Here is a 98,161-nt window from a genome sequence, read left to right as displayed (position 1 = left end):
CGCCCATAGGCGCGCCCCCATCACCCCCTGCAAGGGAGACCCCATGCATACCTTCTTCATCGCCCCCACCGGTTTCGGCGTCGGCCTCACCTCCATCAGCCTCGGCCTGGTCCGTGCCCTGCAGCGCGCCGGGCTGAAGGTCGGCTTCTTCAAGCCGATCGCCCAGCCGCACCCCGGCGACGCCGGCCCGGAACGCTCCAGCGAGCTGATCGCGCGCACCCACGGCCTGCTGCCACCGCGCTCGCTGCCGCTGGCGAAGGTCGAGCGCATGCTCGGCGACGGCCAGCTGGACGAGCTGCTGGAGGAAATCGTCAGCCTGCACCAGCAGGCCGCCGCCGGCATGGACGTGCTGATCGTCGAGGGCATGGTGCCGACCCGCCATGCCAGCTACGCTGCGCGGGTCAACGTGCACCTGGCGCGCAGCCTGGACGCCGAGATCATCCTGGTCTCGGCCCCGGAAGGCGAGGAGCCGGAGAGCCTGACCGAGCTGTCCGACCGCATCGAGATCCAGGCCCAGCTGTTCGGCGGCCCGCAGGAGCCGAAGATGCTCGGCGTGATCCTCAACAAGGTGCGCCACCCGCAGGGCATCGAGGCCTTCACCGAGCAGCTCGGCCAGCTCTCGCCGCTGCTGCGCACCGAGAACTTCCGCCTGCTCGGCTGCATCCCCTGGCAGGACGAGCTGAATGCCCCGCGCACCCGTGATGTGGCCGAGCTGCTCGGCGCCCGGATTCTCAACGCCGGCGACTACGAGCAGCGCCGCGTACAGAAGATCGTGCTGTGCGCCCGCGCCGTGCCCAACACCGTGCAGCTGCTCAAGCCCGGCGTGCTGGTGGTGACCCCCGGCGACCGCGACGACATCATCCTCGCCGCCAGCCTGGCGGCCATGAACGGCGTGCCGCTGGCCGGCCTGCTGCTGTGCAGCGACTTCCCGCCGGCCCCGCGCATCCTCGAACTTTGCCAGGGCGCCCTGCAGGGCGGCCTGCCGGTACTGACGGTAAGCACCGGCTCCTACGACACGGCGACCAACCTCAACCGGATGAACAAGGAAATCCCGGTGGACGACCGCGAGCGCGCGGAGAAGGTCACCGAGTTCGTCGCCGGGCACATCGACCTGGACTGGCTCAAGCAGCGCTGCGGCACCCCGCGCGAGCTGCGCCTGTCGCCGCCGGCGTTCCGCTACCAGCTGGTGCGCCGCGCCCAGGAGGCGAACAAGCGCATCGTCCTGCCCGAGGGCAGCGAGCCACGCACCGTGCAGGCGGCGGCCATCTGCCAGGCCCGCGGCATCGCCCGCTGCGTGCTGCTGGCCAAGCCCGACGAGGTGTTCAAGGTGGCCAGGGCGCAAGGCATCGAACTGCCACCGGGCCTGGATATCCTCGACCCGGACCTGGTGCGCGAGCGCTACGTCGAGCCGATGGTCGAGCTGCGCAAGGGCAAGGGCCTCAACGCGCCGATGGCCCTGGCCCAGCTGGAGGACAGCGTGGTGCTGGGCACCATGATGCTGGCCCTGGACGAGGTCGACGGCCTGGTCTCCGGCGCCATCCACACCACCGCCAACACCATCCGCCCGGCCCTGCAGCTGATCAAGACGGCGCCGGGCTACAACCTGGTGTCCTCGGTGTTCTTCATGCTCCTGCCGGACCAGGTGCTGGTCTACGGCGACTGCGCGGTGAACCCCGACCCGAGCGCCGCCGAGCTGGCCGAAATCGCCCTGCAGAGCGCCGCCTCGGCCGAGGCCTTCGGCGTGCCGGCGCGGGTGGCGATGATCAGCTACTCCACCGGCGACTCCGGCAGCGGCGCCGAGGTGGAGAAGGTGCGCGAGGCCACACGCCTGGCCCGCGAGCAGAACCCGCAGCTGCTGATCGACGGCCCGCTGCAATACGACGCCGCCGCCATCGCCAGCGTCGGCCGGCAGAAGGCGCCGGACAGCCCGGTGGCCGGCCGCGCCACGGTGTTCGTGTTCCCCGACCTGAACACCGGCAACACCACCTACAAGGCGGTGCAGCGCAGCGCCGACTGCGTCAGCGTCGGCCCCATGCTGCAGGGCCTGCGCAAGCCGGTGAACGATCTGTCGCGCGGCGCGCTGGTGGACGACATAGTGTTCACCATCGCCCTCACCGCGATCCAGGCTGCGGCCAGGGGCTGAAGCCGCGCTAGCCGCCCGCGCAGGCCCGGCGGTATTCGCCGGGGCTGACGCCATAGCTCTGCTTGAACTGGCGGCTCAGGTGGCTCTGGTCGGCGAAGCCCAGCTGCATGGCCACCGCGAGCGGCGCACAGCCGGCGCGCAGCAGCGCGCGCGCCTGTTCCAGGCGGCGCTGCTTGAGCCAGGCGTGCGGCGGCAGGCCGGTGGCGCGGCGGAATACCCGGGCGAAATGGAACGGCGACAGGTTGACCGCCGCCGCCAGCTGCTCCAGCGACGGTGGCGCGGCCAGGCTGGCGGCCAGCAGCTCCTTGGCCCGCGCCACCGCCTGCGGCTCGCGCCCGGCCACGCGCGCCTCGGGAATCCGCGCGTGGCGCTGCAGCAGCGGCAGCATCACCTCGCGCCACAGGGTCTGACGCTGCAGTGCCGGGACCTGCGGGTCCTCCAGCTGGCGGTGCAGCAGCAGCAGGGCGCCGACCAGGTCGGCGTCACCATGCACGCTGCCATGGAACATCGGCGCGCTGGCATGCGGCAGCTCCAGTTCGGCGAGCAGGTCGCGGAACTGCTGCGGATGCGGATAGAACACCCGGTAGCGCCAGCCCTGCTCGCTGGCGCGGGAGCCGGTATGCACCTCGTCCGGGTTGAGCAGGGCGAAGCTGCCGGCCGCCGCCAGGTGCTCGGCGCCACGGTAGCGGTAGCGCTCGGCGCCCTCCTCCAGCACGGCGATGGCGTAGCTGTCGTGCACATGGGGGTCGAAGCAGTGCTCGATGAAGCGCGCAGACAGCAGCTCCAGGCCGCCCAGTTCGGCCACCGAGCTGAAGCGCGACTGCTCTGCCTCAGGCACCGAAGCGCGCCTCCAGGCCAGCCTTGACCTGCGGCCACTCGCTGTCGGTGATGCTGTACATCACCGTGTGGTCGAGGCGGCCGTCGGCCAGGCGCCGGTGGTTGCGCAGCAGGCCCTCGCGCACCGCGCCGAGCTTCTCGATGGCGCGCTGCGAGCGCAGGTTGCTGGCCGCGGTCTTCAGTTGCACGCGCACCAGCTGCCACTCCTCGAAGGCGTGGCGCAGCAGCAGGTACTTGATCATGCCGTTCAGGCCCGTGCCCTGCTGGCGGACGTCGAGCCAGGTGGAGCCGATCTCGGCGGCCGGCAGCACCGGGTTGAAGTCGAAGAAGCGGGTGGTGCCGACCAGCTCGCCGGCCAGGCGGATGGCGAACACCACCGCACGGCCCTCGCGGTGCTCGGCCAGGGCGCTGCGGTACCAGTCCGGGCGGCTGCTGCCGCTCATGTACTGCTGGGACTCGCGGTTGGCCTCGGCCAGGGCCAGCAGCCCCGGCAGGTCCGCCTCGCTCAGCGGTTCCAGGCGCAGGGCGCCCTGCTGCAGGGTGACGGGTTGGGGCTGGAACATCACGCGACTCCGGTAAAGCGACCACGGCCGGCCACGCTAGCAGGGGCCCGGCGGCGACTCAAGGGCGCTGCGACCATGGTCGGCCTGACGGCTGGCGGAACCCGTGCGAGACTACAGGCTCGCAGATGCCGCATCTGGAGCCCGCATGTCGCTGTCCGGCGGATTGATCGCCTTCGTCGCCCTGGCCTACATGGCCATCCTGTTCGCCATCGCCTTCTACGGCGACCGCCGCCGCACACCGCTGCCGCCGCGCCTGCGCGCCTGGGTCTACAGCCTGTCGCTGGCGGTGTACTGCACCAGCTGGACCTTCTTCGGCGCGGTCGGCCAGGCCGCCGGCGAGCTGTGGTCGTTCCTGCCGATCTACCTGGGGCCGATGATCGTCCTGCTCTTCGCCCCCTGGGTGGTGGAGAAGATGGTGGCGATCAGCAAGCAGGAGAACATCACCTCGATCGCCGACTTCATCGCCGCCCGCTACGGCAAGTCGCAGAGCCTGGCGGTGGTGGTGGCGCTGATCTGCCTGGTCGGCGTGCTGCCCTACATCGCCCTGCAGCTCAAGGGTATCGTCCTCGGCGTCAACCTGCTGGTGGGTGCCGAACCCAGCCCCAGCCGCGGCCAGGACACGGCGCTGATCGTGTCGCTGATCCTCGCCCTGTTCACCGTGCTGTTCGGCACCCGCAGCCTGGACGTCACCGAGCACCACCGCGGCATGGTGCTGGCCATCGCCTTCGAGTCGCTGGTCAAGCTGCTGGCCTTCCTCGCCGTCGGCCTGTTCGTCACCTGGGGCCTGTTCGATGGTTTCGACGAACTGCTCGCGCGCGCCAGCCAGGCGCCGGAGCTGGACGCGTTCTGGGCGCAGACCCTGAGCTGGCCGAGCATGCTGGTGCAGACCGGCCTGGCTATGCTGGCCATCATCTGCCTGCCGCGGCAGTTCCACGTCGGCGTGGTGGAGAACAACGAGGCCAGCGACCTGCGCCTGGCGCGCTGGGTGTTCCCCGCCTACCTGCTGCTGGCCGCACTGTTCGTCGTGCCCATCGCCCTGGCCGGCCAGCTGCTGCTGCCGGGCGACGTGGCGCCGGACTCCTTCGTCATCAGCCTGCCGCTGGCCGAGGCGCACCCGGCCCTGGCCCTGCTGGCCTTCATCGGTGGCGCCTCGGCGGCCACCGGCATGGTCATCGTCGAGGCGGTGGCGCTGTCGACCATGGTCTCCAACGACATGCTGCTGCCAGCCCTGCTGCGCCGGCAGAGCGCCGAACGGCCGTTCGAGGCCTTCCGCCACTGGATGCTCAGCGCGCGGCGCCTGAGCATCCTGATCATCCTGCTGCTGGCCTACGTGTGCTATCGCCTGCTCGGCTCCAACGCCAGCCTGGCCACCATCGGCCAGCTGTCGTTCGCCGCCATCGGCCAGCTGGCGCCGGCCATGTTCGGCGCCCTGGTGTGGAAGCAGGCCAACCGCCGCGGCGTGTTCGCCGGCCTGGCCGCCGGCTGCGCGCTGTGGTTCTACACTCTGCTGCTGCCGCTGGTGGCCGGCGGCCTGCGCTGGTCGCTGGACAGCTTCCCGCTGCTGCCTGAGCTGCTCTACTACCCGATCGGCTTCGAGGTCGACCCGCTGACCCGTGGTGTGGTGCTGTCGCTGGCCGGCAACTGGCTGCTGTTCGCCGGGGTCTCCTGGTTCTCCCGCACGCGGGTCTCCGAGCACTGGCAGGCCGGTCGCTTCATCGGCCTGGACACCGGCGCGCGGCCCGGCGCGCGCCACCTGCTGGCGGTGCAGGTGGCCGACCTGATGGCCCTGGCCGCGCGCTTCGTCGGCGAGGAACGGGCACGGCAGAGCTTCCTGCGCTTCTCCTACCAGCAGGACAAGCCGTTCAACCTCAGCCAGAACGCCGACAGCGAGTGGATCGCCCACACCGAGCGCCTGCTCGCCGGCGTGCTCGGCGCCTCCAGCACGCGCGCCGTGGTGCGCGCCGCCATCGAGGGGCGGGAGATGCAGGTGGAGGACGTGGTGCGCATCGTCGACGAGGCGTCCGAGGTCCTGCAGTTCAACCGCGCCCTGCTGCAAGGCGCCATCGAGAACATCACCCAGGGCATCAGCGTGGTCGACCAGAACCTGCAGCTGGTGGCCTGGAACCGTCGCTACCTGGAACTGTTCGAGTACCCCGAGGGGCTGATCGGCGTCGGCCGGCCGATCGCCGACATCATCCGCTACAACGCCGAGCGCGGCCTGTGCGGCCCCGGCGAGGTGGAAAGCCACGTGACCCGCCGCCTGCACTGGATGCGCCAGGGCAACGCGCACACCTCCGAACGGCTGTTCCCCAACGGCCGGGTCATCGAGCTGATCGGCAACCCCATGCCCGGCGGCGGCTTCGTCATGAGCTTCACCGACATCACCGCCTTCCGCGAGGCCGAGCGCGCCCTCAAGGAAGCCAACGAGGGCCTGGAGCAGCGGGTGGCCGAACGCACCCGCGAGCTGTCGCAGCTGAACCAGGCGCTTTCCGAGGCCAAGGCCGGGGCCGAGGCCGCCAACCAGTCGAAGACCCGCTTCCTCGCCGCCGTCAGCCACGACCTGATGCAGCCGCTGAACGCCGCCCGGCTGTTCTCCGCCGCCCTCGCCCACCAGCAGGACGCCCTGCCGCGCGAGGCCCGCGAGCTGGTGCGCCACCTCGACAGCTCGCTGCGCTCGGCCGAGGACCTGATCACCGACCTGCTGGACATCTCGCGCCTGGAGAGCGGGCGCATCACCCCCGAGCGCAGCCAGTTCCCCCTGGCCCAGCTGTTCGAGGCGCTCGGTGCCGAGTTCAAGGTGCTGGCCCAGGAGCAGGGCGTGGACTTCCGCATGGTGCCCTGCCGCCTGCGCATCGACAGCGACCCGCGCCTGCTGCGGCGGGTGCTGCAGAACTTCCTGACCAACGCCTTCCGCTACGCCAAGGGCCATGTACTGCTCGGCGCGCGGCGCGAGGGCGGGCAGCTGCGCCTGGAGGTGTGGGACCGCGGCCCGGGCATTCCCGAGGACAAGCGCAAGGTGATCTTCGAGGAGTTCAAGCGCCTGGACAGCCACCAGACCCGCGCCGAGAAGGGCCTGGGCCTGGGCCTGGCGATCGCCGACGGCCTCTGTCGCGTGCTCGGCCACCGCCTAGAGGTGCGCTCCTGGCCGGGCAAGGGCAGCGTGTTCAGCGTCAGCGTGCCGTTGGCCAGCAGCCAGAGCGCGGCGGGCACGGCGCTGCCGGTGAGCGAGTTGAACGGCCAGGCCCTCGGCGGCGCCCAGGTGCTGTGCATCGACAACGAGGACAGCATCCTCGCCGGCATGCACAGCCTGCTGTCGCGCTGGGGCTGCCAGGTGTGGACGGCGCGCAACCGCCTGGAGTGCGAGCACCTGCTGGACGAGGCGGTGCAACCGCAACTGGCGCTGGTCGACTACCACCTGGACGAGGGCGACACCGGCACCGAGCTGATGGCCTGGCTGCGCACCCGCCTCGGCCAGCCGCTGCCGGGTGTGGTGATCAGCGCCGATGGCCGCCCGGAGCTGGTGGCCGAGGTACACGCCGCCGGCCTCGACTACCTGGCCAAGCCGGTCAAGCCGGCCGCCCTGCGCGCCCTGATCAGCCGCCACCTGCCGTTGGAGTGAGGCCGAGCCGGGCGCGCGCCTCTGCGCTTGCGCTAGAATCCGCCGCGCCCGCCACTCGCGGCGAAGCTGACCAGGCGGTCCGCAACAGCACTTGCCGTTCAGTGCACAAGCGTTAACCTTGGCACCGGACCGACTTGCCGCAGGGAGTGCCGCAGGTATCTCGATCGCATCGGGGCACACCGCAGCCCCCAGACCCGGAGCCTCTCGCGCCCATGCTGCATTTTCTACCCCACGCGCTGCGCGGTATCGTCAGCGCCCTGCTGCTGGCCCTCAACACCCTGTTCTGGTGCTGGCCACTGTTCTTCGTCGCCCTGCTCAAGCTGCTGCTGCCGATTGCACTGGTGCAACGCGGCCTGCGTTTCGTCATGCACGGCATCGCCGAGGCCTGGATCGGCTTCAACAAGTTCTGGATGGACCTGGCCCGGCGCACCCGCTGGAATGTCGAGGGCATGCAGGGCCTGGACACGCGCCACTCCTACCTGGTGACCAGCAACCACCAGAGCTGGGTGGACATCCTGGTGCTGCAATACCTGCTCAACCGGCGCATGCCGCTGCTCAAGTTCTTCCTCAAGCAGGAGCTGATCTGGGTGCCAGTGATCGGCCTGTGCTGGTGGGCGCTGGAGTTCCCCTTCATGAAGCGCTACAGCAAGGAATACCTGGCCAGGCATCCGGAGAAGCGCGGCCAAGACCTGGCCACCACGCGCAAGGCCTGTGAGCGCTACAAGAGCAATCCGGTATCGGTGTTCAACTTCCTCGAAGGCACCCGCCTGACCCCGCAGAAGCACGCCCAGCAGCAGTCGCCCTTCCGCTACCTGCTCAAGCCCAAGGCCGGCGGCATCGCCTTCGTGCTGGATGCCATGGGCGAGCAGCTGGACGCCCTGGTCAACGTCACCATCCACTACCCGGGCGGCAACCCCGGCTTCTGGGACCTGCTGTGCGGGCGCCTGGGCGAGGTGGTGGTGCGCTTCGACAAGCTGGATATTCCGGCCGACTTCATCGGCCGCAACTACGACCAGGACGAGCAGTACCGCCTGCAGTTCCAGCAGTGGGTCAACCAGCTGTGGGAAGCCAAGGACGCCCAGCTGGCCGAACTGCACCGCCAGTTCCCGGGCTGATCGGGGCGCAGACCGACGCACTGGTCACCCGGATACACGCCGCCGGGCGACCAGCAACCCCACTCCCGGATTGCATCCGGGCTACGGGTCTGGTGTCTGCCAGTTCGCCCAGTCGAGGCGCGTCGGGAAGACCCCGGCCTGCTCGGCCTTGAGCCCGGGCGCCACCAGGAAACCCTGCATGGTGCTGCAGCGATGAGCGATCAACCAGTCGCGCTGCGCCACCGTCTCCACCCCCTCGGCGATCACTTCCAGTCCCAGGTGGTGGGCCAGGTCGATGATGGTGCTGACGATGGCCGCGTCCTTGGGCGACTCCAACATGCTGGCAATGAACAGGCGATCGATCTTCAGGGTGTCCAGCTCGAAGTGGCGCAGGTAGGCCAGCGACGAGTAGCCGGTGCCGAAGTCGTCGATGGCGATGCGCACTCCCAGCTCGCGCAGCTGGCGCAACTGCTCGCGGGTGGTGTCGAGGTCCTGCATCAGCGCGCTCTCGGTGACCTCCACCTCCAGCTGCGAGGGCTGCAGCTGGTGCCGCTCCAGCACCCGGCGCAGGTCCTCCACCAGCTGTGGCATGCCGAACTGCACCGGGCTGACGTTGAGACTGAGCAACAGCCGTTCGCCGAACTGCGCCTGCCAGGCGCGGCACTGGCGCACGCCCTGCTCGAAGATCCACTCGCCCAGGCGGTTGATCAGGCGGGTCTCCTCCAGCAGCGGGATGAACACCCCGGGGGAGATGGTCCCGGCCACCCGGTGTTCCCAGCGCAGCAGTGCCTCGAACCCGCGCAGGCGACCGCTGGCCAGGTCGATCTGCGGCTGGTAGACCAGCACGAAGTCGTCCTGTTCGATGGCCGTGCGCAGGCTCTCCTCCAGCATCAGCCGGGAACGGGCGCGACCATTCATCTCCGGGGAGAAGAAACGGTACTGCTGGCGTCCGGCGCGCTTGGCCTCGTACATGGCCATGTCCGCCGAACGCAGCAGGCCGTCCACCGTCTGCCCGCATTCCGGGTAGCAGGCGATGCCGACGCTGGCGCCCAGGGTGAACTCGACGCCATCGACCCTGTGCCGCACCGACACCAGCTCGATCAGCTTCTCCGCCACCCGCGCCGCGTCCTCCGGATGGTCGAGGGAATCCAGCAGTGCGGTGAATTCGTCGCCGCCCATGCGCGCCAGCACGTCGTAGGGGCGCAGGCAGGTCTTCAGCTGCTCGGCCACCCTGCGCAGCACCTGGTCGCCGGCGGCATGGCCGAGTGAATCATTGATCCGCTTGAAGCCGTCCAGGTCCAGGTAGAGCACGGCCATGCGCTTGCCGCTGCGGTCGATGCGCGACAGCGCGTTCTCCAGCGCCTGGTTGAAGCCGCGGCGGTTGTGCAGGCCGGTCAGCGCATCGGTGACCGCCTGCGACTCCAGCTGGGCGTGCAGGTTGCGCACCACCGACATGTCCAGGGCGATCAGCACCATGGAGTTCTGGTACTGCGGCAGCGGCGAGCAGGACAGCGCCACCGGCAGGTAGCCGCCGCTCAGGGTGGCCAGCACGGCATCGTGCATGCGGTAGGTCTGGCCGGCGCGCCAGTGGCGGTAGAACTCGGTGTCCTGCCAGTCCGCCGGTACTGCCGGGGCATGCAGGTAGGACAGCAGGCGGCTGCCCTGCAGGTCGGCCACCTCACCGTGGAGCATCTGCGCCATGGCCGGGTTGGCGAAGCGGATGATGCCGTCCTGGTCGATCACCAGGATGCCTTCGGAGGCGTTGTCCAGCACCGAGGCGTTGAAGGCGCGCTCGCTGTCCAGCTGCTGGGTCAGCAGCTGCAGTTCGTGGCGATGGCGCTCCTGCTCCAGCAGCACGCCGATCTTGTGCTTGAGCACCTTGGGGTCGAAGGGCTTGAGGATGAAATCCACCGCGCCGATGGCGTAGCCCTGCAGCACCGAGTCCTCGGTGTGGGCGATGGCAGAAAGGAAGATGATCGGCGTGTAGCGGGTGTGCGGGCTGCCGCGCATCAGGCGGGCCACCTCGAAACCGTCCATCTTCGGCATCTGCACGTCGAGCAGGACCAGGCCGACATCCTCGTCCATCATGCAGCGCAGCGCCGCCTCGCCGGAGTCGACGGTGCGCACGTTCCAGTCGCCATCACCGAGCAGCGCCTCCATCGCCACCAGGTTCTCCTCGCGGTCGTCCACCACCAGCAGCACCTGCTGGTCCATCTGTGCCTCAACCTGCAACCGAGCCATACCGACCTCCTTCGCCCGTGACCGCTCAACCCAGCGCCCGACGGGGCGCATCATTGGGTACGGCCAGCCAGCGATGCAGCATTTCCAGCAGTTCCTGGCGGCCCACCGGTTTGGCCAGGTAGTCGTCGGCGCCCGCGGTGATGCACTTCTCGCGGTCCCCCTTCATCGCATGGGCGGTCAGGGCGATCACCGGAATGCGACAATCACGCTCACCCTTGAGGATGCGCGTGGCGGTGTAGCCGTCCATGTTGGGCATGGCCATGTCCATCAGGATCAGGTCCAGCGGCTCGCGGGCGAAGACCTCCAGTGCCTCGACACCATCCTTGGCCGGCAGCACGGCCAGGCCGATCTCGTCGAGCAGCGCGGTCATGGCGTAGATGTTGCGGATGTCGTCGTCCACCAGCAGCACCCGCTTGCCGGCCAGCCCCGTGCTGTCGACCTGCGGCTCGCGCACATCGGCGAAGAAGCCCTGCAGGGCGGCGCTGAGGGGGCGCAGGTCGTCGCCGCTCTTGCGCACCACCACCGCCGAGTAGCGGCGCAGGCGCTGCAGATCCTGACGAGTGACGTCCACGCCGGTATTGATCACCACCTGGCAGCCCTGCAGTGGCCGCTCACGATGCAGCGCCTCGAGCAGGTCGAAGCCGTCCCGGTCGGGCAGGTCGAGATCGATGACCAGGGCACTGAAGTCGCGTCCGATGTAGGTCTGGATGGCCTCCTCGGCGCTGCTCACGGCGCTCACGGCGAAGCCGATCTGCAGCAGGTGCTCGCGGTAATGCTCGCGCTCGATCTCCACGTCTTCCACCAGCAGCAGCGCGCGGCTCGGCGCATCGGGCTCCACGGCGATGTGCTGGAAGACCTGCTCGAGGTCCTCGCGGGCGATCGGCTTGACCAGGTAGCGGGTGCCGTCGTCATGCCAGTCCTGCGGCTGCGGCACGCAGGACAGGATGTGCACCGGCACATCGCGGTACTGCAGCAGGCCGCGCAGGCGCCGGTAGATCTGCCAGCCGCTGATGTCCGGCAAGAGGATGTCGAGGATCACCGCGGCGAAGCGCTCGCTCTGCAGCAGGGCAATGGCCTGCTTGCCGTTGCGACAGTGCACGCTGGCGAAACCATGGGCCTGGGCCTCCTCGGCGATCACCGCAGCGAAGTTCAGGTCATCCTCGACTATCAGTATCGCCGGACCACTGCCGCTGCGCTGCGGCAGGCTGCTGGCCGACTCGTCCTCGCGGCTGTTCTGCTGCAGGGCTACCACCGGCAGCCGCACGATGAAGCGCGAGCCCTGCCCTGGCGTACTTTCCAGGCTGATCTGCCCGCCCAGCACCTCGACCAGCTGGCGGGTGATGGCCAGGCCCAGGCCGGTGCCACCGAAGCGCCGGCTGGTGGAGCCATCGATCTGCTGGAAGGCCTGGAAGATCCGCTCGTGCTGCGCCGGGTCGATGCCGATGCCACTGTCGCGGACGACGAACTGCAGGGTCTCGCGCTCTTCGTCGAGGGATACCGGCGAGCGGCCGATGGCCAGTTCCACCTCGCCGTGCTCGGTGAACTTCAGCGCGTTGGACAGCAGGTTGCGCAGGATCTGCTGCAACCGCCCGCGGTCGCTGTGGATCACCCGCGCCACACCGGGCTCGAGGTGGGTGAGCAGGCGCAGCCCCTTGATCTCGGCCATCGGCCGCAGGCTGGAATCCAGCTCCACCAGCAGGTCGTGGATGTTCACCGGTTCCAGCTTGAGCTGGACCCGGCCGGCCTCGATCTTGGCCAGGTCGAGCACGTCGTTGATCAGCTGCAGCAGGTCGTTGCCGGCCTTGTAGACGATGTCGGCGTGCTTGACCTGCTTCTCCGTGAGGTTACCGGCGACGTTGTGCTTGAGCTGCTCGCTGAGGATCAGGATGCTGTTCAGCGGCGTACGCAGCTCGTGCGACATGTTGGCGAGGAATTCGGACTTGTAGCGGTTGGCCAGGGCCAATTGCTCGGCCTGCTCGCGCAGGCGCTGCTCGGCGGCCTTGCGCTCGCTGATGTCGATGATCACTGCCTGCACCAGCAGGTCATCGCCACTGCGCAGTGGTGACAGGCCGACCTCCAGGGGAATCAGCCGGCCATCGCGGTGCTGGCCGAACAGCTCGCGGTTGCTGCCCATGCGCCGCGGCGTCGGGTCCTTGAGGAAGCCTTCGCGCAACTTCGGGTGCAGCGCACGCATGGATTCGGGCAGCAGCTTCTCCACCGGCTGGCCGAGCAGCTCGTCGCGGCTGTAACCGAACATCTGCTCGGTCTGCCGGTTGACCATGGCCACCCGCCCGGGGCCATCGACCAGCACGATGGCGTTGGGCGAGGCCTCCACCACCAGGCGGAAGCGCTCCTCGGCGGCACGCCGCTCACTGATGTCGATGATCACCGCCTGCACCAGGGTCTCCTGGCCGGAACGGATCGGCGACAGCCCGACTTCCACGGGAATCAGGCGGCCGTCGCGGTGTTGGCCGAACAGCTCGCGGTTACCGCCCATGCGCCGGTGCTCGGGAGCCTGGTGGTAGGCCTGGCGCAGTCCGACATGGCCGTGGCGCGAGCCCTCGGGAAGCAGCCGCTCCACCGGTTGGCCGAGTAACTCGGCACGCTCGTAGCCGAACATCTGCTCGGTCTGCCGATTGACCATGACCACCCGGCCCTGGCCGTCGACCAGCACGATCGCATTGGGCGAGGCCTCCACCACCAGACGGAAGCGCCCTTCGCTCTCGCGCAGGCGCTGGCTCTGGCCCTCGCTGGCCACCAGCGCACGCTCGCGCAGGTAGAGGAAGCCGCCGACCAGCAGGGACAGCAGCAGCGAGGCCAGCAGGCCGGTAACCAGGCTGATCGGCAGGCTCTGGTTGCTCACCGTGGCCTCGTAGGCCGGGGTGCTGCTGACCCGCAGTTGCCAGTCCCGCCCGTAGATGTTCAGGGTGCGCAGAGTCTCGAAGCTCGGCTGACGGGGCTGCGGGCTGCGCTCACTGAGCAGGGGTGTGTCGGCATCGGCTCGGTCGGTCAACTCGATCTCGAACAGCTCACTGCTGCTGCCGAGGATGCCGTGCATCAGATCAGCCATGCGAAATGACCCGGAAACCATGCCGAGTACCGCCTCACGCCGCTCCTCGACGCTGCTCAACGGGGCATTCAGGCGAAATACCGGCAGGTAAAGAAGCACGCCGGCCTGCACGTCCTTCTCGGTCTCCTGCTTGAGTCGTACCGGTCCGGTCAGCACCGCCTCGCCGCCATCGCGCGCGAGCTCGATGGCCTCGCGGCGCACCGGCTCGCTGTACATGTCGAAGCCGAGCACGCGGCGGTTGCGCCAATCCAGTGGATTGATGAAGTCAACGATCAGGTAGGTCTCGCGCTCGCCGGCCGGATAGACCTGGAAGTCCCCCCGGCCATCGGCGCGCGCCCGGGTCACGAAGGCCGACAGCTCGCCGGCGCGCAGGTAGCGTCCCCAGGCCAGGGCCTGGATGCCCGGGTAGTGCTCCTGCAACTGCAGCTGGTCGGTGGCGCGCTGCCATTCGCCATGGGAAACGTCGTCACTGCCGGCCAGCAGCCCGGACATGCCGCGCAGGACCATCTCGTAGGCACGCATGCGCTCCTGCACGCTGGATTCGACGCCATCCACCGCCAGGGCGAAACGACGCTCCTGCGCCTCGCGGCTACCGGCATCAAGTACCGACCACTGCCAGAACACCAGGAGGCTGAGACCGGCCAGCAACAAGAGGCTGACCAGCAGGGGAATCCAGGGCTTGCGGGGGGAGAAGTGGGGAGCACTGTCGTCCATGAGGTCTCCTGATCCGGTCCGGGCCAGCCCCGCTCACCTGAGGCACGCCCACGCTCGTGCGGTTTCGCACGCAATCTGCTGAGAGTGTAGTCAGGATTTTTTCCACTCAGACTGTGGCGACCAACGGCGCCTGGCCAGGCGCCGGAATGCACGAGGCCCCTTGCGGGGCCTCGTGGGGGTACGGTCTCAGTACTGGGCGCCAGGCAGGGGGCGCAGGGTGACTTCCACCCGGCGGTTCTGTGCCCGGCCATCGGCCGTGGCGTTGCTGGCGACCGGCTGATCGGGGCCGGCACCGCGGGTGCTGAGACGTGAAGCATCTACCCCCTGAGCCAGCAGGTAATTGGCCACGCTCTGCGCGCGGCGCTGCGACAAGTTCATGTTGTAGGCATGGCTGCCAGTGCTGTCGGTGTGGCCGACGATCTCGATGCTGTTCTGGTTGTACTGGCGGAAGGACGACGCCAGGTTGTTCAACGGCGTGTAGAAGCTGCTGGCGATGTCCGCCGAGTCGGTGGCGAAGGTGATGTTGCCGGGCATGATCAGCTGGATGGTGTCGCCCTGGCGCTGCACTTCCACGCCGGTGCCCTGCATGCTGCGGCGCAGCTCTTCTTCCTGCTTGTCGACGTAGTAGCCGTAACCGGCACCGGCAGCGCCGGCCACCGCGGCGCCGATCAGCGCGCCCTTGCCGCGGTTGTCGTGATTGATCGCGGCGCCCGCTACGGCACCGGCCAGGGCGCCCAGGCCACCGTACTTGGCGGTCTTGCTCATGCCGCCGGAGCTCTGCTGGCTCTGGCTGTCATAGGGATTCTGCGAGGCACAACCTGTCACCAGGGCGACCAGCAGGGCGGCAAGGGTCAGGCGTGTAGGGTTCAGCATGTTGTCGTGCTCCTGAAGCGAAGTAACTGGCCAGACGGACCAGCAAAGCTTAGATAGGGCTGGGGCCGAAAGATTCCCGCAGGCTCAGGCACGAATGAAGGGATTCTCGCGCATCTCGTCACCCAGGCGGGTATCCGGCCCATGACCGGTAACCACGGTGGCATCCTCGTCGAGGGTGTACAGGCGCCTGATCGAACGCTCGATAGTGGCGTAGTCGCCGCCCCACAGGTCGGTGCGACCGATACCGCGGCGGAACAGGGTGTCGCCGGCGATCAGCAGCTTGGCTGCGGGGAACCAGAAGCTGGTGGAGCCCGGCGTGTGCCCCGGCGTATGCAGCGCCACACCGCAGCCGCAGGCCAGTGCCTCGTCGTCGGCCAGCCACTGGTCCGGCGCCGGCACCGGCGTGTAAGGCACGCCGAACATGCGGCACTGCATTTCCAGGTTGTCCCAGAGGAACTGGTCGTCCTTGTGCAGGTGCAGGGTCGCGCCGGTCTTCTCCTTCATCTGCCCGGAGGCAAGGAAGTGATCGAGGTGGGCATGGGTGTGGATGATGCTGACCACCTGCAGCCCATGGGCCTCCAGGCGCGCCATGATCAACTCGGGATTGCCGCCCGGGTCCACGACTATGGCCTTCTTGGTCAGCGGGTCGCCGATGATGGTGCAATTGCACTGCAGCGGGCCGACCGGGAAGGTCTCGCGGATCAGGCTGGGTTGCGGGCTGTCGGTCATCTGGCATTCTCCTCGGTCAGGGGCCGCGCACGATAATCCTTGGGCGCCCTGCCCGTCCATTTGCGGAAGGCGCGACGGAAGTTGGAAGGGTCGCTGAAGCCCAGCAGCTGGGCGATCTCGAACAGCGGCAGGTGGGTGGTCTGCAGGTACTGCAGGGCCAGGCGCTTGCGCACCTCGTCGAGTACTTGCTGGTAGCTGGTGCCATGGGCGGCCAGGTGGCGGCGCAGGCTGCGCCCACTGGTGTGCAGGGCACGGGCGGCGCTGTCCAGGCTGGGGAAGTCCCCGGGGCGCGCCAGCAGCAGGCGGCGCAGACGGCTGAGCAGGCCCTCCTGCACGTCCAGACTGGCCAATAGCGCTTCGCACTGCTGCTCGCACATCTGCATGGTGGCCGGATTGGCCAACGCCATGGGGCGCGCCAGGTAGTGCCGCGGCAGGCGGAACCAGTGCCAGGGCTGCTCGAAAACGGCAGCGCGGCCAAAGACCTGGCGATAGAGCTGGGCATGCCCGGGGGCGGGATAGGCGAAACCGACCTCGACTCCCTGCGGCCGCTCGCCGAGCAGGAACTGGGCAATGCTGTAGAGGCTGCCGAACAGGCCCTCGGCGGCGAAGCGGCTGAGCGTGCCCAAGGGGATCGACTCACTGGCGCGCAGTTCCAGCCAGTCGCTGCTGTCCACCAGTTCCAGCTCGAAGGTCAGCCCCAGCACCCGGTAATAGCGCAGGGCGAACTGGATGGCACGCCCCAGGTCGGCGCTGGACAGCAGCGCGTAGCCGAGGATGCCGTGGGCCGAAGCGTTCAGACGCCGACCGAGGAGCAACCCAAGGGCGGGCTCATCGCAGAGCAACAGCGCGGCACTGGCCAGCAGGTGAAAGTCGGCCAGGCTAAGGCGCCCGGTGGGGTTGTTCAGCACTTGCTGGCGCACTCCCGCCTGCGTCAGCAGCCGCTCGCGCGGCACGCCGAGTTCCTCGCACAAGGCCAGCAGAGCCTCGGCATAAGCCTGCGGCACCAATTCGGCATTCAGGTTCAGCGGCTTGTTCATGACGGATGCACTGGCCAGATATGACCTGAATATTGGCTGAAGATAACCTTGCCCGGAAAAAGTCGGCAAGCCCATAGTCCACTCAGCCCATAACGATAAGAATGGAGGCCACGGCATGGCCAGCCCCCCCGATCTGCAGATCCGCCCCCGTCAGCCGGAATTTGCCCTGCCCTCGCCCTGGGCCCGGCACTGGCATGGCGGTGACGCCTTCAAGAGTCACTTCTTCGATGCCATGTCGCTGCTGTTCCCGGATGGTGAGCGTTTCTTCATCGACTCGGTGCGCGCCTATCGCGATCAGGTCAGCGACCCGCAGCAGCTTGCGCAGATCCGCGGCTTCATCGGCCAGGAAGCCCATCACAGCCGCGAGCACGAACACTACAACGAGGCCCTGCGCGGTTGCGGCTACGACCTGGACTATCTGGAGCGCCGCCTGAAAAAGCGCCTGGCCTTCGTGCGCAAGCATCTGCCACCCAAGGTGCACCTGGCCGCAACGGTAGCGGTGGAGCACCTGACCGCGATCATGGCCGACGCCATTCTGCAGAACCCGGACTGGCTGGATGGGGCTGATGCGCAGATGGCGCGCCTGTGGCGCTGGCATGCACTGGAGGAAAGCGAGCACAAGGCGGTTGCCTTCGACCTTTACCAGCAGGTCTGCGGCAAAGTATGGCTGCGTCGCCGCGCCATGCTGCAGAGTACCTTCTTCTTCACCCTGGACACCTTCAAGGGCCTGGTACACATGCTGCGGCGCGATGGCCAGCTATGGCACTGGCGACTGTGGCGCGACGGCCTGGCCTGGCTGTGGGGGCACCGTGGCATTTTGCGGCCTCTGGTACGCGCCTACTGCGACTTCTACCGGGCCGACTTCCACCCCTGGCAGCACGACAATCTGCAGCTGATCCTGGAGCGGCGCCGCGAATTCGATGCTGAGGGCGTGCTCAACTGAGCAGCCCCAGAGCCTTGGCACGGGCCACAGCCTGGGTGCGCCGCTCGACGCCGAGCTTGCTGTTGATGTGGCGGGCATGCGTCTTGACGGTGTGCAGGGAGATGAACAGGCGTTCGCTGATTTCCTGGTTTGAGCAGCCCAGGGCGATCAGGCGCAATACCGCCAGCTCGCGAGTGCTGAGCGCTTCCGCGGCCCCCGGCGCCAACGGCTGCACCTCGGCCTCTGCTGGCAGGCACTGGCGCAATGCTTCGGTCAGCGGCGTAAGCGGTGCCATCTGCAACTGCGTACGCAACCACGCCGGCTGGTGCATCAGCAACTCGTGAAAGGGCAGCAGAGTTCCGCCGCTGGCCGCTTCGAGGCTGGCCTGCAGCTGCAGTTGAGCCTCGCGCTCGCGACCACCGGCATACAGCAGCAGGCTCAGCTGGACCTGGGCGAACACCCCCAGCAGCTGCCCACCCTGTGCCTGGGCCCGCAGCACCAGAGCACGCAGCCGACGCTCGGCGGCCTCACCCTGCCCCTGCCGGCGCTCCAGCGCGGCACGCTGCAACTCAATGTGCAACGGCAGCTGCGGATGGAACTCCGGCGCCGCCGCGGCCTGCTCGCCGCTGTAGGTCTCGGCCAGGCGCAGCAACCAGGCATTGGCCAGGTCGATCTGCCCCTGGCTGAGCCAGAGCTCACACTTGGTCACCGTGATCATCGCCAGGTAATAGACCGGCGGCACATCCCAGATATGCATCAACCGCTCGGCCTCGGCCAACTCGGCAAAGGCCTCGTTGAACCGGCCCTGGCGCCCCTCCTGGCTGGCCAGGATGCAGTAGCCCACCAGCAGGCTGATGTCGCGGCAGCTGCGCGCCTCGGCAATCCCCGCCCTTAGTTTCTGCCGCGCTTCGTCGGGGCGCAGACGCAGGGCCAGCAGGAAACCTTCGTACAGGGTCAGGCGGGCACGCACCGCGTAGACCTTCTGCGCCGACAAGCCGCGCAGGCGCTCCTGGCCGGAGCGAACCTCTTCGAGTGCCCGCACGATCTCGCCACGCGCCAGCAGCACGCGGCCACGATCATAGAGGCAGAGCGCTTCGAACAGAGGGTTGCTCTGCCGCTGAGCCAGTTCCAGCGCCTCACGATTGAGGCCGCGAGCACGCCACAGGTCACCACGCACCACGGCCAGGTTGGCCAGGGTCGAAAGGCACAGCAGGCGCGAGCCATAGTGCTCCGTGGGCATCGCAGCCAGCGCTTCGCCACAGTAGGCCTCGGCCTGCTGACTGTCGCCGCGCCCACGAGCGATCACACCGCTGATGGCCAGCCACTGGGCCAGCAGCGACTGCTGTTCGGCCTGGCTCGGCGCCGGCAGGAAACGCACCAGCTGATTGGCCAGATCCTCGGCCGCATCCAGTTGGCAGGCCAGGGCCAGCGCCCAGCTGTACAGCAGGATCAGGCGCGGTGTACTGGTCAGCAAGCTGTCGGGCAGGTCCATCTTCCAGCGCAACAACATGGCGACATTCTGCTCGGCCAGCAGATGCTCCTCGGAAAAGTTCTGCACCAGACTGGCCGCCACGTCAGGCTGACCGGCACGCAGGGCCTGCTCCACCGCCTCGTCCAGCAAACCCTGGCTGCTGAACCAGCGACAGGCACGCAGGTGCATACTGGCTGGCGGCAAGGACAGCTGATGGCTGGGACTGGCCCGCAGCAGGTCGGAAAACAGGTGGTGATAGCGGAACCAGCGCCCCTGCTCGTCCAGCGGCACCAGAAATACCTGATGTGCCTGCAGATACTGGAGGATGGCCGCGCTGTCGCCACTGTCGCGCACCGCATCACACAACTCGGCGCAGAAGCGCTCCAGACAAGCCGTGTCGTAGAGAAAAGCCTGCAGCTCGGGCGGCTGGCGCTCGATCACTTCTTCCAGCAGGTAGTCACGCACCATGCCCTGAGCGCCGTGCAGGTCACTCCCACCCTCGCCGGCAGTGAGTAGCCAGAGGCGCAGCCCGGCGACCCAGCCCTCGCTGCGCTGCAGCAGGCTATCGACCTGCTCGGCTGGCAGATCGGCGCCCTGCGCCAGCAACAGGGCGCGGGTTTCTTCCGGGGTCAGGCGCAGGTCCTGTTCCTGCAGTTCCAGCAGCTGGCGCGACAGGCGCAGGCGTGCCAGGTGCCAGTCCGGACGCTGGCGGCTGGTCACCAGCACCAGCATGCCGGCCGGCAGGTGATTGAGGAAGAACTGCAGGCAACGATCCAGCACCGCGCCCTGGGCCAGGTGGTAGTCATCCAGCACCAGCAGCAGAGGTTGTTGCGGGTCCAGGCACTCGCCCAGTTCGTCGAGCAGGCCGTCCAGCCACTCCTCGAAGGCAAACGGCTGGTGGCGCTGGCGCATCTTGAGCATGCCCAGAGCCTCATCGCCTATCCGCGGGAAAAACTGACGCAGGCCCTCCAGCAGGCGTTCGAGAAAACGCCCGGGGTCGCCGTCACGTCGGCTCAGCCCTAGCCAGAGACTTTGCCAATGTGCAGGGAGACGCTCGCAGAACTCCACGGCCAGGGAACTCTTGCCGAATCCAGCGGGGGCACTGATCAGCAGCAGGCGACCCTCGCGCCCTTCCTCCAACCGCTCGCACAGTCGCGGGCGGCGAACATGGCCGGCAGGCAGAGGCGGACGAAAGAAGCGCCCCTCGCCCGAAGAGCTCGGGAGGCTGGCAAAGGCGGGAGAGCGGGACAGATCGGTCACGAGAGCATCGGGGTCATCGGCGACAGCGCAATGCCCGCAGCCTATCCCCTTGGCACGCGCATTTGAAGCCCGGCGCGTGTGGAGGAAAAGAAAAAGCCGGCACTAGGCCGGCTTTTTCGAGTGACGCGAGGATTAACGCACGCCAGCCTGACGCAGAGCAGCCGGGGTGTAATCGCTGGACGAAGCCTTGTAGTTGAAGTCGTAGGACTGCTTCTCCTCGTTCTTCATACCCAGGGCCAGGTAACGACCAGAGATGATGTCGTGCAGGGTTTCCACGGTGTACCACGGCACTTGCTTGTCGTAGTAGTACTGGGCATGAGCCTCGGCGACACGCCACAGGGCGCCACGACCGTCGTAATGGTCGATCACCGCGGCCTGCCAGGTGTCCTCGTCGATGAACACATCACGCTTGGCGTAGATGTGACGCTCGCCGGCCTTCAGGGTACCGGTCACGTGCCAGACGCGGTGCAGCTCGTAGCGAGTGTGCTCCGGGTTCAGGTGGCCGGCCTTGATGATGTCGGCATACTTCAGCTTCGGCGAGTCCAGCTTGTAGGAGTTGTACGGGATGTAGATCTCCTTCTTGCCGTTCAGCTTCCAGTCGTAACGATCCGGAGCGCCGTTGTACATGTCGAAGTTGTCGGAAGTACGCAGGCCGTCGGCGGCGGTACCCGGACCGTCGTAGGACACCTGCGGGGCACGACGCACGCGACGCTGACCGGCGTTGTACAGCCAGGCCAGACGCGGCTCCTTCACCTGGTTCAGGGTCTCGTGGACCAGCAGTACGTTACCAGCCAGACGCGCCGGCGCAGTCACGCGCTGCTTGAAGTAGAACAGGATGTTGCTCGGCTTGCTCGGGTCGTAGTCGGTCAGGCTGGTCGGGAAGGTGAACTCGTCCTGGAAATACACCAGACTGTAGGAACCGTTGGCCTGCGGAGTGGCCTGGGTCACCAGGCGACGCACGCTACCACCACGATAGCGGGTGATCTGGTTCCAGATCGCTTCCAGACCGTTCTGCGGGATCGGGAAGGGGTAAGCGGTCTTGAAGTTCTCCAGACCGTTACCGCCCTCGACCAGCTTGGTATTGGTCGCGTTGATCTTCACATCGTCCAGCACGCTCTGCGGAGCAGTGGCGGAGCGATGAGTCGGATACACCGGGATCTTGAAGCTGTCCGGGTAGCGCTTGAACATGGCGACCTGGCCGGGAGTCAGCTTGTCCTTGTACTGGTCGACATTCTGCGCGGTGATGGTGAACAGCGGCTGCTCACTGGAGAACGGATCGCTGAGGAAGCCGCGGTCATCGGCGGTACCGGCATTCTTGGGCAGACCGCCGGTCCACTCGGGAATGGAGCCATCGGCGTTACCGGCCCTCTCAGCGCCCAGCGGAGTCAGGGTGGAGCCCAGCTTGGCAGCTTCATCGGCGGAAACGGCAGCCATCACGCTGGTGGCGAGCATGGACAGCGCCAGCACACCCGACTGCAACAGTGCTTTTTTAGATTTCATCTGCATAGTCATCCTTATTCTTGTTCTGCGCTTAGAAGCTCACGCCCACGCTGAAGGCGAGGAAGTCACGATCAACAGCCGTGTTGTACTTACCACCAAAGAAATCGGTGTAAGACAGGCTGGCGGTGTAGGTGTTCTGGTACTCGGCATCCAGACCCAGGCTGACGGCCTTGGCACCCTCGGTGAACAAGCCATTGGGACCATAACCATTCACGTCATGCGACCAAGCAACGCTCGGACGCAGGTTCACACCGGCGAATACATCCGGGTAGTCCCAGATAGCTCGAGCGCGATAGCCCCATGCGGTGGTTGTCACAAAGCCATCGTCCTCACAGTACTTACTAACGTTTTCGGCGTTCGCACTACCAAGGGTCGAAACGTTCAGGCCAGTACATGCGGGGAAAACTCCACCCGGGGTTGCAGCGCCATTGACGTCATAGTTGCCAGGAAGCGGGCCCGGACCGTAGATGGGGTCGCGACCATAGCGAAGCTCATCGGAGTTCTCCAGGCCGCCGACATGCACCACACCGATCTCACCAACCAGAGTCAAGCGGCTAGCGCCCATGACCTGATCGAAGAAGTGAGTGAGGGTGGTCTGGAACTGCGTGATTTCCTTGCGGCGGTATCCATTGGCAGTAGACCCTGCCGTAGCATCCAGCAGCGAGACATTATTGATGCCACTGGCCACATAGCCCGGACCGACAGTCGCCAATTGCCCCAGAGGCTTGAGACCCGCATAGAGCACATCAGTGGTATTGAGCTGCACCGGAGCATTCGGACGATAGCTCAACTCGCCAGCCCAGGCAGTACCTGTCGGTAGAGTGGTCGAGAAACTCAAACCATACAGGCGGATATCCTCGGGATATTCCATGAAGTAGCTGCCAGAACCAGCTGCTGCCAAGGAAGCCAGACTGGCACGAGTGGCCGTCAAGCCACCGCCACCAGGACCCGCAAGAATGTAATTTCGGATTGCGGCATAATCGGCAACACTGCCGGACTGGCCGCTAAAGATCGGCGTACGACTGTGGTAGTTCATGAAATAGCCGCCAAACTCTGTATCCAGCGGCTCAAAGAAATAACGAAGAGCAACACCGAACTGCCCGCTGTCACGAGCGTCCTTGTCACCAGAGCGACGTACGATGACACCTTCGTCCGGAGAACCCCAGTCAGTACCCAGAGCATTCAAAGCAGCAATCTGTGCATTAGTCAGAGCCACACCAAGCGGGGCCAGAGTATTGCGCAAGGAAGTTTCGCTACGAAGCACGGCAAGGTTGCTATCACAACCGTCGGCAACAATGTCAGGCTGCGCGAAGAAGGTGCCGCAGTTATCTGTAACTGTCTGATCCCACTCAAGCTGATAAAACGCTTCGGCAGAGAGATTATCGGTCAGGCTCTGCGACACATAAAACATATTGACCGGGATCAGACCTTCCTTGATCTCGGCACCAGGGCGACGAAAGGCAGCTGCATCGACCGGGTTAATGGCGTTGATACTATTCTGGATGAAGGTACTTTCACCCCAGCTCACCACCTGCTTACCGAGACGCACGGAACCCGGCTGATCAGCAATCGCATAGTTGTGATAAACGAAGGCGTCAAGAATCTCGGCGCCGGAGGACTGGGCACCCTCTTTGCGATTGGAGTCGTCGATATCCTTGAACAGACGGCTCTCATCCTTCAGTTCGAAGTCATACCAGTATTTGCCACGAACAAATACACCGGTATCGCCGTACTTGAGCTCAAGATCGTGAATACCCTTGAAGATCTTGGAGAAGGTCTCACCCTTCTTGAAGTTCAAATGGCTGTCGTCGGAGGTCTGGGAAAGGCCGTCACCGCCGTTATTCACACCGATCAGGTCAGGGTCGGCACCGCGCATCGACCAGCTGGCACCCACAGACAGAGAAGAATCCAGCTGACCTTCGATCTCACCGATATTGAAAGACACGGCATAAGCCGGGGCAGCGAGGGTGGAGGCAAGGCTGACTGCCAGCGGCAGCTTGGCCAGACGCCAGAAGGGTTTGGTTTTTGTCATCGACGCTACTCCATGTGTTTTTTGTTATGGATGCTGCGGACTATAGCCACGCCCCCCCGAGGCTTGATCCCCCGAAAGTGTGATTTCCAGCCCCCAACCTCTCTAGACCGGCGGGTCACGAACGTCCCACCCACCGAACTTGACCCAACAAAGCAATTAACAAGCCAAACGCTCGTTTGAGACCAATATCCCCGCAGTCATCTGCAGGTGGGGCTCATCCACCATCACGCCCCCCCCAATGCCCCTGAAGTAAATCACAAGCCTTACGAGCATCACCCTAGCAACGACGGGGACTTGCAGACAGGCAAATCACTTTTCAGCACATCGCAGAAGCCGGCTAGAACGCTATCAGAGCGTGGACAGGAACGCGCTGCCCGCCGCCTGCCACTGGGCGATATCAAGACGAATTCGTTTCTTATCCAGCTTGCCCACACTGGTTTTGGGAATATCGGTAACAAGCGCGATCTGGCTGGGTATCGCCCACTTGTTGATGTGGCCCAGCTCGACGAAGGGGATGAGATGCTCCTTCAGCCCCTTGGCATCCAGCGCCTGCCCCTCGCGCAGCACCAGCAGGGCGAAGGGACGCTCGCCCCATTGCGGATCGGGGACCCCTACCACCGCCACCTCGCGCACGGCCGGATGGCGGCTGATCAGGTCTTCCAGTTCCAGCGACGACAGCCATTCGCCACCGGTCTTGATCACATCCTTGATGCGGTCGCGGATGTCGATGAAACCGAAATCATCCAGGGTTGCCACGTCACCGGTGTGCAGCCAGCCGTGCTCCCACAGTTCGGCGCTCTTCTGCGGCTCGTTGAAGTAGCCCATTGTCAGCCAGGGCGCGCGCAGCACCAGCTCGCCCTGGGTTTCGCCATCGGCGGGTAGCAGCTGACCGTCCGCCCCCATGAGCGCGGCCTCCACCAGCGGCACCGGCACACCGGCCTTGATCCGGTAGGTGACGCGCTCGTCCTCGCTGCCGGCCTTGAGTTCTTCATTGATATGCGCGCAGGAGATCAGCGGGCAGGTCTCGGACATGCCATAGGCCGCCGTCAGCTGGATGCCGCGGGCCTTGGCCGCCTCGTAGAGGGCGCGATTCAGCGCGCTGCCGCCGATGATCACCTTGAGCCCGGCGAAGTCATAGCCTTGAGCGCTGGGCGCGTTGAGCATCATCTGCAGGATGGTCGGCACGCAGTGCGAGAAGGTCACCTTCTCCTCGCGAATCAGCCGGCACAGCATGTCCGGCTCGTAGCGACCAGGATAGACCTGCTTGATGCCGAGCATGGTGGCCACGTAGGGGATGCCCCAGGCGTGCACGTGGAACATCGGCGTGATCGGCATGTATACGTCGTCGGTACCGAGCAGGCGCACGCTGTCCAGGCTACCCAGCACGCTGGCCTCGGCCAGGGTATGCAGCACCAGCTGGCGGTGGGTGAAGTACACGCCCTTGGGGTTGCCGGTGGTGCCGGTGGTGTAGAAGGTGGTGGCCACCGAGTTCTCGTCGAAGTCCTGGAAGTCATACTTCGTGCTGGCGGCGGCCAGCAGGCTCTCGTACTCGCCGACCAGATTGGGCAGCTCGGCGCTCTTCTCGGCGCCATCAGTGAGCAGGATGGTCTTCTCCACCGTGGTCAGCTGGGCTTCGATGCCCTTGTACAGCGGCACGAACTCGCTGTTGACCAGGACGAATTTGTCCACGGCGTGATTCATGGTGTAGAGGATCTGGTCGGCGGACAGGCGGATGTTGATGGTGTGCAGCACCGCGCCGATCATCGGAATGGCGAACATGCACTCCAGGTAGCGGTGGCTGTCCCAGTCCATCACCGCCACGGTATCGCCGGCCTTGACCCCGGCCGCGCTCAGCACGTTGGCCAGGCGCGCCACGCGCTCGTTGAAGGTGGCGTAGCTGTAGCGCAGCTGGTCGCGGTAGACGATCTCGCGGGTCTTCTCGTAACGGCTGCCGGAGAGCAGCAAGCGCTTGATCAGCAGCGGAGCCTGGTTGGCATTGGCGGCTGGCGGGATGACTCGGGTCTGCAGCATGTCGGTAACCTGTACTTGGAGTTATTCTTCGGCGCCAATCTAGAACCGCTCTGCCTCCGACTTAATCCACCCAAAGAATGATTTTTCCGGTGACTCTTTGGCCATTACCGGTCACGCAGTAGAATCGACTTGTCCCTGCCGTTCCGGCTTCACTCTTCAGAGGTAATACCGATGTCCGATATCGTCATCGTCAGCGGCGCCCGCACCCCCATGGGTGGCTTCCAGGGCAGCCTGTCCAGCGTGCCTGCCGTGGAGCTTGGCGCCATCGCCATCCGCGAGGCCGTGGCCCGTGCCGGTATCCAGCCCGCCGATGTGCAGGAAGTGATCATGGGCTGCGTACTGCCCGCCGGCCTCAAGCAGGGCCCGGCCCGCCAGGCCTCGCTGGGCGCCGGCCTGCCGGCGGCCACCGGCTGCACCACGATCAACAAGCTGTGCGGCTCCGGCATGAAGGCCGTGATGCAGGCCTTCGACGCGCTCAAGGCCGGCAGCAACGAGGTGATGGTCGCCGGCGGTATGGAAAGCATGTCCAACGCGCCCTACATCGTCGAGAAGGCCCGCACCGGCCTGCGCATGGGCCATGGCGAGATCAAGGACCACATGTTCTTCGACGGCCTGGAAGACGCCCGCACCGGCCGCCTGATGGGCTCCTTCGCCCAGGAGACCGCCGACAAGTACGGCATCACCCGCGAGGAGATGGACGCCTACGCCATCGAATCGCTGAAGCGCGCCCAGGCCGCCATCCAGAGCGGCGAGCTGGCCAGCGAGATCGTCCCGGTCACCGTCACCAGCCGCAAGGGCGAGGTGGTGGTGAAGGATGACGAACAACCGCTGACCGCCAACCTGGACAAGATTCCGACCCTCAAGCCGGCGTTCAAGAAGGACGGCACCATCACCGCCGCCAACGCCAGCTCGATCTCCGACGGCGCCAGCGCCCTGGTGCTGATGACCGCCGAGGAAGCCGACAAGCGTGGCCTCAAGCCGCTGGCGAAGATCGTCGCCCACGCCACCCAGAGCCAGGACCCGAGCGAGTTCACCATCGCGCCGATCGGCGCCATGAGCAACCTGTTCAAGAAGACCGGCTGGAGCAAGGACGACGTCGACCTGTACGAGATCAACGAGGCCTTCGCCATGGTCACCATGCTGGCCATGCGCGAGCACGGCCTGGATCACGCCAAGGTCAACGTCTATGGCGGCGCCTGCGCCCAGGGTCACCCGGTCGGCTCCACCGGCTCGCGCCTGATCGTCACCCTGATCAACGCCCTGCAGAAGAAGGGCGGCAAGCGCGGCGTGGCGTCGCTGTGCATCGGTGGCGGCGAAGCGACCGCCGTGGCCATCGAGCTGCTTTAAGCACTGCGCAACGAAAAAGCCCCGCCTAGGCGGGGCTTTTTCATGGGCGACTCTTTATCGAAGCTCGGTAAAGGCCAGCTTGACGCCCAGCCCCACCAGCACCGCGCCCATCAGCCGGTCGAACCAGTGGCCCAAGCGGGCGAAGCCGGCGCGCACCCGGCGCTGGCTGAACAGCAGTGCCACCAGGCAGAACCACAGCGCCGTGGCGAAGGCCAGGTAGACGCCGTAGCCGGCCTGCACCGCCAGCGGCGTGTGCGGGTTGATCACCACGGTGAACAGCGAGAGGAAGAACAGCGTGGCCTTGGGGTTCAAGCCGTTGGTGACGAAACCGGTCAAGAATGCCGCGCGCGGCGAACGCTCGATGCCATCGCCGGCCACTTCCAGGCTGCCCGGCGCCGCCGGCTTGGCGCGCAGGGCCTTGATGCCGATGTAGAACAGGTAGGCTGCGGCCAGCCACTTCAGCGCGTTGAACAGCACGATGGACTGCGACACGATCAGGCCGATGCCGAGCAGCGAGTAGGCCACATGCACGAAGATGCCGGTGCCGACCCCGACTGCCGTCCAGGTGCCGGCGCGCCGACCATGGGCCACGCTCTCGCGCACGACGATGGCAAAATCCGGCCCCGGGCTGGCCACGGCCAGCAGGTGGATCAGCGCCACGGTGAGAAATTCCGCCCAGTACATAGCACCTCCAGAGGATGGGAATCTGGCAACCTTACGCCAGTCCATTGACCCGAAACAGGTACAGCTGATGAGCAACTGCGCCCGCGCCGTCTTCCTCGACCACGCCTCCCTCGACCTCGGCGATCTCGACCTGGCGCCGCTGCGCCAGGTCTTCGGCGAGCTGGCCCTGCACCCCGCAACGACCGGCGAACAGGTCGTCGAACGCCTGCAGGGCGCCGAGGTGGCAATCAGCAACAAGGTGCGCCTGGACGCCGCCGCCCTAGACAACTGCCCCGAGCTCAAGCTGATCCTGGTCTCCGCCACCGGCACCAACAACATCGACCTGGCCGCCGCCCGCGAGCGTGGCATCACGGTAGCCAACTGCCAGGGCTACGGCACCGCCTCGGTGGCCCAGCACGCGCTGATGCTGCTGCTCGCCCTGGCCACCCGCCTGCCCGACTACCAGGCGGCGGTCCGCGCCGGCGCCTGGCAGCGCGCCAGCCAGTTCTGCCTGCTCGACTTCCCGATCATCGAGCTGGAGGGCAAGACCCTCGGCATCCTCGGCCATGGCGAGCTGGGCGGCGCCTTTGCCCGCCTCGCCGAGGCCCTGGGGATGCGCGTGCTGTATGGCGCCCTGCCCGGCCGACCTAGCCGCGCCGACCGCCTGCCGCTCGCTGAGTTGCTGCCGCAGGTCGATGCCCTCAGCCTGCACTGCCCGCTGACCGAGCAGACCCGCCACCTGATCGGCGCCGCCGAACTGGCGCTGATGAAGCCGCACGCCCTGCTGCTCAACACCGCCCGTGGCGGCCTGGTCGACGAGCAGGCGCTGGCCGACGCCCTGCGCACCGGCCACCTGGGCGGCGCAGCGTTCGACGTGCTCAGCGAGGAGCCACCACGCCACGGCAACCCGCTGCTGGCCACCGACATCCCGCGCCTGATCATCACCCCGCACAACGCTTGGGGCAGTCGTGAGGCGCGCCAGCGCATCGTCGGGCAACTGGCGGAGAACGCCACGGCCTTCTTCGCCGGCGCTCCCATGCGGGTGGTCAACGGGTAAACTACGCGCCCTTTTGCTAGCCCGGAGATCGCCATGGACCCACGAAGCGAGGTGCTGCTGCGCCAGGCAGAGCTGTTCCAGGGCGATCTCCTGCTGGCCGGCCTGCCGGCCGACGACCTGCTCGGCCAGCTGCCGCGCGCCCATGGCTGGAGCTGGCATGCCGGCGAGCAGAATGCGCTGGAGGCGCGCTTCAGCGGGCGCAGCCGGTTCGGCACTCGGGCTCCCGATGCGGCGTTCGATAGCGCCGTGCTGTTCCTGCCCAAGTCGCGCGAACTCACCGACTACCTGCTGCAGGCCCTGGCCGCGCGCCTGGCCGGCGGCGAGCTGTACCTGGTCGGCGAGAAGCGCGGCGGCATCGAGCGCGCCGCCAAGCAGCTGGCCGCCTATGGCAAGCCGCGCAAGCTGGACAGCGCCAGGCACTGCCAGCTGTGGCAGGTGATGGTGGACTACGCGCCGCCAGCACCCGACCTGCAGGCCCTGGCGCAGCGCTTCGAGCTGCCCCTGGCCGACGGCCCGCTGCAGGTCATCAGCCTGCCCGGGGTGTTCAGCCACGGCCGCCTGGATCGCGGCAGCGCCCTGCTGCTGGAGCAGCTGGACGGCCTGCCGCAGGGCCATCTGCTCGACTTCGGCTGCGGCGCCGGGGTGCTCGGCGCCGTGCTCAAGCGCCGCTATCCGCAGAGCCGGCTCACGCTGCTCGATGTCGACGCCTTCGCCGTCGAGAGCAGCCGCCTGACCCTGGCCGCCAACGGCCTGGAGGCCGAGGTGATCGCCGGCGACGGCATCGACGCAGCGCCCACGGGCCTGGCCGCCATCGTCAGCAATCCGCCCTTCCATACGGGCGTGCACACCGACTACCAGGCCAGCGAGCAGCTGCTGCGCCAGGCAAGCCGCCATCTGGACAAGGGCGGCGAGCTGCGCCTGGTGGCCAACAGCTTCCTCAAATACCCGCCGCTGATCGAGCAGCATCTGGGCCCCTGCCAGACCCTCAAGGATGCCGAGGGCTTTCGCATCTACCGCGCCATTCGGCGCTGAGGCTTGCCGCATGCTGTCGGTTTGGGCAGAATGCGCCCCGTCCTAGGGGAGTAGTCTCCCGTGAGCGCCAGCTCACCCGGCATGCGTCAACACACTTGCTCCGCAGAGCATGGCGCATGCGACCCAAGGCCCGCGCGGCCTGGGGTTTGACAAGACCTATGACACGCACACCTCAACCCGGGGCGGGGAGGTAGTACGTGTCATAGCACAGTCAAACCCGCCCCTTAGGAACGCCTGATGCTGGAATCCCTGCTGGTCCCCACCGGAATCGTCGCCCTCGCCGAAATCGGCGACAAGACGCAACTGCTCGCCCTGCTCCTCGCCGCCCGCTTCCGCCGCCCCTGGCCGATCATCTGGGGCATAGTGCTCGCCACCCTGGCCAACCACTTCGCCGCCGGTGCCGTGGGCAACTGGGTCGCCGGCTTCTTCTCGGCCACCACCCTGAGCTGGATACTCGCCGCCTGCTTCGCCGCCGTGGCGGTATGGACGCTGATTCCGGACAAGCTGGACGAAGACGAGGAGTCCCACCTCAAGCGTTTCGGCCCCTTCCTCACCACCCTGATCGCCTTCTTCCTGGCCGAGATGGGCGACAAGACCCAGGTCGCCACCGTGATGCTGGCCGCTCAGTACCCGCATTTCGTCATGGTGGTACTGGGCACGACCCTGGGCATGCTGATCGCCAACGTGCCGGTGGTACTGGCCAGCCACTTCGCCGCCGATCGTCTGCCACTGACGCTCATTCGTCGCCTCGCCGCCCTGGCCTTCGCCGCCCTGGCACTCTACGCAGCCGCTCAGGCGCTGGGGCTGGCCGGCGGGCTGTGACCGCAGGCCGCGCGGCAGTCGAAACGCGCGACTACAGCGGCAGCGGATTTGGCTGGTAATCTGTGCAAGGGATTGCGCAGTACCAACCGAAGGAGCAGTAGATGTCACAGGAAGAGATGAAGAAACGCGTGCGCCAGCACATCGATCTGACTTGGAACAAGGGCCGCCTGGCCCTGGCCGAGCAGATGCACAGCCCCGATTTCCTCTACAAGAGTTCGTTCATCGGCCGCCCGCTGAGCAGCTCGGCCTTCGTGCAGATGGTGCAGGACATCCGCAGCGCCATGCCGGACATGGAGGTGGTGGTCGAGGAGTGCATCGCCGAAGGCTACAAGGTGGTGACCTGGAGCACGCTGATCGGCACCATCGAGAAGCCGGCCCTGGGCTATCCGCCCAGCGACAAGGTGCTGAGCATCTCCGCCATGGCCTTCTGGACCCTGACACCCTCGGGCGACATCCGCGAGATCTGCACCATGTTCGACATGGAAAGCTTCCGCGCCCAGCTCGGCCTGGAAACCCGCCCCTTCGCCGAGAAGGCCCTGCCCTGACACGACAACGGCGCCCGAGGGCGCCGTTATTCGTTACTGCCTGGCCTGCTCGTAGAGCGGCATCACCCTGGGGATGGCCGCCCGCAACGCCTCGATGCGACTGCCCGATGACGGATGGGTGCTCATGAACTCCGGCGGGGCGCCGCCGCCGGCACGGCTCATCTTCTGCCACAGGCTGATCGCCGCATTCGGGTCATAGCCGGCACGCGCCGACAGCTCCAGGCCGATGATGTCCGCCTCGTTCTCGTTGGCACGGCTGTTGGGCAGCATCATGCCGTATTGCACCGCCGCGTCGGCCAGGGCGGTACCGCCCTCCCCCAGCCCCAGCAGGGCGCCAGCCCCCTGCTTGGCCAGCTCGATGCCATAGGCCTTGGACATCGCCTCGCGGCTGTGCTCGCGCAGGGCATGGGCGATCTCGTGGCCCATCACCGCGGCGATCTCGGCATCGGTCAGCTGCAGTTTCTCGATCAGGCCGCTGTAGACGATGATCTTGCCGCCCGGGCCGCAGTTGGCGTTGAGTTCGGGACTGTCGATCAGGTTGACTTGCCAGTCCCACTGCGCGGCGTCGGCCCGGAACACCGGGGCCTGGGCGATCAGGCGCCTGGCAATGGCATCGACCCGCCGCGCGTTCTTGCTGCTCTTGTCCAGCACGCCCTGGCTGGCGGCCTGGCTGAGGGTCTGCTGGTACGACTGGGCGTACATCTGGTTGACTTCCTGGGTGGACAACATGCTGAACATGTACTGCTTGCGCTCCACCCCCACCGCGCCGCCGCTGGTGGTATTCACGGCCTGACAGGCCGCCAGCAGGGAAAGGCTGGCCAGGGCGGTCAGGCGAAACAGGCTGTGCATAGCAATCCTCCGGATAAACAGGCGCCGTATGCTAGGGCGCCGCTGCTGGCGGGGCAATGCTCCCGCTTGCACTATGACCGGCGAGCATCTTTGCTAGTTGCAAGAGCACTCATGCTTTTGTGGTGGCCAGCCGATAAGCCAGGGACAGGTGTAACCCGATGATGTGGAGTCCCTATGCGATTCAAGTCCATCCAGTTCTCCGTGGCCTTCCTGGCCGGAGCCAGCATTCTGGCCGTGGTCGTGGCACTGGTGCTGTATGCCGTGTTCGCCGGGGCACGCACCCAGGATCTGGTGCAGGAGCGCACCCAGAGCCTGCTGCAGGGCACCATCAACCAGCGCCTAATGGCCCTGGCGGAAGCCCAGGTCGGTAGCCTGCAACGCCAGTTCGAGGCGCCCATGCTGCTGGCCAAGTCGATCGCCACGCTGAACAGCCGCCTCGGCCAGAGCCTGCCCGATGGCACGGTACTGGGCATGAGTCGCGAAGAGCTGTCGGCACTGCTCGGCGAATACCTCAAGGACAACCCCGACCTGATCGACCTGTACATCGGCTGGGAAGCCAACGCCTTTGACCAGGATGACGACCTCTACGCCGGGCAGAAGGACAACGGCTACGATGCGACCGGCCGCTTCATGCCCTGGTGGTACCGCGACGGCGGCCAACTCAAGCGCGAGCCGCTGACCATCGAGCAGATGGAGAGCCAGGAGCGCCAGCCGACCGGCGTGCGCACCGGCGAGTACTACCTGTGCCCCAAGGAAACCGGCAAGCCCTGCGTGATCGACCCGGCCGCCTATGACTTCGGTGGCAAGCAGGTGCTGGTCGCCTCCTTCAACGCGCCGATCATGGTCGACGGCCAGTTCAAGGGCATAGTCGGCAACGACCTGGCCCTGAACTTCATCCAGGACCTGCTCAACCAGGCCAAGCAGGGCCTCTATTCCGGCGCGGGCGAACTGGCGCTGATCTCCGCCAACGGCAACCTGATCGCCGCCACCAAGGACGCCAGCCTGATCACCCAGCCCGCCGAGAAGGCGCTGGATGCCGAGCTGCTGCAGCAGCTCAAGCAGAGCAGCAGCGACGCGCCCATCCTCAAGCTGAACGAGGAGCGCGAGCAGATCCAGCTGCTGCTGCCCTTCCGCGTGGCCGGTACCGAAACCCGCTGGACCCTGGCCATCGAACTGCCCACCGCGGCGGTGCTGGCCGAGCTGCGCCAGCTGCAGGGCGAGCTGGCAACCCAGGCCAACGAGGATACCTTCGGCATGGCCCTGGTCGGCCTGCTGGTAGCAGCACTGGGCCTGCTGGTGATCTGGTTCGTCGGCTACGGCATCGCCCGCCCACTGAAACAGATGGTCGGCATGCTCGACGACATCGCCAAGGGTGACGGCGACCTCACCGTACGCCTGCAGGTGGACCGCGCCGACGAGTTGGGACAGATCGCCGGCGGCTTCAACACCTTCCTCAACAAGCTGCAGAACATGATCCGCGACGTGGTCACCTCGGTACAGAAGGTCAGCGACTCCTCCGAACACACCGCCGACATCGCCATCCGCACCAACCAGGGCGTGCAACGGCAGATGGCGGAGATCGACCAGGTCGCTACCGCCGTGCACGAGATGACCGCCACCGCCCAGGACGTGGCGCGCAACGCCACCCAGGCGGCCGAGGCGGCCAGCCACGCCGACCGCTCGGCCAACGACGGCAAGCGCATCGTCGAGGGCACCGCCAAGGCCATTTCCGCCCTGGCCGGCGAGATCGGCCGCGCCGTGGGTGTGGTGCAGACCCTGGCCAAGGACAGCGAGAACATCAATGCCATCCTGGTGGCGATCCGCGGCATCGCCGAGCAGACCAACCTGCTCGCCCTCAACGCCGCCATCGAGGCCGCGCGGGCCGGCGAGCAGGGCCGCGGCTTCGCCGTGGTGGCCGACGAGGTGCGCAACCTGGCACAGAAGACCCAGCAGGCCACCGAGGAAATCCAGAGCATGATCCAGCAGCTGCAGCACGGCACCCGCGAAGTGGTGAACGTGATGGAGCAGAGCCAGGCACGCACCGACGACAGCGTGCAGCAGGCAGAGGCCGCGGCCAGTGCACTGGAGAACATCACCCAGGCGGTGTCGGTGATCAACGACATGAACACCCAGATTGCCAGCGCCGCCGAGGAACAGAGCGCGGTGGCCGAGGACATCAACCGCAACGTCACCAACATCGGCCAGGTGGCCGCCGAGGTGGCCGGTGGCGCCGACGAAGCCAGCCAGGCCAGTGCCGAGCTGACCAAGCTGGCTGAGCAGCAGCGGCGGCTGATCAATCAGTTCAGGGTGTAATCCGCCGGCGGGGCGCACTGCCCCGCCACCTTCAGTGCTTGTGCGCCCAGCGCTGGCGCAGCCATTCCAGGTCTTCCGGGCGGGTGATCTTCAAGTTGTCCGCCCGTCCCTCTACCAGCTTCGGCGCCTGACCGGCCCACTCCAGGGCCGAGGCCTCGTCGGTGATGGCCGCGCCGGCCACCAGGGCATCGGCCAGAGCATGGTGCAGGGCGGCGAAGCGGAACATCTGCGGCGTGTAGGCCTGCCAGATCAGACTGCGATCCACCGTCTCGGCGACCCGACCATCGGCGCCGACACGCTTGAGGGTATCGCGCGCCGGCACCGCGAGCAGGCCACCGACCGGGTCGTCGGCCAGCTCGGCCAGCAGCAGGTCGAGATCACTGCGCGCCAGGTTGGGCCGCGCCGCGTCGTGCACCAGCACCCAGTCATCCGGCTGCGCACCCAGCTCAAGCAGACACAGCAGGCCGGCCAGCACCGAATCGGCTCGCTCGGCGCCACCTTCGGCGCGCAGGATGCGCGGATCGCGGGCACAGGGCAGCGCCGCCCAGAAGGGGTCGTCCGCCGCCAGGCTGAGTACCAGGCCCTTGAGGCGCGGATGATCGAGAAAACAGTCGAGGGTGTGTTCAAGGATGGTCCGCCCGGCCAGCTGCAGGTACTGCTTGGGACGGTCGGCGCGCATGCGCGAGCCGATGCCGGCGGCGGGAATCACCACCCAGAAGGCGGGAAGTTCGTGCTGGTTCATTCGGCCAGCTGATAGAGGGTCTCGCCCTCTTTGACCATGCCCAACTCGTGGCGAGCACGCTCCTCCACGGTCTCCATGCCTTTCTTCAGCTCCAGCACCTCGGCTTCGAGGATGCGGTTGCGCTCGAGCAGGCGCTCGTTCTCACCCTTCTGCTCATCGATCTCGCGCTGCAGCTCGGCGACCTGAGCCAGGCTGCCCTCGCCCACCCACAGACGGTACTGCAGGCCGGCCAGGACCAGCACGAGCGCAACGAACAGCCAGTAAGGCGCTTTGTTAGACATGGGGACACGAGTATCCATACAAAAAGGGCAGCTTGCGCTGCCCTTTTACCATTCCCGGCTTAGCCGCGGAACTCAGAACGGCCGCGGTACGGCGCCTTTCCGCCCAGCTGCTCTTCGATACGCAGCAGCTGGTTGTACTTGGACACGCGATCGGAACGGCACAGGGAGCCGGTCTTGATCTGGCCAGCGGCGGTGCCGACGGCGAGGTCGGCGATGGTGCTGTCCTCGGTCTCGCCACTGCGGTGCGAGATCACTGCGGTGAAACCGGCGGCCTTGGCCATCTGGATGGCTTCCAGGGTCTCGGTCAGCGAGCCGATCTGGTTGAACTTGATCAGGATCGAGTTGCCGATCTTCTCTTCGATGCCGCGCTTGAGGATCTTGGTGTTGGTGACGAACAGGTCGTCGCCGACCAGTTGGACCTTCTCGCCGATCTTGTCGGTCAGGACTTTCCAGCCAGCCCAGTCGGACTCGTCCATGCCGTCTTCGATGGAGATGATCGGGTAGCGCTGGGTCAGGCCGGCCAGGTAGTCGGCGAAGCCTTCGGCGTTGAATACCTTGCCTTCGCCGGCCAGGTCGTACTGACCGTCCTTGAAGAACTCGGAGGAAGCGCAGTCCAGAGCCAGAGTGATGTCGGTGCCCAGCTTGTAGCCGGCGTTGGCCACGGCCTCGGCGATGGCGGCCAGGGCGTCTTCGTTGGAAGCCAGGTTCGGCGCGAAGCCGCCCTCGTCACCCACGGCGGTGTTCAGGCCACGGGCCTTCAGCACGGCCTTCAGGTGATGGAAGATCTCGGCGCCCATGCGCAGGGCGTCAGCAAAGTTCTTGGCGCCAACCGGCTGGACCATGAACTCCTGGATATCGACGTTGTTGTCGGCGTGCTCGCCGCCGTTGATGATGTTCATCATCGGCACCGGCATGGAGTAGACGCCCGGGGTGCCGTTGAGGTCGGCGATGTGCGCATACAGCGGCACGCCCTTGGCCTGGGCAGCGGCCTTAGCGGCGGCTAGGGACACGGCGAGGATGGCGTTGGCGCCCAGCTTGGCCTTGTTCTCGGTACCGTCCAGCTCGATCATAGCGCGGTCCAGAGCCTTCTGATCGGCCGCGTCCTTGCCCAGCAGCAGGTCGCGGATCGGGCCGTTGATGTTGGCCACGGCCTTCAGCACGCCCTTGCCCAGGTAGCGGCTCTTGTCGCCATCACGCAGTTCCAGCGCTTCGCGCGAACCGGTGGAGGCACCGGACGGCGCGCAGGCGCTGCCGATGATGCCGCCTTCGAGGATCACATCGGCTTCTACGGTGGGGTTGCCACGGGAGTCGAGAACCTCACGGCCTTTGATGTCGACAATTTTTGCCATCGCGTATAGCACTCCAAATGTTTACGTAAGGGTACGGCCAACGGGCGCGCACTTTACCGGAGAATTGCCGAATCAGGCAGTCTCGATCGGCGGGAAACTCTTCACCAGGTCATCCAGCTGCTTGAGCTGGGTGAGGAAGGGCTCCAGTTTGTTCAGGCGCAGCGCACAGGGGCCGTCGCACTTGGCGTTGTCCGGGTCCGGATGGGCCTCGAGGAACAGACCGGCCAGGCCCTGGCTCATGCCGGCCTTGGCCAGGTCGGTGACCTGGGCACGGCGACCGCCGGCGGAGTCGGCGCGCCCGCCCGGCATCTGCAGGGCGTGGGTGACGTCGAAGAACACCGGGTACTCGAAGGACTTCATGATGCCGAAGCCGAGCATGTCCACCACCAGATTGTTGTAACCGAAGGAGGAGCCGCGCTCGCAGAGGATCAGCTGGTCGTTGCCGGCCTCCTCGCACTTCTTGAGGATGTGCTTCATCTCCTGCGGGGCAAGGAACTGGGCCTTCTTGATATTGATCACGGCGCCGGTCTTGGCCATGGCCACCACCAGATCGGTCTGCCGCGAGAGGAAGGCCGGCAGCTGAATGATGTCGCAGACCTCGCCCACCGGGGCGGCCTGGTAGGGCTCGTGCACATCGGTGATCACCGGCACGCCGAAGGTCTTCTTCACTTCCTCGAAGATCTTCATGCCCTCTTCCAGGCCCGGGCCGCGGAAGGAGGTGATGGAGGAACGGTTGGCCTTGTCGAAGCTGGCCTTGAACACGTAGGGGATGCCGAGTTTCTCGGTCACCCGCACGTACTCCTCGCAGGCCTGCATGGCCAGGTCGCGCGATTCCAGCACGTTGATGCCGCCGAACAGGACGAACGGCTTGTCGTTGGCGATCTCGATGCCGCCGACCTTGATGATCTTCTGAGCCATGATCCTGTCCTTATGCCTTGCCGGCTTGTTTCAGCGCGGCCTTGACGAAGCCGCTGAACAGCGGGTGACCATCGCGCGGGGTGGAGGTGAATTCCGGGTGGAACTGGCAGGCGACGAACCACGGATGACCCGGGGCCTCGACCACCTCGACCAGGGCGCCGTCAGCGGAACGCCCGCTGACCTTGAGCCCGGCGGCTTCCAGCTGCGGCAGCAGGTTGTTGTTCACCTCGTAGCGATGGCGGTGGCGCTCGACGATCACATCCTTGCCATAGCACTCGCGCACGGTGGAGCCGGCCATCAGCTGGCAGTCCTGGGCGCCCAGGCGCATGGTGCCACCCAGGTCGGAGCTGTCGCTGCGCACCTCGACGCTACCGGCGGCGTCCTGCCATTCGGTGATCAGGCCGACCACCGGGTGGCTGCTGGTCTGGGTGAACTCGGTGGAGTTGGCGTCGCTCCAGCCCAGCACGTTGCGGGCGTATTCGATGACCGCCACCTGCATGCCCAGGCAGATGCCCAGGTAGGGAATCTTGTTCTCGCGGGCGTACTGCACGGCCTTGATCTTGCCTTCCACGCCACGCAGGCCGAAGCCGCCCGGCACCAGGATGGCGTCGACACCCTCCAGCTTGGCGGTGCCTTCGTTCTCGATCTCCTCGGAGTCGATGTAGCGCAGGTTGACCTTGGTGCGGTTCTGGATGCCGGCGTGCCCCATCGCCTCGATCAGCGACTTGTAGGCGTCCAGCAGCTCCATGTACTTGCCGACCATGGCGATGGTGACTTCCTTCTCCGGATGCAGCTTGGCGTCAACCACGCGATCCCACTCGGAGAGGTCGGCCGGCTGACACTGCAGGCCGAAGCGCTCGACGACGATGTCGTCCAGGCCCTGGGCATGCAGCACCGAGGGAATGCGATAGATGGTGTCGACGTCTTCCAGGGCGATGACCGCGCGCTCTTCGACGTTGGTAAACAGGGCGATCTTGCGCCGCGAAGCCAGGTCGATCTCGTGGTCGGAGCGGCAGATCAGCACGTCCGGCTGCACGCCGATGGAGCGCAGTTCCTTGACCGAGTGCTGGGTCGGCTTGGTCTTGGTCTCGCCGGCGGTAGCGATGTACGGCACCAGGGTCAGGTGCATGAACATGGCGCGCTTGGCGCCCAGTTCCACGCGCAGCTGGCGGGCCGCCTCGAGGAACGGCTGGGACTCGATGTCACCCACGGTGCCGCCGACCTCGACCATGGCCACGTCGGCGTCGCCGGCGCCCTTGATCACGCGACGCTTGATCTCGTCGGTGATGTGCGGGATCACCTGGATGGTGGCACCCAGGTAGTCGCCACGGCGCTCCTTGCGCAGCACGTGCTCGTAGACGCGGCCGGTGGTGAAGTTGTTGTCCTGGGTCATGGTGGTGCGGATGAACCGCTCGTAGTGGCCCAGGTCCAGGTCGGTCTCGGCGCCGTCGTGGGTGACGAACACCTCACCGTGCTGGAACGGGCTCATGGTGCCCGGGTCGACGTTGATGTAGGGGTCCAGCTTGAGCATGGTGACCTTCAGGCCACGCGCCTCCAGGATGGCCGCCAAGGAAGCCGAGGCGATGCCTTTCCCCAATGAAGAAACAACACCGCCCGTGACGAAGATGTAGCGCGTCATGAAAAATCCTAGAAGTCTGCGTTCAAGCGGTCAGCGCCGCCGGGGTAAGAGCGCAGGAAGGCCGTGGCCAACCTGAAATAAGCAATGCACTGCGGGTTCCGAGGGAGCCCACAGAAGCAGTAACAAGACGGGAGCGTAGTCTACCGGAAAGGGTCTATCAGCTCAAACCTTGTGCGCTGGTCGGCGGGCGCCAGTGCAACTGCCAGGCGCCATGCTGCGAACCGTCCAGCCCGGGCAGGTTCGCCACCGCCAGCAGCTCGTCGTCGCGATACAGCAGCGGCAGGCGGCCACGCACGAAAGCCGGTACTGCACGCTCATTGAGCAGGCGCTTGAGATCGCGATGTCCGCGCCCCGGCAGCGCCATCACCTCGCCCCCCGCACGATAAGCCAGGCGCAGCGGCCCGGCCGGTAGGGTTCCGGTCAATTGCACGACACCATTGCCCGGCAATTGCAGCGGCTGCGTCGGCTCACCCCAGGCGGCAAGCAGTGGTGGCTGTCGCAGCCATTCCCCGGACAACCACCATAACCGTCCGTCGGCGCGCCTCAACTCGCCACCGGCCAGGCGCCAGAGCGGGACGGCATCGACGCCGGCATCGCGCAGGGCATGCCAACCCGCCCAGTGCTCGGTATCCGGCAGCAGCGTCAGGGGTGCCAGCCAATGCCGCAGGGCATTGCGCTGGCGCTGCTCGGAGAGTGGCAGCAGGGGCGCCAGCGCTAATGAGGGCAGCCCCAGCCAGGCGAAAGGACCTTCACCGCGCGCCACCAGCAGGTCCAGCTCGGCCAGTTCTCCCAGCAGCTGTTCGGCCGCGCGCAGGTGCTCGGCACTGCGCGCCAGGTTAGCCGCCGCCTGCGGCCAGTGGCGTGCCAGCGCCGGCAGCACCTCGCGGCGCAGAAAGTTGCGCGCCAGCCGGGTGTCGGCGTTCGAAGGATCCTCGACCCAGCTCAAGCCCTGGTGCCGGGCGTAGCACTCCAGTTCCGCGCGGGCTACCTTGAGCAGTGGCCGCACCAGCCAGCCCGCACCCAGGCGGCGGCTCGGCGGCATGCCCCCCAGGCCCCGCACACCGGCGCCGCGCAGCAGGCGCAGCAGCAGGGTCTCGGCCTGGTCATCGCGGTGCTGGCCGGTCAGCAGCAGCTCGCCCTCCCCCAGCCGGCGAGCGAAGGCGGCGTAGCGCGCCTCGCGCGCCGCCCGCTCGAGGCTGGCAGCACCGTCAACCTGCACCCGCTCGATGTGCAGCGGTACGCCCAGCTGCTCGCACAGCGCCTGGCAATGGGCTGGCCAGCCATCGGCGACGTCCTGCAGGCCATGGTGCACATGGATGGCCGACAGCGGCGGCAGCGTCTCGCGCTCGCGCAGGCGCGCCAGCAGATACAGCAGCACGCTCGAATCCAGGCCACCGGACAAGGCGACATGCCAGGCCGGCGCAGCAAGCCAGGGCCGGAGGGATTCGAGCAGAGAGGATTCGAGCGCAGTCATGCCGCCAGCTTAAACAACAACGGGCCCGAAGGCCCGTTGCAGATGATGCACGCCACGCGTCAGGCGATGCCGTAGCTCATCAGGCGCTCGTAGCGGCGCTCCAGCAGCTTGGCATCGTCCAGCTTGCGAAGGCTCTTGAGCTGGGCGACCAGCTCCTGGCGGATCGACTCGGCGGCGGCCGCCGGATCACGATGGGCGCCGCCCAGCGGTTCGGCGATCACCTTGTCGACGATGCCCAGGCCCTTCAGACGCTCGGCGGTGATGCCCATGGCCTCGGCCGCGTCCGGCGCCTTCTCGGCGGTCTTCCACAGGATCGAGGCGCAGCCTTCCGGCGAGATCACCGAGTAGGTGGAGTACTGCAGCATGTTCAGCTGATCGCACACGCCGATGGCCAGCGCACCGCCGGAGCCACCCTCGCCGATCACGGTGGCGATGATCGGGGTCTTCAGGCGCGCCATCACGCGCAGGTTCCAGGCGATGGCCTCGCTCTGGTTGCGCTCCTCGGCGTCGATACCCGGATAGGCACCGGGGGTGTCGATGAAGGTGAGGATCGGCAGCTTGAAGCGCTCGGCCATTTCCATCAGACGGCAGGCCTTGCGGTAGCCCTCGGGGCGCGGCATACCGAAGTTGCGGCGCACCTTCTCGCGCACCTCGCGGCCCTTCTGGTGGCCGATGACCATCACCGGCTGGCCGTCCAGGCGGGCGGTACCGCCGACGATGGCGGCGTCGTCGGAGAAATGGCGGTCGCCATGCAGCTCGTCGAACTCGGTGAAGATGTGCTCGATGTAGTCGAGGGTGTAGGGACGGCGCGGGTGGCGCGACAGCTGCGAGATCTGCCAGCTGCTGAGGTTGCCGAAGATGGTCTCGGTCAGCGCGCTGCTCTTGTCCTGCAGCCGGGAAATCTCGTCGCTGATGTTCAGCGCATTGTCGTTGCCTACCAGGCGCAGCTCTTCGATCTTGGCTTGCAGGTCGGCGATCGGCTGTTCGAAGTCGAGGAAGTTCGGGTTCATAGGCATCCGTCTAGCATCGGCGGCCCCGTGGGCCGGGCGGTGTTCCATGTGGCGCCTACCTTAAGGGATAGCGCGCCCATGGTCGAGGCCGACGCGGCGGGCTGGTGCCCTGAATCGGAAGTTGGCTGTTCAATCCTGGCGGCGTCTTTTGCCGCCAGACAGCGTTGCCACTCCTCGCCATAGCTCTGCTATGACTCGTCGCGGCGCCTTGCCTGGCAACAAAATCCACTCGCCAACTCTTGAACGCAATTCCGATTCAGGGCACTGGGCCTGCCACTCAGCGGTATTGGAGAAAGACGTTGTCTTTGCCGAACTGGTCACGCAGCGCCTGGATCAGGTTGTCCGCCGGGTCGATGCGCCACTGCTCGCCGAACTGCAGCACGGCCTTGGCCTCGCTGCCGCTGTAGTCCAGGGTCAGCGGGCAGGCGCCGCGGTGCTTGGCGAACAGCTCGCCAAGCCAGCGCAGGCGGTCACCGGCCAGCGCCTCGCGCGGGGCGCGGATGCGCAGGCTCTCGGCCAGGCCGGTGCGCGCCTCCTCCAGGCTCATCACCCGTTTGGCGCGCAGGCGCAGGCCGCCGGAGAACTCGTCGTTGCTGACCTCGCCCTCGACCACCACCAGGGCATCGGTCTGCAGCAGCGCCTGGGCACTGGCGAAGGCGTCGGCGAACAGCGAGGCCTCGATCCGTCCGGAACGGTCGTCCAGGGTGATGAAGCCCATCTTGTCGCCCTTCTTGTTCTTCATCACCCGCAGGGCGACGATCAGGCCGGCGATGGTCTGGGTGTCGCGCGCGGCACGCAGCTCGACGATGCGCTGGCGGGCGAAGCGGCGCACCTCGCCCTCGTACTCGTCGATCGGGTGGCCGGTGAGGTACAGGCCGAGGGTGTCCTTCTCGCCTTTCAGGCGCTCCTTGATCGACAGCTCGCGCGCCTTGCGATGGTTGGCGTAGACGTCTGCCTCGGGCTCGGCGAAGACTCCGCCGAACAGGTCCATGTGGCCACTGTCATGGCTGCGCGCGGTCTGCTCGGCGGCCTGCACCGCCTCTTCCATGGCCGCCAGCAGCACGGCACGGTTGAGGTCGACGCTGGCCTGGTAGGCCTTGAGCTCGTCCTGGTAGTAGGGGCCGAGGCGGTCCAGCGCGCCGGAGCGGATCAGCGCCTCCAGGGTGCGCTTGTTGATGCGCTTGAGGTCGACGCGGTTGCAGAAGTCGAACAGATCCTTGAAGGGCCCGCCCTCCGCGCGGCACTCGACGATGGCCTCCACCGGCCCCTCGCCCACCCCCTTGACCGCCCCCAGGCCGTAGACGATGCGCCCGTCGTCGTTGACGGTGAACTTGAACTCCGAGGTGTTCACGTCCGGCGCGTCGATGCGCAGCTTCATGTGGCGGCATTCCTCGATGAGGATCACCACCTTGTCGGTGTTGTGCATATCCGCCGACAGCACGGCCGCCATGAACGGCGCCGGGTAGTGCGCCTTGAGCCAGGCGGTCTGGTAGGAGACCAGGCCATAGGCGGCCGAGTGCGACTTGTTGAAGCCGTAGCCGGCGAACTTTTCCACCAGGTCGAAGATGTTGCCCGCCAGCTCCGCATCGATGCCGTTCTTCGCGCAGCCCTCGATGAAGCCGCCGCGCTGCTTGGCCATCTCCTCGGGCTTCTTCTTGCCCATGGCGCGGCGCAGCATGTCCGCGCCGCCGAGGGTGTAGCCGGCCATCACCTGGGCGATCTGCATCACCTGTTCCTGGTACAGGATGATGCCGTAGGTGGGCTTGAGCACGGGCTCCAGGCCCGGGTACTGGTAGTCCGGGTGCGGGTAGGAAATCACCTCGCGGCCGTGCTTGCGGTTGATGAAGTCGTCCACCATGCCCGACTGCAGGGGGCCGGGGCGGAACAGCGCCACCAGTGCGATCATGTCTTCCAGGCAGTCCGGCTTGAGCTTCTTGATCAGCTCCTTCATGCCGCGCGATTCGAGCTGGAAGACCGCGGTGGTCTCCGCCTTCTGCAGCATGTCGTAGGTCTTCTTGTCATCCAGCGGGATGAAGTCGATGTTGACCAGCTCCTCGTCCGCGGCACCGTCGCGCTTCTGGATGCGATGGATGGTCTCCATCGCCCACTTGATGATGGTCAGGGTGCGCAGGCCGAGGAAGTCGAACTTCACCAGCCCCGCCTGCTCGACGTCGTCCTTGTCAAACTGAGTCACCAGGCCGCCACCCTCCTCGTCGCAGGAGGTCGGGGCGAAGTCGGTGAGCTTGGTCGGTGCGATCACCACACCACCGGCGTGCTTGCCGGTGCCGCGGACGATGCCTTCTAGCTTGAGCGCCATGTCCCAGATCTCCTGGGCCTCCTCGTCGCTCTTGAGGAAGTCGCGCAGCACTTCCTCCTGCTCGTAGGCGGCCTCCAGGGTCATGCCGACTTCGAAGGGGATCATCTTCGACAGGCGGTCGGCCAGGCCGTAGGACTTGCCCTGCACCCGCGCCACGTCGCGCACCACCGCCTTGGCCGCCATCGAGCCGAAGGTGATGATCTGGCTCACCGCGTTGCGCCCGTACTTGTCGGCCACGTAGTCGATCACCCGGTCGCGGCCGTCCATGCAGAAGTCGACGTCGAAGTCGGGCATGGAAATCCGCTCGGGGTTGAGGAAGCGCTCGAACAGCAGGTCATAGGCCAGCGGGTCGAGGTCGGTGATCTTCAGCACGTAGGCCACCAGCGAGCCGGCGCCCGAACCCCGGCCCGGGCCGACCGGCACGCCGTTGTTCTTCGCCCACTGGATGAAGTCCATCACAATGAGGAAGTAACCGGGGAAGCCCATCTGGATGATGATGTCGAGCTCGAAGTTCAGGCGGTCGACGTAGACCTGCTTCTTCGCCTCGTAGTCCGGCGTGTCCCTGGGCAGCAGGACCTTCAGGCGCTCCTCCAGGCCCTCGAAGGAGGCGTGGCGCAGGTAGTCGTCGATGCCCATGCCGTTGGGCGTTGGGAAGTCGGGGAGGAAGTACTTGCCCAGCTGCACCTCGATGTTGCAGCGCTTGGCGATCTCCACCGTGTTCTCCAGCGCCTCGGGCAGGTCGGCGAACAGCTCGGCCATCTCTTCCGGGGTCTTGAGGTACTGCTCCTCGGAATAGTTGCGCGGCCGCCGCGGGTCGTCGAGGGTGCGCCCCTCGCCGATGCACACGCGGGTCTCGTGGGCCTCGAAGTCGCCGCGCTTGAGGAAGCGCACGTCGTTGGTCGCCACCAGCGGCACACCGGTGCGCCCGGCCAGCTCGACGGCCGCGTGCAGGTGCTCCTCTTCATTGACGCGGTTGGTACGCTGCACTTCCAGATAGAAGCGCTCGGGGAATACCGCCAGCCACTCATTGAGGAAGGCCTCGGCGCGGGCGCCCTCGCCGGCCAGCAAGGCCATGCCGACCTCGCCCTCGCGCGCGCCGGACAGGGCGATCAGCCCCTCGGCGGACTCCTTGACCCAGTCGCGCTGGATGATCACCAGGCCGTTGTCCTGGCCCTCGGCCCAGCCACGGGAAATCAGCTCGGTAAGGTTGCGGTAGCCCTTGGCGTTCATCACCAGCAGGGTCAGGCGCGACAGCGGGCCATCCTCGTCCGGGCTGGCCAGCCAGATATCGGCGCCGCAGATCGGCTTGATGCCGGCGCCCATGGCAGTCTTGTAGAACTTCACCAGCGAGCACATGTTGCTCATGTCGGTGACGGCCACGGCCGGCATACCGGCAGCCGCCACGGCCTTGACCAGGGGTTTGACCCGCACCAGCCCGTCGACCAGGGAGAACTCGGTGTGCAGGCGCAGATGGACGAAGCTGGCGGTCATGGCAATCCCGTTGGTGACACAGAAACGATAAGGCCCGGATTGTACCGGGCCTCGACTTAAACATCAGCTTGCGAACCCGCCGTGTGGCGCTTATTCGATCCCTTCGAGCACATTGCGTACCGGCGCAAACGAACGCCGATGGATGGGTGTGGCGCCCAGGCGCTTGAGCGCCTCCAGATGCACCGGCGTGGGATAGCCCTTGTGCCCGCCGATGCCATAGCCGGGGTAGAGCTTCTCCATCTCGGCCATCTCGCGATCGCGACTGACCTTGGCCAGGATCGAAGCGGCGGCGATGGCCGGCACCTGGGCGTCGCCACCGACCACCGGGGCGCTGGGCACCGCCAGCTTCGGGCAGCGGTTGCCGTCGATCAGCGCCAGTTTCGGCGTGATGCTCAGGCCTTCGACGGCGCGCTGCATGGCCAGCATGGTGGCATGCAGGATATTCAGCTGGTCGATCTCCTCCACCTCGGCGCGGGCGATGCACCAGGCCAGGGCCTTTTCGCGGATCTCGTCGAACAGCTTCTCGCGGCGCGCCTCGGTCAGCTTCTTCGAATCGTTGAGACCGACGATGGGACGGGCCGGATCGAGAATCACCGCGGCAGTGACCACCGGGCCACAGAGCGGGCCGCGACCGACTTCGTCGACGCCGGCGACCAGCTCCTCGACCAGCGTGAAATCCAGACCCAGCTGCATCAGGCCTGCCCGACCAGCTTGAGCACGGCGTCGGCGGCCTGCTGCGAGGCATCCTGGCGCAACGCTCGGTGGATAACGTCGAAGCCTTCGGTCTGCACCGCGCCATCGTCCAGCAGCGGCGCCAGCGTCTGGGCTAGGGCGTCCGGTGTCGCGGCATCCTGGATCAGCTCGGGCACCAGCAAACGCTCGGCCAGCAGGTTGGGCAGCGAGATGTAGGGGCTCTTCACCAGGCGCTTGAGGATGCGGTAGGTCAGCGGCGCCACCTTATAGGCCACCACCATCGGCCGCTTGTGCAGCAGGGCTTCCAGGGTGGCGGTACCGGAGGCGATCAGTACCGCGTCGCAGGCGGCCAGCGCTTCATGGGAGCGGCCATCGAGCAACAGCAGCGGCAGGTTGCGCCCGGCCAGCATGGTCTCCAGCTGCGCACGGCGCTCGGCATTGGCACAGGGCAGCACGAAGCGGATACCGGGGCGCAGCGTGCGCAAGCGCTCGGCGGCATCGAGGAACAGCGCGCCCAGGCGTGCCACTTCGCCGCCCCGACTGCCCGGCAGCAGGGCCACCACCGGCTCATCCGGCGCCAGGCCGAGCGCCTCGCGGGCGCCGGCGCGGTCCGCCTGCAGCGGTATGGTGTTGGCCAGTGGATGGCCGACGAAGCGCACCGGCACCTGGTGCTCCAGGTAGAAACGCGCCTCGAAGGGGAACAGCGTCAGCATCAGGTCGCAGGCGTCGCGGATCTTAAGCACGCGCTTCTGCCGCCAGGCCCATACCGAAGGACTGACGTAGTGCACGGTCTTGATTCCAGCCTGGCGCAGCTTGAGCTCCAGCCCCAGGTTGAAATCCGGTGCATCGATGCCGATGAACAGGTCCGGCTGGGCCGCGATCAGCTCCCGGATCAGGCGCTTGCGCCGCGCCAGAAGCTCGCGCAGACGCCCCAGCACCTCGACCAGGCCCATCACCGCCAGGCGTTCCATGGGGAAGGCGGAGACAAGCCCCTCGGCCTCCATGCGCGGACCGCCGACGCCGATGAACTCTACCTGGGGATGTTGCTGCTTGAGCGCCTGCATCAGGCCGGCGCCGAGGATATCGCCGGAGGCCTCGCCGGCCACCAGCGCAACACGAAGGGGGCGACTCATATCAGCGGGTAATGCCGCGCGTCGAGGCCTGGACGGAGTCGCGGAACACCGCCACTTCCGGGAACTGGGAAGCGGACTCGGCCAGCTCGGCCAGCGCCTGCTCGACGGTCAGGCCCTGGCGGTAGACCACCTTGTAGGCTCGGCGCAGGGCGGCGATGGCCTCGGCACTGAAGCCGCGACGGCGCATGCCCTCGAAGTTCATGCTGCGCGCCTCGGCCGGGTTGCCGAACACGGTGACGTAGGCTGGCACGTCCTTGCCGATGGCCGTGCCCATGCCGGAGAAGCTGTGGGCGCCGATGCGGCAGAACTGGTGGACCAGGGTGAAGCCGGAAAGGATCGCCCAGTCGTCCATGTGCACATGGCCAGCCAGCGCAGTGTTGTTGACCAGGATGCAGTGGTTGCCGATCACGCTGTCGTGACCGACGTGCACATAGGCCATCAGCAGGTTGTGGTCGCCGATGGTGGTCTCGGAGCGGTCCTGCACGGTGCCACGGTGGATGGTGACACCTTCGCGGATCACGTTGTGATCGCCAATGACCAGCCGGGTCGGCTCACCCTTGTACTTGAGGTCGGGCGTGTCCTCGCCCACCGAGGAGAACTGGTAGATCTTGTTGTGCCGGCCGATCACGGTCGGGCCCTTGAGCACCACGTGCGGGCCAATCACGGTACCCTCGCCGATTTCCACATCGGGTCCGATGATCGACCAGGGGCCGACCTGGACATCCGCGGCCAACTTGGCCGAAGGGTCGATGATGGCGCGAGGGTCAATCAAACTCATAGCTTGCGTTCCGCACAGATGATTTCCGCCGAGCAGACTTCCTTGCCATCGACACTGGCCTGGCACTCGAACTTCCAGATACTGCGCTTGACGCTGAGGAACTTGGCTTGCAGTACCAGTTGGTCGCCAGGGAGCACTGGCTGGCGGAAGCGCAGCTTGTCGGAGCCGACGAAGTAATACAGGGTGCCGTCAGCCGGCTTCACATCGAGCATCTTGAAACCGAGGATGCCGGCGGCCTGAGCCATGGCCTCGATGATCAGCACGCCCGGCATGATCGGATGATCGGGGAAGTGGCCATTGAAGAAGGGCTCGTTGATGCTGACATTCTTGTAGGCACGAATGGTCTTGGCTTCCACGTCCAGCTCGGCTACGCGATCCACCAGCAGGAAAGGATAGCGGTGCGGTAGATATTCGCGAATCTCGTTGATGTCCATCATGTGCGGAGAGCCTGTTCTAAAAAATGGGGGTGCCGCGGGCACGGTCAGGCATCAGATGAGGCCTGACCGTCCGGGGTCACGGCGGCGAGGCGCTTTTCCAGCTCGCGCAGGCGCTTCGCCATGTCGTCCAGTTGACGAATACGCGCGGCACTCTTCTTCCAGTCGGCAGCGGTCTGCATGGCGGTACCGGAAGAATAGGCGCCGGGTTCGGTGATCGAGCGGGTGACCATGGTCATGCCGGTGACGAACACGTTGTCGCACACTTCGATGTGCCCGACCATGCCGACGCCACCAGCGATCATGCAGTGCTTGCCGATCTTGGTGCTGCCGGAGATGCCAACGCAGCCGGCCATGGCGGTGTGATCACCGATCTGCACGTTGTGCGCGATCATGATCTGATTATCCAGCTTCACACCGTTGCCGATAACGGTATCGGCCAGGGCACCGCGGTCGATGGTGGTGTTGGCGCCGACTTCCACGTCGTCACCCAGCACCACGCCGCCGATCTGCGCGATCTTCTGCCACACGCCCTTCTCGTTGGCGAAGCCGAAGCCCTCGCCGCCGAGTACGGCACCGGACTGGATGACCACGCGCTTGCCGATTTTCACATCGTGATAGAGGGTCACGTGCGGCGCCAGCCAGCCGTCCTCGCCGATCTCGCTGCGCGCGCCGACCACGCAGTGGGCACCGATAGTGACTCCAGCGGCGATGCGTGCGCCGCTCTCGATCACCGCGTAGGCACCGATGCTGGCAGTCGGATCGACCTGGGCGTCGGCGGCGACGATGGCAGTCGGGTGCACCCCGGCAGGGGCCACGGGCTTGGTGTCGAACAGGTGGGAAAGCTGGGCGAAGGCCAGGTAGGGGTTGGCTACCAGCAGTACATCGCCGGCATAGCCTTCGGCATCAGCGGCAGTCAGCAGCACCACGCCGGCACGGGTATCGGCGAGGTATTTGCGGTACTGGGCGTTGGACAGAAAGCTCAGCTGCTCGGGTCCGGCATCCTGCAGGGTCGCCAGGCCGCGGATCGGCTTGTCCGCGGCGCCACGCAGGGTAGCGCCGAGACGCTCGGCCAGTTCGCCGAGGGTGAAGGCGACTGCGCTCATGATCAGCGCTGCGAGTTCATGCGCTCGATGACCTGGCGGGTGATCTCGTACTGCGGCTTGACGTCGACCACGGCACCACGCTCCAGCACCAGGTCATAGTTGCCCTGCTTGATCACCTCCTCAACGGCCTTGTCCAGCTTAGGCTTGAGCTGCTTGAGCATGTCGCGGTCGGAGATGGCCTTGGCTTCGTTCAGCTCCTTGGACTGAAACTGAAAATCGCGGGCCTTCTGCTTGAACTCCAGCTCCAGGCGCTCACGCTCGGCCTGCTGCATTTTCTCGCCATCCTTGACCAGACGATCCTGGATGCGCTTGGCATCACTTTCCAGCTGCTTGAGCTTGCTCAGCTGCGGACCGAACTTCTTCTCGGCATCCACGGCGTACTTCTTGGCGGCATCCGACTCAAGCAGGGCCATCTGATAATTCATCACCGCGATCTTCATCTCGGCGAAGGCCGGGGTCGCCATCAGGGCTGCGGCGACCAGAACCAGTTGAGTCAACTTACGCACGATGCACTCCTGCAACAAACACTGTTGTCTAGCAAATTAGAAAGTTTGGCCCAGGGAGAACTGGAATACCTGGGTATCCGCCTCTTCCGGCTTTTTGATCGGCGCCGCCAGGCTGAAACTCAGCGGCCCCATGGCGGTGACCCAGGTCACCCCGACACCCACGGAACTTGCCAGGTCGCCGAAATCGATGTTGTTGCAGCTCGGCGAAGAAGAAGAGCAGGAGGTGTCGTACACGTTACCCACGTCCCAGAACAGCACGGTGCGCAGGGAGCGCTGGTCCTTGACGAACGGCAGCGGGAACAGCAGCTCCGCACCGCCCTGGATCAGCACATTGCCACCGAAGGGGAGCGGATCCTGGTCCGGGTCAAATTGAGTGCCCTCGTTCCCAGTGACGGCAACACCACGACTGGGCGTACTACGCGGGCCAAGGCTGCTGTCCTCGAAACCGCGCACCGAGTTGAAACCACCGGCGTAGTAGTGCTCGTAGAACGGCAGCTCCTCTGTGGAGCCATAGGCGTCGCCGAAGCCCAGTTCAGTGTGGAAGCGCAGCGTGTACTTGTCGTTGATCGGCTGGAAGATCTGACCACGATAATCGAGCTTGAAGAACGACAGATCGCTGCCCGGCACGGTGGTTTCCAGCACCAGACTCTGCGAATGGCCACGATTGGCCAGCACGCCGCGATTGAGGGTCGACTCGGACCAGCCGATCGAAGCTTTCAGGTTCAGGTAGCTGTCGCCTTCCTGCTCGATGAAATCGAAGATCTCGTCGACGGTGTAGACACCAGTATCGATGCTGTCCTGCTGGATGGTCAGACCATAGGTCAGGCGCGAAGTCTCGCTGATCGGGTAACCGATGCTCATACCGGCGCCATAACTGTCGACCGAGTAGCTGGAAACATCGACATCGAGATCATCGTAGTCGGTGGTGCGATAGAAGGCGTTGTAGCCCAGGCTGACGCCGTCGACGGTCCAGTAGGGGTCGACGAAGCCAAAGTTGTAGCGGGTCTGGTACTCGGAGCGGGTCAGACCGACGCTGACCTTGTTGCCGGTACCGAGGAAGTTGTTCTGGCTGATTGAGCCACCGAGGATCAGACCGGCGTTCTGGGCGAAGCCGACGCTGGCGGTGATGGAGCCGGACGGCTGCTCTTCGACGCTGTAGTTGACGTCGACCTGGTCGTCGGTGCCCGGCACCTGCGGGGTCTCGACGTTGACTTCCTTGAAGTAGCCGAGGCGCTCCAGGCGGGTCTTGGACTGGTCGATCAGATAGGTGGAGGCCCAGCCGCCCTCCATCTGGCGCATCTCGCGGCGCAGCACCTCGTCCTCGGTCTTGGTGTTGCCGCGGAAGTTGATGCGATTGACGTAGGCGCGCTTGCCCGGATCGACCACGAAGGTGATGGCGACGGTCTTATCTTCATCGTTGGGCTGCGGCACGCCGTTGACGTTGGCGAAGGTGTAGCCCTCGTTGCCCAGGCGGCGGGTGATCAGCTCGGAGGTGGTGGTCATCACCTTGCGCGAGAAGACCTGCCCCTGCTTGACCAGCAGCAGCTTCTCGATTTCTTCCTGCGGCACCTTGAGGTCACCGGAGAGTTTCACTTCGCTGACGCTGTACTTCTCGCCTTCATCGACGTTCACGGTGATGTAGACGTGCTTCTTGTCCGGGGTGATGGATACCTGGGTGGAGGAGATATCCATGTTGATGTAGCCGCGGTCCAGGTAGTAGGAGCGCAGACGCTCCAGGTCGCCGGACAGCTTCTCGCGAGCGTACTTGTCATCGTTCTTGAAGAAGGACAGCCAGTTGGTGGTCTTCAGCTCGAACAGGGCGGTCAGGTCCTCGTCCGGGAACACGCTGTTGCCGACCACGTTGATGTGCTGGATGGCGGCGACCGAGCCTTCATTGATGGTGATCTTCAGGGCTACGCGGTTGCGCGGCTGCGGAATCACTTCGGCTTCGATCTCGGCGGAGTAGCGGCCCTGGGCCACGTACTGGCGCAGCAGCTCGTTGCGCACGCCCTCGAGGGTGGCGCGCTGGAAGATTTCGCCCTCGGCCAGACCGGACTGCTGCAAGCCCTTCATCAGATCTTCGGTGGTGATCGCCTTGTTGCCTTCGATCTCGATGGTGGAGATGGAGGGGCGCTCGACCACATTGATCACCAGCACGTCACCTTCGCGACCGAGCTGGATGTCCTGGAAGAAACCGGTCTTGAACAGGGCACGGGTGGCATCCACCAGGCGACGGTCATCGACCGCATCGCCCACGTTCAGCGGCAGGGCGCCGAACAGGCTTCCCGCGGAAACCCGCTGCAGACCGTTGACCCGAATATCGGTGATGGTGAAGGACTCGGCGTGAACTTCGGCGATCATCAGTGCGGCGAAGACCGCAGGTAGCAGCAGACGTTTCATGAAGTCCTTTCTTATTCCAACTGATAATAAAGAAACTGCCGCGAGACGCGGCAGATTCGGAATTCAGCTATTCGTTACAGACGACTCAGATCGTTTACCAGGGCCAGCAACATCACCCCCAGCACCAGACTGATACCTATCTGAATGCCCCAACCCTGTACCCGCTCAGACAATGGGCGACCACGCACCCACTCGACCAGGTAGAACAGCAAATGCCCCCCATCCAGAACGGGAATGGGCAGCAAATTGAGAACCCCCAGGCTAATGCTCAGGTAGGCGAGGAAGTTGAGGAAATCCGCCACGCCGGACTGAGCCGAAGCGCCCGCCACTTTAGCAATGGTTATCGGCCCACTCAAGTTTTTTACCGAGAGCTCGCCGAACAGCATTTTCTTCAGCGAATCAAGGGTTAGCAGGGTCATATTCCAGGTGCGCCGAAGCCCTTCGGCAACCGCATCGAGCGGCCCGAAACTGACCTCGTGCAGCATGTGCGCAGGCCACTCGCCCCCCTTCACGCCAACCCCCAGATAACCGCTACGCGCCTCACCTTCACCACGCGCTGCCAGCACCAGAGGCAACTCGAGCTGCTCACCCGCACGCTCCAGGCGCAGAACTACCCGTTCGCCGGGGCGCGAACGCACCCAGTCGACGACCTGCTGCCATTCGTCCAGAGCCTGCTCATCGAGCGCCAGCAGCCGATCGCCCAGACGCACGCCCGCCGCCTGAGCCGGCCCCTGCGGATCGAGCTCGCTGACCACGGGCTCGCTCGCCGGCCGCCACGGCCGGATACCCAAAGACTCGAGAGGTTCCGGCTCGTCGACGCCACGCAGCCAGTCGCGCAGCACCAGTTGACGATCGGCAATCAGGGAAGAGCCGACCTCACGCACCTGCAGCTCGACGGTACCGGACTCCCCCAGACGCCGAATCAGCTGCAGGTTGACGGCCGACCAGCCGGGCGTCGCCTCGCCATCGACCGCCACTATTTCCTGGCCGGCACGCAGTCCAGCGGTAGCGGCAAGGCTGTCCGGCGCCACCGCGCCGATCACCGGACGCACCTGCTGGGTACCGAGCATGGCGATCGCCCAGAAGAACAGGATGGCCAGGAGGAAATTGGCGATAGGACCGGCAGCCACTATGGCAATGCGCTGCTTGACCGTCTTGCGATTGAAGGCCTGATCGATCTGCTCGGCGGGCACCTCGCCCTCGCGCTCGTCGAGCATCTTCACGTAGCCGCCCAGCGGGATGGCGGCCACCACGAACTCGGTGCCCTGGCGATCATGCCAGCGCAGCAGCGGACTGCCGAATCCGACGGAGAAGCGCAGCACCCTGACCCCGCAGCGGCGCGCCACCCAGAAGTGGCCGAACTCGTGGAAGGTGACCAGCACCCCGAGCGCAACCAGGGTGCCGAAAAGCATGTACAGCGCACTCATTCCATCTTCCTCCGGGCCTTGTCACCCGTGGCGATTCAACCAGTCAGCGGCCAGGGCGCGCGCGCGCGCGTCTGCCGCCAGCACCGCATCGAGATCGTCGACCGCGGACGACGCCTCGCGATTCAGGCCGTCCTCGATGATACGCGCGATATCGGAAAAGCGGATGCGCCGTTCGAGAAACGCCGCCACCGCCACCTCGTTGGCCGCATTCAATACCGCCGGCGCACTGCCCCCCGCCTCGGCGGCCTGCCGCGCCAGGCGCAAGCAGGGGAAGCGCAGCTCGTCGGGCGCCTGGAAATCGAGGCGCGCGACGGCAAACAGGTCCAGAGGCGCCACGCCGGAATCGATCCGCTCCGGCCAGGCCAGGGCATGGGCAATGGGCGTGCGCATGTCCGGATTGCCCAGCTGCGCCAGTACCGAGCCATCCACATAGTCGACCAGGGAGTGGATCACGCTCTGCGGGTGAATGACCACCTCGACCTGCTCGGGCCGCGCATCGAAAAGCCAGCAGGCCTCGATCAGCTCCAGCCCCTTGTTCATCATGCTGGCCGAATCCACCGAGATCTTGCGCCCCATGGACCAGTTCGGATGGGCGCACGCCTGCTCGGGCGAGACGCGCTCCAGTTCGGCCAGCGGTGTCTCGCGGAAGGGCCCGCCGGAGGCCGTCAGCAGGATACGCCGCACCCCTACCGCCCCCAGACCGCGGGCATAGTCGCCGGGCAGGCACTGGAAGATGGCGTTGTGCTCGCTGTCGATCGGCAACAGGGTGGCGCCATGCTCGCGCACCGCCTGCATGAACAGGGCGCCGGACATCACCAGCGCCTCCTTGTTGGCCAGCAACACCTTCTTGCCGGCCCGCACGGCGGCCAGGGTCGGCTTGAGGCCGGCGGCACCGACTATGGCCGCCATCACCGCATCCACATCCGGATGAGCGGCCACCTCGCACAGCCCGCCCTCGCCCACCAGCACGCGAGTCGCGAGGCCAGCGCCACGCAGTGCATCCTGCAACCTGCTGGCACTGGCCTGATCGGCGACCACGGCGAACTGCGGGCGATGCCTCAGGCAAAGCTGCTCGAGCTCGGCCAGCCGGGAGAAACCGCTGAGGGCGAAGGCCTGGTAGCGCTCGGGATGCCGGGCGATCACATCCAGCGTACTAAGACCGATGGAGCCGGTCGCCCCGAGCACGGTGATGCGCTGCGGACGACTCACTGAGCGCCCCATCCCGCCAGCCAGAGCAGCACGGCGAACAGCGGAATGGCCGCGGTCAAGCTGTCGATGCGATCCAGCACGCCACCGTGGCCGGGCAGCAGGTTACTGCTGTCCTTGATCCCGGACTGGCGCTTGAACATGCTCTCGGTCAGGTCACCGATCACCGAGGCGGCCACTACCAGTGCCGCGCCCCCCAGAGCCAGCAGCAGGCCAGCCGCTGACCAGCCCTGCTGCAGACCGACCGCCAAGGTAATCAGCAGGCTGGCGGCCAGGCCGCCATAGAAACCCTCCCAGCTCTTGCCGGGACTGACCCGCGGCGCCAGCTTGCGCCTACCGAAGGCCTTGCCGGCGAAGTAGGCACCAATATCGGCCCCCCACACCAGCACCATCACGGCGATGATCAGGCCATTGGCCTGCGGCCACTGCTTGAGCAGCACCAGGCCTTGCCAGGCCGGCAGCAGGATCACCAGGCCAATCAGCAGCTTGCCGGGCAGCCCGCCCCAGTAGCGACTGCTGCCCGGATAGCTCAGCACCAGCAGGGTCGCCGCCAGCCACCAGAGCAGCGCCGCCGCCAGCAACCAGGGCGCCAGCGCCGGCAGCAGCCAGGCACCGTAGAGAAGGGCCGCAACCGCCGCCCCGTAGGCCACCCGCTGCGACTGGGCGGACAGACCGGCCAGGCGCGCCCACTCCCAGGCAGCCAGGCTGACCACGGCGCCGATGAACAGGGCGAAGGCCCAGCCCTCGAGCAGAAAGAAGCCCCCCAGGGCGATGGGCAGCAGGATCAGGGCGGTGATGACGCGTTGTTTCAGCATTGACTGCGAGCCTCGGCTTCCACCTGTTCGCTGGTCTTGCCGAAGCGGCGCTGGCGGGTGGCGAAATCGGCCAGCGCCTTGCGCATGGCGTCATGTTTGAAGTCCGGCCAGTACAGGTCGGAAAAGTACAGCTCGGAATAGGCCAATTGCCAAAGCAGGAAATTGCTGATGCGGTGCTCACCGCCGGTGCGGATGCACAGGTCCGGCAGCGGCAGATCACCGGTAGCCAGGCAGCCCTGCAGCAGCTCGGGAGTGATCTCTTCCGGCCGCAGATGACCGCCCTGGACTTCCCGCGCCAGGCGCTGCGCGGCCTGGACTATATCCCACTGGCCACCGTAGTTGGCGGCGATCTGCAGGACGAAGCGGCTGTCGCCGGCGGTCAGCTGCTCGGCCTCACGCATGGCCGCCTGCAACTCCGGATGGAAGCGCGAGCGATCACCGATGATGCGCAGGCTGATGGCGTTTTCCTTGAGTTTCTTCACCTCGCGACGCAGGGCCGAGAGGAACAATTCCATCAGCGCCCCGACCTCCTCGGCCGGGCGCTGCCAGTTCTCGCTGGAGAAGGCAAACAGGGTCAGCACCTCGACCCCGGACTCGGCGCACACCTCGATGACCGCGCGCACCGAATCGACGCCGGCCTTGTGCCCGGCCACGCCGGGCAGCAGCCGCTTCTTCGCCCAGCGGTTATTGCCATCCATGATGATGGCGACATGCCGTGGCACCGCCGCCGGGGCGTCCTGCTTGCTCCTGCTCACATCACACCGCCATCAGGTCGGCTTCTTTGACTTCCAGGGCCTTGTCGATGTCGGCAACGAACTTGTCGGTGAGCTTCTGCACCTCGTCGGCGGCACGACGCTCCTCGTCCTCGCTGATCTCCTTGTCCTTGGACAGCTTCTTCAGCTCGGCCAGGGCGTCGCGACGCACGTTGCGCACCGCCACCTTGGCATCCTCGGCAACGCCACGGGCCTGCTTGGTGTAGCCGCGGCGCGTTTCTTCGGTCAGGGCCGGCATCGGCACGCGGATGGTGGCACCGGCACTGCTCGGATTGAGGCCGAGATCGGAGGTCATGATGGCCTTTTCGATCGCCGCGCTCAGGGTCTTGTCGTGAGCGACGATCTTCAGCGTACGGGCATCTTCCACGGTGATCGCGGCGACCTGGTTCAGCGGCATCTCGCTGCCATAGGCCGGGACCTTGACGCTGTCCAGAATGCTCGGGTGCGCGCGCCCGGTGCGAATGGAGGCCAGGTTGCGCCCCATGGACTCCAGGGACTTGCTCATGCGCTCCTGGGCGGCCTTCTTGATCTCGTTGATCATTGTGCTTCCTCCTCGATCAGGGTTCCTTCGGCGCCACCCACCACGATATTCAGCAGGGCGCCGGGCTTGTTCATGTTGAAGACCCGCAGCGGCATCTTGTGATCGCGCACCAGGCAGATGGCCGTCAGGTCCATCACGCCCAGCTTGCGGTCGAGCACCTCGTCATAGGTCAGGCGCTCGAACTTCTCCGCATTGGGGTCCTTGAAGGGGTCGGCAGTGTACACGCCATCGACCTTGGTGGCTTTCAGCACCAGGTCGGCATCGATCTCGATGGCACGCAGGCAGGCCGCCGAGTCGGTGGTGAAGAAGGGGTTGCCGGTGCCAGCGGCAAAGATCACCACTTCGCCGGTGGACAGATGACGCATGGCCTTGCGGCGATCGTAGTGGTCGGTCACGCCGACCATGGAGATGGCCGACATCACGATGGCGGGGATATTCGAGCGCTCCAGGGCGTCGCGCATGGCCAGGGCGTTCATCACGGTGGCCAGCATACCCATGTGGTCGCCGGTGACCCGATCCATGCCGGCGGCAGACAGCGCCGCGCCACGGAACAGGTTGCCACCGCCGATCACCAGGCCGACCTGCACGCCGATGCCGACCAGCTGGCCGACTTCCAGCGCCATGCGATCCAGCACCTTGGGATCGATGCCGAACTCTTCCGAGCCCATCAGGGCCTCGCCGCTTAACTTGAGCAGAATGCGTTTATAGCGAGGTTGACGACCACTCACCTGCTGAGCCATTGCGTATCTCTCCTGCGGCGTTGTTTGGCTGCTTATATTACCCGGCAGTCAGACCACTGCCCGGTCAAATCGTGCGGAGCATTGCCCGCTTTGCAAAAGAGGCTGCACGCGTAAGCGGGCAGCCTCTTCTGTTCGACAGTGCGAAACCGTCTTACTGCTTGGCAGCGGCCACCTGGGCAGCCACTTCGGCAGCGAAGTCAGCCTCGACCTTCTCGATGCCCTCGCCCACTTCGAAACGGGTGAAGGAAACGATCTCGGCACCGGCTTTCTTGACCAGCTCACCGACCTTGACTTCCGGATCCATGACGAAGGCCTGCTCGACCAGGCTGGCTTCGGCCAGGAACTTGGCGATACGACCCTTGACCATGTTCTCGACGATGTTTTCCGGCTTGCCGGCGATCTTCTCGGCGTTCAGCTGCAGGAAGATTTCCTTTTCCTTGGCGATCAGCTCTTCGGAAACGTCGGACGGGTTCAGCACGGCCGGGTTGGAAGCAGCGACGTGCATGGCAACGTGCTTGGCCAGCTCCTCGTTGCCGCCTTTCAGTACGACCAGGACGCCGATGCGGTGGCCGTGCAGGTAGGAACCCACGACGTCGCCTTCGACGGCAGCCAGACGACGGATGTTGACGTTCTCACCGCACTTGGCGACCAGGGCCTCACGGGCGGATTCGCGGGAAGCGATCAGCGGGGCGGCTTCGGTCAGCTTCTGGGCGAAGGCTTCGTCCAGGCTCTCCTTGACGAAGGCCTTGAAGTCGTCCTGCAGGGCCAGGAAGTCGGTCTGCGAGTTGACTTCGATCAGCAGGCCACGACCACCCTCGACGCGAGCGGCGATGGCGCCTTCGGCGGCGACGTTGCCGGCCTTCTTGGCGGCCTTGATGGCACCGGAAGCGCGCATGTCGTCGATGGCCTTCTCGATGTCGCCACCGGCGGCAACCAAGGCCTTCTTGCATTCCATCATGCCTTGGCCGGTGCGCTCGCGCAGTTCTTTAACCAGGGCTGCAGTGATTTCTGCCATGTTCACAATCCTCTTGAAGTGGTGTTCAACCATTCAACCCGGCCACGCCGGGCACAAAATTCGCAAGTGGCAAAAAGGGGGCCAAGCCCCCTTCTCGCACAACGGGAAAGGTGCTTCCCGTTATCAGCCTTCGCTGGCCTCGGAAGCAGCTTCCTCGACGAACTCGTCGGTGCCGCCGGCAGCGTTGCCACGACCACGGATCACGGCGTCGGCCATGGCACCCATGTACAGCTGGATGGCGCGGATGGCGTCGTCGTTACCCGGGATGATGTAATCAACGCCTTCCGGGCTGCTGTTGGTATCGACGATGCCGATGACCGGGATGCCCAGCTTGTTGGCTTCGGTGATGGCGATGCGCTCGTGGTCGACGTCGATCACGAACAGCGCGTCCGGCAGGCCGCCCATGTCCTTGATGCCGCCCAGGCTACGATCCAGCTTCTCCAGATCGCGGGTGCGCATCAGGGCTTCTTTCTTGGTCAGCTTGGCGAAGGTGCCGTCCTGGGACTGGGTTTCCAGCTCGCGCAGGCGCTTGATCGAAGCACGGATGGTCTTGTAGTTGGTCAGCATGCCGCCGAGCCAACGGTGATCAACGTAGGGGGAACCGCAGCGAGCAGCTTCTTCAGCCACGATCTTGCCGGCGGAACGCTTGGTGCCCACGAACAGGATCTTGTTCTTGCCGGCAGCCAGCTTCTCAACGAAGGACAGGGCCTCGTTGAACATCGGCAGGGTCTTTTCCAGGTTGATGATATGAATCTTGTTGCGCGCGCCGAAAATGTACTTGCCCATTTTCGGGTTCCAGTAACGGGTCTGGTGGCCGAAGTGCACACCGGCCTTCAGCATATCGCGCATATTGACTTGGGACATGATAGTTCCTTGATAAGTCGGGTTAGGCCTCCACGCATCCCAATCTCCAACCCTTGCGGGCACCCAGGAAATCGTGTCGATACGTGTGCGGAGTTAAGCCCTACGAGCAGCTCTGCCCGTAAAGCGGCGCGTTTTATACCACAGAAAGCAGCGACAGGCTAGCCGAACCAGGAACCGGCCGCATGCCGCCGCCCGGCGGCTTTCTGCTAGAATCGCCGTCTTTCCCGTTTTTGCCTTGCGCCACCGGCGCCGAGAGAGACCGCATGACCGTCACCATCAAGACGCCCGACGAAATCGAGAAGATGCGCGTGGCCGGCCGCCTGGCCGCCGAAGTGCTGGAGATGATCGGCGAGCACGTCAAGCCCGGCGTCACCACCGAGGAAATCGACCGCATCTGCCACGACTACATCGTCAACGTGCAGAAGGCCATCCCCGCCCCGCTCAACTACGGTGCCGCGCCGGGCCGCCCGGGCTTCCCCAAGTCGATCTGCACCTCGATCAACCACGTGGTCTGCCATGGCATCCCCAACGACAAGCCGCTGAAGGACGGTGACGTGCTGAACATCGACGTCACCGTGATCAAGGACGGCTACCACGGCGACACCAGCAAGATGTTCATGGTCGGCAAGGTGCCGGAGTGGGCCCAGCGCCTGGCCCAGATCACCCAGGAGTGCATGTACAAGGGCATCCAGCTGGTCAAGCCCGGCGCGCGCCTGGGCGATATCGGCGAAGTGATCCAGAAGCATGCCGAGAAGAACGGCTTCTCGGTGGTGCGCGAATACTGCGGCCACGGCATCGGCGCGGTGTTCCACGAGGAGCCGCAGGTACTGCACTACGGCCGTGCCGGCACCGGCATGGAGCTCAGGGCCGGCATGACCTTCACCATCGAGCCGATGATCAACCAGGGCCGCCCGGAAACCCGCCTGCTCGGCGACGGCTGGACCGCCATCACCAAGGACCGCAAGCTCTCCGCTCAGTGGGAGCATACGGTGCTGGTCACCGAGAGCGGCTACGAGATCCTCACCCTGCGCAGCGACGACACCCTGCCGCGCACTTCCCCCTGAGCATCCACATAGAGGAAGGCGCGCATGCCCCAGATGGACCCGGAGTTGTTTGACCGCGGCCAGTTCCAGGCGGAACTGGCGCTCAAGTCCAGCCCCATCGCCGCCTTCAAGAAGGCCCTCAAGCAGGCGCGCGAAGTGCTCGACGCGCGCTTTCGCGAGGGCCGCGACATCCGCCGCCTGGTCGAGGACCGCGCCTGGTTCGTCGACCAGATCCTGCAGGAGGCCTGGAAGCGCTTCGACTGGAGCGAGGACGCCGACATCGCCCTGCTGGCCGTCGGCGGCTACGGCCGTGGCGAGCTGCACCCCTACTCCGACATCGACCTGCTGATCCTCCTCGACAGCGCCGACCACGAGACCTTCCGCGAGCCCATCGAGGGCTTCCTCACCCTGCTCTGGGACATCGGCCTGGAAGTCGGGCAGAGCGTGCGCAGCGTGGCCGAATGCGCGGAAGAGGCGCGCGCCGACCTGACGGTGGTCACCAACCTGATGGAAAGCCGTACCATCGCCGGCCCCGAACACCTGCGCCAGCGCATGCAGGAGGTCACCGCCAGCGACCGCATGTGGCCGAGCAAGGAGTTCTTCCTGGCCAAGCGCAAGGAAGCCAAGGCGCGCCACGCCAAGTACAACGACACCGAGTACAACCTGGAACCCAACGTCAAGGGCTCGCCTGGCGGCCTGCGCGACATCCAGACCATCCTCTGGGTGGCCCGCCGCCAGTTCGGCAGCCTCAACCTGCACTCCCTGGTGCAGCAGGGCTTTCTGGTCGACAGCGAGTACGGCATGCTGGCCTCCAGCCAGGAGTTCCTGTGGAAGGTGCGCTACGCCCTGCACATGCTCGCCGGGCGCGCCGAGGACCGCCTGCTGTTCGACCACCAGCGCAAGATCGCCGCCCTGCTCGGCTTCGAGGATGGCGACGGCCGCCTGGCCGTCGAGCGCTTCATGCAGAAGTACTACCGGGTGGTGATGGGCGTCGCCGAGCTCTCCGAGCTGATCAACCAGCACTTCGAGGACGTCCTGCTGCGCGAGGGCGAGCGCGGCCCGGCGCAGCCGCTGAACAGCCGCTTCCAGGTGCGCGACGGCTATATCGAGGTGACCAGCCCTGGCGTGTTCAAGCGCACCCCCTTCGCCATCCTCGAAGTCTTCGTGCTGATGGCCCAGCACCCCGAGATCAAGGGCGTGCGTGCCGACACCATCCGCCTGCTGCGCGACAGCCGCCACCTGATCGACGACGACTTCCGCCGCGACATCCGCAACACCAGCCTGTTCATCGAGCTGTTCAAGTCGACCCAGGGCATCCACCGCAACCTGCGGCGGATGAACCGCTACGGCATCCTCGGCCGCTACCTGCCGGAGTTCGGCCACATCGTCGGGCAGATGCAGCACGACCTGTTCCACATCTACACGGTGGACGCCCACACCCTCAACCTGATCAAGCACCTGCGCAAGCTGAAATGGCCGGAGCTGGCGGAGAAGTTCCCGCTGGCCAGCAAGCTGATCGACAAGCTGCCCAAGCCCGAGCTGATCTACCTGGCCGGGCTCTACCACGACATCGGCAAGGGCCGCGGCGGCGACCACTCCGAGCTCGGCGCGGTGGATGCCGAGGCCTTCTGCGTGCGCCACCAGCTGCCCAGCTGGGACAGCCGGCTGATCGTCTGGCTGGTGCAGAACCACCTGGTGATGTCGACCACCGCCCAGCGCAAGGACCTCTCCGACCCGCAGGTGATCTTCGACTTCGCCCAGCTGGTCGGCGACCAGACCCGCCTGGACTACCTCTACGTGCTGACCGTAGCCGATATCAACGCCACCAACCCCAGCCTGTGGAACTCCTGGCGCGCCAGCCTGCTGCGCCAGCTCTACACCGAGACCAAGCGCGCCCTGCGCCGCGGCCTGGAGAACCCGCTGGACCGCGAGGAGCAGATCCGCCAGACGCAGAGCGCGGCGATCGACATCCTGGTGCGCGGTGGCATCGATCAGGACGACGCCGAGCAGCTGTGGAGCCAGCTCGGCGACGACTACTTCCTGCGCCACAGCGCCGCCGACGTGGCCTGGCACACCGAGGCCATCCTCCAGCACCCGGCCGGCAAGGACCCGCTGGTGCTGATCAAGGAGACCGCCCAGCGCGAGTTCGAGGGTGCCACGCAGATCTTCATCTACGCCCCGGACCAGCACGACTTCTTCGCCGTGACGGTGGCGGCCATGGACCAGCTCAACCTGAACATCCACGACGCCCGGGTGATCACCTCCACCAGCCAGTTCACCCTGGACACCTACATCGTGCTGGACGCCGATGGCGGCCGTATCGGCGACAACCCGGCGCGCATCAAGCAGATCCGCGACGGTCTGGTGGAAGCGCTGAAGAACCCCGACGAGTACCCGGCGATCATCCAGCGCCGCGTGCCGCGCCAGCTCAAGCACTTCGCCTTCGCCCCGCAGGTGACCATCCACAACGACGCCCAGCGCCCGGTCACCGTGCTGGAGATCACCGCCCCGGACCGCCCCGGCCTGCTGGCACGGATCGGCAAGATCTTCCTCGACTTCGACCTGTCGCTGCAGAACGCCAAGATCGCCACCCTCGGCGAACGGGTGGAAGACGTGTTCTTCATCACCGACGCCGCCAACCAGCCGCTGTCCGACCCGGAACTCTGCGCCCGCCTGCAGGAGGCCATAGTGCGCCAGCTGTCGCAGGCCAACGGCGAGTCCCTCGGCGTCGGCGCCATCAGCATCTGAACCACGCAAGAGCCCCCATGAACCACGCCCTGACCCAGCTGCAGCCCTACCCCTTCGAGAAACTGCGCGCCCTGCTCGCCGGCATCACCCCCCCGGCGGACAAGCGGCCGATCGCCCTGTCCATCGGCGAGCCCAAGCACAAGTCGCCGGACTTCGTGGCCCAGGCCCTGGCGGACAACCTCGACCAGCTGGCCGTCTACCCCACCACCCTGGGCCTGCCGGCCCTGCGCGAAGCCATCGCCGCCTGGTGCGAGCGCCGCTTCGGCGTGCCGGCCGGCTGGCTGGACGCCGCCCGCCACGTGTTGCCGGTCAACGGCACCCGCGAGGCGCTGTTCGCCTTCACCCAGACCGTGGTCAACCGCGAAGCCGCGGGCCTGGTGGTCAGCCCCAACCCCTTCTACCAGATCTACGAGGGCGCGGCCCTGCTCGCTGGCGCCGAGCCGCACTACCTGCCGTGCCGCGAGGAGAACGGCTTCAACCCGGACTTCGACGCGGTACCGGCCGCGGTCTGGCAGCGCTGCCAGATCCTCTTCATCTGCTCGCCGGGCAACCCCACCGGTGCGCTGGTACCCATGGAGCAGCTGAAGAAGCTGATCGCCCTGGCCGACGAGCACGACTTCGTGATCGCCGCCGACGAGTGCTACAGCGAACTGTATTTCGACGAGGACAACCCGCCGCCCGGCCTGCTGTCCGCCTGCGTCGAGCTGGGTCGCAGCGATTTCAAGCGCTGCGTGGTGTTCCACAGCCTGTCCAAGCGCTCCAACCTGCCGGGCCTGCGCTCCGGCTTCGTCGCCGGCGACGCCGACATCCTGAAACCTTTCCTGCTGTACCGTACCTACCACGGTTGCGCCATGCCGGTGCAGACCCAGCTGGCCAGCATCGCCGCCTGGAACGACGAGGCCCACGTGCGCGCCAACCGCGACCAGTACCGCGCCAAGTACGACGCGGTGCTGGACATCCTGCAGCCGGTGCTGGACGTGCAGCGCCCGGACGGCAGCTTCTACCTGTGGGCACGCACCCCGGGCGACGACGCCGAGTTCACCCGCCAGCTGTTCGCCCGCGAACACGTCACCGTGGTGCCGGGCTCCTACCTGTCGCGCGAGGTGCATGGCGAGAACCCCGGCGCCGGGCGCATCCGCATGGCCCTGGTGGCCCCGCTGGCCGAGTGCATCGAGGCCGCCGAGCGCATCCGCGCCTTCGTTCAAGGATTGTGAGAAAGACCATGAGCATCACCCTCTACGGCATCAAGGCCTGCGACACCATGAAGAAGGCCCGCAGCTGGCTCGACGAGCACGGCGTGAGCTACCACTTCCATGACTACAAGAGCGCCGCCATCGACCGCGACCGCCTGCACAAATGGTGCGCCGAGCATGGCTGGCAGACCGTGCTGAACCGCGCCGGCACCACCTTCCGCAAACTCGACGAGGCGCAGAAGGCCGACCTGGACGAGGCCCGCGCCATCGAGCTGATGCTGGCCCAGCCCTCGATGATCAAGCGCCCGGTGCTCGACCTGGGCGACCGCACCCTGGTCGGCTTCAAGCCCGAACTCTATTCCGCCGCGCTGGCCTGAGGCCGCGCCCCACCCCACTTGGTAAAAGGAACACGACATGAGCAGCAAACTCTTCAGCCTGGCCTTCGGCGTCGGCACCCAGAACCGCCAGGGCGCCTGGCTGGAAGTCTTCTACGCCCAGCCCCTGCTCGACCCGGCCGCCGAGCTGGTCGCCGCCGTGGCGGCCAAGCTGGGCTACAGCGGTGGCAACCAGGCCATCGCCATCAGCACCAACCAGGCCGGTGAACTGGCCAACGCCATCAAGGGCATCGATGCCACCCAGGCCGCCCTGCTCACCCGCCTGGCCGAGAGCCATCGGCCGCTGGTGGTCACCCTGCTGGCCGAAGACGCCGCGCTGACCTCCACCCCCGAGGCCTACCTCAAGCTGCACCTGCTGTCGCACCGCCTGGCCAAGCCGCACGGCCTGAACCTGACCGGTATCTTCCCGCTGCTGCCCAACGTGGCCTGGACCAGCCAGGGCGCCGTCGACCTCGGCGAGCTGGCCGAGCGCCAGCTGGAAGCCCGCCTGAAGGGCGAGCTGCTGGAAGTGTTCTCGGTGGACAAGTTCCCCAAGATGACCGACTACGTGGTGCCGGCCGGCGTGCGCATCGCCGACAGCGCCCGCGTGCGCCTGGGCGCCTACATCGGCGAAGGCACCACGGTGATGCACGAGGGCTTCGTCAACTTCAACGCCGGCACCGCCGGCCCGGGCATGATCGAGGGCCGCGTCTCCGCCGGCGTGTTCGTCGGCAAGGGCTCGGACCTGGGCGGCGGCTGCTCGACCATGGGCACCCTGTCCGGCGGCGGCAACATCGTCATCAGCGTCGGCGAAGGCTGCCTGATCGGCGCCAACGCCGGCATCGGCATCCCGCTGGGCGACCGCAACACCGTGGAGTCCGGCCTGTACGTCACTGCCGGCACCAAGGTGGCCCTGCTCGACGAGGCCAACAACCTGGTCAAGGTGGTCAAGGCACGCGAACTGGCCGGCCAGCCCGACCTGCTGTTCCGCCGCAACTCGCAGACCGGCGCGGTGGAGTGCAAGACCAACAAGACCGCCATCGAGCTCAACGAGGCGCTGCACGCGCACAACTGATCGCATGAGACGACAGACAGGCCGGGCCCATGCCCGGCCTGTCTATTTATACTCAGCACATTTCCCAGCAGTGCCGCAGACCATGCCTACCACCTCTCCCTGGCGCGCCGACTTCCCCGGCATCCTGGCCCTCGCCGCCGAGGGCCAGACCTACCTGGACAGCGCCGCCACCGCGCAGAAGCCGCAGGCCATGCTGGACAGCCTGCTCGGCTACTACGCCGGCGGCGCGGCCAACGTGCACCGCGCCCAGCACCTGCCCGGCGAACGCGCCACCCGCGCCTTCGAGGCGACCCGGGCCAAGGCCGCGCGCTGGCTGAATGCCGCCAGCGTCGATGAGATCGTCTTCACCCGCGGCACCACGGAGTCGCTCAACCTGCTGGCCTACGGCCTGGAGCACCTGTTCCAGGCCGGCGACCGGATAGTCGTCAGCGCCCTGGAGCACCATGCCAACCTGCTGCCCTGGCAGCAGCTGGCCGAGCGGCGCGGCCTGGAGCTGAGGGTGCTGCCCCTGGATGACCATGGCCAGGTCGACCTCGACCAGGCTGCCAGCCTGATCGACCCGCGCACCCGCCTGCTCGCCGTGTCGCAGCTGTCCAACGTGCTGGGGCGCTGGCAGCCGCTGGCCGAACTGCTCACCCTGGCCCGCGCCCGGGGCGCCCTGAGCGTGGTGGATGGCGCCCAGGGCGTCGTGCACGGTCGCCAGGATGTGCAGGCGCTGGGCTGCGACTTCTATGTCTGTTCCGCGCACAAGCTCTACGGCCCGGAGGGCGTCGGCCTGCTCCATGGCCGCCAACAGGCGCTGCAGAGGCTGCGCCACTGGCAGTTCGGCGGCGAGATGGTGCTGCAGGCGGACTACCAGCATGCCCACTTCCGCCCCGCGCCCCTGGGTTTCGAGGCCGGCACTCCGCCGATCGCTGCCGTCATCGCCCTGGGCGCCACGCTGGACTACCTGGCCGGGCTGGATGCCGAGGCCGTCGCCGCCCATGAGGCGGCCCTGCATGCCGAGCTGCTGGCAGGCCTGAGCAGGCGCGATGGCTTGCGTCTGCTGGGGGCGCCGCAGGTGGCGCTGGCCAGCTTCGTGGTGGCCGGCGTGCACAGCGCCGACCTGGCCCACCTGCTCACCGAGCAGGGCATCGCCGTGCGCAGCGGCCATCACTGCGCCATGCCGCTGCTGAAAAGCCTCGGCCTGCCCGGGGCGATTCGCGTATCGCTGGGTCTGTACAACGATGGCGAGGACCTCGCGCGCTTCTTCGCCGCCCTCGACAAGGCCCTGGAGCTGCTGCGATGAGCCTGCCGGCCGCCGCCCACGAGGCCCTCGACGCCTTCGCCGCCTGCCCTGGCTGGGAACAGCGTGCGCGCCTGCTGATGCAGTGGGGCGAGCGCCTGCAGGCGCTGAGCGAGAGCGAACGCAGCGAAGCCAACCGGGTGCACGGCTGCGAGAGCCAGGTCTGGCTGGTGGCAGAACGGCAGGATGGACACTGGCGTTTCCGCGCCAGCAGCGATGCGCGGCTGATCCGCGGCCTGCTGGCCGTGCTGCTGGCGCGCATCGACGGCCTGGACGCCCAGGCACTGGCCGAGCTGGATCTGCCGGCCTGGTTCGACCAGCTGGGCCTGGCCCGCCAGCTCTCGCCCTCGCGCAGCAACGGCCTCAACGCCGTGCTGCAACGCATGCGCGAGCTGGCCGGCTAGGGCGCGCCCGGGCGCCAGCGGTCCGGGTCGCCGGTGTACAGCGCACGCTGCAGGCTGCGCAGGTCGCCGCGCTCGGCAAACCGGGCCAGCTCGCGGTTGAAGCGCAGCAACAGTGCCTCGGCCTGCGGGTCGCCCTTACGGAACAGCAGGCGCAGCGGCTCGGTGTTGAGGAAGCGCGGATGGTGAGTGATGGCCCTGCGCTCACGCTCGGAGAACAGCCGCCTGAGCATGGCGTAGCCGACCGCGCGGTCCTGCGGGTGCAGGTCGACGCGGCCCAGCGCCAGCAGGCGAAAGGCGGTGTCCTCCTTGCTGTTCTGCTCGACCTGCAGCTGCCCGGCCTGCTGCGCCTGGTCGAACTGCGGCCCGTAGGAATAGCCGAGGGTGGTGGCGACCCGGTAGGGGCCGAGGTCCTCGATGCGCTGCCAGTCGAACGGCAGGTCCTTGCGGTGGAACAGGACGATCTCACCGCGCACCAGCGGTTCGCTGCACACGCCATAGTCCAGGCGCATCGGGCTGCAGCTGTAGGGCATGATGGCGTCCAGCGCGCCCTGCTGCAGCATCAGCACGTTGCGGTCCCAGGGGTAGAAGGAATACTCGACCCGGTAGCCGGCCGCGGCGAATACCGCACTGACCAGCCGAGCCAGGGCACCGCCATCGGCACGCTGCTGGTCGACGTAGGGCACCCAGTCGCCGGTGCCGATGCGCACCACCGGCTCGGCCGCGACCAGGCCAGCCAGCGCCAGAGCTGCCAGCAGCAGCCAGCGCAGTGGCGAACGACGGAGCGGAACGGACATGGGCACCTCACGACTGGGGCCGTCAGCCCCTACAGCTTAGCCCGCCGACCTCAACCGCGCTGACGCTGGGTCAGGCCGCGCAGGAAGTTGCGCAGCAGCTGGTCGCCGCAGGCGCGGTAGTTCTTGTGCTCGGGGCTGCGGAACAGCGCACCGAGCTCGGCCTTGGTCATCGGCAGGTCGGCGGCGTGGAGGATCTCGTGCAGGTCGTCGTCGCGCAGCTCGAAAGCCACCCGCAGCTTCTTCAGGATGATGTTGTTGGTCAGGCGCTTCTCCACCGGCAGCCGCGGACGGCTGTCGTCGCGGCCACGCCGGTGGAACACCAGGCCATCGAGGAAGTGCGCCAGCACCTCGTCGCTGCAGGGCTGGAAGCCGTCCTCGTCCTCCTTGCGGAGCAGGGCCGCCACCGTCTCGGGCGCCAGCTCGTAGTCGGCCAGCCGGCAGATCGCGGCCAGCTGGGCATCGCTGATATCCAGCAGGTAGCGCAGGCTGCGCAGCACGTCGTTGTTGTTCATCAAAAGGCACTCGAATGCGCCGGGCGGCGCGGGAAGGAAAATACGTTCAGGCGGGTTGGCCCGCCCGTTCGGACGGCCGCCGCGCACCGGCCACCAGCTTGTCGACGATGCGCGCGGCGGCAGCCATGCCGAAGCTGGCGGTGACCATCGTCACCGCGCCGAAGCCACCGGCGCAGTCGAGCTTGACCCCCTCGCCGACGAAGCCCTTGGCCTGGCACACGCTGCCGTCCGGCTTGGGGTAGCGCAACTGCTCGGTGGAGAACACGCAGGGCACGCTGTAGCTGCGCCCCGGCGTGCGCGAGAAACCGTAGTCGCGGCGCAGGGTGCTGCGCACCTTGGCCGCCAGCGGGTCGTTGAAGGTCTTGTTGAGGTCGGCGACCTGGATCTGCGTCGGGTCGATCTGCCCGCCGGCGCCGCCGGTGGTGACGATCTGGATCTTGCGCCGCTTGCACCAGGCGATCAGCGCGGCCTTGGCCGCCACGCTGTCGATGCAGTCGAGAACGCCGTCGAGCTGCTCGGTGATGTACTCGGCCATGGTCTCGCGGGTGACGAAGTCGGCCACCGGATGAACCTTGCACGCCGGATTGATGGCACGGATGCGCGCGGCCATCTCGTCGACCTTGGCCTTGCCCACGGCGCCCTCGACGGCATGCACCTGGCGGTTGGTGTTGGTGATGCATACGTCGTCCAGGTCGAACAGCGAGATCTCGCCCACGCCGCAGCGCGCCAGGGCCTCGGCCGCCCAGGAGCCGACGCCGCCGATGCCGACCACCGCCACATGGGCCGCGGCCAGGCGTTGCAGGCCCTCGCGCCCGTAGAGCCGGGCTATGCCACCGAAGCGCTGTTCGTCTGCCATCTCGTCGCACCTTCAGAATTCGGCCGGCATTATACGACCCTGGCCCGGCGCACGCTTCTATAGTGCAAGGACGCTCCGCGTGGAGTTCGCCATGCGCAACTTCAGCTACTACAACCCGACCCGCATCCTGTTCGGCGCCGGGCAGATCGCCAGCCTTGGCCAGTTGATTCCCGCCGACAGCCGGCTGCTGGTCACTCACGGTGGCGGCAGCATCCTGCAGAACGGCGTGTGGCAGCAGGTCGAGCAGGCCCTGGCCGGGCACTGGCTCAGCCGCTTCGCCGGCATCGAGGCCAACCCGCAGTACGCCACCCTGCTGCGCGCCGTGGCCCAGGCCCGCCGCGAGCACTGCGACTTCATCCTCGCCGTCGGCGGCGGCTCGGTGATCGACGGCAGCAAGTTCATCGCCGCCGCCCTGGCCTACCCCGGCGAGCCCTTCGACCTGCTCTGTGGCACGCCGATCCGCCGCGCCGTGCCGCTGGGCTGTGTAGCGACCCTGGCCAGCGGGTCGGCCAGCACGCCCCACGGCGAACTGTGCCACGCCGGGCTGCAGGCGCGCCTGGGCTTTTCCAGCCCCTGCCTGCAGCCACGCTTCGCCATTCTCGACCCCTGCGCCACCTTCAGCCTGCCGCCCCGGCAGATCGGCAACGGCGTGGTGGCCGGCTTCGGTCATGTCCTGCAGCAGTATCTCGCCCAGTCCGACGGCTGCCCGCTGCAGGAGCGCCAGGCCGAGGCCCTGCTGCTGACCCTGCTGGAGCTCGGCCCGCGGGCCCTGGCCGAACCCGGCGACTATGCCGTGCGGGCCAACCTGCTGTGGTGCGCCAGCCAGGCGCTGCAGGGCCTGGCCGGCATGGTCGCGGCGCCGGACGATGGCCTGCGCCAGCTCGGCCAGGCGCTCAGCCTGCTCTACCACCTGGAGCCGGCGCAGGCCCTGGCGGTGCTGCTGCCGGCCTGGCTCGACGCACAGCGGGCGCAGCGCCAGGCCAGGCTGCTGCAGTATGCCGAGCGGGTCTGGAGCCTGCGCCTGGGCAGTGCGCAGCAGCGCATCGAGGCTGCCATTGCCGCCAGCGCCGGCTTCTTCAAGCACATGGGCATGCTCACCCGCCTGTCCGAGCACGGCCTGGACGCCGAGGCGATCTTCCAGATGCTGGACTACCTGCGCGGCCAGGGGGCGCAGGAGGCCGCACTGGAGCAGCATGAACGCCTGCTCCTGCAGGCCCTGTGAGCCGCCCCGGGCGGCGGGCCCGGCGGCGCTATACAGGCCGGCGGCCGCGGAGTAGCATGCGCGCCGACCGGCGTCCGCCGGCATCTTCTCCAGCCCATTCGAAACAGCCATGCCAACGCGCAAACTCGGACTCAATCTGGTGGTCATCGTGGCGGTCGCCGCCCTGTTCACCGGCCTCTGGGCGCTCTACAACCGCCCGGTCAGCGCCCCGGACTGGCCGGAGCAGATCTCCGGCTTCTCCTACTCGCCCTTCCGTGCCGGGCAAAGCCCGATGGCCGGCACCTACCCCAGCGACGCGCAGATCCGCGCCGACCTGGAGCTGCTGAGCCGGCACACCGACAACATCCGCACCTATTCGGTGGACGGCAAGCTGGCCGACATCCCGCACCTGGCCGAGGAATTCGGCCTGCGCGTAACCCTCGGCGTGTGGATCAGCAACGATCTGGAGCGCAACGAGCGCGAAATCGCCAAGGCCATCGAACTGGCCAACGAGTCGCGCAGCGTGGTGCGGGTCACCGTGGGCAACGAATCGCTGTTCCGCGAGGAAGTCGAGGTCGAGGAGCTGATCGGCTACATCGATCGCGTACGTGCGGCGGTCAAGGTACCGGTGAGTACCTCCGAGCAGTGGCACATCTGGCAGGAAAACCCCGAGCTGGCCAAGCACGTCGACCTGATCGCCGCGCACGTGCTGCCCTACTGGGAGTTCGTGCCGATGGAAGACTCCGGCGACTTCGTCCTGGAGCGCGCCAAGGACCTGAAGAAGCTGTTCCCGAAGAAGCCGCTGCTGCTCTCCGAAGTCGGCTGGCCGAGCAACGGCCGCACCCGCGGCGGCGCCGAGGCGGACCAGGCCGAGCAGGCCATCTACCTGCGCACCCTGGTCAACTCGCTGAACGCCAAGGGCTACAACTACTTCGTCATCGAGGCCTTCGACCAGCCGTGGAAGGCCAGCGAGGAAGGCTCGGTAGGCGCCTACTGGGGCGTGTACAACCTCGACCGCCAGCCCAAGTTCGCCTTCGAGGGGCCGGTGGTGGCCATCCCGCAATGGCGCCTGCTGGCCGTGGCCTCGGTGGTCATGGGCCTGCTGGCACTGGCGCTGATGCTGATCGACGGCTCGGCCCTGCGCCAGCGCGGGCGTACCTTCCTGACCTTCGTCGCCTTCGTCGGCGGCTCCGCCCTCGTGTGGATCGCCTACGACTACAGCCAGCAGTACAGCACCTGGTTCAGCCTGACCGTCGGCGGCCTGCTCGGCATCGGCGCGCTGGGGGTGTTCATCGTCCTGCTCACCGAGGCCCACGAGCTGGCCGAGACGGCCTGGACCCGCACCCGCCGCCGGCACTTCCTGCCGGTGCTGACCGACACCGCCTACCGGCCCAAGGTGTCGATCCACGTGCCCTGCTACAACGAGCCGCCGGAGATGGTGAAGCAGACCCTGGACGCCCTGGCGGCCCTGGACTACCCGGACTACGAAGTCATCATCATCGACAACAACACCAAGGACCCGAAGGTGTGGGAGCCGGTGCAGGCCTACTGCGAGCAGCTCGGCCCGCGCTTCCGCTTCTTCCATGTGGCGCCCATCGAGGGCTTCAAGGGCGGCGCGCTGAACTACATCCTGCCGCATACCGCGCCGGATGCCGAAGTGATCGCAGTGATCGACTCCGACTACTGCGTCGACCGCAACTGGCTCAAGCACATGGTGCCGCACTTCAGCGACCCGAAGATCGCCGTGGTGCAGTCGCCGCAGGACTACCGCGACGGCGACGAGAGCAGCTTCAAGAAGCTCTGCTACGCCGAGTACAAGGGCTTCTTCCATATCGGCATGGTCACCCGCAACGATCGCGACGCGATCATCCAGCACGGCACCATGACCATGATCCGCCGCAGCGTGATGGACGAGCTGAAGTGGGCCGACTGGACCATCTGCGAGGACGCCGAGCTGGGCCTGCGCGTGTTCGAGAAGGGCTATTCGGCCGCCTATGCCCACCAGAGCTTCGGCCGCGGCCTGATGCCCGACACCTTCATCGACTACAAGAAGCAGCGCTTCCGCTGGGCCTATGGCGCCATCCAGATCATGAAGGGCCACGCGCGCAGCCTGTTCCGCGGCGAAGGCTCGCAGCTGACCCGCGGCCAGCGCTACCACTTCATCGCCGGCTGGCTGCCGTGGATCGCCGACGGCCTGAACATCTTCTTCACCATCGGCGCCCTGCTCTGGTCGGCCGGCATGATCATCGTGCCGCAGCGGGTCGACCCGCCGCTGCTGATCTTCGCCATCCCGCCGCTGGCGCTGTTCTTCTTCAAGTTCGGCAAGATCATGTTCCTCTACCGCAAGGCGGTGGGCGTCGACCTGGTGCGCTCGTTCCAGGCCGCCATCGCCGGCCTGGCGCTGTCCCACACCATCGCCAAGGCGGTGCTGTACGGCACCTTCACCAAGACCATCCCGTTCTTCCGCACGCCGAAGATGGCCAGCAACCACGGCATCCTGGTGGCCCTGGCGGAGGCCCGCGAGGAAGTCTTCGTGATGCTCCTGCTGTGGGGCGCGGCCATCGGCATCAGCTGCGTGCAGGACATCGGCAACGCCGACGTGAAGTTCTGGGTCGCCACCCTGCTGGTACAGTCCCTGCCCTACCTGGCCGCCCTGATGATGGCCCTGCTGTCGTCGCTGCCCAAGCCGCCGCCGCAGAACGCCGAGGAAGCGGCCGGCGCGGCCTGAGCGTCACGGCCCGAGCGCAACGGCGGCGCAGCGTCCACGGACCCTGCGCCGCCGTTTTGCTTTAGAATGGCGGCCTTTTCGCCCACCGCCGTACCGGAGCCGCAATGACCACCCTCTCCCCCACCCTCGAACTGGCCTGCGACCTGATCCGCCGCCCCTCCGTGACCCCGGTCGACGAAGGCTGCCAGGAGCTGATGATGCGCCGCCTGGCGGCAGTCGGTTTCGAGGTGGAGCGCATGCGCATCGAGGAAGTGGAGAACTTCTGGGCCCGGCGCGGCGGCGAGGGCCCGGTGCTGTGCTTCGCCGGCCACACCGACGTGGTGCCGACCGGCCCGCTGGAGGCCTGGCAGTACCAGCCGTTCGACGTGCGCGTGGACGAGCAGGGCATGCTCTGCGGCCGCGGCGCGGCGGACATGAAGGGCAGCCTGGCGTCGATGGTCATCGCCGTCGAGCGCTTCGTCGCCGACCACCCCAACCACAAGGGCGCCATCGCCTTCCTCATCACCAGCGACGAGGAAGGCCCGGCCCAGCACGGCACCAAGGCCGTGGTCGAGCGCCTGCGCGAGCGCGGCGAGCGCCTGGACTGGTGCATCGTCGGCGAACCCTCGAGCACCAGCCTGCTCGGCGACGTGGTGAAGAACGGTCGCCGCGGCTCCCTCGGCTGCACCCTCACCGTGCGCGGCAAACAGGGCCATGTGGCCTACCCGCACCTGGCGCGCAACCCCATCCACCTGGCCGCGCCGGCCCTGGCCGAACTGGCCGCCGAGCACTGGGACGACGGCAACGCCTACTTCCCGCCGACCAGCTTCCAGGTGTCCAACCTCAATGCCGGCACCGGCGCCACCAACGTCATCCCGGGCGAACTCAAGGCGGTGTTCAACTTCCGCTTCTCCACCGAGTCGACGGTCGAGGGCCTGCAGCAGCGCGTCCGCGCCATCCTCGACAAGCACGGCCTGGACTACGACCTTGACTGGGCCCTGTCCGGCCTGCCCTTCCTCACCCAGCCGGGCGAGCTGCTCGACGCCGTGGCCGCCAGCATCAAGAGCGTCACCGGCCGCGAAACCACGCCCTCCACCTCGGGCGGTACCTCGGATGGGCGCTTTATCGCTACTTTGGGCACCCAGGTAGTCGAGCTGGGCCCGGTCAACGCCACCATCCACCAGATCAACGAGCGCGTGCTGGCCAGCGACCTGGATCTGCTCACCGAGGTCTACTACCAGACCCTGGTGAAATTGCTGGCATGAGCCTGACCTGCCCCATCTGCCAGGAGCCGCTGAGCCCGACGGGCAGCGGCCTGGCCTGCAGCAACCGGCACAGCTTCGACCGGGCCCGCCAGGGCTACTACAACCTGCTGCCTGTGCAGCACAAGAACAGCCGCGACCCCGGCGACAACCAGGCCATGGTCGAGGCGCGCCGGCGCTTCCTCGATGGCGGCCACTACGCCCCACTGGCCCGCCGCCTGGCCGAACTGGCCGCCGAGCGCGGCCCGCGCAGCTGGCTGGATATCGGCTGCGGCGAGGGCTACTACACCGCGCAGCTCGCCGAACGGCTGCCGGATGCCGACGGCTACGCCCTGGATATCTCCCGCGAGGCGGTGAAACGTGCTTGCAAGCGCGCCCCGCAGCTCAGCTGGCTGGTGGCGAGCATGGCCCGCGTGCCGTTGAGCGATGCCAGCTGCGACCTGCTGGCCAGCGTGTTCAGCCCGTTGGACTGGCAGGAAGCGCTGCGCCTGCTCAGTCCTGGCGGCGGCCTGCTGCGCATGGGCCCGACCCGCGCGCACCTGATGGAACTGCGCCAGAAACTGTATGACGAAGTACGCGACTACGACGACCAGAAGCACCTGGAGCTGATTCCGCCGGGCATGCACCTGGCCCACAGCGAGACCCTCAGCTTCCCGCTGCTGCTGGCCGGCGCCCAGGCCCGCGCCGACCTGCTGGCGATGACTCCGCACGGCTGGCGCGCCAGCGCCGAACGCCGCGCCGCGGTGATCGCCGAACCCTTCGAGGTGACGGTCGCCATCCGCTACGATTGGATCGAAAAGAACAAGGACTGAGCCATGCGCCAACCCGATATCGAGATCTACCTGAAGGACGCCGATCAGCAGGCGGTTGCCACCTGGCTGAGCGAGGCCATCGGTCCGTGCAGCGAATGGCGCCAGCAGGGCCAGACCTTCAAGTGCCATGCCGGCGATGTACCGGTGACCTGGCTGCCGAAAGCCGTGGGCAAGTGGCATAGCCTCTATCTGGAAAGCGACGCCACGCCCTGGGAAGATGACCTGGCCTGCGCCCGCGCCGCCTTCGCCGCGCTCGGCGTGCAGGTGCGCTGCGCCCCCGGCGGCTGGAGCGAGGAAGAAGCGGAAGAAGAGGCGGATCGCTGGATCAAGATCGACGCCGAGGGCGAGCAGGAGATCATCTGGCGCACCGATTGATCTCCCCTCTGCCACTTGTGGGAGAGGGACGGGGGAAAGGGAATTAACCTCCCGAAAAAGCAAAAGGCCCGTCGCTGACGGGCCTTTTGTTGTGTGTCGCGCTGGCCTCAGACCTTGGACACGTCTTCCGCCTGCAGGCCCTTCTGGCCCTGGATCACGGAGAACTCCACCTGCTGGCCTTCGACCAGGGTGCGATGACCTTCGCCACGGATGGCGCGGTAGTGGACGAACACGTCCGGACCGCTTTCGCGTTGAATGAAGCCATACCCCTTGGAATCATTGAACCACTTGACGGTTCCGACCTCACGATCAGCCATTACCACTTCCCTCGATTCTCGGTTTTGTTGTTGCCCTGGTGGGCTTCGACGGTTCGGCGCAAACGTTCTTCTTCTTCTTTCCGACCCCGGCCAAAACGAGCGTGGAGCGGTGTTCCGAATGGCGTCCTGATGCGACCGCATCGGGAGTATAAAACAAGCGTTCGGCTTGCCAAGGGATTTTTTCGGCCGTCTGCAGGCCCCGTGCTACAGGGCCTGCAGCGGTTTTACCTCAGTCCGCGGCGAGCACATCGGTCAACTTCTTGGCCAGGCTCTGGTACTGGTACGGCTCGATCCGATAGGCCCAGTCGCTGCGCCCCGGCAGCTCGCTGGCGGGCAGGTCGCTGCCCTGCTCCAGCAGCAGCCAGTGCTGGTCGCCCTGGCCATGCAGACTGCCCTTGAGCGTCTTGCCGGCGAAGGTGGACAGGCTGAACTGCAGCGCCGGCTTGTCCTCGAAGCTCAGCTGGGCCAGCGGTGCGGCGTCGGCGAAACGCAGGTCGGCGAAGAAGCGCGCCATGCCATCGGCGGCGCCGTCGAAGGCCAGACGCTTGCCCTCGGGCAGCTGGCGCACGCGCAGGTTGGCCTCCTCGGCCTTGTCGCGATAGAGGGTCAGGCGCTCGCCACCGGCGTGCCGCAGGTCCAGCTCGCGCACCGTGGCGAAGGGCACGGCGGCGACGCGGCGGTCCAGCCACTCCAGCTCGCTGGCCGGCAGCTCGATGCGCTGGCTGACCAGCCAGCTCTGCGCCTCGCCGGCCTGGCGCACCAGGTGCCCGTCACGCTGCCCGGGCTTGCCGATCAGCAGTTGCAGCGGCGGCTGCTCGCCGCGCTGCAGGGTCACCCGCACGGCCTGCTCCTCGGGGCTGCCCTGCTCGGCCAGGCCGAGGCGAGCGTAGAGTTCGGCATTGGCGGTACGCGGCTCGACCTTGCGCGCATCGCCCAGGGCCTTGAGCAGGGCAGCGACGGCGGCACGGTCGGCCGGGTAGTCGGCCTTGGCCGGCACCACCCAGGCCTGCTCACGGCGCTCCAGGCGCACCAGCGGCTGGCCGGCACGCTGGACCTCGATGGCCTGCACCTGCTCGGCCTGCAGCCCCGGCAGCCAGGCCTCGGCCTGCGCGGGCGCCGGCCGCTTGCTGACCTGGCTGGTGAAGTACCAGCTGGCCACCAGGGCCAGCGCCAGCACCGCCAGAACGAATAGGGTTTTGCGAGTCATGGTCTTGCTCTCCTCGCGGCAAGAGTCGGTATCGGAAACAGGCAGGCAGGGGAAAGGGCCAGGCCCTCTCCCCCGGGGGGCATCACGCGGCCTTGCGCCGGCGCCACAGCCACAGGGCCAGCACGCCGAGGGTCAGCAGCAGCGGTACCAGCAGGATGTTGGCCAGCTTGAGGGTGCGGCCCAGGGCCTCGATATCGGCATTCAGCTGGTAGCGCACCTCGCGCAGTTCCTTGCGGATGCGCACCTTCTCGGCGAGGAACTGCTGCACCGTGGCCTGCTGCTCGGGGGTCAGCTCCAGCGCCTTGCTCGGGTCCTGCTGCTGCAGGGCGGCGAGCTTCTGCTCGGTCTCGGCCAGGCGCTGCTGCAGGTCCTCCTCCTTGACCCGGAACTGCGCCTCGGCCTCGCGCTGCAGCGCCTCGACCACCTCGAACGGGCGGCTGAAGCGGCCGCGCGAACGCACGCTGATCAGCGCATCGCTGCCGGACAGGTTGTCCAGCGCGTTGATGGCGAAGCCGGCGTTGTCGGCGAACGGCTGCGGCACGCGCTGGCCGAAGAAGTCCTGCACCTGCACCCACATGCGGTCGCTGAGCAGGTCGGTATCGGCCACGGCGATCACGTTGATGTTCTCCGCCGACTTCAGGCCGTCCTTCTGCCCTTCGATGCCGTTCGGGTAGGCCGATTGCACCGGGCCGCTGATGCGCGCGGCGATGGCGTAGCGCTCGCCGGTCGGCTCCAAGTCGCGGATCAGCTCCTCCGGGTTGGCCAGCATGGACAGGCGCGTGGCGTCGAACGGCATGGCGTACTCGGAGCTCTGCAGCAGCGGCACGAACTGGGTCTTGGCGCCCTCGATCGGCTCGAGGATGCCACTGGTGGCGATATTGATGGTCTCCAGGCCGGCGGTGGCCACGTCGTCCTGGTTCAGCGCGCGCTGCGGCAGCGCCAGCCAGGCGGCATGCCGCGCCGGACGCTGGCCCTGGCCCATGCTCACCGACAGCGCGTAGGAACCGTCGCCGAGCACCTTGTCCGGCACCAGGCGCAGGCCCCAGGCCTTGAACAGCGGCTCCAGGTCACTGGCCTTGTCCAGCTGATCGCCCGGCATCACCGGCGCGGCGTTGTCCGCCTCGCTGAGCGGGTCGACGAACACCAGCAGCTTGCCGCCGCGCAGGACGAACTGGTCGATGGCGTACAGGGTCGCTTCCGGCAGGTTCTTCGGGTGCACCAGCAGCAGCACCGAGACCTCGTCCGGAATCTTGTCGATGCCGGCCTTGAGGCTGTCGATCTTGAACAGCTGGCGCACTTCCTCCATCACCATCCAGGGCGCCATCGGCTGGCGCGCCATCATGTCGAAGCCACCGTTGAGCTGCAGCCCGGAGAGCAGGCCGATCACCGGCCGCTGCGGCTTGGCCAGGCCCTGCACCAGCTGGCTGATCTGGTACTCGAGGAACTCCTCCTGGTCCAGCGGGAAGAACGGGATGATCTGCTTGTCGTCCACCGCGTTGGTGCCGGCCAGACCGAAGTAGATCTGCTCGCCGCCCTGGTTCGCCGGCACCGCCTGCAGGCCGAAGCCGGCGGCCTTGTCCTCGTCCTCGGAGAAGGGCTCGGGGTCGATGATGTGCAGCTTGATCTTGCCGCCCGCCGCGCGCTCGTAGGCCTTGAGCATCTCCGTCACGCGGGTGGCGTAGTTGCGCAGCACGGCGAGGTCGCGGGCGGCCTTGTCGGAGTAGAAGAAGTACAGGTTGATCGGCTCGTCCAGCTCGGCGAGGATGCGCTCGGTGCCCTCGGAGATGGTGTAGAGCTTCTGCTCGGTCAGGTCCAGGCGGGCATTGCCCAGGCCCAGCGCGGCCAGCATGTTGAAGGCCAGGAAGGCCACGGCGATCAGCAGCAGGCCGGCGCCGGAATACATCAGTTTCTTCATGGTCAGTCAGCCTTCTTCAGATCGACCACCACGGCGGTGGCGGCCAGCCAGGCGGCCATCAGGGTGATGAAATAGAGCAGGTCGCGCAGGTCGATCACGCCCTTGCTGATCGCGTCGAAGCGGGTCAGGAAGCTCAGCGAGGCGACCGCGTCGAGCAGCCACTGCGGCGCCCAGGCGAAGGCGTCGAGCACCATGGGGAAGCCGCTGACGATGAACAGGAAGCAGGCGCTGACGGCGAGGATGAAGGCGATCACCTGGTTCTTCGCCAGGGCCGACATGCACGAGCCGATGGCCAGGTAGGAACCCGCCAGCAGCCAGCTGCCGAAGTAGCCGGTGAAGATCGCGCCGTTGTCCGGTTCACCCAGGTAGTTGACCGTGATGATCATCGGGAAGGTCAGCAGCAAGGCGATGCCGGCGAACACCCAGGCCGCGAGGAACTTGCCCAGCACCGCCTCGGCGCGGGTGATCGGCAGGGTCATCAGCAGCTCGATGGAGCCGGACTTGCGCTCCTCGGCCCACAGGCGCATGGCGATGGCCGGCACCAGGAACAGGTACAGCCAGGGGTGGAAGTTGAAGAACGGCGCCAGGTCCGCCTGGCCGCTCTCGTAGAAGCCGCCGAGGTAGAAGGTGAAGACCCCGGACAGCACCAGGAAGATCAGGATGAACACGTAGGCGAGCGGCGTAGCGAAATAGCTGGCCAGCTCGCGCTTGAAGATCACGGGCAACTGCTTCATGCCGCTTCCCCCCGGGTCAGGCTGCGGAATACTTCATCGAGGCGGCCGCGCTCCACGTCCAGCTCCTTCACCTGCCAGCCGCGCTGGCGAATCAGTTCGTTGACCTGCGGGAAGATCACCTGGCCCGGCTGGGCCAGCAGGGTCAGGCTGCCCTCGGCGTTGTCCTCGATGCCGACCACGCCCGGCAGGGTCGCCAGGGCGGCGCGGTCCAGTTCGCCCTCGGCCACCAGGGTCACGGCCTGGTGGTAGCGCGAGCGGCTCTCCAGCTCCAGCGGGGTGCCGTCGGCCACCAGCTTGCCGGCGGCGATCACCACCGCGCGGGTGCACACCGCCGACACCTCCTCGAGGATGTGGGTGGAGATGATCACGATCTTGTCCTTGGCCAGGCTCTGGATCAGCTTGCGCACCTGGTGCTTCTGGTTCGGATCGAGGCCGTCGGTGGGCTCGTCGAGGATCAGCACCTTGGGATCGTGGAGGATCGCCTGGGCAAGGCCGACACGGCGCTTGAAGCCCTTGGACAGGGTCTCGATGCTCTGCTCCAGCACCTTGCCCAGCTCGACCTGCTCGACTGCGCGCTGCACCCGCTGCTTTTTCTCCGCGCCGCGATAGCCGCGCACTTCGGCGATGAATTCGAGGAAGCCGCGCACCGTCATGTCGCCATAGCAGGGCGCGCCTTCCGGCAGGTAGCCGATCTGCTGCTGGGCCTTGAGGGTATCGCTCTGGATATCGAAACCGAGGATGCTGGCGGTGCCGGAGGTCGGCGCCAGGAAGCCGGTGAGCATCTTCATGGTGGTGGATTTACCGGCCCCGTTGGGGCCGAGGAAGCCCAGCACTTCCCCCTGCTGGACCTTGAAGCTGAGGCCATCGACGGCCGTGTGCTGAGCAAAACGCTTGGTTAGATTTTTTATTTCGATCATGGCTCTCGTCCCGACGGGAGAAACCCCGGGCCATGCTGACCACGGGGGTCCTGCAAACGCTGGCGGACTATAAAAGTCGACCCGCGGCATGGCAAGACAGCCGCTTTTAGGAAAAGTTGCAGAGCCCTGGCCCGCATCGGCGCCAGCAGCCTGCAAGCCAGGAACGGCGCGCCATCCGGTGAACACTTGTACCTGCAGCGCTTTTGCCGCCACGGGGCGAATACGGCACACTAGCCGCCCCGAGCGCTTGCTCGTTTTTTCACAGCCGTACTCTATGACCCGCTCCCCGCTCCGCCGCCTCGCCTTCGGTACCCTGCGCCGCCTGCTGCTGCTCTGGGTACGCTCGGAAACCATCAACCAGTCGTCCTTCAACCTGCGCCTGGATCGCAGCAAGCCGGTGTTCTACGTGCTGCAGCAGCCTTCGGCGGCGGACCTGGCGGTGGTCGACAGCGAGTGCAGCAAGGCCGGCCTGCCACGCCCGGTGCTGCCGGTGACGGTCGGCGCGCAGGAAGAGCCGGCCGCCTTCTTCTACCTGACCCGCGAGCCCAGCTGGTTCGGCGGCCATGACAAGCGCGGCGCGCCGCCCACCCTGCAGCGCCTGCTCGCCAGCCTCGACGGCAATGCCCTGGACGACGCGCAGATAGTCCCGGTCAGCGTGTTCTGGGGCCAGTCGCCGGACCGCGAGACCAGCCCCTGGAAGCTGCTGTTCGCCGACACCTGGGCGGTCACCGGGCGCCTGCGCAAGCTGGTCAGCATCCTCATCCTCGGGCGCAAGACCCGCGTGCAGTTCTCCGCGCCCATCCACCTGCGCGAGCTGCTCGACCAGGGCAAGGGCCGCGAGCGCACCCTGCGCATGGTGCAGCGCATCCTGCGCGTGCACTTCCGCAGCCTCAAGGCCGCGGTGATCGGCCCGGACGTATCGCACCGGCGCAACCTGGTGAAAGGCCTGATCCACGGCCCGCAGGTGCGCCAGGCCATCGTCGAGGAGGCCGAGCGCGACAAGATCAGCATCGCGAAGGCCGAGGCCAAGGCCCTGCACTACGGCAACGAGATCGCCTCGGACTACACCTACACCGCCATCCGCTTCCTGGAGACGGTGCTCAGCTGGTTCTGGAACAAGCTGTACGAAGGCATCCAGGTCAACCACCTGGAGGCGGTGCGCGACCTGGCCCATGATCACGAGATCATCTACGTGCCCTGCCACCGCAGCCATATCGACTACCTGCTGCTGTCCTACCTGCTGTTCAGAAACGGACTTACTCCGCCGCATATCGCCGCCGGCATCAACCTCAACATGCCGGTCGTGGGTGGCATATTGCGCCGTGGCGGCGCCTTCTTCATGCGCCGCACCTTCAAGGGCAACCCGCTGTACACCGCGGTGTTCAACGAATACCTGCACACCCTGTTCAGCAAGGGCTTCCCGGTCGAGTACTTCGTCGAGGGCGGGCGCTCGCGCACCGGTCGCACCCTGCAGCCGAAGACCGGCATGCTGGCCATCACCCTGCGCAGCTTCCTGCGCTCCTCGCGCCTGCCGATCGCCTTCGTGCCGGTCTACATCGGCTACGAGCGCGTGCTCGAAGGCCGCACCTACCTGGGCGAGCTGCGCGGCGCGGCGAAGAAGAAGGAATCGATCTTCGACATCTTCAAGGTCATCGGCGCGATCCGCCGCCAACGCTTCGGCAGCGTCGGGGTGAACTTCGGCGAGCCGATCAAGCTGGCCGAGTTCCTCGATGCCGAGCAGCCGGGCTGGCGCAGCCAGGACTACGGCGACCAGTACCGCCCCGAATGGCTCAACCGCACCACCAACCGCCTCGGCGAGCGGGTGGCGCAGCACCTCAACGAGGCGGCGGCGATCAACCCGGTCAACCTGGTCGGCCTGGCCCTGCTCTCCACCAGCAAGCTGGCGCTGGACGAGCAGGCCCTGGCGCGCGTGCTCGACCTGTACCTGGCGCTGCTACGCAAGGTGCCCTACTCGCCCCACGCCACCCTGCCGCAGGGTGATGGCCAGGACCTGATCCGCTACGTGCAGAGCATGGACCTGCTGGCCGAGCAGAAGGACGCCCTGGGCAGGATCCTCTACCTGGACGAGCAGAACGCCGTCCTGATGACCTACTACCGCAACAACGTGCTGCACGTGTTCGCCCTGCCCGCCCTGCTGGCCAGCTTCTTCCTCAGCAGCTCGCGCATGAGCCGCGAGCAGATCCTGCGCTACGTCGGCGCGCTCTATCCCTACCTGCAGTCGGAGCTGTTCATCCGCTTCAAGCAGGGGGAGCTGGAAGGCGTGGTCGACCAGTGGCTGGAGGCCTTCGTCGAGCAGGGCCTGCTGCGCCGCGAGGACGACATGTTCATCCGCCCGGCACCCAGCTCGCGCCAGTTCGTCCTGCTCAGCCTGCTGGCCCGCGCCATCGTGCAGACCCTGCAGCGCTTCTACATGGCCACCGCCCTGCTGCTCAACGCCGGCCAGTACGCCCTCTCCGCCGAGGAGCTGGAGAACCTCTGCGTGGTCATGGCCCAGCGCCTGTCGATCCTGCACGGCCTCAACGCCCCGGAGTTCTTCGACAAGAGCCTGTTCCGCCACTTCATCCAGACCCTGCTGGACCAGGGCGTGCTGCGCCAGAACGGCGAAGGCAAGCTCAGCCACCACCCGCAGCTGGCCGAACTGGTGGAAGGCGCGGCCAAGCGCGTGCTGCCGGCGGAAATCCGCCTGTCGATCCGCCAGGTGGCGCTGGAACGCGGCGAGCACGCCACGCAGAGCGCCTGACCCCGGCCGCGGGGCCGCCCACGGCGGCCCCGGCGGTTTGTGCCGCGCCCCCGGTCCTGGCTATGATCGAGTGCCATGTCCCAGACCGCCCCGATCCGCCACCCCTGCCCGCCCGGCGCCTGCACCTGCGAGCGTGACCGCCTGCTGCAGGAGACGGGCACCGACCTGCGCATCCTGCAGCTGACCCGCCAGGAGGAAAAGCGCCTGCTCGAACGTCTGGAGCAGCTGCAGAGCCTGGAAGACCTGCAGCACATGCAAAAGCGCATGTTCGAGCTGCTCGGCCTGCGCGTGCACGTCGCCCCGGGCAGCAACGAGGTGCGCAGCATGCGCGGCATCGCCATCCACATCGACGAGCTGCCCGGCCTGTGCCGCAAGACCCGCCAGGCCATCCCCGCCGCCATCCGCCGTGGCCTGGAACGCAACCCCGAGATCGCCTTCCGGCTGCTGGACGCCCACGACCTGTTGCGCGACGCCTGAAATGATGCAGATATCACCCATGGTCCAGGCGTACAGAATGGAAAATCCATTCATCTCTGTCTGTCCGCTCCGCTAAGCTCGTTCAACTCCCACTGCACGAAGGAATTCGCTCATGCTCCGACTCACCACCCTGGCCGCCGGCCTGCTGCTCTCCGCCAACGCCCTGGCCCTGTCGCTGGCCGATCTGAGCCAGAGCGACGCCAGCGGCGGGCTCAAGGATGCGCTGACCCAGGGCGCGCAGATCGCCGTCAAGCAGCTGGGCCGACCGGGCGGTTTCAGCAACAACGACGAAGTGCGCATCGAGCTGCCCGGCAAGCTGGGCAAGGCCGCGCAGACCATGAAGATGATGGGCATGGGCGAGCAGGTGGAGGAACTGGAGGCCAGCATGAACCAGGCCGCCGAGGCTGCCGTGCCGCAGGCCCAGGCGATCCTGGTGGATGCGGTGAAGAAGATGACGGTGAGCGACGCCAAGGCCATCCTCGCCGGGGGCGACGATTCGGCCACCCAATACCTGAACCAGAGCAGCCGCGAGCAGATCCGCGCGCGCTTCCTGCCGATCGTCAAGCAGGCCACCGACAAGGTCGGCCTGGCCCAGCAGTACAACGCCTTCGCCGGCCAGGCCGCGGCCTTCGGCGTGGTCGACGCCAAGAGCGCCAACGTCGAGAGCTACGTCACCGAGCAGGCCCTGGATGGCCTGTTCAAGATGATCGCCGAGCAGGAGGCGAGTATCCGCCAGAACCCCGCCGGCGCCGCCACCAGCCTGGCAAAGAAGGTATTCGGCGCGCTCTGAAGCGGCCGCACCGCCCATGAAAAAGCCCGGCACTTGCCGGGCTTTTTCATGGCAGCAGCGCTTAGCGCTCCACTTCCTTGACCCTGAACCAGGCCGCGTAGAGCGCCGGCAGGAACAGCAGGGTCAGCGCCGTGGCGACGATCAGGCCACCCATGATGGCCACCGCCATCGGCCCGAAGAACACGCTGCGCGACAGCGGAATCATCGCCAGCACCGCCGCCAGGGCGGTCAGTACGATGGGCCGGAAGCGCCGTACCGTGGCCTCGATGATGGCGTGCCAGCGATCCATGCCGGCAGCGATGTCCTGCTCGATCTGATCGACCAGGATCACCGAGTTGCGCATGATCATGCCGGCCAGGGCGATGGTGCCGAGCATGGCGACGAAGCCGAAGGGCTGCTGGAACACCAGCAGGAACAGGGTCACGCCGATCAGCCCGAGCGGCGCGGTGAGGAACACCATGGCCGTGCGCGACATGCTCTTGAGCTGCAGCATCAGCAGGGTCAGCACCACCAGAATGAACAGCGGGACGCCGGCGTTGACCGACTTCTGCCCGCGCGCCGAGTCCTCCACCGTACCGCCTACTTCCAGCAGGTAGCCGCTGGGCAGCGCGGCGCGGATCGGCTCCAGGGTCGGCATGATCTGCTTGACCAGGCTGGCCGGCTGCTCGCTGCCGTAGATATCGCCGAGGATGGTCACGGTCGGCAGGCGGTCGCGACGCCAGATCACGCCCTCCTCGAAACCGTATTCCAGGGTGGCGATCTGCGACAGGGCCACGCTCTTGCCGCTGGCAGTCGGCACCGCCAGGCTCGGCAGCAACTCCAGCGCCTGGCGCTCGCGCACGGTACCGCGCAGGAGGATCTCGATCAGCTCGTTGTCCTCGCGATACAGGCTGACGCTGGAGCCGGTCAGCGAGCTCTGCAGGAAGCTCGACAGGTCGGCGCTGGTCACGCCCAGGGCGCGGGCGCGCTCCTGGTCGATGTTCAGGTACACCACCTTGCTCGGCTCTTCCCAGTTCAGGTGGACGTTGGCCACGTAGGGGTTCTCGCGCACCTTGGCCGCCACCTGGCGAGCGATCGCGCGCACCTCGTCGATGTGCTCGCCACTGACCCGCAGCTGGATCGGGAAGCCCACGGGCGGGCCGTTCTCCAGGCGCGAGACACGGGTACGGGCGAAGGCGAAGTCCTCGTTCATCACCTCAATCAGCCAGCTGCGCAGCTGCTCGCGGTCCTCGATGCTCTTGGCCAGGATGACGAACTGGGCGAAGCGGGTCGCCGGCAGCTGCTGGTCCAGCGGCAGGTAGAAGCGCGGCGAACCGGTGCCGACGTAGGCCACGTAGTTGTCGATGCCCTCGTGCTCCTTGAGCTTGGCCTCCAGGCGCTTGACCTGCTCCTCGGTGGCCTTCAGCGACGAGCCTTCGGTGAGCTTGATGTCGACCATCAGCTCCAGGCGCCCGGAGGCCGGGAAGAACTGCTGCGGCACGAAGCGGAACAGCAGCAGCGAGGCGACGAACAGGCCGATGGTCACCAGGATCACCGTCTTGCGCCGGCGCACGCACCACTCCACCACCTCGCGCACGGTCTGATAGAAGGTGGTCGAGTAGGGATCGTGCCCCGCCGCGCTGCCACCATGCTTCTTCGCATGCAGCTTGGCCAGGTCCGGTAGCAGGCGGTCGCCCAGGTAGGGCACGAAGACCACGGCGGCGATCCAGGACACGATCAGGGCAATGGCCACCACCTGGAAGATCGAGCGGGTGTACTCGCCGGTGCCGGATTGCGCGGTGGCGATCGGCAGGAAGCCGGCGGCGGTGATCAGGGTGCCGGTGAGCATCGGGAAGGCCGTGCTGGTCCAGGCGAAGCTGGCCGCGCGCAGGCGGTCGTAGCCCTGCTCCATCTTGATCGCCATCATCTCCACCGCAATGATCGCGTCGTCCACCAGCAATCCGAGCGCCAGCACCAGCGCGCCCAGGGAAATCTTGTGCAGACCGATGCCGAAGTAGTGCATCAGGGCGAAGGTCATCGCCAGCACCAGCGGGATGGACAGCGCCACCACCAGGCCGGTGCGCAGGCCGAGGGAGAAGAAGCTGACCAACAGCACGATGATCAACGCCTCCACCAGCACGCGGACGAACTCGCCCACGCCGGTCTTCACCGCCGCCGGCTGGTCGGACACCTTGTGCAGCTCCATGCCCAGCGGCAGGGTCTGCTGCAGGCGGGCGAACTCCTGCTCCAGGGCCTCGCCGAGCACCAGGATGTCGCCGCCGGCCTTCATCGACACGGCGATGCCGATGGCATCCTCGCCCATGAAGCGCATGCGCGGTGCGGGCGGGTCGTTGAAGCCGCGATGCACCTCGGCCACGTCACCGATGCGGAAGGTGCGATCACCCACGCGGATGGGGAAATCGCGGATCTCGTCAACCGTCTTGAAGCGCCCGGACACGCGCATCTGGATGCGCTCGGCGGGGGTCTCGAAGAAGCCCGAGTAGGTCACTGCGTTCTGCTCGTCCAGCGCCTGCTGCACGGCTGCCAGCGGCAGGCCGAGGGTGGCCAGCTTGACGTTGGACAGCTCGATCCAGATCTTCTCGTCCTGCAGGCCGATCAGCTCGACCTTGCCCACGTCCTTGACCCGCTGCAGCTGCAGCTGCAGGCGGTCGGCATAGTCCTTCATCACCGCGTAGTCGAAGCCTTCGCCGGTCAGCGCGTAGATGTTGCCGAAGGTGGTGCCGAACTCGTCGTTGAAGAAGGGGCCACGGATGCCGGGCGGCAGGGTGTGGCGGATGTCGTTGACCTTCTTGCGGATCTGGTACCAGAGCTCGGGAATGTCCTTGGAGTGGATATTGTCGCGGGCCATGAAGGTGACCACCGACTCACCCGGGCGCGAATAGGAGTTGATGTACTGGTAGTCACCAGTCTCCATCAGCTTCTTCTCGATGCGCTCGGTGATCTGCCGCGAAACTTCCTCGGCGGTCGCACCCGGCCAGTCGGTGCGCACCACCATGGCCTTGAAGGTGAAGGGCGGGTCCTCGCTCTGGCCGAGCTTGGTGTAGGACAGCGCGCCGATCACTGCCAGCACGATCATGAAGTAGCGCACCACGCTGCGGTTGCGCAGCGCCCATTCGGAGAGGTTGAAGGACATGGCTTACTCCTTGCCGACCAGCGCAACCACGCGGTTGTCGCGGTCCACCGGGCGCACCTTCTGTCCATCGAGCAGCACATGCACGCCGGCGGCCACCACCCAGTCGCTCTCCTTCAGGCCTTCCAGGATCGACACCCGCTCCTGGCCGTAGGCGCCGACCCGCACCGGCGTGCGCACCACCTTGGACTCCCTGGGGTCGATGACCCAGACGAAGGGGGTGCCCTTCTCCGCGCTGAGTGCGGACAGCGGTACCGACAGCGGCACCTCGCCATCGGCGGTGATCGACACCCGCGCGCTCTGCCCCACTTCGGCCTTGACCTTGGGATCGCTGAAGGTCACCCGCGCGGCGAAGGTGCGCGACTGCGCGTCGGCGGCCGGCGACAGCTCGCGGATGCGCCCGGGGAACTGCTTGTCCGGCTGCGACCACAGTTCGATGCTGACTTCCTGGCCGATGCGGAAGCGCTCCAGGGCATGCTCCGGCACGCTGATCAGCACTTCGCGCTCGCCATCGGCGGCCAGGGTGAACACGGTCTGCCCGGCGGCCACCACCTGGCCCACCTCGCCCAGACGACGGGCGATCAGGCCATCCTGGGAGGCGCGCAGCACGGCGTAGCCGGCCTGGTTGCTGGCCACGTCGAACTCGGCCTTGATCTGCTTCACCCGCGCCTCGCCGGCACGGTACTGGTTCTCCACCGTGTCGTACTGCGACTGGCTGATCAGCTGGCGGGCCAGCAGGGTCTTGTAACGATCGCGCTCGGAACGCACCAGCTTGAGGTTGGCCTCGGCGGCATTGAGCTGGGCGCGGGCGGCCTCCAGCTGCAGCTTGACGTCCTGCGGGTCCAGTTCCGCCAGCGGCTGGTCCTTGCGAACCCGGTCGCCGGCATCCACCAGGCGCTTGGCGATCTTGCCGCCAATGCGGAAGGCCAGCTCCGGCTCGAAGCGCGCGCGCACCTCGCCAGGGTAGGTATCCACCGCGTCCGCCGCCGGCAGCGGCTGCACCACCATGGCCGGACGCACCGGCGCCTCGGCGGTTTCGCCGTTGCCGCAGGCAACCAGCAGGGAAATCAGCGACAGGGGTACGGCGAGGGACAAGGCATGACGGAGCATGATGGAGGACCTTTCGCAAAAGGAGCTTGGAATACTTATACTGCCCGGTATAGTAAAAATAGCAAACTCACCAGTCCAGTATTAAAAGGCCAAATGTCCGACAAACTGTTACAGCCATCCAGCGGCCCCGGACGGCCCAAGGACCCCGCCAAGCGCCAGGCCATCCTGGAGGCGGCCAAGCGCCTGTTCATGCACAACGGCTACGACGGTAGCAGCATGGACGCCATCGCCGCCGAGGCCGGGGTGTCCAAGCTCACGGTGTACAGCCACTTCACCGACAAGGAGACGCTGTTCGCCTGCGCGGTGGAATCCAAGTGCGAGGAGCAGCTGCCCTCGCTGTTCTTCGAACTGCGCCCGGACAGCAGCGTCGAGCAGGCCCTGCTGGCCATCGGCCGCGGCTTCAATGCCCTGATCAACAGCGCGGAATCCCTGGCCATGCACCGCCTGATGGTGGCTCAGGGCGCGCAGAACCCGCAGCTGGCGCAACTGTTCTTCAATGCCGGTCCGCAGCGGGTGATCGATGCCATGCAGCACCTGCTGGAGCAGGCGGATGCACGCGGCCAGCTGCGCATCGACAACCCGCAGCACGCCGCCGAGCACTTTTTCTGCCTGATCAAGGGCGGCTGCCACTTCCGCCTGCTGATGGGCATCGCCCAGCCACTGAGCGGCAGCGCTGCCGAAGAGCATGTGCAGGAAGTGGTGCGGCTGTTCGTGCGCGCTTACAGACCCTAGGGCTTCAGGGCCTTCTTCGGGTAGATGTCGTAGCGGCTGGACTTGCCCTCCAGCGCATAGCTCGGCTTGGCGCCCTCAATGATCGGCGCCTTGCGCGGGCGCTTGACCACCACCCGGTGGCTGGCCAGAGCCAGGGCCGCCTGCAGCAGGGCGGGGGCGTCCGGGTCGTCGCCCACCAGGGGACGGAACAGGCGCATTTCCTTCTTCACCAGGGCGCTCTTGTCGCGGTGCGGAAACATAGGGTCGAGGTAGATCACCTGGGGCGGCTCGCCCTGCCAGTCGCGCATCAGTTCGATGGCATTGCCCTGCAGCAAGGTCATCTGCGTGGCGATGGGGGCCACCTCGGCGTCACCCTGCGCGCGGGCCAGACCATCCTCGAGCAGCGCCGCGATGATCGGCTGGCGCTCGCTGAGGGTCACGGCACAGCCCAGGCTGGCCAGGACGAAGGCGTCGCGCCCCAGGCCGGCAGTGGCGTCCAGCACGCGCGGGCGCACGCCCGGCTGCACGCCGACCGCCTTGGCGATCATCTGCCCGCTGCCGCCGCCATAGAGCCGGCGATGGGCCACGGCCCCCTCGACGAAATCCACCCGGATCGGTCCCGGCGCCTGCGGGCCCAGCTCGGCCAGCTGCAGGCCCTGCTCGCCCAGCTGCAGGGCGAACTCGGCCTCACCGGCCAGCGGCAGCCCCAGGCGCGCGGCCCACTGCGCAGCCTCGGCGGCCAGGGCCGGATGCAGGGCCTCGACCCGGATTCTGGTTATAGGCCGTTCGTCGCTCATCAGGAAATATGCTCAAAAAACGCTCAAAAGACGCGGCACCAGGCCGATACATGACTGTGCCCTATTCTGCCAGACGCGGCCCACGGCGACCGCACCGAGTTCCCGCATGTTCGATGCCCTTTCCGCCCCACGCCCGTCCGCGCTGGACAAGCAGCTCGACGCCGGCCTGCGCGACTCCCTCGACTACCAGATCCTGCGCCGCACCCTGATGCCCAAGGGCGAGCAGCCCGCGCCCGAGACGGCCGCCGCCGAGATCGAGGAAGCGCGCAGCGCACCACCCACAGCACAGGTCCCGGCGGATGCCGCCGCCCAGGCCGCCAGTTTCCAGCAGGTGCTGCAGCAGCGCGAGCTGGAGCTGAACGTGACCGCCAACCCGCAGCCACAGAAGACCGACCCGCTGGTGCTCGACCTGGCCGGCAACGGCTTCGCCACCCGCGGCCTGGACGATGCCGTGCGCTTCGACCTGGACGCCGACGGCCGCCGCGACCGCATCAGCGCACCCAGCGGCGACGACGCCCTGCTGGCCCTGGATCGCAACGGCAACGGCCGCATCGATGACGGCCGCGAGCTGTTCGGCGACCAGAACGGCGCCGCCAACGGCTTCGCCGAACTGGCCTGGTATGACGACAACGACGATGGCCGCATCGACGCCCAGGACGCGGTGTTCGAACGCCTGCGCCTGCTGCGCTTCGACGCCGAGGGCCGCCAGCACAGCCAGAGCCTGGGCCAGGCCGGGGTCGCCGCCATCGAACTGGGCGCGCGCGACGTCAAGATCGCCCTGGGCGCCTACGACGAGATCGCCCAGCTGGGCCGCTTCGAGTTCGCCGACGGCCGCAGCGGCCAGGCCGCCGACCTGCTACTGGCGCGGCGCTAGATCAGCCCCAACTGCTCCACTTCAGGCTCGGACCGCGCCAGCGCCGGCAAGCCGGGCAGGCGCTGCATCAGCGCACGATGGAAACGCAGCGCCTGTGCTGCGGCCAGCTGATTGTCCGGGGTATGCAGGAACACATGGGGCGTCAGGCCCTGCCCTATCCAGTCCGCCACCTTGTCCAGCCAGGGCTCGAGAAAGGCCTGATTGGCCTCGAGGTCCGGGCCGCCGACGAAACGCAGCTGCGGGCTGGCGCTGAAAGCAGTCGGACGCAGCGGCAGGCGCGGCTTCTTCGCCTGGGCATGCAGCACCGCCGGATCACGCGAGGTGCAGGCAAACAACGCTCGTGAGTCCAGGCAGATACGCTCCACGGCGCGAGCCTGCAGCTCGCGATTGAGCAGGCGCTCCTCCTCGCCACGGGCAAAGAAGAGCGGATGGCGCAGCTCCACGGCCACGCTACGGTCGGCGAATTCGTCCAGCCAGGCCAGCAGCTCGTCCAGACGCGAGGGACCGAAGCTGGCCGGCAGCTGCAGCCAGAGCGGCGCCACCCGCTCGCCCAGCGGTGCCAGCAGCCGCAGGAAATCCACCGTGGCGGCAAAATGCTCGCGCAGATCGCCGGCATGGCTGATATCGCGCGGCACCTTGGCGCAGAAACGGAAGGCAGCGGGCATCTGCTCAGCCCAGCGCAGCACGGTCTGCGCCGTAGGACGGGCATAGAAAGTGGTATTGCCCTCGACCGCGTTGAAGGTGGCACAGTAGTAGGCCAGGGTCTCAGCGGGACGCAGAGCGGCGGGATAGAAGCTGCCGCGCCAGGCCGGCTCGTTCCACGACGGGCAGCCGATGAAGTAGGGCAGCATCAGGCGTAGAGGTCTAGGCCCAAGACTTCGCTGGCGTCGCGCTCTTCGGTGAATCCGGCGGTATTGCCGTAGGCGGCCAGGGCCTGATTGGCCTTGGCGCTGAGACCACGCTGCTGGGCGAAGCCATCCTGGTAGCGCGCCGGCAGGCTGTCGCTGCTGGCATTGCCGGCCTGCACCCGGCGCGGCTGGGCCAGTTGCTCGTAGCCCTGGGTAGCGGACGGCGATGCCGGCTGCTCGCGACGTTCCTCGACCTCGCGCTGGCTTTCGCGCAAGGGCGTGACCGCACTGCCCGGGCGGGGGCTGCGATCCAGCGGGTAGGAGGATGAGAAACCGTCGATACGCATCTGTTACTGCTCGCAATACGTGCGGTGGACTGTAGCGGCCACGGCCGCAAATGGCAATTTGCCGGCGTCAAATGGCGGACGGATGGCCCGCCGCTCAGCCCGTCTGCTTGGGTGTCGCCACATTGTCGCGCAGGTACACCGGCTGGGCCTGGTCGGCCGGCAGCGCCTCGTCGCGCTGCCAGGCGAAATGGGCCAGGCTCAGCAGGTCCTGGGCATGCGGCAGCATGGCCGGATCACTGCCGCTGGGTTGCAGCCCGATACGCGCGCCGTAGGTGCCCCAGCCGGTGCCGGCGGCGAACCAGTCGCCTGTGGCGCCGCGCGGCAGCTGCGCCAGCTCCGGAGCCAGCACCGCCTCCACGCCCTGCAGGCGCATCTCGCCCTGTTCGGCGACGTAGCAGCCCCAGTAGACCTCGTCCATGCGCGCGTCGATGGCCGCTGCCACCTGCTGCGCGCCATGCTCGCGCAGTGCGCGCTGGGCCAGCACGGCCAGGTTGGAGACCGGTAGCACCGGCCTGTCGAGGGCGAAGGCCAGGCCCTGGACCACGCCGATGGCGATACGCACGCCGGTGAAGGCACCGGGACCGCGACCGAAAGCGATGGCGTCCACCGCCGACAGCGCCACCCCGGCCTCGCCGAGAATCTGCTGAACCATGGGCAGCAGGCGCTGGGCGTGCAGGCGCGGGATCACCTCGTAGTGGCTGAGCACCCTACCCTCGTGCAGCAGGGCGACGGAACAGGCTTCGGTGGCGGTATCCAGGGCCAGCAGAGTGGTCATCGAGGCATCCGGTGGGCAGAAAAAGGCGGGCATTATAAACGCCAACGGCCCGCGAATGGCGGGCCGTTGGACAGAGCGATCAGCCGATCAGCTGAGGGCTTCGAGCACCTTGGCGGTGATCTCTTCCACCGAGCCGACGCCGGCGATGGCGCTGTACTTGGGGGTGCCCTCGGCGGCGGACAGCTTCTGGTAGAAGTCCACCAGCGGCTTGGTCTGCGAATGGTAGACGGCCAGGCGGTGACGCACGGTCTCCTCGGTGTCGTCCTTGCGCTGGACCAGGTCCTCGCCGGTCAGGTCATCCTTGCCGGCGACCTTCGGCGGGTTGTAGACCACGTGGTAGACGCGGCCGCTGGACTCGTGCACACGGCGACCGGCGATGCGCTGGACGATCTCTTCGTCGTCGACGGCGATCTCGACCACGTTGTCGATGGTCACGCCGGCTTCCTTCATGGCCTCGGCCTGGGGGATGGTGCGCGGGAAACCGTCGAACAGGAAGCCGTTGGCGCAATCCGGCTGGGCGATGCGCTCCTTGACCAGGTTGATGATCAGGTCGTCAGATACCAGGCCGCCGGCGTCCATCACACTCTTGGCCTGCAGGCCCAGCTCGGTGCCGGCCTTGACGGCGGCGCGCAGCATGTCACCGGTGGAGATCTGCGGAATACCGAACTTCTTGGTAATGAAACCAGCCTGGGTACCTTTGCCGGCACCGGGCGCCCCCAGCAGAATCACGCGCATCGAAGTGCTCCTCAAAAAAATAAGACCGAAATGTCGTCGGACTCGCCTCGTGGGGCCAATCTCGTTAATTGGGTTTCCGCGTCACTGAGCGGCGAAAGGATGGCCACGATACACAGCGCATCAAGGCTGCACAAGCCACCGAAAGTCGGAGGCGGCGGGGCCTCAGCCGGTGTTGCGCAGGCCCGCCGCGATGCCCGCCACGGTGACCAGCAGAGCCTGCTCCAAGGGGCTGTCCGCCGCACTCTGGCGCTGCCTGGAACGGGCCAGAAGCTCGGCCTGCAGCAGGTGCAACGGGTCCAGGTAGATATTGCGCACGGTGATCGCCTCGCGGGTCTCCGGACTGTGGGTGAGCAGCTCCGACTGATGGGTCAGGCCCAGTACCAGAGCGCGGCACTGCGACAATAGGTCGCGCAACTGCGCACCCAGGGGTCGCAGTGCTGTATCGACAAGGCGCTCGTCATACAGGGCGGCGATCGACAGGTCGGTCTTGGCCAGCACCATCTCCAGCATGTCGATGCGCGTGCGGAAGAACGGCCAGCGCTCGCGCATGTCCTCCAGCAGGGCCTGCTCGCCACGCTGCAACGCGTTGCCCAGGGCCGTCTCCCAGCCCAGCCAGGCCGGCAGCATCAGGCGCGTCTGGGTCCAGGCGAAGATCCAGGGAATCGCCCGCAGGCTCTCCACCCCGCCGGCGCGGCGCTTGGCCGGGCGGCTGCCCAGCGGCAGGCGACCGAGCTCCTGTTCCGGGGTGGCCTGGGCGAAGTACTCGACGAACTGCGGATGCTCGCGCACCACCGCGCGATAGGCCGCCACGCCCTCCCCGGCCAGCCGGTCCATGGCGGCGCGCCAGGCCGGCTCGGGGGCCGGCGGCGGCTGCAGGGTGGCCTCCAGCACGGCGGCCAGGTACAGGTTGAGGTTCTGCTCGGCCAGCGCCGGCAGGCCGAACTTGAAGCGGATCATCTCGCCCTGCTCGGTGGTACGGAAGCGCCCGCTCACCGAGCCCGGCGGCTGCGACAGGATGGCCGCGTGGGCCGGGCCGCCACCGCGGCCGACGGTGCCACCGCGGCCATGGAACAGCAGCAGCTCGACCTCGTGCTTGCGGCACACCTCCACCAGGGTCTCCTGGGCGCGGTACTGGGCCCAGGCGGCGGCCACCGTGCCGGCATCCTTGGCCGAGTCGGAGTAGCCGATCATCACTTCCTGCGGCCCGTGCAGGCGCGCGCGGTAGCCGTGCAGGCCGAGCAGGCGGTCGATGGCCGGACCGGCGTTGTCCAGGTCGGCCAGGGTCTCGAACAGCGGTGCAACCCGCATCGGCCGCTGCAGGCCGGCTTCCTTCAATAGCAGTTGCACCGCCAGCACGTCGGATGGCGCGCCCGCCATGGAGATGACATAGGTGCCGAGCGAGGCGGCCGGCGCGGCGGCGATGACGCGGCAGGTGGCCAGCACCTCGGCGGTCTCGGCCGAGGGCCGGTGCTGCGCCGGCAGCAGCGGGCGGCGATTGTCCAGTTCGCGCAGGAGGAACTCCAGGCGCCGCTCCTCGTCCCATTCGGCGTAGTTGCCCAGGCCCAGGTAGTCGGTGATCTCGGCCATGGCGGCGGCATGCCGGGCAGCGTCCTGGCGCACGTCCAGGCGCGCCAGGAACAGGCCGAAGCAGGCCGCGCGGCGCAGGCAGTCGAGCAGCTCGCCCTCGGCGATCACGCCCATGCCGCAGGCATGCAGCGAGTGGTAGCAAAGCTCCAGCGGCTCGAGCAGCTCGCGGTTGTCGTGCAGCACCTCGGGGCCCGGGGCGACGTCCGCGGCCAGCGCCGCCTCGGCCCAGGCGCGGGTGGCGCGCAGGCGCTCGCGCAGTTGCTTGAGCACGGCGCGATAGGGCTCGGGATGGACGCCGACGCGCAGGCGCAGCTCGTCGCTGGCCTGCTGCATGGACAGCTCGGCGGCCAGCCGGTCGACGTCGCGCAGATAGAGGTCGGCGGCCATCCAGCGCGCCAGCAGCAGCACCTCGCGGGTGACGCTGGCGGTGACATTGGGATTGCCGTCGCGGTCGCCGCCCATCCAGGAGGCGAAACGCACCGGTGCCGCCTCCAGCGGCAGGCGCAGGCCGCAGGCGTCCTGCAGGGCCTGGTCGGCCTTGCGCAGGAAGCTCGGCACGGCCTGCCACAGGGAATGCTCGATCACCGCGAAGCCCCACTTGGCCTCGTCCACCGGGCTGGGCCGACTGCGGCGGATTTCCTCGGTGTGCCAGGCCTCGGCGATCAGTCGGCGCAACCGCATTTGCACCTCGCCGCGCTCGGCCGCCAGCAGGTCGCTGTGGTCGAGGGCGGCCAGCTGGGCGGCGATGGCGTCGTATTTCTGGATCAGGGTACGCCGCGCCACCTCGGTGGGGTGCGCGGTGAGGACCAGCTCGATATCGACCCGCCCGAGCTGGCGGGCCAGCTGTTCCGGGGCATGCCCACCCGCCACCAGGCGCTGGAGCAACTCGGCCAACACCCGGTCATCGAAGGGTTGCGCCTCGTCCGGCCGACGCCGGCGGATGCGGTGGTACTGCTCGGCGATATTGGCCAGGTTGAGAAACTGGTTGAAGGCCCGCGCCACCGGCAGCAGCTCGTCGTCGCTGAGCGCGGCGAGGGTCTCGCGCAGTTGCTGTTCACCGGCCGAGGAGCCC

Annotated in this window: 79 protein-coding genes and 1 riboswitch (1 of these 80 cut by a window edge); of the genes, 27 read left to right on the top strand and 52 right to left on the bottom strand. The window is 66.8% G+C overall.

Translation table 11 applies throughout. The features are described from left to right. The first annotated feature begins 43 nt into the window (after positions 1-43). Complete coding sequence (gene pta, locus DMO17_RS05225; protein ID WP_110681352.1) at positions 44-2,143, top strand: phosphate acetyltransferase; 2,100 nt, start codon at positions 44-46, stop codon at positions 2,141-2,143. Between the two features lie 7 nt (positions 2,144-2,150). Here pta and DMO17_RS05220 read toward each other — a convergent pair whose 3' ends face one another. Together DMO17_RS05220 and DMO17_RS05215 are read right to left on the bottom strand one after the other, a co-directional pair. Then, a complete protein-coding gene (locus DMO17_RS05220; RefSeq protein ID WP_110681350.1) occupies positions 2,151-2,981 on the bottom strand; it encodes a helix-turn-helix transcriptional regulator in 831 nt (276 codons plus the stop codon). After that, positions 2,974-3,543 carry a GNAT family N-acetyltransferase gene (locus tag DMO17_RS05215; RefSeq protein ID WP_110681348.1) on the bottom strand — a complete coding sequence of 190 codons (570 nt, stop codon included), beginning with the start codon at positions 3,541-3,543 and terminating at the stop codon, positions 2,974-2,976. The genes DMO17_RS05220 and DMO17_RS05215 overlap by 8 nt, the downstream gene beginning before the upstream one ends. 145 nt (positions 3,544-3,688) lie before the next feature. Here DMO17_RS05215 and DMO17_RS05210 point away from each other — a divergent pair, with 145 nt between their 5' ends. Both DMO17_RS05210 and DMO17_RS05205 read left to right on the top strand, forming a co-directional pair. Next, a complete protein-coding gene (locus DMO17_RS05210; RefSeq protein WP_110681347.1) occupies positions 3,689-7,162 on the top strand; it encodes a hybrid sensor histidine kinase/response regulator in 3,474 nt (1,157 codons plus the stop codon). Positions 7,163-7,374: 212 nt separating this feature from the next. Then, on the top strand, positions 7,375-8,277 hold the full coding sequence (locus DMO17_RS05205; protein ID WP_110681345.1) for an acyltransferase: 903 nt from the start codon (positions 7,375-7,377) through the stop codon (positions 8,275-8,277). Between the two features lie 81 nt (positions 8,278-8,358). Here DMO17_RS05205 and DMO17_RS05200 read toward each other — a convergent pair whose 3' ends face one another. From DMO17_RS05200 to DMO17_RS05180, 5 genes are all read right to left on the bottom strand, one after another. Continuing rightward, positions 8,359-10,497: a putative bifunctional diguanylate cyclase/phosphodiesterase gene (locus tag DMO17_RS05200; RefSeq protein ID WP_110681343.1), complete on the bottom strand. Its 2,139-nt coding sequence runs from the start codon at positions 10,495-10,497 to the stop codon at positions 8,359-8,361. 25 nt (positions 10,498-10,522) lie between these two features. Further along, the gene (locus DMO17_RS05195) at positions 10,523-14,281 is read right to left on the bottom strand and encodes a PAS domain S-box protein (protein ID WP_110681341.1); all 3,759 of its coding nucleotides are present in this window, start codon (positions 14,279-14,281) and stop codon (positions 10,523-10,525) included. Between the two features lie 186 nt (positions 14,282-14,467). Next, positions 14,468-15,154 (bottom strand): YiaD family glycine zipper/OmpA-like lipoprotein, encoded by a 687-nt coding sequence (locus tag DMO17_RS05190; RefSeq protein ID WP_110681339.1) that lies wholly within the window; start codon positions 15,152-15,154, stop codon positions 14,468-14,470. An 84-nt stretch (positions 15,155-15,238) separates the two neighbouring features. Continuing rightward, complete coding sequence (locus DMO17_RS05185; RefSeq protein WP_110681337.1) at positions 15,239-15,883, bottom strand: MBL fold metallo-hydrolase; 645 nt, start codon at positions 15,881-15,883, stop codon at positions 15,239-15,241. After that, positions 15,880-16,920: an AraC family transcriptional regulator gene (locus tag DMO17_RS05180; protein ID WP_110681336.1), complete on the bottom strand. Its 1,041-nt coding sequence runs from the start codon at positions 16,918-16,920 to the stop codon at positions 15,880-15,882. Before DMO17_RS05180 ends, DMO17_RS05185 begins: the two co-directional genes overlap by 4 nt. 115 nt (positions 16,921-17,035) lie before the next feature. On the opposite strand from DMO17_RS05180, the gene DMO17_RS05175 reads away from it, so the two are divergent. Then, positions 17,036-17,863: a metal-dependent hydrolase gene (locus DMO17_RS05175; RefSeq protein ID WP_110681334.1), complete on the top strand. Its 828-nt coding sequence runs from the start codon at positions 17,036-17,038 to the stop codon at positions 17,861-17,863. On the opposite strand, the gene DMO17_RS05170 is transcribed toward DMO17_RS05175, so the two are convergent. The 4 genes from DMO17_RS05170 to DMO17_RS05155 all read right to left on the bottom strand — a co-directional run bounded on the left by DMO17_RS05170 (position 17,856) and on the right by DMO17_RS05155 (position 26,136). After that, complete coding sequence (locus tag DMO17_RS05170; RefSeq protein WP_110681332.1) at positions 17,856-20,573, bottom strand: LuxR C-terminal-related transcriptional regulator; 2,718 nt, start codon at positions 20,571-20,573, stop codon at positions 17,856-17,858. The genes DMO17_RS05175 and DMO17_RS05170 overlap by 8 nt on opposite strands. A gap of 132 nt (positions 20,574-20,705) precedes the next feature. After that, positions 20,706-22,073, bottom strand: a complete 1,368-nt coding sequence (locus DMO17_RS05165; RefSeq protein WP_110681386.1) for a DUF1329 domain-containing protein — start codon at positions 22,071-22,073, stop codon at positions 20,706-20,708. Between the two features lie 31 nt (positions 22,074-22,104). Continuing rightward, complete coding sequence (locus DMO17_RS05160) at positions 22,105-24,105, bottom strand: DUF1302 domain-containing protein (RefSeq protein ID WP_110681331.1); 2,001 nt, start codon at positions 24,103-24,105, stop codon at positions 22,105-22,107. Positions 24,106-24,453: 348 nt separating this feature from the next. Continuing rightward, positions 24,454-26,136, bottom strand: coding sequence for a fatty acid--CoA ligase (locus tag DMO17_RS05155; protein WP_110681329.1), 1,683 nt, complete (start codon positions 26,134-26,136; stop codon positions 24,454-24,456). Between the two features lie 171 nt (positions 26,137-26,307). Here DMO17_RS05155 and DMO17_RS05150 point away from each other — a divergent pair, with 171 nt between their 5' ends. After that, the gene (locus tag DMO17_RS05150) at positions 26,308-27,483 is read left to right on the top strand and encodes a thiolase family protein (protein WP_110681327.1); all 1,176 of its coding nucleotides are present in this window, start codon (positions 26,308-26,310) and stop codon (positions 27,481-27,483) included. 54 nt (positions 27,484-27,537) lie between these two features. Here the strand turns inward: DMO17_RS05150 and DMO17_RS05145 are convergent, their stop codons facing one another. Then, positions 27,538-28,167 (bottom strand): LysE family translocator, encoded by a 630-nt coding sequence (locus tag DMO17_RS05145; RefSeq protein ID WP_110681325.1) that lies wholly within the window; start codon positions 28,165-28,167, stop codon positions 27,538-27,540. A 67-nt stretch (positions 28,168-28,234) separates the two neighbouring features. Here DMO17_RS05145 and DMO17_RS05140 point away from each other — a divergent pair, with 67 nt between their 5' ends. The 4 genes from DMO17_RS05140 (at position 28,235) to DMO17_RS05125 (ending at position 31,602) form a co-directional block, all read left to right on the top strand. Continuing rightward, entirely contained in the window at positions 28,235-29,203 is a 969-nt protein-coding gene (locus DMO17_RS05140; protein ID WP_110681323.1) for a 2-hydroxyacid dehydrogenase, read from the top strand. A 33-nt stretch (positions 29,204-29,236) separates the two neighbouring features. After that, positions 29,237-30,235 carry a class I SAM-dependent methyltransferase gene (locus DMO17_RS05135; RefSeq protein ID WP_110681321.1) on the top strand — a complete coding sequence of 333 codons (999 nt, stop codon included), beginning with the start codon at positions 29,237-29,239 and terminating at the stop codon, positions 30,233-30,235. A 33-nt stretch (positions 30,236-30,268) separates the two neighbouring features. Further along, a riboswitch (yybP-ykoY riboswitch) is annotated at positions 30,269-30,383 on the top strand. Between the two features lie 89 nt (positions 30,384-30,472). Then, the gene (locus DMO17_RS05130) at positions 30,473-31,057 is read left to right on the top strand and encodes a TMEM165/GDT1 family protein (RefSeq protein WP_110681319.1); all 585 of its coding nucleotides are present in this window, start codon (positions 30,473-30,475) and stop codon (positions 31,055-31,057) included. Positions 31,058-31,158: 101 nt separating this feature from the next. Continuing rightward, positions 31,159-31,602: an ester cyclase gene (locus tag DMO17_RS05125; RefSeq protein WP_110681317.1), complete on the top strand. Its 444-nt coding sequence runs from the start codon at positions 31,159-31,161 to the stop codon at positions 31,600-31,602. 33 nt (positions 31,603-31,635) lie between these two features. On the opposite strand, the gene DMO17_RS05120 is transcribed toward DMO17_RS05125, so the two are convergent. Next, entirely contained in the window at positions 31,636-32,451 is an 816-nt protein-coding gene (locus tag DMO17_RS05120) for a M48 family metallopeptidase (RefSeq protein ID WP_110681315.1), read from the bottom strand. Between the two features lie 174 nt (positions 32,452-32,625). Here DMO17_RS05120 and DMO17_RS20185 point away from each other — a divergent pair, with 174 nt between their 5' ends. Then, a complete protein-coding gene (locus tag DMO17_RS20185; RefSeq protein ID WP_110681313.1) occupies positions 32,626-34,764 on the top strand; it encodes a methyl-accepting chemotaxis protein in 2,139 nt (712 codons plus the stop codon). Positions 34,765-34,795: 31 nt separating this feature from the next. Here the strand turns inward: DMO17_RS20185 and ispD are convergent, their stop codons facing one another. The 23 genes from ispD to rpsB form a co-directional block, all read right to left on the bottom strand. Beyond that, positions 34,796-35,506, bottom strand: a complete 711-nt coding sequence (gene ispD, locus DMO17_RS05110) for a 2-C-methyl-D-erythritol 4-phosphate cytidylyltransferase (RefSeq protein WP_110681311.1) — start codon at positions 35,504-35,506, stop codon at positions 34,796-34,798. After that, positions 35,503-35,787 carry a septum formation initiator family protein gene (locus DMO17_RS05105; protein ID WP_110681309.1) on the bottom strand — a complete coding sequence of 95 codons (285 nt, stop codon included), beginning with the start codon at positions 35,785-35,787 and terminating at the stop codon, positions 35,503-35,505. The genes ispD and DMO17_RS05105 overlap by 4 nt, the downstream gene beginning before the upstream one ends. 59 nt (positions 35,788-35,846) lie before the next feature. Further along, complete coding sequence (gene eno, locus DMO17_RS05100; protein ID WP_110681307.1) at positions 35,847-37,136, bottom strand: phosphopyruvate hydratase; 1,290 nt, start codon at positions 37,134-37,136, stop codon at positions 35,847-35,849. 72 nt (positions 37,137-37,208) lie between these two features. Beyond that, on the bottom strand, positions 37,209-38,054 hold the full coding sequence (gene kdsA / locus DMO17_RS05095; protein ID WP_110681305.1) for a 3-deoxy-8-phosphooctulonate synthase: 846 nt from the start codon (positions 38,052-38,054) through the stop codon (positions 37,209-37,211). Positions 38,055-38,064: 10 nt separating this feature from the next. Then, positions 38,065-39,693, bottom strand: coding sequence for a CTP synthase (locus DMO17_RS05090; RefSeq protein WP_110681303.1), 1,629 nt, complete (start codon positions 39,691-39,693; stop codon positions 38,065-38,067). Between the two features lie 157 nt (positions 39,694-39,850). Next, positions 39,851-41,167: a tRNA lysidine(34) synthetase TilS gene (gene tilS, locus DMO17_RS05085; RefSeq protein ID WP_110681301.1), complete on the bottom strand. Its 1,317-nt coding sequence runs from the start codon at positions 41,165-41,167 to the stop codon at positions 39,851-39,853. Positions 41,168-41,226: 59 nt separating this feature from the next. After that, complete coding sequence (locus tag DMO17_RS05080; protein ID WP_110681299.1) at positions 41,227-42,177, bottom strand: acetyl-CoA carboxylase carboxyltransferase subunit alpha; 951 nt, start codon at positions 42,175-42,177, stop codon at positions 41,227-41,229. Between the two features lie 277 nt (positions 42,178-42,454). Continuing rightward, entirely contained in the window at positions 42,455-45,985 is a 3,531-nt protein-coding gene (gene dnaE / locus DMO17_RS05075; protein ID WP_110681297.1) for a DNA polymerase III subunit alpha, read from the bottom strand. Between the two features lie 90 nt (positions 45,986-46,075). Then, positions 46,076-46,678, bottom strand: a complete 603-nt coding sequence (rnhB, locus tag DMO17_RS05070; RefSeq protein WP_021701233.1) for a ribonuclease HII — start codon at positions 46,676-46,678, stop codon at positions 46,076-46,078. Next, positions 46,678-47,811 (bottom strand): lipid-A-disaccharide synthase, encoded by a 1,134-nt coding sequence (lpxB, locus tag DMO17_RS05065; protein ID WP_110681295.1) that lies wholly within the window; start codon positions 47,809-47,811, stop codon positions 46,678-46,680. Before lpxB ends, rnhB begins: the two co-directional genes overlap by 1 nt. A 1-nt stretch (position 47,812) precedes the next feature. Then, positions 47,813-48,589, bottom strand: a complete 777-nt coding sequence (gene lpxA / locus DMO17_RS05060; RefSeq protein ID WP_110681293.1) for an acyl-ACP--UDP-N-acetylglucosamine O-acyltransferase — start codon at positions 48,587-48,589, stop codon at positions 47,813-47,815. Beyond that, positions 48,586-49,026 (bottom strand): 3-hydroxyacyl-ACP dehydratase FabZ, encoded by a 441-nt coding sequence (fabZ, locus tag DMO17_RS05055; RefSeq protein ID WP_110681292.1) that lies wholly within the window; start codon positions 49,024-49,026, stop codon positions 48,586-48,588. Before fabZ ends, lpxA begins: the two co-directional genes overlap by 4 nt. A 44-nt stretch (positions 49,027-49,070) precedes the next feature. After that, complete coding sequence (gene lpxD, locus DMO17_RS05050; protein WP_375538003.1) at positions 49,071-50,129, bottom strand: UDP-3-O-(3-hydroxymyristoyl)glucosamine N-acyltransferase; 1,059 nt, start codon at positions 50,127-50,129, stop codon at positions 49,071-49,073. A gap of 2 nt (positions 50,130-50,131) precedes the next feature. Continuing rightward, a complete protein-coding gene (locus tag DMO17_RS05045) occupies positions 50,132-50,635 on the bottom strand; it encodes an OmpH/Skp family outer membrane protein (RefSeq protein WP_110681288.1) in 504 nt (167 codons plus the stop codon). A gap of 36 nt (positions 50,636-50,671) precedes the next feature. After that, the gene (gene bamA / locus DMO17_RS05040) at positions 50,672-53,035 is read right to left on the bottom strand and encodes an outer membrane protein assembly factor BamA (RefSeq protein ID WP_110681286.1); all 2,364 of its coding nucleotides are present in this window, start codon (positions 53,033-53,035) and stop codon (positions 50,672-50,674) included. Positions 53,036-53,109: 74 nt separating this feature from the next. After that, on the bottom strand, positions 53,110-54,462 hold the full coding sequence (gene rseP, locus DMO17_RS05035) for a sigma E protease regulator RseP (protein WP_110681285.1): 1,353 nt from the start codon (positions 54,460-54,462) through the stop codon (positions 53,110-53,112). Between the two features lie 21 nt (positions 54,463-54,483). Next, positions 54,484-55,671 carry a 1-deoxy-D-xylulose-5-phosphate reductoisomerase gene (ispC, locus tag DMO17_RS05030; protein ID WP_110681283.1) on the bottom strand — a complete coding sequence of 396 codons (1,188 nt, stop codon included), beginning with the start codon at positions 55,669-55,671 and terminating at the stop codon, positions 54,484-54,486. Continuing rightward, positions 55,668-56,483: a phosphatidate cytidylyltransferase gene (locus DMO17_RS05025; RefSeq protein ID WP_110681281.1), complete on the bottom strand. Its 816-nt coding sequence runs from the start codon at positions 56,481-56,483 to the stop codon at positions 55,668-55,670. The genes ispC and DMO17_RS05025 overlap by 4 nt, the downstream gene beginning before the upstream one ends. Beyond that, positions 56,477-57,238: a polyprenyl diphosphate synthase gene (uppS, locus tag DMO17_RS05020; protein WP_110681278.1), complete on the bottom strand. Its 762-nt coding sequence runs from the start codon at positions 57,236-57,238 to the stop codon at positions 56,477-56,479. Before uppS ends, DMO17_RS05025 begins: the two co-directional genes overlap by 7 nt. Before the next feature lies 1 nt (position 57,239). Beyond that, positions 57,240-57,797 carry a ribosome recycling factor gene (gene frr, locus DMO17_RS05015; protein ID WP_110681277.1) on the bottom strand — a complete coding sequence of 186 codons (558 nt, stop codon included), beginning with the start codon at positions 57,795-57,797 and terminating at the stop codon, positions 57,240-57,242. Continuing rightward, on the bottom strand, positions 57,794-58,537 hold the full coding sequence (pyrH, locus tag DMO17_RS05010) for a UMP kinase (protein ID WP_110681275.1): 744 nt from the start codon (positions 58,535-58,537) through the stop codon (positions 57,794-57,796). The genes frr and pyrH overlap by 4 nt, the downstream gene beginning before the upstream one ends. Positions 58,538-58,688: 151 nt before the next feature. Then, positions 58,689-59,552, bottom strand: a complete 864-nt coding sequence (gene tsf, locus DMO17_RS05005; protein WP_110681273.1) for a translation elongation factor Ts — start codon at positions 59,550-59,552, stop codon at positions 58,689-58,691. Positions 59,553-59,675: 123 nt separating this feature from the next. After that, a complete protein-coding gene (gene rpsB, locus DMO17_RS05000; protein WP_110681271.1) occupies positions 59,676-60,416 on the bottom strand; it encodes a 30S ribosomal protein S2 in 741 nt (246 codons plus the stop codon). Between the two features lie 263 nt (positions 60,417-60,679). Between rpsB and map the strand changes: the two genes are divergently transcribed. The 7 genes from map (at position 60,680) to DMO17_RS04965 (ending at position 68,538) form a co-directional block, all read left to right on the top strand. Continuing rightward, on the top strand, positions 60,680-61,480 hold the full coding sequence (map, locus tag DMO17_RS04995; protein WP_110681269.1) for a type I methionyl aminopeptidase: 801 nt from the start codon (positions 60,680-60,682) through the stop codon (positions 61,478-61,480). Between the two features lie 24 nt (positions 61,481-61,504). Next, a complete protein-coding gene (locus DMO17_RS04990; RefSeq protein ID WP_110681268.1) occupies positions 61,505-64,207 on the top strand; it encodes a [protein-PII] uridylyltransferase in 2,703 nt (900 codons plus the stop codon). 17 nt (positions 64,208-64,224) lie between these two features. Then, positions 64,225-65,421, top strand: coding sequence for a succinyldiaminopimelate transaminase (dapC, locus tag DMO17_RS04985; RefSeq protein WP_110681265.1), 1,197 nt, complete (start codon positions 64,225-64,227; stop codon positions 65,419-65,421). Between the two features lie 8 nt (positions 65,422-65,429). After that, on the top strand, positions 65,430-65,777 hold the full coding sequence (locus tag DMO17_RS04980; RefSeq protein WP_110681263.1) for an ArsC family reductase: 348 nt from the start codon (positions 65,430-65,432) through the stop codon (positions 65,775-65,777). Positions 65,778-65,814: 37 nt separating this feature from the next. Continuing rightward, on the top strand, positions 65,815-66,849 hold the full coding sequence (gene dapD / locus DMO17_RS04975; protein WP_110681261.1) for a 2,3,4,5-tetrahydropyridine-2,6-dicarboxylate N-succinyltransferase: 1,035 nt from the start codon (positions 65,815-65,817) through the stop codon (positions 66,847-66,849). 82 nt (positions 66,850-66,931) lie between these two features. Further along, on the top strand, positions 66,932-68,137 hold the full coding sequence (locus DMO17_RS04970; RefSeq protein WP_110681259.1) for an aminotransferase class V-fold PLP-dependent enzyme: 1,206 nt from the start codon (positions 66,932-66,934) through the stop codon (positions 68,135-68,137). Then, on the top strand, positions 68,134-68,538 hold the full coding sequence (locus tag DMO17_RS04965) for a SufE family protein (protein ID WP_110681257.1): 405 nt from the start codon (positions 68,134-68,136) through the stop codon (positions 68,536-68,538). The genes DMO17_RS04970 and DMO17_RS04965 overlap by 4 nt, the downstream gene beginning before the upstream one ends. Here DMO17_RS04965 and DMO17_RS04960 read toward each other — a convergent pair. Genes DMO17_RS04960 through tcdA form a run of 3 tightly spaced genes read right to left on the bottom strand, consistent with a single transcriptional unit; the run spans position 68,535 to position 70,700 of the window. Further along, a complete protein-coding gene (locus DMO17_RS04960; protein ID WP_181418734.1) occupies positions 68,535-69,332 on the bottom strand; it encodes a substrate-binding periplasmic protein in 798 nt (265 codons plus the stop codon). The genes DMO17_RS04965 and DMO17_RS04960 overlap by 4 nt on opposite strands. A 50-nt stretch (positions 69,333-69,382) precedes the next feature. Continuing rightward, positions 69,383-69,844 carry a YehS family protein gene (locus DMO17_RS04955; RefSeq protein ID WP_110681256.1) on the bottom strand — a complete coding sequence of 154 codons (462 nt, stop codon included), beginning with the start codon at positions 69,842-69,844 and terminating at the stop codon, positions 69,383-69,385. Positions 69,845-69,890: 46 nt separating this feature from the next. Next, positions 69,891-70,700 carry a tRNA cyclic N6-threonylcarbamoyladenosine(37) synthase TcdA gene (tcdA, locus tag DMO17_RS04950; protein ID WP_110681254.1) on the bottom strand — a complete coding sequence of 270 codons (810 nt, stop codon included), beginning with the start codon at positions 70,698-70,700 and terminating at the stop codon, positions 69,891-69,893. A 91-nt stretch (positions 70,701-70,791) separates the two neighbouring features. Here tcdA and DMO17_RS04945 point away from each other — a divergent pair, with 91 nt between their 5' ends. From DMO17_RS04945 to DMO17_RS04925, 5 genes are all read left to right on the top strand, one after another. After that, on the top strand, positions 70,792-71,922 hold the full coding sequence (locus DMO17_RS04945; RefSeq protein WP_110681382.1) for an iron-containing alcohol dehydrogenase: 1,131 nt from the start codon (positions 70,792-70,794) through the stop codon (positions 71,920-71,922). 109 nt (positions 71,923-72,031) lie between these two features. Beyond that, on the top strand, positions 72,032-74,629 hold the full coding sequence (locus DMO17_RS04940; RefSeq protein ID WP_110681252.1) for a glycosyltransferase: 2,598 nt from the start codon (positions 72,032-72,034) through the stop codon (positions 74,627-74,629). Between the two features lie 104 nt (positions 74,630-74,733). Continuing rightward, positions 74,734-75,873 (top strand): succinyl-diaminopimelate desuccinylase, encoded by a 1,140-nt coding sequence (gene dapE, locus DMO17_RS04935; RefSeq protein WP_110681249.1) that lies wholly within the window; start codon positions 74,734-74,736, stop codon positions 75,871-75,873. Beyond that, positions 75,870-76,682, top strand: coding sequence for a putative RNA methyltransferase (locus tag DMO17_RS04930; protein ID WP_110681247.1), 813 nt, complete (start codon positions 75,870-75,872; stop codon positions 76,680-76,682). The genes dapE and DMO17_RS04930 overlap by 4 nt, the downstream gene beginning before the upstream one ends. Before the next feature lie 3 nt (positions 76,683-76,685). Further along, the gene (locus DMO17_RS04925) at positions 76,686-77,057 is read left to right on the top strand and encodes a hypothetical protein (RefSeq protein ID WP_110681245.1); all 372 of its coding nucleotides are present in this window, start codon (positions 76,686-76,688) and stop codon (positions 77,055-77,057) included. 107 nt (positions 77,058-77,164) lie between these two features. On the opposite strand, the gene DMO17_RS04920 is transcribed toward DMO17_RS04925, so the two are convergent. The 5 genes from DMO17_RS04920 to DMO17_RS04900 form a co-directional block, all read right to left on the bottom strand. Beyond that, positions 77,165-77,374 (bottom strand): cold-shock protein, encoded by a 210-nt coding sequence (locus tag DMO17_RS04920; RefSeq protein ID WP_043306963.1) that lies wholly within the window; start codon positions 77,372-77,374, stop codon positions 77,165-77,167. Between the two features lie 229 nt (positions 77,375-77,603). Continuing rightward, positions 77,604-78,581 carry a DUF4340 domain-containing protein gene (locus DMO17_RS04915; RefSeq protein WP_110681243.1) on the bottom strand — a complete coding sequence of 326 codons (978 nt, stop codon included), beginning with the start codon at positions 78,579-78,581 and terminating at the stop codon, positions 77,604-77,606. Between the two features lie 82 nt (positions 78,582-78,663). Beyond that, complete coding sequence (locus tag DMO17_RS04910) at positions 78,664-80,496, bottom strand: GldG family protein (protein ID WP_110681242.1); 1,833 nt, start codon at positions 80,494-80,496, stop codon at positions 78,664-78,666. Between the two features lie 2 nt (positions 80,497-80,498). Further along, complete coding sequence (locus tag DMO17_RS04905; protein WP_110681240.1) at positions 80,499-81,230, bottom strand: ABC transporter permease subunit; 732 nt, start codon at positions 81,228-81,230, stop codon at positions 80,499-80,501. Then, complete coding sequence (locus DMO17_RS04900) at positions 81,227-82,147, bottom strand: ABC transporter ATP-binding protein (RefSeq protein WP_110681238.1); 921 nt, start codon at positions 82,145-82,147, stop codon at positions 81,227-81,229. Before DMO17_RS04900 ends, DMO17_RS04905 begins: the two co-directional genes overlap by 4 nt. A gap of 274 nt (positions 82,148-82,421) precedes the next feature. Here DMO17_RS04900 and plsB point away from each other — a divergent pair, with 274 nt between their 5' ends. The 3 genes from plsB (at position 82,422) to DMO17_RS04885 (ending at position 86,175) form a co-directional block, all read left to right on the top strand. Beyond that, positions 82,422-84,908, top strand: coding sequence for a glycerol-3-phosphate 1-O-acyltransferase PlsB (gene plsB, locus DMO17_RS04895; RefSeq protein ID WP_110681236.1), 2,487 nt, complete (start codon positions 82,422-82,424; stop codon positions 84,906-84,908). Between the two features lie 75 nt (positions 84,909-84,983). Then, positions 84,984-85,385, top strand: coding sequence for a hypothetical protein (locus tag DMO17_RS04890; protein WP_110681235.1), 402 nt, complete (start codon positions 84,984-84,986; stop codon positions 85,383-85,385). Positions 85,386-85,497: 112 nt separating this feature from the next. Then, entirely contained in the window at positions 85,498-86,175 is a 678-nt protein-coding gene (locus tag DMO17_RS04885; protein ID WP_110681233.1) for a DUF4197 domain-containing protein, read from the top strand. A gap of 61 nt (positions 86,176-86,236) precedes the next feature. On the opposite strand, the gene DMO17_RS04880 is transcribed toward DMO17_RS04885, so the two are convergent. Continuing rightward, positions 86,237-89,308 carry an efflux RND transporter permease subunit gene (locus DMO17_RS04880; protein WP_110681231.1) on the bottom strand — a complete coding sequence of 1,024 codons (3,072 nt, stop codon included), beginning with the start codon at positions 89,306-89,308 and terminating at the stop codon, positions 86,237-86,239. A gap of 3 nt (positions 89,309-89,311) precedes the next feature. Continuing rightward, entirely contained in the window at positions 89,312-90,415 is a 1,104-nt protein-coding gene (locus DMO17_RS04875) for an efflux RND transporter periplasmic adaptor subunit (protein ID WP_110681229.1), read from the bottom strand. 93 nt (positions 90,416-90,508) lie between these two features. Between DMO17_RS04875 and DMO17_RS04870 the strand changes: the two genes are divergently transcribed. Further along, a complete protein-coding gene (locus DMO17_RS04870) occupies positions 90,509-91,147 on the top strand; it encodes a TetR/AcrR family transcriptional regulator (RefSeq protein WP_110681228.1) in 639 nt (212 codons plus the stop codon). On the opposite strand, the gene DMO17_RS04865 is transcribed toward DMO17_RS04870, so the two are convergent. Further along, positions 91,144-91,923 (bottom strand): class I SAM-dependent methyltransferase, encoded by a 780-nt coding sequence (locus DMO17_RS04865; protein ID WP_110681226.1) that lies wholly within the window; start codon positions 91,921-91,923, stop codon positions 91,144-91,146. The two genes, DMO17_RS04870 and DMO17_RS04865, sit on opposite strands and share 4 nt — an antisense overlap. Before the next feature lie 106 nt (positions 91,924-92,029). Here DMO17_RS04865 and DMO17_RS04860 point away from each other — a divergent pair, with 106 nt between their 5' ends. Continuing rightward, positions 92,030-92,797 carry a hypothetical protein gene (locus DMO17_RS04860; protein ID WP_110681224.1) on the top strand — a complete coding sequence of 256 codons (768 nt, stop codon included), beginning with the start codon at positions 92,030-92,032 and terminating at the stop codon, positions 92,795-92,797. Here DMO17_RS04860 and DMO17_RS04855 read toward each other — a convergent pair. The 5 genes from DMO17_RS04855 to ppc form a co-directional block, all read right to left on the bottom strand. Next, on the bottom strand, positions 92,794-93,648 hold the full coding sequence (locus DMO17_RS04855; RefSeq protein WP_110681222.1) for a DUF72 domain-containing protein: 855 nt from the start codon (positions 93,646-93,648) through the stop codon (positions 92,794-92,796). The genes DMO17_RS04860 and DMO17_RS04855 overlap by 4 nt on opposite strands. Beyond that, positions 93,648-93,992, bottom strand: a complete 345-nt coding sequence (locus tag DMO17_RS04850) for a hypothetical protein (protein WP_110681220.1) — start codon at positions 93,990-93,992, stop codon at positions 93,648-93,650. The genes DMO17_RS04855 and DMO17_RS04850 overlap by 1 nt, the downstream gene beginning before the upstream one ends. A 94-nt stretch (positions 93,993-94,086) precedes the next feature. Then, on the bottom strand, positions 94,087-94,767 hold the full coding sequence (gene tsaB / locus DMO17_RS04845; protein ID WP_110681218.1) for a tRNA (adenosine(37)-N6)-threonylcarbamoyltransferase complex dimerization subunit type 1 TsaB: 681 nt from the start codon (positions 94,765-94,767) through the stop codon (positions 94,087-94,089). Between the two features lie 87 nt (positions 94,768-94,854). Next, positions 94,855-95,502, bottom strand: a complete 648-nt coding sequence (gene adk, locus DMO17_RS04840; protein ID WP_110681216.1) for an adenylate kinase — start codon at positions 95,500-95,502, stop codon at positions 94,855-94,857. 162 nt (positions 95,503-95,664) lie between these two features. Then, a protein-coding gene (gene ppc, locus DMO17_RS04835; RefSeq protein WP_110681214.1) for a phosphoenolpyruvate carboxylase crosses the window boundary here: on the bottom strand, positions 95,665-98,161 show its 3' portion. 140 nt of this gene lie beyond the right edge of the window; only the last 2,497 of its 2,637 coding nucleotides appear in the window; the start codon falls outside the window, past its right edge; the stop codon is at positions 95,665-95,667.

Source organism: Aquipseudomonas alcaligenes (assembly GCF_003205495.1).
Classification (GTDB): Bacteria; Pseudomonadota; Gammaproteobacteria; order Pseudomonadales; family Pseudomonadaceae; genus Aquipseudomonas; species Aquipseudomonas alcaligenes_B.
Note: the sequence above shows the minus strand (reverse complement) of the source record. Positions and strands in the feature narration are given on the sequence as shown.

What these genes read in the sequence shown, in the direction of transcription:
- DMO17_RS05130 (WP_110681319.1), top strand. Translation starts at nt 30,473, where the DNA reads ATGCTGGAATCCCTGCTGGTCCCCACCGGAATCGTCGCCCTCGCCGAA.
- eno (WP_110681307.1), bottom strand. Translation starts at nt 37,136, where the DNA reads ATGGCAAAAATTGTCGACATCAAAGGCCGTGAGGTTCTCGACTCCCGT.
- rpsB (WP_110681271.1), bottom strand. Translation starts at nt 60,416, where the DNA reads ATGTCCCAAGTCAATATGCGCGATATGCTGAAGGCCGGTGTGCACTTC.
- tsf (WP_110681273.1), bottom strand. Translation starts at nt 59,552, where the DNA reads ATGGCAGAAATCACTGCAGCCCTGGTTAAAGAACTGCGCGAGCGCACC.
- DMO17_RS05190 (WP_110681339.1), bottom strand. Translation starts at nt 15,154, where the DNA reads ATGCTGAACCCTACACGCCTGACCCTTGCCGCCCTGCTGGTCGCCCTG.
- DMO17_RS04980 (WP_110681263.1), top strand. Translation starts at nt 65,430, where the DNA reads ATGAGCATCACCCTCTACGGCATCAAGGCCTGCGACACCATGAAGAAG.
- DMO17_RS04970 (WP_110681259.1), top strand. Translation starts at nt 66,932, where the DNA reads ATGCCTACCACCTCTCCCTGGCGCGCCGACTTCCCCGGCATCCTGGCC.
- rnhB (WP_021701233.1), bottom strand. Translation starts at nt 46,678, where the DNA reads ATGCAGCTGGGTCTGGATTTCACGCTGGTCGAGGAGCTGGTCGCCGGC.
- DMO17_RS04850 (WP_110681220.1), bottom strand. Translation starts at nt 93,992, where the DNA reads ATGCGTATCGACGGTTTCTCATCCTCCTACCCGCTGGATCGCAGCCCC.
- DMO17_RS05195 (WP_110681341.1), bottom strand. Translation starts at nt 14,281, where the DNA reads ATGGACGACAGTGCTCCCCACTTCTCCCCCCGCAAGCCCTGGATTCCC.
- kdsA (WP_110681305.1), bottom strand. Translation starts at nt 38,054, where the DNA reads ATGGCTCAGAAGATCATCAAGGTCGGCGGCATCGAGATCGCCAACGAC.
- pta (WP_110681352.1), top strand. Translation starts at nt 44, where the DNA reads ATGCATACCTTCTTCATCGCCCCCACCGGTTTCGGCGTCGGCCTCACC.
- DMO17_RS04865 (WP_110681226.1), bottom strand. Translation starts at nt 91,923, where the DNA reads ATGAGCGACGAACGGCCTATAACCAGAATCCGGGTCGAGGCCCTGCAT.
- DMO17_RS04955 (WP_110681256.1), bottom strand. Translation starts at nt 69,844, where the DNA reads ATGAACAACAACGACGTGCTGCGCAGCCTGCGCTACCTGCTGGATATC.
- DMO17_RS04885 (WP_110681233.1), top strand. Translation starts at nt 85,498, where the DNA reads ATGCTCCGACTCACCACCCTGGCCGCCGGCCTGCTGCTCTCCGCCAAC.
- lpxB (WP_110681295.1), bottom strand. Translation starts at nt 47,811, where the DNA reads ATGAGTCGCCCCCTTCGTGTTGCGCTGGTGGCCGGCGAGGCCTCCGGC.
- bamA (WP_110681286.1), bottom strand. Translation starts at nt 53,035, where the DNA reads ATGAAACGTCTGCTGCTACCTGCGGTCTTCGCCGCACTGATGATCGCC.
- fabZ (WP_110681292.1), bottom strand. Translation starts at nt 49,026, where the DNA reads ATGATGGACATCAACGAGATTCGCGAATATCTACCGCACCGCTATCCT.
- DMO17_RS20185 (WP_110681313.1), top strand. Translation starts at nt 32,626, where the DNA reads ATGCGATTCAAGTCCATCCAGTTCTCCGTGGCCTTCCTGGCCGGAGCC.
- tcdA (WP_110681254.1), bottom strand. Translation starts at nt 70,700, where the DNA reads ATGGCAGACGAACAGCGCTTCGGTGGCATAGCCCGGCTCTACGGGCGC.
- DMO17_RS05080 (WP_110681299.1), bottom strand. Translation starts at nt 42,177, where the DNA reads ATGAACCCGAACTTCCTCGACTTCGAACAGCCGATCGCCGACCTGCAA.
- dnaE (WP_110681297.1), bottom strand. Translation starts at nt 45,985, where the DNA reads ATGACCGCCAGCTTCGTCCATCTGCGCCTGCACACCGAGTTCTCCCTG.
- DMO17_RS05140 (WP_110681323.1), top strand. Translation starts at nt 28,235, where the DNA reads ATGAGCAACTGCGCCCGCGCCGTCTTCCTCGACCACGCCTCCCTCGAC.
- DMO17_RS04870 (WP_110681228.1), top strand. Translation starts at nt 90,509, where the DNA reads ATGTCCGACAAACTGTTACAGCCATCCAGCGGCCCCGGACGGCCCAAG.
- ispD (WP_110681311.1), bottom strand. Translation starts at nt 35,506, where the DNA reads ATGAACCAGCACGAACTTCCCGCCTTCTGGGTGGTGATTCCCGCCGCC.
- DMO17_RS05185 (WP_110681337.1), bottom strand. Translation starts at nt 15,883, where the DNA reads ATGACCGACAGCCCGCAACCCAGCCTGATCCGCGAGACCTTCCCGGTC.
- lpxA (WP_110681293.1), bottom strand. Translation starts at nt 48,589, where the DNA reads ATGAGTTTGATTGACCCTCGCGCCATCATCGACCCTTCGGCCAAGTTG.
- DMO17_RS04945 (WP_110681382.1), top strand. Translation starts at nt 70,792, where the DNA reads ATGCGCAACTTCAGCTACTACAACCCGACCCGCATCCTGTTCGGCGCC.
- DMO17_RS04900 (WP_110681238.1), bottom strand. Translation starts at nt 82,147, where the DNA reads ATGATCGAAATAAAAAATCTAACCAAGCGTTTTGCTCAGCACACGGCC.
- DMO17_RS05120 (WP_110681315.1), bottom strand. Translation starts at nt 32,451, where the DNA reads ATGCACAGCCTGTTTCGCCTGACCGCCCTGGCCAGCCTTTCCCTGCTG.
- DMO17_RS04965 (WP_110681257.1), top strand. Translation starts at nt 68,134, where the DNA reads ATGAGCCTGCCGGCCGCCGCCCACGAGGCCCTCGACGCCTTCGCCGCC.
- DMO17_RS05205 (WP_110681345.1), top strand. Translation starts at nt 7,375, where the DNA reads ATGCTGCATTTTCTACCCCACGCGCTGCGCGGTATCGTCAGCGCCCTG.
- DMO17_RS05150 (WP_110681327.1), top strand. Translation starts at nt 26,308, where the DNA reads ATGTCCGATATCGTCATCGTCAGCGGCGCCCGCACCCCCATGGGTGGC.
- DMO17_RS04960 (WP_181418734.1), bottom strand. Translation starts at nt 69,332, where the DNA reads ATGTCCGTTCCGCTCCGTCGTTCGCCACTGCGCTGGCTGCTGCTGGCA.
- DMO17_RS04930 (WP_110681247.1), top strand. Translation starts at nt 75,870, where the DNA reads ATGAGCCTGACCTGCCCCATCTGCCAGGAGCCGCTGAGCCCGACGGGC.
- DMO17_RS04855 (WP_110681222.1), bottom strand. Translation starts at nt 93,648, where the DNA reads ATGCTGCCCTACTTCATCGGCTGCCCGTCGTGGAACGAGCCGGCCTGG.
- DMO17_RS05175 (WP_110681334.1), top strand. Translation starts at nt 17,036, where the DNA reads ATGGCCAGCCCCCCCGATCTGCAGATCCGCCCCCGTCAGCCGGAATTT.
- dapE (WP_110681249.1), top strand. Translation starts at nt 74,734, where the DNA reads ATGACCACCCTCTCCCCCACCCTCGAACTGGCCTGCGACCTGATCCGC.
- DMO17_RS05215 (WP_110681348.1), bottom strand. Translation starts at nt 3,543, where the DNA reads ATGTTCCAGCCCCAACCCGTCACCCTGCAGCAGGGCGCCCTGCGCCTG.
- DMO17_RS05200 (WP_110681343.1), bottom strand. Translation starts at nt 10,497, where the DNA reads ATGGCTCGGTTGCAGGTTGAGGCACAGATGGACCAGCAGGTGCTGCTG.
- pyrH (WP_110681275.1), bottom strand. Translation starts at nt 58,537, where the DNA reads ATGGCTCAGCAGGTGAGTGGTCGTCAACCTCGCTATAAACGCATTCTG.
- DMO17_RS04860 (WP_110681224.1), top strand. Translation starts at nt 92,030, where the DNA reads ATGTTCGATGCCCTTTCCGCCCCACGCCCGTCCGCGCTGGACAAGCAG.
- DMO17_RS04875 (WP_110681229.1), bottom strand. Translation starts at nt 90,415, where the DNA reads ATGCTCCGTCATGCCTTGTCCCTCGCCGTACCCCTGTCGCTGATTTCC.
- DMO17_RS04890 (WP_110681235.1), top strand. Translation starts at nt 84,984, where the DNA reads ATGTCCCAGACCGCCCCGATCCGCCACCCCTGCCCGCCCGGCGCCTGC.
- tsaB (WP_110681218.1), bottom strand. Translation starts at nt 94,767, where the DNA reads ATGACCACTCTGCTGGCCCTGGATACCGCCACCGAAGCCTGTTCCGTC.
- DMO17_RS04880 (WP_110681231.1), bottom strand. Translation starts at nt 89,308, where the DNA reads ATGTCCTTCAACCTCTCCGAATGGGCGCTGCGCAACCGCAGCGTGGTG.
- map (WP_110681269.1), top strand. Translation starts at nt 60,680, where the DNA reads ATGACCGTCACCATCAAGACGCCCGACGAAATCGAGAAGATGCGCGTG.
- lpxD (WP_375538003.1), bottom strand. Translation starts at nt 50,129, where the DNA reads ATGAGCGCAGTCGCCTTCACCCTCGGCGAACTGGCCGAGCGTCTCGGC.
- DMO17_RS04905 (WP_110681240.1), bottom strand. Translation starts at nt 81,230, where the DNA reads ATGAAGCAGTTGCCCGTGATCTTCAAGCGCGAGCTGGCCAGCTATTTC.
- DMO17_RS05160 (WP_110681331.1), bottom strand. Translation starts at nt 24,105, where the DNA reads ATGACAAAAACCAAACCCTTCTGGCGTCTGGCCAAGCTGCCGCTGGCA.
- DMO17_RS04925 (WP_110681245.1), top strand. Translation starts at nt 76,686, where the DNA reads ATGCGCCAACCCGATATCGAGATCTACCTGAAGGACGCCGATCAGCAG.
- DMO17_RS04990 (WP_110681268.1), top strand. Translation starts at nt 61,505, where the DNA reads ATGCCCCAGATGGACCCGGAGTTGTTTGACCGCGGCCAGTTCCAGGCG.
- DMO17_RS04940 (WP_110681252.1), top strand. Translation starts at nt 72,032, where the DNA reads ATGCCAACGCGCAAACTCGGACTCAATCTGGTGGTCATCGTGGCGGTC.
- DMO17_RS05145 (WP_110681325.1), bottom strand. Translation starts at nt 28,167, where the DNA reads ATGTACTGGGCGGAATTTCTCACCGTGGCGCTGATCCACCTGCTGGCC.
- DMO17_RS05180 (WP_110681336.1), bottom strand. Translation starts at nt 16,920, where the DNA reads ATGAACAAGCCGCTGAACCTGAATGCCGAATTGGTGCCGCAGGCTTAT.
- DMO17_RS04915 (WP_110681243.1), bottom strand. Translation starts at nt 78,581, where the DNA reads ATGACTCGCAAAACCCTATTCGTTCTGGCGGTGCTGGCGCTGGCCCTG.
- DMO17_RS05090 (WP_110681303.1), bottom strand. Translation starts at nt 39,693, where the DNA reads ATGACGCGCTACATCTTCGTCACGGGCGGTGTTGTTTCTTCATTGGGG.
- plsB (WP_110681236.1), top strand. Translation starts at nt 82,422, where the DNA reads ATGACCCGCTCCCCGCTCCGCCGCCTCGCCTTCGGTACCCTGCGCCGC.
- tilS (WP_110681301.1), bottom strand. Translation starts at nt 41,167, where the DNA reads ATGACTGCGCTCGAATCCTCTCTGCTCGAATCCCTCCGGCCCTGGCTT.
- frr (WP_110681277.1), bottom strand. Translation starts at nt 57,797, where the DNA reads ATGATCAACGAGATCAAGAAGGCCGCCCAGGAGCGCATGAGCAAGTCC.
- DMO17_RS05165 (WP_110681386.1), bottom strand. Translation starts at nt 22,073, where the DNA reads ATGAAATCTAAAAAAGCACTGTTGCAGTCGGGTGTGCTGGCGCTGTCC.
- dapD (WP_110681261.1), top strand. Translation starts at nt 65,815, where the DNA reads ATGAGCAGCAAACTCTTCAGCCTGGCCTTCGGCGTCGGCACCCAGAAC.
- adk (WP_110681216.1), bottom strand. Translation starts at nt 95,502, where the DNA reads ATGCGCGTGATTCTGCTGGGGGCGCCCGGTGCCGGCAAAGGTACCCAG.
- DMO17_RS05155 (WP_110681329.1), bottom strand. Translation starts at nt 26,136, where the DNA reads ATGCTGCAGACCCGAGTCATCCCGCCAGCCGCCAATGCCAACCAGGCT.
- DMO17_RS05025 (WP_110681281.1), bottom strand. Translation starts at nt 56,483, where the DNA reads ATGCTGAAACAACGCGTCATCACCGCCCTGATCCTGCTGCCCATCGCC.
- DMO17_RS04920 (WP_043306963.1), bottom strand. Translation starts at nt 77,374, where the DNA reads ATGGCTGATCGTGAGGTCGGAACCGTCAAGTGGTTCAATGATTCCAAG.
- DMO17_RS05210 (WP_110681347.1), top strand. Translation starts at nt 3,689, where the DNA reads ATGTCGCTGTCCGGCGGATTGATCGCCTTCGTCGCCCTGGCCTACATG.
- dapC (WP_110681265.1), top strand. Translation starts at nt 64,225, where the DNA reads ATGAACCACGCCCTGACCCAGCTGCAGCCCTACCCCTTCGAGAAACTG.
- DMO17_RS05135 (WP_110681321.1), top strand. Translation starts at nt 29,237, where the DNA reads ATGGACCCACGAAGCGAGGTGCTGCTGCGCCAGGCAGAGCTGTTCCAG.
- DMO17_RS05125 (WP_110681317.1), top strand. Translation starts at nt 31,159, where the DNA reads ATGTCACAGGAAGAGATGAAGAAACGCGTGCGCCAGCACATCGATCTG.
- rseP (WP_110681285.1), bottom strand. Translation starts at nt 54,462, where the DNA reads ATGAGTGCGCTGTACATGCTTTTCGGCACCCTGGTTGCGCTCGGGGTG.
- DMO17_RS04910 (WP_110681242.1), bottom strand. Translation starts at nt 80,496, where the DNA reads ATGAAGAAACTGATGTATTCCGGCGCCGGCCTGCTGCTGATCGCCGTG.
- DMO17_RS05105 (WP_110681309.1), bottom strand. Translation starts at nt 35,787, where the DNA reads ATGTCTAACAAAGCGCCTTACTGGCTGTTCGTTGCGCTCGTGCTGGTC.